General features: G+C 54.8%; 104 protein-coding genes, 8 tRNA genes and 2 riboswitches (1 of these 114 running past the window's edge). Of the genes, 31 read left to right on the top strand and 81 right to left on the bottom strand.

The window, feature by feature from the left end; translation table 11 throughout:
- Window positions 1-410, top strand: the end of a protein-coding gene (locus tag ACLTX1_RS07285) for an FtsW/RodA/SpoVE family cell cycle protein (RefSeq protein ID WP_308448157.1). The gene continues 718 nt to the left of window position 1, outside the view; the window shows 410 of its 1,128 coding nt (coding positions 719-1,128); its start codon lies off the left edge, out of view; its stop codon occupies window positions 408-410.
- Between the two features lie 163 nt (window positions 411-573).
- Here ACLTX1_RS07285 and ACLTX1_RS07280 read toward each other — a convergent pair whose 3' ends face one another.
- Both ACLTX1_RS07280 and ACLTX1_RS07275 read right to left on the bottom strand, forming a co-directional pair.
- Window positions 574-1,320, bottom strand: a complete 747-nt coding sequence (locus tag ACLTX1_RS07280; protein WP_308448156.1) for a hypothetical protein — start codon at window positions 1,318-1,320, stop codon at window positions 574-576.
- Window positions 1,321-1,446: 126 nt separating this feature from the next.
- Window positions 1,447-1,776 carry a DUF1540 domain-containing protein gene (locus tag ACLTX1_RS07275; RefSeq protein ID WP_395590116.1) on the bottom strand — a complete coding sequence of 110 codons (330 nt, stop codon included), beginning with the start codon at window positions 1,774-1,776 and terminating at the stop codon, window positions 1,447-1,449.
- A gap of 47 nt (window positions 1,777-1,823) precedes the next feature.
- Here ACLTX1_RS07275 and ACLTX1_RS07270 point away from each other — a divergent pair, with 47 nt between their 5' ends.
- From ACLTX1_RS07270 to argS, 5 genes are all read left to right on the top strand, one after another.
- Window positions 1,824-2,126: a hypothetical protein gene (locus ACLTX1_RS07270; protein WP_412330691.1), complete on the top strand. Its 303-nt coding sequence runs from the start codon at window positions 1,824-1,826 to the stop codon at window positions 2,124-2,126.
- 320 nt (window positions 2,127-2,446) lie between these two features.
- The gene (locus tag ACLTX1_RS07265) at window positions 2,447-3,520 is read left to right on the top strand and encodes a D-alanine--D-alanine ligase family protein (RefSeq protein WP_316686042.1); all 1,074 of its coding nucleotides are present in this window, start codon (window positions 2,447-2,449) and stop codon (window positions 3,518-3,520) included.
- Window positions 3,521-3,535: 15 nt separating this feature from the next.
- Complete coding sequence (murI, locus tag ACLTX1_RS07260; protein WP_316686039.1) at window positions 3,536-4,348, top strand: glutamate racemase; 813 nt, start codon at window positions 3,536-3,538, stop codon at window positions 4,346-4,348.
- Between the two features lie 6 nt (window positions 4,349-4,354).
- The gene (locus ACLTX1_RS07255) at window positions 4,355-4,792 is read left to right on the top strand and encodes a DUF1934 domain-containing protein (RefSeq protein WP_176821243.1); all 438 of its coding nucleotides are present in this window, start codon (window positions 4,355-4,357) and stop codon (window positions 4,790-4,792) included.
- Between the two features lie 19 nt (window positions 4,793-4,811).
- Complete coding sequence (gene argS / locus ACLTX1_RS07250) at window positions 4,812-6,500, top strand: arginine--tRNA ligase (protein ID WP_308448152.1); 1,689 nt, start codon at window positions 4,812-4,814, stop codon at window positions 6,498-6,500.
- Window positions 6,501-6,644: 144 nt separating this feature from the next.
- Here argS and ACLTX1_RS07245 read toward each other — a convergent pair whose 3' ends face one another.
- The 16 genes from ACLTX1_RS07245 to rpoB form a co-directional block, all read right to left on the bottom strand.
- Complete coding sequence (locus tag ACLTX1_RS07245) at window positions 6,645-7,073, bottom strand: flavodoxin (RefSeq protein ID WP_308448151.1); 429 nt, start codon at window positions 7,071-7,073, stop codon at window positions 6,645-6,647.
- 35 nt (window positions 7,074-7,108) lie between these two features.
- A complete protein-coding gene (locus tag ACLTX1_RS07240; RefSeq protein ID WP_308448150.1) occupies window positions 7,109-7,654 on the bottom strand; it encodes a DUF3793 family protein in 546 nt (181 codons plus the stop codon).
- On the bottom strand, window positions 7,647-7,958 hold the full coding sequence (locus tag ACLTX1_RS07235; RefSeq protein ID WP_316518760.1) for a DUF2325 domain-containing protein: 312 nt from the start codon (window positions 7,956-7,958) through the stop codon (window positions 7,647-7,649). The genes ACLTX1_RS07240 and ACLTX1_RS07235 overlap by 8 nt, the downstream gene beginning before the upstream one ends.
- A 427-nt stretch (window positions 7,959-8,385) precedes the next feature.
- A complete protein-coding gene (locus ACLTX1_RS07230; RefSeq protein ID WP_316518759.1) occupies window positions 8,386-8,598 on the bottom strand; it encodes a hypothetical protein in 213 nt (70 codons plus the stop codon).
- Window positions 8,599-8,608: 10 nt separating this feature from the next.
- Complete coding sequence (locus ACLTX1_RS07225) at window positions 8,609-9,640, bottom strand: rod shape-determining protein (protein ID WP_412330690.1); 1,032 nt, start codon at window positions 9,638-9,640, stop codon at window positions 8,609-8,611.
- 63 nt (window positions 9,641-9,703) lie between these two features.
- Window positions 9,704-10,351, bottom strand: a complete 648-nt coding sequence (locus ACLTX1_RS07220) for a ComF family protein (protein WP_412330689.1) — start codon at window positions 10,349-10,351, stop codon at window positions 9,704-9,706.
- The gene (locus tag ACLTX1_RS07215; protein ID WP_395506470.1) at window positions 10,348-12,597 is read right to left on the bottom strand and encodes an ATP-dependent RecD-like DNA helicase; all 2,250 of its coding nucleotides are present in this window, start codon (window positions 12,595-12,597) and stop codon (window positions 10,348-10,350) included. Before ACLTX1_RS07215 ends, ACLTX1_RS07220 begins: the two co-directional genes overlap by 4 nt.
- A 172-nt stretch (window positions 12,598-12,769) precedes the next feature.
- Complete coding sequence (locus ACLTX1_RS07210; protein ID WP_176821234.1) at window positions 12,770-13,105, bottom strand: hypothetical protein; 336 nt, start codon at window positions 13,103-13,105, stop codon at window positions 12,770-12,772.
- A 66-nt stretch (window positions 13,106-13,171) separates the two neighbouring features.
- Window positions 13,172-14,356, bottom strand: a complete 1,185-nt coding sequence (gene metK / locus ACLTX1_RS07205; RefSeq protein WP_412330688.1) for a methionine adenosyltransferase — start codon at window positions 14,354-14,356, stop codon at window positions 13,172-13,174.
- 86 nt (window positions 14,357-14,442) lie between these two features.
- Window positions 14,443-14,544: riboswitch (SAM riboswitch) on the bottom strand.
- 103 nt (window positions 14,545-14,647) lie between these two features.
- Complete coding sequence (locus ACLTX1_RS07200; RefSeq protein ID WP_412330687.1) at window positions 14,648-15,256, bottom strand: ECF transporter S component; 609 nt, start codon at window positions 15,254-15,256, stop codon at window positions 14,648-14,650.
- Window positions 15,257-15,478: 222 nt separating this feature from the next.
- A riboswitch (FMN riboswitch) is annotated at window positions 15,479-15,610 on the bottom strand.
- A gap of 24 nt (window positions 15,611-15,634) precedes the next feature.
- Entirely contained in the window at window positions 15,635-16,837 is a 1,203-nt protein-coding gene (tuf, locus tag ACLTX1_RS07195; protein ID WP_176821231.1) for an elongation factor Tu, read from the bottom strand.
- 91 nt (window positions 16,838-16,928) lie between these two features.
- Window positions 16,929-19,022, bottom strand: coding sequence for an elongation factor G (gene fusA, locus ACLTX1_RS07190; protein ID WP_176821230.1), 2,094 nt, complete (start codon window positions 19,020-19,022; stop codon window positions 16,929-16,931).
- Window positions 19,023-19,052: 30 nt separating this feature from the next.
- On the bottom strand, window positions 19,053-19,523 hold the full coding sequence (gene rpsG, locus ACLTX1_RS07185; protein WP_176821229.1) for a 30S ribosomal protein S7: 471 nt from the start codon (window positions 19,521-19,523) through the stop codon (window positions 19,053-19,055).
- A 187-nt stretch (window positions 19,524-19,710) separates the two neighbouring features.
- A complete protein-coding gene (gene rpsL, locus ACLTX1_RS07180; RefSeq protein WP_176821228.1) occupies window positions 19,711-20,139 on the bottom strand; it encodes a 30S ribosomal protein S12 in 429 nt (142 codons plus the stop codon).
- Window positions 20,140-20,337: 198 nt separating this feature from the next.
- Window positions 20,338-23,943 carry a DNA-directed RNA polymerase subunit beta' gene (gene rpoC / locus ACLTX1_RS07175; protein ID WP_343284237.1) on the bottom strand — a complete coding sequence of 1,202 codons (3,606 nt, stop codon included), beginning with the start codon at window positions 23,941-23,943 and terminating at the stop codon, window positions 20,338-20,340.
- Window positions 23,944-23,971: 28 nt separating this feature from the next.
- A complete protein-coding gene (rpoB, locus tag ACLTX1_RS07170; RefSeq protein WP_308448141.1) occupies window positions 23,972-27,697 on the bottom strand; it encodes a DNA-directed RNA polymerase subunit beta in 3,726 nt (1,241 codons plus the stop codon).
- 381 nt (window positions 27,698-28,078) lie between these two features.
- Here rpoB and ACLTX1_RS07165 point away from each other — a divergent pair, with 381 nt between their 5' ends.
- Window positions 28,079-28,720: a hypothetical protein gene (locus ACLTX1_RS07165; protein ID WP_412330686.1), complete on the top strand. Its 642-nt coding sequence runs from the start codon at window positions 28,079-28,081 to the stop codon at window positions 28,718-28,720.
- A gap of 220 nt (window positions 28,721-28,940) precedes the next feature.
- On the opposite strand, the gene ACLTX1_RS07160 is transcribed toward ACLTX1_RS07165, so the two are convergent.
- The 8 genes from ACLTX1_RS07160 to upp all read right to left on the bottom strand — a co-directional run bounded on the left by ACLTX1_RS07160 (window position 28,941) and on the right by upp (window position 37,033).
- Window positions 28,941-29,381 carry an Rrf2 family transcriptional regulator gene (locus ACLTX1_RS07160; protein WP_308448139.1) on the bottom strand — a complete coding sequence of 147 codons (441 nt, stop codon included), beginning with the start codon at window positions 29,379-29,381 and terminating at the stop codon, window positions 28,941-28,943.
- 23 nt (window positions 29,382-29,404) lie between these two features.
- Entirely contained in the window at window positions 29,405-30,502 is a 1,098-nt protein-coding gene (gene rpoD, locus ACLTX1_RS07155; RefSeq protein ID WP_176821223.1) for an RNA polymerase sigma factor RpoD, read from the bottom strand.
- A 94-nt stretch (window positions 30,503-30,596) separates the two neighbouring features.
- The gene (dnaG, locus tag ACLTX1_RS07150) at window positions 30,597-32,369 is read right to left on the bottom strand and encodes a DNA primase (RefSeq protein ID WP_308448138.1); all 1,773 of its coding nucleotides are present in this window, start codon (window positions 32,367-32,369) and stop codon (window positions 30,597-30,599) included.
- A gap of 125 nt (window positions 32,370-32,494) precedes the next feature.
- Window positions 32,495-33,118 (bottom strand): YigZ family protein, encoded by a 624-nt coding sequence (locus ACLTX1_RS07145; RefSeq protein ID WP_176821221.1) that lies wholly within the window; start codon window positions 33,116-33,118, stop codon window positions 32,495-32,497.
- Window positions 33,119-33,217: 99 nt separating this feature from the next.
- Window positions 33,218-33,418 (bottom strand): 50S ribosomal protein L31, encoded by a 201-nt coding sequence (gene rpmE, locus ACLTX1_RS07140; protein ID WP_176821220.1) that lies wholly within the window; start codon window positions 33,416-33,418, stop codon window positions 33,218-33,220.
- A gap of 166 nt (window positions 33,419-33,584) precedes the next feature.
- Window positions 33,585-34,394, bottom strand: coding sequence for a M15 family metallopeptidase (locus tag ACLTX1_RS07135; protein ID WP_412330685.1), 810 nt, complete (start codon window positions 34,392-34,394; stop codon window positions 33,585-33,587).
- A 144-nt stretch (window positions 34,395-34,538) separates the two neighbouring features.
- The gene (locus ACLTX1_RS07130; protein ID WP_308448136.1) at window positions 34,539-36,014 is read right to left on the bottom strand and encodes a uracil-xanthine permease family protein; all 1,476 of its coding nucleotides are present in this window, start codon (window positions 36,012-36,014) and stop codon (window positions 34,539-34,541) included.
- 353 nt (window positions 36,015-36,367) lie between these two features.
- Window positions 36,368-37,033, bottom strand: a complete 666-nt coding sequence (gene upp, locus ACLTX1_RS07125) for a uracil phosphoribosyltransferase (RefSeq protein ID WP_308448135.1) — start codon at window positions 37,031-37,033, stop codon at window positions 36,368-36,370.
- Window positions 37,034-37,206: 173 nt separating this feature from the next.
- On the opposite strand from upp, the gene pyrR reads away from it, so the two are divergent.
- Together pyrR and ACLTX1_RS07115 are read left to right on the top strand one after the other, a co-directional pair.
- Entirely contained in the window at window positions 37,207-37,773 is a 567-nt protein-coding gene (pyrR, locus tag ACLTX1_RS07120) for a bifunctional pyr operon transcriptional regulator/uracil phosphoribosyltransferase PyrR (RefSeq protein ID WP_176821318.1), read from the top strand.
- 42 nt (window positions 37,774-37,815) lie between these two features.
- Window positions 37,816-38,250 (top strand): DUF523 domain-containing protein, encoded by a 435-nt coding sequence (locus ACLTX1_RS07115; RefSeq protein ID WP_316686012.1) that lies wholly within the window; start codon window positions 37,816-37,818, stop codon window positions 38,248-38,250.
- A 148-nt stretch (window positions 38,251-38,398) separates the two neighbouring features.
- Here ACLTX1_RS07115 and ACLTX1_RS07110 read toward each other — a convergent pair whose 3' ends face one another.
- The 10 genes from ACLTX1_RS07110 to ACLTX1_RS07065 form a co-directional block, all read right to left on the bottom strand.
- Window positions 38,399-39,811, bottom strand: coding sequence for an aminopeptidase (locus ACLTX1_RS07110; RefSeq protein ID WP_412330684.1), 1,413 nt, complete (start codon window positions 39,809-39,811; stop codon window positions 38,399-38,401).
- Complete coding sequence (locus ACLTX1_RS07105) at window positions 39,804-40,367, bottom strand: lytic transglycosylase domain-containing protein (protein ID WP_176821214.1); 564 nt, start codon at window positions 40,365-40,367, stop codon at window positions 39,804-39,806. Before ACLTX1_RS07105 ends, ACLTX1_RS07110 begins: the two co-directional genes overlap by 8 nt.
- A gap of 41 nt (window positions 40,368-40,408) precedes the next feature.
- Window positions 40,409-42,034 (bottom strand): L-threonylcarbamoyladenylate synthase, encoded by a 1,626-nt coding sequence (locus ACLTX1_RS07100; RefSeq protein WP_412330683.1) that lies wholly within the window; start codon window positions 42,032-42,034, stop codon window positions 40,409-40,411.
- Entirely contained in the window at window positions 42,031-43,110 is a 1,080-nt protein-coding gene (gene prfA / locus ACLTX1_RS07095) for a peptide chain release factor 1 (RefSeq protein WP_176821212.1), read from the bottom strand. Before prfA ends, ACLTX1_RS07100 begins: the two co-directional genes overlap by 4 nt.
- Before the next feature lie 50 nt (window positions 43,111-43,160).
- The gene (locus tag ACLTX1_RS07090) at window positions 43,161-43,358 is read right to left on the bottom strand and encodes a DUF951 domain-containing protein (RefSeq protein ID WP_176821211.1); all 198 of its coding nucleotides are present in this window, start codon (window positions 43,356-43,358) and stop codon (window positions 43,161-43,163) included.
- Window positions 43,359-43,522: 164 nt separating this feature from the next.
- A complete protein-coding gene (locus ACLTX1_RS07085; RefSeq protein ID WP_308448131.1) occupies window positions 43,523-44,074 on the bottom strand; it encodes a biotin transporter BioY in 552 nt (183 codons plus the stop codon).
- A gap of 44 nt (window positions 44,075-44,118) precedes the next feature.
- On the bottom strand, window positions 44,119-45,114 hold the full coding sequence (locus ACLTX1_RS07080) for a biotin--[acetyl-CoA-carboxylase] ligase (protein WP_308448130.1): 996 nt from the start codon (window positions 45,112-45,114) through the stop codon (window positions 44,119-44,121).
- Window positions 45,115-45,289: 175 nt separating this feature from the next.
- On the bottom strand, window positions 45,290-46,981 hold the full coding sequence (locus ACLTX1_RS07075) for a glutamine--tRNA ligase/YqeY domain fusion protein (protein WP_308448129.1): 1,692 nt from the start codon (window positions 46,979-46,981) through the stop codon (window positions 45,290-45,292).
- Window positions 46,982-47,024: 43 nt separating this feature from the next.
- Window positions 47,025-48,473 carry a glutamate--tRNA ligase gene (gene gltX / locus ACLTX1_RS07070; protein WP_308448128.1) on the bottom strand — a complete coding sequence of 483 codons (1,449 nt, stop codon included), beginning with the start codon at window positions 48,471-48,473 and terminating at the stop codon, window positions 47,025-47,027.
- Between the two features lie 154 nt (window positions 48,474-48,627).
- Window positions 48,628-49,497 (bottom strand): M15 family metallopeptidase, encoded by an 870-nt coding sequence (locus ACLTX1_RS07065; RefSeq protein WP_412330682.1) that lies wholly within the window; start codon window positions 49,495-49,497, stop codon window positions 48,628-48,630.
- A gap of 112 nt (window positions 49,498-49,609) precedes the next feature.
- Between ACLTX1_RS07065 and ACLTX1_RS07060 the strand changes: the two genes are divergently transcribed.
- From ACLTX1_RS07060 to ACLTX1_RS07050, 3 genes are all read left to right on the top strand, one after another.
- On the top strand, window positions 49,610-50,254 hold the full coding sequence (locus ACLTX1_RS07060) for a gamma-glutamyl-gamma-aminobutyrate hydrolase family protein (RefSeq protein WP_412330681.1): 645 nt from the start codon (window positions 49,610-49,612) through the stop codon (window positions 50,252-50,254).
- A gap of 90 nt (window positions 50,255-50,344) precedes the next feature.
- Window positions 50,345-50,422, top strand: a tRNA-Pro gene (locus ACLTX1_RS07055).
- Window positions 50,423-50,582: 160 nt separating this feature from the next.
- Window positions 50,583-51,566 carry a prepilin-type N-terminal cleavage/methylation domain-containing protein gene (locus tag ACLTX1_RS07050; RefSeq protein WP_412330680.1) on the top strand — a complete coding sequence of 328 codons (984 nt, stop codon included), beginning with the start codon at window positions 50,583-50,585 and terminating at the stop codon, window positions 51,564-51,566.
- 149 nt (window positions 51,567-51,715) lie between these two features.
- On the opposite strand, the gene ACLTX1_RS07045 is transcribed toward ACLTX1_RS07050, so the two are convergent.
- The 15 genes from ACLTX1_RS07045 to hprK form a co-directional block, all read right to left on the bottom strand.
- A complete protein-coding gene (locus tag ACLTX1_RS07045; RefSeq protein ID WP_412330679.1) occupies window positions 51,716-53,470 on the bottom strand; it encodes a Na/Pi cotransporter family protein in 1,755 nt (584 codons plus the stop codon).
- A 184-nt stretch (window positions 53,471-53,654) separates the two neighbouring features.
- Window positions 53,655-54,500, bottom strand: coding sequence for a hypothetical protein (locus ACLTX1_RS07040; RefSeq protein ID WP_412330678.1), 846 nt, complete (start codon window positions 54,498-54,500; stop codon window positions 53,655-53,657).
- 412 nt (window positions 54,501-54,912) lie between these two features.
- Entirely contained in the window at window positions 54,913-55,731 is an 819-nt protein-coding gene (locus tag ACLTX1_RS07035) for an SDR family oxidoreductase (protein ID WP_412330677.1), read from the bottom strand.
- A 67-nt stretch (window positions 55,732-55,798) separates the two neighbouring features.
- Window positions 55,799-56,947, bottom strand: a complete 1,149-nt coding sequence (locus ACLTX1_RS07030) for a phosphotransferase enzyme family protein (RefSeq protein ID WP_395506484.1) — start codon at window positions 56,945-56,947, stop codon at window positions 55,799-55,801.
- A gap of 236 nt (window positions 56,948-57,183) precedes the next feature.
- Window positions 57,184-57,259, bottom strand: a tRNA-Thr gene (locus tag ACLTX1_RS07025).
- Between the two features lie 32 nt (window positions 57,260-57,291).
- Window positions 57,292-57,368, bottom strand: a tRNA-Asp gene (locus tag ACLTX1_RS07020).
- Between the two features lie 4 nt (window positions 57,369-57,372).
- A tRNA-Trp gene (locus ACLTX1_RS07015) sits at window positions 57,373-57,448 on the bottom strand.
- Window positions 57,449-57,635: 187 nt separating this feature from the next.
- Window positions 57,636-58,604, bottom strand: coding sequence for a 6-phosphofructokinase (gene pfkA / locus ACLTX1_RS07010; RefSeq protein ID WP_308448121.1), 969 nt, complete (start codon window positions 58,602-58,604; stop codon window positions 57,636-57,638).
- 153 nt (window positions 58,605-58,757) lie between these two features.
- Window positions 58,758-62,345, bottom strand: coding sequence for a DNA polymerase III subunit alpha (locus ACLTX1_RS07005; RefSeq protein WP_412330676.1), 3,588 nt, complete (start codon window positions 62,343-62,345; stop codon window positions 58,758-58,760).
- 51 nt (window positions 62,346-62,396) lie between these two features.
- A complete protein-coding gene (locus ACLTX1_RS07000) occupies window positions 62,397-62,882 on the bottom strand; it encodes a hypothetical protein (protein WP_308448119.1) in 486 nt (161 codons plus the stop codon).
- Window positions 62,851-63,843, bottom strand: coding sequence for a DNA-binding protein WhiA (gene whiA, locus ACLTX1_RS06995; RefSeq protein WP_308448118.1), 993 nt, complete (start codon window positions 63,841-63,843; stop codon window positions 62,851-62,853). Before whiA ends, ACLTX1_RS07000 begins: the two co-directional genes overlap by 32 nt.
- A gap of 20 nt (window positions 63,844-63,863) precedes the next feature.
- Window positions 63,864-64,724, bottom strand: a complete 861-nt coding sequence (gene rapZ / locus ACLTX1_RS06990; protein ID WP_395506488.1) for an RNase adapter RapZ — start codon at window positions 64,722-64,724, stop codon at window positions 63,864-63,866.
- Window positions 64,725-64,775: 51 nt separating this feature from the next.
- Window positions 64,776-65,693 carry a UDP-N-acetylmuramate dehydrogenase gene (gene murB, locus ACLTX1_RS06985; RefSeq protein WP_395506489.1) on the bottom strand — a complete coding sequence of 306 codons (918 nt, stop codon included), beginning with the start codon at window positions 65,691-65,693 and terminating at the stop codon, window positions 64,776-64,778.
- Entirely contained in the window at window positions 65,686-66,462 is a 777-nt protein-coding gene (locus tag ACLTX1_RS06980) for a phosphatase (RefSeq protein WP_412330675.1), read from the bottom strand. The genes murB and ACLTX1_RS06980 overlap by 8 nt, the downstream gene beginning before the upstream one ends.
- A 254-nt stretch (window positions 66,463-66,716) precedes the next feature.
- On the bottom strand, window positions 66,717-67,682 hold the full coding sequence (gene hprK, locus ACLTX1_RS06975; RefSeq protein WP_176820666.1) for an HPr(Ser) kinase/phosphatase: 966 nt from the start codon (window positions 67,680-67,682) through the stop codon (window positions 66,717-66,719).
- A gap of 447 nt (window positions 67,683-68,129) precedes the next feature.
- On the opposite strand from hprK, the gene abc-f reads away from it, so the two are divergent.
- Window positions 68,130-69,734 (top strand): ribosomal protection-like ABC-F family protein, encoded by a 1,605-nt coding sequence (gene abc-f, locus ACLTX1_RS06970; RefSeq protein ID WP_308448114.1) that lies wholly within the window; start codon window positions 68,130-68,132, stop codon window positions 69,732-69,734.
- Between the two features lie 77 nt (window positions 69,735-69,811).
- On the opposite strand, the gene ACLTX1_RS06965 is transcribed toward abc-f, so the two are convergent.
- The 16 genes from ACLTX1_RS06965 to ACLTX1_RS06890 form a co-directional block, all read right to left on the bottom strand.
- Complete coding sequence (locus ACLTX1_RS06965; protein ID WP_412330674.1) at window positions 69,812-71,149, bottom strand: MATE family efflux transporter; 1,338 nt, start codon at window positions 71,147-71,149, stop codon at window positions 69,812-69,814.
- A gap of 177 nt (window positions 71,150-71,326) precedes the next feature.
- Complete coding sequence (locus ACLTX1_RS06960; RefSeq protein WP_412330673.1) at window positions 71,327-73,036, bottom strand: ABC transporter ATP-binding protein; 1,710 nt, start codon at window positions 73,034-73,036, stop codon at window positions 71,327-71,329.
- Window positions 73,026-73,499, bottom strand: coding sequence for a S24/S26 family peptidase (locus ACLTX1_RS06955; RefSeq protein WP_395590082.1), 474 nt, complete (start codon window positions 73,497-73,499; stop codon window positions 73,026-73,028). The genes ACLTX1_RS06960 and ACLTX1_RS06955 overlap by 11 nt, the downstream gene beginning before the upstream one ends.
- Window positions 73,490-74,374: a hypothetical protein gene (locus tag ACLTX1_RS06950; protein WP_176820661.1), complete on the bottom strand. Its 885-nt coding sequence runs from the start codon at window positions 74,372-74,374 to the stop codon at window positions 73,490-73,492. Before ACLTX1_RS06950 ends, ACLTX1_RS06955 begins: the two co-directional genes overlap by 10 nt.
- Window positions 74,358-75,485, bottom strand: a complete 1,128-nt coding sequence (locus ACLTX1_RS06945) for a radical SAM protein (RefSeq protein ID WP_412330672.1) — start codon at window positions 75,483-75,485, stop codon at window positions 74,358-74,360. The genes ACLTX1_RS06950 and ACLTX1_RS06945 overlap by 17 nt, the downstream gene beginning before the upstream one ends.
- Window positions 75,485-75,817 carry a hypothetical protein gene (locus ACLTX1_RS06940; RefSeq protein ID WP_308448110.1) on the bottom strand — a complete coding sequence of 111 codons (333 nt, stop codon included), beginning with the start codon at window positions 75,815-75,817 and terminating at the stop codon, window positions 75,485-75,487. Before ACLTX1_RS06940 ends, ACLTX1_RS06945 begins: the two co-directional genes overlap by 1 nt.
- Before the next feature lies 1 nt (window position 75,818).
- Window positions 75,819-76,193: a PqqD family peptide modification chaperone gene (locus tag ACLTX1_RS06935; protein WP_176820658.1), complete on the bottom strand. Its 375-nt coding sequence runs from the start codon at window positions 76,191-76,193 to the stop codon at window positions 75,819-75,821.
- Window positions 76,194-76,407: 214 nt separating this feature from the next.
- Entirely contained in the window at window positions 76,408-76,674 is a 267-nt protein-coding gene (locus ACLTX1_RS06930; protein WP_176820657.1) for a hypothetical protein, read from the bottom strand.
- Window positions 76,659-78,056, bottom strand: a complete 1,398-nt coding sequence (locus tag ACLTX1_RS06925; protein WP_412265038.1) for an alpha-L-fucosidase — start codon at window positions 78,054-78,056, stop codon at window positions 76,659-76,661. Before ACLTX1_RS06925 ends, ACLTX1_RS06930 begins: the two co-directional genes overlap by 16 nt.
- A gap of 119 nt (window positions 78,057-78,175) precedes the next feature.
- Window positions 78,176-79,852: an ATP-binding protein gene (locus ACLTX1_RS06920; RefSeq protein ID WP_412330671.1), complete on the bottom strand. Its 1,677-nt coding sequence runs from the start codon at window positions 79,850-79,852 to the stop codon at window positions 78,176-78,178.
- Window positions 79,853-79,867: 15 nt separating this feature from the next.
- Complete coding sequence (locus ACLTX1_RS06915) at window positions 79,868-80,542, bottom strand: response regulator transcription factor (protein WP_395506498.1); 675 nt, start codon at window positions 80,540-80,542, stop codon at window positions 79,868-79,870.
- 34 nt (window positions 80,543-80,576) lie between these two features.
- On the bottom strand, window positions 80,577-81,215 hold the full coding sequence (phoU, locus tag ACLTX1_RS06910) for a phosphate signaling complex protein PhoU (protein ID WP_308448106.1): 639 nt from the start codon (window positions 81,213-81,215) through the stop codon (window positions 80,577-80,579).
- A 26-nt stretch (window positions 81,216-81,241) separates the two neighbouring features.
- On the bottom strand, window positions 81,242-81,994 hold the full coding sequence (gene pstB, locus ACLTX1_RS06905) for a phosphate ABC transporter ATP-binding protein PstB (protein WP_343284206.1): 753 nt from the start codon (window positions 81,992-81,994) through the stop codon (window positions 81,242-81,244).
- 47 nt (window positions 81,995-82,041) lie between these two features.
- Window positions 82,042-82,953 carry a phosphate ABC transporter permease PstA gene (pstA, locus tag ACLTX1_RS06900; protein WP_343284470.1) on the bottom strand — a complete coding sequence of 304 codons (912 nt, stop codon included), beginning with the start codon at window positions 82,951-82,953 and terminating at the stop codon, window positions 82,042-82,044.
- Between the two features lie 24 nt (window positions 82,954-82,977).
- Window positions 82,978-83,805 carry a phosphate ABC transporter permease subunit PstC gene (gene pstC / locus ACLTX1_RS06895; protein ID WP_412330699.1) on the bottom strand — a complete coding sequence of 276 codons (828 nt, stop codon included), beginning with the start codon at window positions 83,803-83,805 and terminating at the stop codon, window positions 82,978-82,980.
- Window positions 83,806-83,948: 143 nt separating this feature from the next.
- The gene (locus ACLTX1_RS06890; RefSeq protein WP_412330670.1) at window positions 83,949-84,887 is read right to left on the bottom strand and encodes a substrate-binding domain-containing protein; all 939 of its coding nucleotides are present in this window, start codon (window positions 84,885-84,887) and stop codon (window positions 83,949-83,951) included.
- 288 nt (window positions 84,888-85,175) lie between these two features.
- Here ACLTX1_RS06890 and ACLTX1_RS06885 point away from each other — a divergent pair, with 288 nt between their 5' ends.
- From ACLTX1_RS06885 to recG, 4 genes are all read left to right on the top strand, one after another.
- Window positions 85,176-86,057 carry an aminoglycoside 6-adenylyltransferase gene (locus tag ACLTX1_RS06885; RefSeq protein WP_412330669.1) on the top strand — a complete coding sequence of 294 codons (882 nt, stop codon included), beginning with the start codon at window positions 85,176-85,178 and terminating at the stop codon, window positions 86,055-86,057.
- 16 nt (window positions 86,058-86,073) lie between these two features.
- Window positions 86,074-86,847 carry a TIGR00282 family metallophosphoesterase gene (locus tag ACLTX1_RS06880; RefSeq protein WP_316518667.1) on the top strand — a complete coding sequence of 258 codons (774 nt, stop codon included), beginning with the start codon at window positions 86,074-86,076 and terminating at the stop codon, window positions 86,845-86,847.
- Between the two features lie 134 nt (window positions 86,848-86,981).
- A complete protein-coding gene (locus tag ACLTX1_RS06875; protein ID WP_412330668.1) occupies window positions 86,982-88,676 on the top strand; it encodes a DAK2 domain-containing protein in 1,695 nt (564 codons plus the stop codon).
- Between the two features lie 63 nt (window positions 88,677-88,739).
- A complete protein-coding gene (recG, locus tag ACLTX1_RS06870; RefSeq protein WP_412330667.1) occupies window positions 88,740-90,779 on the top strand; it encodes an ATP-dependent DNA helicase RecG in 2,040 nt (679 codons plus the stop codon).
- A gap of 52 nt (window positions 90,780-90,831) precedes the next feature.
- Here recG and ACLTX1_RS06865 read toward each other — a convergent pair whose 3' ends face one another.
- From ACLTX1_RS06865 to ACLTX1_RS06850, 4 genes are all read right to left on the bottom strand, one after another.
- Window positions 90,832-91,857, bottom strand: coding sequence for a DUF2961 domain-containing protein (locus ACLTX1_RS06865; RefSeq protein WP_176820646.1), 1,026 nt, complete (start codon window positions 91,855-91,857; stop codon window positions 90,832-90,834).
- A 22-nt stretch (window positions 91,858-91,879) separates the two neighbouring features.
- Window positions 91,880-92,788 carry a patatin family protein gene (locus tag ACLTX1_RS06860; RefSeq protein ID WP_412330666.1) on the bottom strand — a complete coding sequence of 303 codons (909 nt, stop codon included), beginning with the start codon at window positions 92,786-92,788 and terminating at the stop codon, window positions 91,880-91,882.
- Window positions 92,789-92,877: 89 nt separating this feature from the next.
- Window positions 92,878-93,336 (bottom strand): hypothetical protein, encoded by a 459-nt coding sequence (locus ACLTX1_RS06855; protein ID WP_308448097.1) that lies wholly within the window; start codon window positions 93,334-93,336, stop codon window positions 92,878-92,880.
- Window positions 93,333-94,073, bottom strand: a complete 741-nt coding sequence (locus ACLTX1_RS06850) for an ATP-binding protein (protein ID WP_308448096.1) — start codon at window positions 94,071-94,073, stop codon at window positions 93,333-93,335. Before ACLTX1_RS06850 ends, ACLTX1_RS06855 begins: the two co-directional genes overlap by 4 nt.
- A 115-nt stretch (window positions 94,074-94,188) precedes the next feature.
- Between ACLTX1_RS06850 and ACLTX1_RS06845 the strand changes: the two genes are divergently transcribed.
- Together ACLTX1_RS06845 and ACLTX1_RS06840 are read left to right on the top strand one after the other, a co-directional pair.
- Window positions 94,189-94,872, top strand: a complete 684-nt coding sequence (locus ACLTX1_RS06845) for a Crp/Fnr family transcriptional regulator (protein ID WP_308448095.1) — start codon at window positions 94,189-94,191, stop codon at window positions 94,870-94,872.
- Between the two features lie 253 nt (window positions 94,873-95,125).
- Window positions 95,126-95,680, top strand: coding sequence for an HdeD family acid-resistance protein (locus ACLTX1_RS06840; protein ID WP_308448094.1), 555 nt, complete (start codon window positions 95,126-95,128; stop codon window positions 95,678-95,680).
- A 135-nt stretch (window positions 95,681-95,815) separates the two neighbouring features.
- On the opposite strand, the gene ACLTX1_RS06835 is transcribed toward ACLTX1_RS06840, so the two are convergent.
- Window positions 95,816-98,089, bottom strand: a complete 2,274-nt coding sequence (locus ACLTX1_RS06835) for a glycoside hydrolase family 3 N-terminal domain-containing protein (protein ID WP_412330665.1) — start codon at window positions 98,087-98,089, stop codon at window positions 95,816-95,818.
- A gap of 205 nt (window positions 98,090-98,294) precedes the next feature.
- On the opposite strand from ACLTX1_RS06835, the gene ACLTX1_RS06830 reads away from it, so the two are divergent.
- On the top strand, window positions 98,295-99,872 hold the full coding sequence (locus tag ACLTX1_RS06830; RefSeq protein ID WP_412330664.1) for a glycoside hydrolase family 36 protein: 1,578 nt from the start codon (window positions 98,295-98,297) through the stop codon (window positions 99,870-99,872).
- Between the two features lie 10 nt (window positions 99,873-99,882).
- Window positions 99,883-101,856 carry a YgiQ family radical SAM protein gene (locus tag ACLTX1_RS06825; RefSeq protein ID WP_412330663.1) on the top strand — a complete coding sequence of 658 codons (1,974 nt, stop codon included), beginning with the start codon at window positions 99,883-99,885 and terminating at the stop codon, window positions 101,854-101,856.
- Window positions 101,857-101,920: 64 nt separating this feature from the next.
- Here the strand turns inward: ACLTX1_RS06825 and ACLTX1_RS06820 are convergent, their stop codons facing one another.
- From ACLTX1_RS06820 to larC, 9 genes are all read right to left on the bottom strand, one after another.
- Window positions 101,921-102,481, bottom strand: a complete 561-nt coding sequence (locus tag ACLTX1_RS06820) for a hypothetical protein (protein ID WP_412330662.1) — start codon at window positions 102,479-102,481, stop codon at window positions 101,921-101,923.
- Window positions 102,482-102,499: 18 nt separating this feature from the next.
- Window positions 102,500-102,940: a TolB family protein gene (locus ACLTX1_RS06815; RefSeq protein ID WP_412330661.1), complete on the bottom strand. Its 441-nt coding sequence runs from the start codon at window positions 102,938-102,940 to the stop codon at window positions 102,500-102,502.
- Window positions 102,922-103,047 (bottom strand): hypothetical protein, encoded by a 126-nt coding sequence (locus tag ACLTX1_RS06810; protein ID WP_308448089.1) that lies wholly within the window; start codon window positions 103,045-103,047, stop codon window positions 102,922-102,924. Before ACLTX1_RS06810 ends, ACLTX1_RS06815 begins: the two co-directional genes overlap by 19 nt.
- A gap of 31 nt (window positions 103,048-103,078) precedes the next feature.
- Window positions 103,079-103,744, bottom strand: coding sequence for an SGNH/GDSL hydrolase family protein (locus ACLTX1_RS06805; RefSeq protein ID WP_343284191.1), 666 nt, complete (start codon window positions 103,742-103,744; stop codon window positions 103,079-103,081).
- Between the two features lie 267 nt (window positions 103,745-104,011).
- Window positions 104,012-104,096: transfer RNA gene (locus ACLTX1_RS06800), tRNA-Tyr, on the bottom strand.
- A 320-nt stretch (window positions 104,097-104,416) separates the two neighbouring features.
- A tRNA-Thr gene (locus tag ACLTX1_RS06795) sits at window positions 104,417-104,492 on the bottom strand.
- A 22-nt stretch (window positions 104,493-104,514) separates the two neighbouring features.
- Window positions 104,515-104,590, bottom strand: a tRNA-Lys gene (locus tag ACLTX1_RS06790).
- Window positions 104,591-104,728: 138 nt separating this feature from the next.
- Window positions 104,729-105,769: a hypothetical protein gene (locus ACLTX1_RS06785; RefSeq protein WP_412330660.1), complete on the bottom strand. Its 1,041-nt coding sequence runs from the start codon at window positions 105,767-105,769 to the stop codon at window positions 104,729-104,731.
- 176 nt (window positions 105,770-105,945) lie between these two features.
- A complete protein-coding gene (gene larC, locus ACLTX1_RS06780; RefSeq protein ID WP_412330659.1) occupies window positions 105,946-107,226 on the bottom strand; it encodes a nickel pincer cofactor biosynthesis protein LarC in 1,281 nt (426 codons plus the stop codon).
- A 345-nt stretch (window positions 107,227-107,571) separates the two neighbouring features.
- On the opposite strand from larC, the gene ACLTX1_RS06775 reads away from it, so the two are divergent.
- The 10 genes from ACLTX1_RS06775 to ACLTX1_RS06730 form a co-directional block, all read left to right on the top strand.
- A tRNA-Tyr gene (locus ACLTX1_RS06775) sits at window positions 107,572-107,656 on the top strand.
- 512 nt (window positions 107,657-108,168) lie between these two features.
- Window positions 108,169-109,089, top strand: coding sequence for a ParM/StbA family protein (locus tag ACLTX1_RS06770; protein ID WP_412330658.1), 921 nt, complete (start codon window positions 108,169-108,171; stop codon window positions 109,087-109,089).
- A complete protein-coding gene (locus tag ACLTX1_RS06765; protein WP_412330657.1) occupies window positions 109,086-109,361 on the top strand; it encodes a plasmid segregation centromere-binding protein ParR in 276 nt (91 codons plus the stop codon). The genes ACLTX1_RS06770 and ACLTX1_RS06765 overlap by 4 nt, the downstream gene beginning before the upstream one ends.
- Before the next feature lie 28 nt (window positions 109,362-109,389).
- Complete coding sequence (locus tag ACLTX1_RS06760; RefSeq protein ID WP_148485908.1) at window positions 109,390-109,938, top strand: hypothetical protein; 549 nt, start codon at window positions 109,390-109,392, stop codon at window positions 109,936-109,938.
- Between the two features lie 149 nt (window positions 109,939-110,087).
- Entirely contained in the window at window positions 110,088-110,681 is a 594-nt protein-coding gene (locus ACLTX1_RS06755) for a hypothetical protein (RefSeq protein WP_148485909.1), read from the top strand.
- Between the two features lie 156 nt (window positions 110,682-110,837).
- Window positions 110,838-111,866 (top strand): DNA (cytosine-5-)-methyltransferase, encoded by a 1,029-nt coding sequence (dcm, locus tag ACLTX1_RS06750; RefSeq protein ID WP_343284468.1) that lies wholly within the window; start codon window positions 110,838-110,840, stop codon window positions 111,864-111,866.
- Window positions 111,862-112,815 carry an amidoligase family protein gene (locus tag ACLTX1_RS06745; protein ID WP_148485911.1) on the top strand — a complete coding sequence of 318 codons (954 nt, stop codon included), beginning with the start codon at window positions 111,862-111,864 and terminating at the stop codon, window positions 112,813-112,815. Before dcm ends, ACLTX1_RS06745 begins: the two co-directional genes overlap by 5 nt.
- Before the next feature lie 11 nt (window positions 112,816-112,826).
- Window positions 112,827-113,366, top strand: coding sequence for a gamma-glutamylcyclotransferase (locus ACLTX1_RS06740; RefSeq protein ID WP_148485912.1), 540 nt, complete (start codon window positions 112,827-112,829; stop codon window positions 113,364-113,366).
- 57 nt (window positions 113,367-113,423) lie between these two features.
- Entirely contained in the window at window positions 113,424-115,052 is a 1,629-nt protein-coding gene (locus ACLTX1_RS06735; protein WP_412330656.1) for a collagen binding domain-containing protein, read from the top strand.
- Between the two features lie 10 nt (window positions 115,053-115,062).
- On the top strand, window positions 115,063-115,343 hold a 281-nt coding region (locus ACLTX1_RS06730), incomplete at its 3' end, for a hypothetical protein (protein ID WP_412330655.1).

The raw sequence follows: 115,343 nt of genomic DNA, 5'->3' as shown, positions 1-115,343 counted from the left end.
TCGAAACAAACCTCGTCACGTTCCAGCACAGTGATTTTATCTTCTCCGTTGCCGGTGAGGAGCTCGGCTTCATCGGCTGCACCGCCATCATCGTATTATTGTTAGTGTATCTCCTGCGCGTGCTGTATATCGCGTCAAAGGCGAGGGACGACCTCGGGCGCTGCATGTGCTTCGGCTTTTTCGGGCTCATCGCTTTACAGTCCGTCTCAAATATCGGCATGTGCCTGGCGCTTCTGCCCGTCATGGGCGTCACATTGCCGTTCTTCTCTGCCGGCGGCAGCAGTGCCGTATGTCTGTACCTCGGCTTCGGCCTGATACAAAGCGTATACATGCATCGCCCCGACGCCAACGTTCCTCACCTGCGCAGTACAAGAACGCTGAAAATGAACTTCCGTAAATTAAACGCCTAAGCTTCCGGTAACCATGGCTAAGAGTCTTTCGTCAAGTTTTCTTCGAGAAAACTTGCGGGTTCTTAGGACAACGCCCAAGGCGGCAAAAACGCCGCCTTCAGAAAAACAACCCCCACCAAAAAGCGTATCGCTCCGAGCTTCAAAAGCCGCAAGCGATATGCTTTTATTCTTCCTGTTTTTTCACGTACAAATATGCGTTTTTCTCCTTACCCACACGCTCCAAAACACCCATGGAATACAGCACATTCGCTGCACACTGCGCTTGCGTCTGCGCGCGTCGCATCGCTTTTGCAAGCGTTTTCGTCGTAAACGGCTCCGGCAGGTCTTCGGGCAGCAAATTCAAATAATCCCAACGGCTCTCGCAGATCACTTCGCCGAGCAGTGCTTCCGGGATACGCTCCCCGCGCGTCGCGCGCAGCTTCTTTTGCTTACCGTAACCGTCGAGATACTTGTAGTCCGTCACCTCCAAAAGCGGGATGCACAGCCGGAAATTCGGGTGCATAAGCTGATTTTTGATCTTATACAGCTCCGGAAAAACATCATACGCTGCGCCTTTTTTCGGTGATTTTCGCTTTTCGAAGATCTCGCCTGTTTCGGGGTCCACCCAGCACAGCCCGCGCTTTGGCACCACAGGGTATACCACCGTTACGCGCGCCGCTTCCAAAAACACGTCGAGTTTGCGGCTCAGCCGGTCAAACCCGCGCGTTTGAATTTCGATGATTCCGTTTTCGCCGACAATATCCGCCACAAAGCCGCCCACCTTCACTTCGCGGCTCTCAAAATCGGGTTCGTAGTAGCTTTTCAGCGCCGCGTGCAAAGCTTTTTCCGAAAGCGTACCGATACCGCCTGCGCCGCCAACGCGCCCCAGCGCCTCTTTTCGCGCCTGTAAAAAACGTTCCGTGTCGATCACCGTGCTCCCCCTCTCTGTCGGTTTATAAAAACAGTATATCGAAAAACATGGTAAAAAGCAACAGAAAAGGGCGGCACAGCCAAAGCCGCACCGCCCTAAGGGAAACATGTGAAGATTTAGAAACGGTTACGCTCTGCGCTCAAACGTGCAGCATTCCGTCTCGCTGACGACCTCCGGGTCTGCGCAGCAGCAACCCACACAGACGCAGTCCGCGCTGCACTTGCGGTTATCGTTATACGTGCAGTGCTCGGCGCTGCAATGCACATCAGCTGTGGCGCTCGGTGAAGACGAGCATCCGCAGGAGTTTTCGGAGGAAGACGTGCGCTCTGCATAAGAGCCGCAGCAGGTCTCGCGGCTTTCCAGCGCGGCGGGGCCGTCCACCTGAATTTTGCGCAGCTCGCACAGGTCGTTTGCGTTGTGTCGGCAGGTCGTCACGCTACATTTCAGCTTGTTCATATCGGTCCAGATCCTTTCCTTTTGAATTTCTAAGTTCGTGCCGCACTTTGGCGACTTCTTTAGCCTGCCCGCAAAGTCGGATTTTATGCAAAAGCCACATCGGCGAAGTCTTCCGCAGCGGCTGCACCTTCACCCGCGGCTACGGCAAGATCTTCTATTTCCAGCCGGGCCACGAGACGAACGGTTCCTTCTACAATCCGTACGTCCGCCGCATCATCCAGAACGCCGTGCATTGGTGCTATAATGACAAGAACAGACGCATCACCCTCGGCGCACCGAGCATCGAAGTCACGCTCGAGCAGGCTCGCCTTGAAGGCAACACCGGCGAATACCTCAAGATGTGGGACTAACTCGCTTTTCTAAAACAGAATAATTTTACCGTTTCGCAGTCCACGGCTCTGTGTTTGCAGCGCCGTGGGCTGCTTTTCTTTTATATCCTGCCCCGAAAACCCGCACAGCGCTTGAAAAAACACGGAAGATATGGTATACTAAACCGATATCGCCCGAACGGCGACGCGTGTGCGCGATCCGTTTCGTGTATTCGCATATTTTATACGGCAAAAGAGTAAAACTACTGGTATATTGTTCTTTTATTCTTTTGAAAATTCTTTTTGAACACTCAAAAAAGTGTTTGCGCAGTGATTTTCTGCGCGGGAAGGAGCCCTTTATCATGAAAAAAACAGTTTGCGTGATCTTCGGCGGCGCGTCTTCGGAATATGAAGTTTCGCTGATGTCCTCCGCTTCGATCATCCGAAATCTCGATACAGAGAAATTTGACATTCTCACCCTCGGCATCACAAAAGACGGTCGCTGGCTGCTCTATTCGGGTGCTGTGGAAAACATTGAAAACAACACGTGGATGAACAGCGAAACCGCGCGCCCCGCGTTCATCTCTCCCGATAAAGCGACGAACGGCCTTGTCGTTCTGAACGCAGACGGCAGCTATACCGTTTTGAAGGTCGATGTCCTCTTCCCCGTGCTGCACGGCAAAAACGGCGAAGACGGCACCATTCAGGGTCTCTTTAAGCTCAGCGGCATCCCGTATGTCGGCTGCGGCACACTGGCTTCCGCTGTGTGCATGGATAAAGCCGTCACCCACACGCTGCTTTCCGCCGCGAACATCGAGCAGGCGCACTACCTGTGGTTCTACGCCGACCGCTATTTCGCAGACGGCGAGAAGATCCGCAACAAAATCGCCGCACGCCTCAATTTCCCGGTGTTTGTAAAGCCGGCAAATGCAGGCTCCTCCGTCGGTGTCAGCAAGGTGACGGCTCCCGAAAAGCTCGATGCCGCCATCCGCCTTGCCGCCGAAAACGATACGAAGGTCGTCGTTGAAGAAGGCATCGTCGGGCAGGAGGTCGAGTGCGCCGTGCTCGGAAACCGCGGCAAAAGCGTCGCTTCCCCGGTCGGCGAGATCGGTGCGGGTGCAGAATTCTACGATTATGACGACAAATATAAGAACGGCGTCGCACAGCTCTTCATCCCGGCGCGTCTGCCCGAAGACGTTGCGGAGGAAGTGCGCAAGACGGCTGTTCGTGCCTACAACCTGCTCGGCTGCGACGGCCTTTCCCGCGTGGATTTCTTCGTCACCGAAAAGGAGCATAAGGTCATTTTAAACGAGATCAACACGCTGCCCGGCTTCACGTCCATCAGCATGTACCCGAAGCTCTGGGAAAACGCCGGTACCCCGTACAGCGAGCTGCTTGAAAAGCTCATCGACTGCGCTTTCACGCGTGAAGACTAACGCGAGGCGCAATTTATGGATAACAGACCCATCGGCGTATTTGATTCCGGCCTCGGCGGCCTCACCGCCATGCGGGAGCTGATTCGCACCCTGCCGAACGAGAATATCCTCTACTTCGGCGATACCGGCCGCGTGCCCTACGGCTCGCGCGGGCGCGAGATCATCCGCAAATACGCAAAGCAAGATATGAATTTTCTCATCCGGCACGACGTAAAAGCCGTGTTGGCCGCCTGTGGTACGGTCAGCTCCGTTGCCCGTGACATCGGCGATGCGCTGCCCGTCCCCTATTTTGATGTGCTGCGCCCCACGGCGCGCGCCGCGGTGGAGCAAACGAAAAACGGCAAGATCGGCATCATCGGCACCGCCGCCACCATCGCTTCCGGCTCCTACCGCAAGGAGATCGAGCGTCTCGCGCCGAAAACCGAAGTGTTCGAGCAGGCGTGCCCCTTATTCGTGCCGCTCGTAGAAAACGCGTTCGTCTCGCCGGATGACCCTATCCCGCGCCTGACGGCCGAGCGCTACTTAACGCCCATCCGTGAAGCCGGCGTAGATACACTCATTCTGGGCTGCACGCATTACCCCATCATCAGCGAGACCATCCGCCGCGTCATGGGCGAAAACGTCACACTCATCAGTTCCGGCCGCGAAGCCGCCAAAAGCTGCCGCACCGTGCTGGAGGAAAACGGTCTGCTGTGCGACGGCAAAACCGACGGCACACAGCAGTATTTTGTCAGCGACGACACCGAAAGCTTTTATAAAGTCGCCGAGCTCTTCCTCGGGCAAAGCGTTGAAAGCTGCGTGGAATGTATAGATATTGAAAGGTACTGAGTGATTATGCGCGAAGATTACGAAATCACCATCATCGGTCGCCAAACGATTGACGCACAGACCGATGAAATTCAGGTGGATACGCTCGGCGATTACACCGAGCGCGGCGGCGCAAAGTATATCTCCTACACGGAATATGCCGATGAAGCGCCGTATAACGGTCAGCTCAAAGTGCTCAAAATCGAAAATGAGGATACCGTCACCATGCTGACCCCCGGCACGCCCACCCGTCTGGTGCTGGAAAAAGGCAAGCGCCACAAATGCCTTTATGATACCGGCGCAGGCGTGCTCTCCCTCGGCGTATATACACAGACGTTAAAGCATGACCTTTCCGCTGCGGGCGGTGAGCTGTGCATCCGCTATACGCTCGACATCGATACCCAGCTTTCCTCCAGCAACGAAATCTGCGTTCGCCTGCGCAAGCGTGATCTATTCAATAAATAAACCGAAAGGAACATCCCCTATGTCTAAAGCAGTAAGCATTGCAAAAGAACAGGTTTCTGCCGTCATTGAAGCGGCGATGAAAAAAGCGATGACTGCGGGCATGCTGCCCGAAGCAGAGCTGCCCGCTTTCACCGTAGAACGCCCGGCAGACCGCTCTCACGGTGATTTCGCAACGAACGCCGCCATGGCTTCCGCGCGTGCATTCCGCATGGCGCCCCCGAAGATCGCCGCGGCTATCATGGAAAATCTCGACCTCAACGGCACCTACTTCGTTAAGGCCGAGACCGCCGGCCCCGGCTTCATGAACTTCTTCCTCGGCTCCGCGTTTTACAGCGATGTGCTGACCGAAGTGCTCACAAAAGACAGCGCATACGGCAGAAGCGACTACGGCAACCACCGCAAGGTCATGGTCGAGTTCGTTTCCGCCAACCCCACGGGTCCCATGCACATGGGCAACGCCCGCGGCGGCGCGCTCGGCGATTGCCTCGCCTCCGTTCTGGATGCCGCAGGCTACGACGTTTGGCGTGAGTTTTACGTCAATGACGCCGGCAATCAGCTCGACAAATTCGGTCTCTCCCTCTCCATTCGCTACCAGCAGCTCTTCGCGGAAAATCCGCCGGAGCTCCCGGAGGACAGCTACCACGGCGAAGACATTCTTGACCTCGCCAAAGAGTATGCCAAAGAGCACGGCGACGAGCTGATGCACGTCACCGAAGAAGAGCGCCGCAAGGCACTCGTCGGTTTCGGCCTGCCGAAAAACATCGCGAAAATGAAGGCCGATATGGAAAAATACCGCGTCCATTACGACCGCTGGTTCCTCGAAAGCGACCTGCACAAGGACGGCGAAGTCATGGCCGTCGTCGATTACCTGCGTGACCGCGGCCTCACTTACGAAAAAGACGGCGCTGTCTGGTACAAGGCAACCGAGTTCGGCGGCGAAAAGGACGAAGTGCTCGTCCGCGCCAACGGCAACCCAACCTACTTTACGGCAGACATCGCCTACCACAAGAATAAGTTCGACCGCGGCTTCGACCTGCTCATCGACATCTGGGGCAGCGACCACCATGGCCACGTCGCCCGCATGAAGGGCGCGATGGACGCCATCGGTCAGAGCGCCGATAAGCTCGACATCATCCTCATGCAGTTCGTCCGTTTGATGCGTGACGGCCAGCCCGTGCGCATGAGCAAGCGTACCGGTAAGGCCATCCAGCTTGGTGACCTGCTTGATGAAGTCCCGGTCGATTCCGCAAGATTCCTCTTTAACATGCGTGAAGCGAACTCCCTGCTCGACTTCGACCTCGACCTCGCCGTGCAGCAGGATTCACAGAACCCCGTGTACTACGTCCAGTACGCCCACGCGCGTATTTGCAGCATCCTGCGCGCACTGGAAGCCGAGGGCGTCACCCCGCGCGACTGCACCGCAGAGGAGCTTGCACTGCTCACCGCGCCGGAGGAGCTTGAGCTCATCCAGCACATCGCGTCTTACACCGATGAAATCATCGGCGCCGCAAAGGACTACGACCCGGTACGCATCACGCGCTATGTTATCGAGCTTGCAACAAAGTTCCACAAGTTCTACAATGCCTGCCGTGTAAAGGGCGAGGAAGAAAGCCTCATGCAGGCGCGTCTCACCCTCTGCCGCGCCACCGCAACGGTCATTCGCAACGTCCTCACCATGTTCAACATCACTGTTCCGACGTCCATGTAATCATAAACAGCAAAGGAGTCGTTCCCGTTTCCGAGAGCGGCTCCTTTTGTATAAGAAAACCGACGGCACAAGTTCCCTCATGCCGTCGGTTTTTTCTATCCTGTTATGCGCAAATGTGTGGTATTACACGTTATACTCTATAAATTATTCACCTGCGAGCTTCTTGCCAAGCGCAATGCACGCTGCGTCTGCTTCGTCGTCCGGTGCTTCGTTGCAGATGACGCTCTCGCCTGCGAAGACCGCGCCGTCGCCAAGGCAGGTCTCTTCCCAGTTGCGCATCCATTCGCCGTCGCCCCAGCCGTAAGAGCCGAACAGCCCGATCACCTTGCCGGAAAGCTTTGCTTCGCACTCGGTAAACACCGGCTCAAACTCCGTATCCTCCAGCTGCTCGGAGCCCATGGACGGGCAGCCGAACGCCACAGCCTCATAGTTATCCATCAAGTCTGCGGAGAACTCTGTGCAGTTATATACATCTGCTTCTGCGCCCGCTGCGCGAACGCCTTCTGCAACCTTTTCCGCCATCATCTGGGTGTTGCCTGTGCCACTCCAATAAACAACTGCTGTTTTACGCATTTTTTGTAACCTCTTTTCAAAAATTTCTTTATATGTCAGGCAGCTACGGTAAGCTGCAAAACACTTCTGCCTTCCTGCCACAAACGCTTGTAGATGTCCCGGCACTTCTTATACCGCGCAAATGTGCGCACTGCCTCGCATTCGTTGCAGTACACCTTCCAACATCCGCAGCACTTGCAGTTTTGCCCGGCGTTTTCAATGAACCCAAGCACGTCCTCCACCGGGTAGCCGAGGAAAAGCCCAATCTCATGCGGGAACCCGTCTCCGCTTGCAAGCCGCATGCGCAGCCGCTCTATCGCGCCGTCCACGCTCGTGTCGGTGTAGCCGTAGCGTTCTAAAAGCTCTTTTGCGCCGGGGCGCTCCAGGTCTTTTGCAAGCTGCGTGCGGCGGCACACATAAATGAGCATCGCATTTTCTTCGCGCTTTAAGATCAGCAGCTCCACCCCTTTATCGCGGAATATGCGATTCAAATGCTTTACATCGTCCTCCGGGTCCTGCGCCGCGTGGTAGGAAAATAAACTCGCCGTTTTAAGCGACGCCAGCGTCGGCGCACAATGCTCGATCAAGTATTTCTCAAGCATTGAAAGCACACTCTCCGCGCACAGCCGCACAGCAATCTGCCAGTACACTGTGCAGCGCCGAGGCACTGCTGCTCGGCACATACGCGATCGGAATGTTATTTCTTTTCGCTTCCTTGGAAGCGCTCAGCATCATTTTGTGCGAGACCGTGCTGGTGAAAAGCAAAAGGTAGTCCGGCGTGCCGAGCTTCTTTTTCAAGGAGCCGTTCTCCTTCACATACACCTTTGCTTTGCAGCCATGGTTCTTGCAGATGTCCATGTACTGACATACCATGCGTTCATTGCCGCCAACGATCACTACGCTCATATTCTATCCTTTCTGCCTGCAAAAGCGTTTCACAGGCCGCCCGCAAAACCGGGCTTTGCATTTGATTTAAGTTAGCTTTCGCTAACTCTTTTGCTTTAAATAAAGCGGATTCTCACCGCTATGTGTTATCCTTAAAGTTAGTATAAACTAACTTGCTAATAGTATACTAAACTCGTATACATTTGTCAACCCCTATTTTGATTTTTTATTCGGAAGCTTTCACCCCGCCGTTTTTCACAGAACAAAAGCCGCGTTCCATAATCCGGCTTTATCTTCATTTACTCTGCTTTTACCTATATTCCCAATGCCCGCTCTTCTTGCGCAGCTTCACTTTCCCCCGAGACGGCAGCGCCGCAGCCCGCCGCACGCAAGACCGGCACGCAAATTTCCGTAAAAAATAAGCGCAGAGAATTCCTCTGCGCCAAGCTTATTCTTCATTTTTCAAAAAGGCTTCCTGCACCGATTCCGCGCGGCTTTCGGCCACAAGCACCAACCCGCGGCGTTTGTCTCCCGTCAGCACGGCGCTTTCCCCGGCCTTCAGCCCGATAAGCGCCAAGGCCTCTTTCGGAATATGCACACCGCCGTTTTCGTCGATCTGCACCGTCCACATTTTGCGGCCTTTCGGCACCCGTTTTTCCATACGCCGCTCCTTAATAATACGCGGTCAGCGGCACATTGCCGTTTTCCTTGCCCGCGTCCATCTTCACGCTGTCTATCCACTGCACCGCGCGTCCTGCGCCGAGAATCACGCAGTCCTCCGGCTCTTCCGCAATGCGCACGCGCATTTTCGTCTGCTTCGAGATAAGCGTATCCAACCCACGCAGCTTCGCGCCGCCGCCTGTCAGCACAATGCCCGCATTGCCGATGTCTGCCGTCAGCTCCGGCGGCGTCTCCTCCAGCACACTCTGAATTTTGTGCACAACCTTCACAACAGATTCCAGCATGGCTTCGCCAATCTCGTCGGAGGTCACTTCCACCTTTGCAGGCAGGCCGTTGCGCTCGTCTCTGCCGCGCAGCTCGTATTTTTCAATGTCCTTCAGCGGGAACGCGCAGCCCACGGCGCACTTTGCCGCCTCTGCCGTCTGCTCGCCGATAATCAGGTCAAACTTTCTGCGCGCGTATTTGATAATATCCTCGTTGAACACCGCGCCGCCCACGGCAATGCTGCCGCTTGCAGAAAGGCGATTCATCGAAAGCACGCCGATGTCGCTCACACCCTCGCCGAGCGTGACGACCATGCTGCCGTGCGGGCGGGAAATATCCAGCCCCGCACCGATCGCCGCCGCCACCGGCGCTTCGATCAAGCACACCTTGCGAATGCCGTTCGCCGCCACAGCGTCCACCACCGCACGGCGCTCCACTTCCGTAATACCGCTCGGTACCGCCACAACGGCGCGCGGCATGAAAACGCGGCTGTTCGTCACCTTTTTCAGGTAGTGCTGCAGCGTCGCGTCCATCAGCGTCAAATCGGAAATCACACCGCCCGTCACGGGCTTGACCACGCGCACGCGATCGCTCGTTCTGCCAAGCATTTTATACGCGCGGCGGCCCACGGCCACCACACGGTTAGAGTCTTCATCTACGGCGATGACGTTCGGTTCATCCACCACAACACCCTTGCCGTCTACATATAATCTGAAATTTGCCGAACCCAAATCGATCGCAATATCCGTACCGGCCATGGTACCATCCTCTCGCGTTATACTGTCCTTTATTTTACATGACTTTTTCCCGTTTTGCAAGGTCTAATCGACCGTCGCGCACGAAACACAGCCCACATAGTCCGCCCCGTTTCGGTACAACACCTTTGCGCATTCCACGGCCGTCGCGCCGGTCGTCACGATATCGTCCAAAAGCAGAATGCGCAGCCGCGCCGCACCCTCTGCGCGGTACGCCCCACGCACATTCGCTTCACGTTCCTTGGCGCTCAAATTGTGCTGCGTGCGGTTGTGCTTCGTCTTCTCCAAAATATCCGTGCGGCACGGAATACCCGTCAACTTCGATACCTCTTTTGCAAGCAGCACCGATTGATCGTACCCGCGCTGTTTCAGCCTCTCCCGGCTAATGGGCACCGGCACAATACAGTCCCAAACCCGGTTTTTATCGATCGCCGGCAGCATTAACTTTGCAAGCGGTTTCGCAAGGTTCGTCTCGTTTTTGAACTTGAACCGCCACAAGGATGACCGAAACGGCTCCTTGTACCGCTGCGGCGCACGGCATTCCAGTGTGTAATCCCGTCTTCCTGCATGCAACGCGAAAAACCGCACGTGAATATCCGGCTGCAGCTTCGCGCAGTCCGCGCACAACTCGTCCTCGTTCACCGCTCCCGCACGCCCGCACAAAAGGCATCGCTTCGGGTAAAAGAACGTGAGAATCTTCTCTAAAACGCTCATGCTTCCGCTTCCTCATTCTGCTCCGGCCCGTCTTCCTCCGGCTTTTCGAGCAAAAAGTGCTGCAAGCCGGAAAAACGCCGCGTCTTTTTATCGTTCGCCACCATATCGGCGACTACACTGCGCTTGCCAACCAAAATCAGCAGCTTTTTCGCACGTGTAATGCCCGTATACAGCAAATTTCGGTAGCTCAGCTGCGGTGCGCCCGGGAACATCGGCATCACCACCGCCGTAAACTCGTTGCCCTGGCTCTTATGTACCGTCACGGCGTAGGCGAGCTCCAGTTCTGCTGCCGCGTGCTCAAAATCATACAGCACCTCTTTGTCGTCGATTTCCACACGCAGGCACCCGGCATCTTTGTCCACATCGATGATGATGCCCATGTCGCCGTTATATACGCCTTCGCCCACCGTGCCGTCTTCGCGGCTCCACGGCAGGTTGTAGTCATTCTTGATCTGCATCACCTTGTCGCCCTCGCGGAAAACCGTGCCGTTCACCGTCACCTGCGGCTTGTTTTTCGCGGGCGGGTTAATCTGCTCGCGCAGCTTACGGTTCAGCTCCACCGTGCCAAGCTCGCCCTTGCGTCCCGGGCATAATACCTGAATGTCCGTCACCGGCGAATACCCGTAGCTTTTCGGCAAGCGCGTCACCACAAGCGACTGCACCGTCTCCGAAACGGAGCGCGCATCCTCGCGCGGCATAAAAAAGAAATCGTTGCTGCGCACGGAAAGCTCCGGCATCTCGCCCTCTACAATCTTGTGCGCGTTCATCACAATGAGACTCTCCATCGACTGACGGAAAATCTCCTTCAGTTGCACTGTTGGGAATACCTTCGACGCAATGAGATCTCCGATGACATTGCCCGGCCCCACGCTCGGCAGCTGGTCGCTGTCGCCGACCAAGATCAAACGGCAGCCGATGGGCAGCGCGCGCAGAACGCTTTCAAACACATACGCGTCCACCATGGAAAGCTCATCGATGACCACTGCGTCACACTCCAGCGGATTACGCTCGTTTCTCTGGAACACCGGGTCATCGTTGTCGTCCCAGTCCACCTGTAACATGCGGTGAATGGTCTTCGCCTCCACGCCCGTCAGCTCGGACATGCGCTTCGCCGCGCGCCCCGTCGGCGCCGCCAGAAATACCGTCTCGCCTTTTTCCATCAAAATGCGGATAATCGCGTTCAGCGTCGTCGTTTTGCCTGTGCCCGGGCCACCCGTCAAAATCAAAAGACCCTTTTCCAGCGCCGCGCGGATCGCATCCTTCTGCAATTCAGCGTACTCGATGCCTTCTGTGCGCTCGATTTCCGCAATCTCCCGGTCAATGCCTGTAATGGATTCCGGCGGGTAGCGCAGCATCATATGGATGCGGTCGGCGCAGTACACCTCGCTGCGGTGCTGCTTCGGCAAAAACACGAAGTCACGCCCGTTAAAATTCTCGTTCACCGCCTCAAACGTCTGGCATAGCTCAAGTAAAGCCTCCTGCGCACTCTCCGGCGGCACGCCCAAAAGCTTCGCGGCCGCCGCGCACAGTTTATCCGCCGGCAGGCACGTGTGCCCGTTATTCAAATTGTGCCGCAGCACATACAGCACGCCCGCCTTCACGCGCTCCTTGTTGTCGCGGTCATACTCCAGCGACTCCGCCAGCTGATCCGCCACCGCAAACGAAATGCCGATCTTATCGCTGCACAGCCGGTACGGGTCTTCCTGAATGCACGCCACAGAGTCCTGCCCGTACACCTTCCACACCTTCACGGTGTCCTCCGGGCGCACGCCAAAGCTGCCGAGGAATGCCATCAAATCGCGGATGCCGTTCACGCGCTGCATCTCCTCGGAGATTTCTTTCGCCTTTTTCAGCGTGATGCCCTTCACGGTTGCAAGCCGCGCCGGATCTTCCTCAATCACCTTAATGGATTCATCGCCGAACGCTTCTATAATTCGCCCCGCCAGCGCGCCGCCGATGCCCTTCACCGCGCCGCTCGAAAGGTATTTCAGCATCGCCGCCGTGTCCGCCGGACGGGAGCGCTCAAACGCCTGCGCGCGGAACTGCTGCCCGAACGTCGCGTGCGATGTCCACGTGCCATACAGGTGCAGCCGCTCCCCCACACTCACATACGGGAACGTCCCCACCACCGTGATGAGCTCTTCGCCGCAATCGACCTCCAACACCGTGTACTGGTTGCTGTCGTTGTGGTAGACGATATTTTCCACGCTGCCTTCCATTTCCAGCAGCCCGTTTTCCTGCGGCATCGGTTGCGCCTCCTTGATTTATCATCAAAACAAATCCTTTGGGGTTTGTTTTATTTCACTTTTCGCGCAAGCGAAAAATTTCACAATACGTAAGTATTATTTCACATTCGGCAAAGCCGAATATTTCACTGAAACATTACTGCCTTCATTACTTATAATTTCTACGCTTCTATTATAGAACATTCTTTCGTGTTTGAAAAGCCCCAATCTCCGCAAACGGGTATTTTTGCACAAGTCTGCGGATAATCGCGTCGATCTCCGGGTCGTTTGTCGGATTCAGGCACACAATGCGGCACATGCCGTATAAATCCAGCCACTTCACGCGTTCCAAAACGCTGCGCACAATATACTCTGCGTCGTCCGCGCGGCGAATCGTCGCATACACCGTAAACGGCAGCGCATCCTCCAGCATTTTTGAACGTGTCACGCGCAGGCAAACGCTCCGCACAGCAAATAAAAAGATACACAGCGTAAACGCGCACACCAAAGCAATCCCGATAGGCTCCATAAAAAACACCTCCGCGCCAGTCTATGACGCGAAGGTGCATTCGGTTCTTATTCTGTTTTGCGCAAATTAAAGCACGGCAGCCTTCAGAGCCTCAACCTTGTCGGTCTTCTCCCACTGCACGCCGAGTTCCTCACGGCCCATGTGGCCGTAAGCGGCGAGCTGACGGTAAATCGGGCGGCGCAGGTCGAGGTTGCGGATGATCGCGTTCGGGCGCAGGTCAAAGACCTTCTGCACAGCCTCGGCAAGCTTGGAATCCTCCACCGTGCCGGTGCCGAACGTATCGACCATAACGGAAACCGGGTGTGCAACACCGATGGCGTATGCAAGCTGCACCTCGCACTTCTTTGCAAAGCCCGCAGCTACAATGTTCTTTGCAACATAACGTGCCGCGTATGCAGCGGAACGGTCAACCTTCGTCGGGTCCTTGCCGGAGAATGCACCGCCGCCGTGACGGCCTACGCCGCCGTACGTATCGACGATGATCTTTCTGCCGGTCAGACCGCTGTCACCTACCGGGCCGCCGATGACAAAACGACCGGTCGGGTTTACATAATACTTCGTGTTCTCATCGATGAGCTCCGCCGGAACAATCGGCTTCACAACATATTCGATCATATCCTTGCGAATCTGCTCCAAAGAGACAGCCTCGCTATGCTGTGTGGAAATAACGATGGTGTCGATGCGCTTCACCGTGTCGCCGTCGTATTCCGCCGTCACCTGCGTCTTGCCGTCCGGGCGGAGGTAGTCAAGCGTGCCGTCCTTGCGGACTTTTGTCAGCTGCTTTGCAAGCTTATGCGCCAAAGAGATGGTCAGCGGCATCAGCTCCGGGGTCTCATCGCAGGCATAGCCGAACATCATGCCTTGGTCGCCCGCGCCAATGAGGTCGTCCTGGTCAGCGGCGCCGTTTTTCGTCTCAAGGGATTCGTTCACGCCCATTGCAATGTCCGGGGACTGCATGTCGATGGAGGTCAGCACCGCACAGGTCGCACCGTTGAAGCCCGCATCCGGAGAATCGTAACCGATCTCTTTGATGACTTTACGCGCAATCGCATCGATGTCCACATAGCACTCGGTGGAAATCTCGCCCATCACGTGCACCATACCGGTCGTCGCCGTCACTTCGCAAGCTACATGCGCGGTCGGGTCTTTCGCCATGATGTCGTCGAGAATTGCATCGGAAATCTGGTCGCAAACCTTGTCCGGGTGGCCTTCGGTCACGGATTCAGATGTAAAAAGATGTTTGTCGTTCATGTTTTGCTCCTTTACTCTTTTCACTCACAGCCCCTACAAGGAATTTTCGGAAAAAAAGAACCGCTCAAAAGATGAGCGGTTCAAAATCCTCATCTTTCGGCATTGCCATGCCGCAGGAATTAGCACCTTGCAAAATGCAGGTTGCCGGACATCAAAGGGCCTGTTCCCTCCGTCACTCTTGATAAGGGCATATTCATTTTTGACTGTAAAAAAGTATAACACAGTTTTTCGCAAATAGCAAGGGAAAAAACCGCAGAAAATCCTGGTTTTATACCGACAAATTCCGGCATATCATACGACTTTGCCGTTGATGACCGGCTCCAGCTTTTTATATACCAGAATCGTGATAACCGCACTGATGAGCCCCTTGCAGAACGTAAACGGCAAGTTAAAGATCAAAAGCGCCTGCCACAACTCCTGCACGGACGGATTGATTGCCTGATACATGCCCATAATGGCCTCCATCGGCATCACATTCGTGTAGATTGGGTAAATGATGAACAGATTCGAGAAGAATCCCAGCACCGCCATCAAAAGCGCGCCAACAACAGAGCCCACAATCGCGCCGCCGTAATTGCGGTGGTGGCGGTAAATCAGCCCCGCCGGCACCACAAACGCAGAACCGATAATGAAGTTCGAAAGCTCACCCACACCGCCGGTGATGGTCTGCGAAAGCAGCACAAGGTTTTTCACAAAGCAAACGACAACGCCGCTCACCGGCCCAAGCGTAAACGCCGCGATCAGTGCCGGCAGCTCGGAAAAGTCGAGCGAAATAAAGCTCGGCATAAACGGCAGCTGGAAGTGTAAAAACATCAAAACGGTCGCAATCGCCGCCAGTACGCCGGTCATTGCAATTTTACGAATATTCACATTGGAAGTTTTTGCAGTATTTACGGTCATAAATGTCAGAACCTTTCTGTATGAATATCAGGCAGCGCAAGGAAATTCACTCGCGCTTGTATTTTCCCTTTATGGGAAAGCACAAATCCGCGCAGCACCGCCTTTAGAATGCCGCATAAGCCATGCGCATTCCCAACTTATACTATGTCAATACAGAAACGGGGGTAAGAATCAAAAAAGCACCCCACGAAAACTCGCGGGGTGCCGAAATCCTTTTGATTCACGTTTCTTCTATCATCCGGACTATACCGTCGGCTCCGGAATCACACCGGATCAGCGCAAAACTGCGGTCGCGGGCTTATGCCAAAGGCATTTACCGCCGGTGAGGAATCACACCTCGCCCCGAAGAAAATGATGAGATTTTAGTTTGAGCAAAAATTACTCGTTGATACCCGTAACAACGCCGGAACCAACAGTTCTGCCGCCTTCACGGATAGCGAAGCGAAGACCCTCTTCGATAGCGATCGGGGTGATCAGCTCAACGTCCATGACAACGTTATCGCCAGGCATGCACATCTCGGTGCCTTCCGGCAGAGAGATAACGCCCGTAACGTCGGTGGTACGGAAATAGAACTGCGGACGATAGTTGTTGAAGAACGGGGTATGACGGCCGCCTTCGTCCTTGGTCAGAACGTAAACCTGACCCTTGAACTTGGTGTGCGGGTGAATCGTGCCCGGCTTGGACAGAACCTGGCCGCGCTCGATGTCGGTTCTCTGGATACCACGGAGCAGAACGCCGATGTTATCGCCAGCCTCAGCAAAGTCGAGGAGCTTGCGGAACATTTCGATGCCCGTAACAACGGACTTTCTTCTCTCGTCGGTGAGACCGATGATTTCGACTTCGTCAGACATCTTCAGAATGCCACGCTCAACTCTACCGGTAGCAACAGTACCACGGCCGGTGATGGTGAAGACGTCCTCAACCGGCATCAGGAACGGCTGGTCAGCCTTACGTTCCGGGGTCGGGATGTAGTCGTCAACAGCATCCATCAGGTCGAGGATGCACTTGTACTCAGGAGCGTTGACGTCCTTGGACTCGCTGGTGAGTGCGAGGTAAGCGGAACCCTTGATGATCGGGGTGTCATCGCCCGGGAACTCATACTCGTTCAGCAGGTCACGGATCTCCATCTCAACAAGCTCGAGGAGCTCTTCGTCGTCAACCTGGTCGCACTTGTTCATGAATACAACAATGTACGGAACACCAACCTGACGGGAGAGGAGGATGTGCTCACGGGTCTGCGGCATCGGGCCGTCAGCAGCGGAAACGACGAGGATAGCGCCGTCCATCTGTGCAGCACCGGTGATCATGTTCTTAACATAGTCAGCATGGCCCGGGCAGTCAACGTGAGCGTAGTGACGCTTGTCCGTCTCATACTCAACGTGAGCGGTGTTGATCGTGATACCACGCTCTCTCTCTTCCGGAGCCTTATCGATCATGGAGTAATCCTCGAACTGTGCCTGGCCCTTCAGAGCGAGAACCTTCGTGATAGCAGCAGTAAGAGTAGTCTTACCATGGTCAACGTGACCGATTGTACCGATGTTTACATGGGGCTTATTTCTTTCGAACTTAGCCTTTGCCATTGGAATTGCCTCCTTTTATTCAGTAAAATAACCTTTTGAGTTTATTACCATTGTAGCAACAAACCGCAAAAAAATCAAGTAGTATTTCGCTTTATTCAGCCTTTTTTCTGGAAGCGATGATCGTTTCAGAAACAGACTTCGGAACTTCAGCGTAGTGAGAGGGCTCCATGGTGTACTGACCACGGCCCTGGGTCTTGGAACGCATATCCGTTGCGTAGCCGAACATCTCAGACAGCGGAACTTCGCTGGTGATCTGCATAGCGCCCGGAGTAGCCTCCTGATTCTGCATGATGCCGCGACGGGAGTTGAGGTCACCGATAACGTTGCCGAGGTATTCCTCCGGAACGGTAACAACAACCTTCATGATCGGCTCCATGATGACCGGATCAGCCTTGCGCATAGCATCCTTAAATGCCATGGAACCGGCGATCTTAAAGGCCATTTCAGAGGAGTCAACTTCATGATAAGAACCATCGTACAGCGTGACCTTCACGTCAACAACGTTGTAACCAGCAAGCACACCGGAGAGCATTGCGCCCTGGATACCCTGGTCAACAGCCGGGATATATTCCTTCGGAACCGTACCGCCGACAACTGCGTTGACGAACTCGTAGCCCTTACCCGGGTTCGGCTCAATACGGATCTTAACGTGACCGTACTGGCCCTTACCGCCGGACTGACGAGCGTACTTCATATCGGAATCCGCATTCTTGCGGATCGTCTCTTTGTAAGCAACCTGCGGCTTACCGACATTAGCCTCAACCTTAAACTCACGCATCAGACGGTCAACGATGATCTCCAGATGGAGCTCACCCATGCCGGCGATGATGGTCTGGCCGGTTTCTTCATCGGTATATGCCTTGAAGGTCGGGTCTTCTTCTGCGAGCTTTGCAAGTGCAATGCCCATCTTTTCCTGACCGGCCTTGGTCTTCGGCTCAATCGCAACACGGATAACCGGCTCCGGGAATTCCATGGACTCAAGGATGATCGGGTGCTTTTCGTCGCAAAGAGTATCACCGGTGGTGGTGTTCTTCAGACCGACTGCAGCAGCGATGTCGCCTGCGTAAACCATTTCCAGATCCTGTCTGTGGTTTGCGTGCATCTGAACAATACGACCGATACGCTCGGTGTTATCCTTTGTGGAGTTGTAAACGGTGGAACCAGCCGTAAGCGTACCGGAGTACACACGGAAGAAGCACAGCTTACCGACGAACGGGTCCGTAGCAATCTTAAATGCAAGAGCAGAGAACGGCTCCGTATCGGAAGAGTGACGAACGTCCTCTTCTTCGGTTTCCGGGTTTACACCCTTAATAGACGGAACATCCGTCGGGGCCGGCATGTAATCAACAATCGCGTCCAGAAGCTTCTGAACACCCTTGTTCTTATAGGAAGTACCGCAGGTAACCGGAACCATCGTGTTGTTGATGGTGGACTTGCGGATGCAGGTCTTGATCTCATCGATCGTGAGCTCTTCACCCATGAGATACTTCTCCATGAGTGCGTCGTCCTGCTCGGCGACATGCTCGATCATCTCGGTGTGATACTTCTCTGCGAGCTCTTTCATGTCTTCCGGGATCTCTTCGCAACGGATATCCTTGCCGAGATCATCATAGTAGACATAAGCCTTCATTTCCACGAGGTCGATGAGGCCCTTGAAGGTATCTTCAGAGCCGATCGGCAGCTGGATCGGTACAGCGTTGCACTTCAGTCTCTCGCGCATCATGTTGACAACGCGGTAGAAATCAGCGCCCATAATGTCCATCTTGTTGACATACGCCATACGCGGAACCTTGTATTCCTCAGCCTGACGCCAAACGGTCTCAGACTGCGGCTCAACGCCGCCCTTTGCGCAGAAAACCGTTACGGAACCATCGAGAACACGCAGGGAACGCTCAACTTCAACGGTGAAGTCAACGTGGCCCGGGGTGTCGATGATGTTGATACGGTTCTGGTGACCGTTTCTGTCCGGCCAGAAGCACGTCGTAGCAGCGGAAGTGATCGTGATACCTCTCTCCTGCTCCTGTGCCATCCAGTCCATCGTAGCGGAACCGTCGTGGGTCTCGCCGATCTTGTAGTTGACGCCTGTGTAATAAAGGATACGCTCGGTCGTTGTTGTTTTACCGGCATCGATGTGCGCCATGATGCCGATATTTCTTGTAAATTCAAGTGGTACCTGACGGGCCATATAATCCTCCTTAATACGTTTACAGGTAAATTACCATCTGTAATGTGCGAAAGCCTTGTTGGCTTCTGCCATCTTATGCGTATCGTCACGCTTCTTAGCAGCGCCGCCGGCGCCGTTCAGAGCGTCAAGGATCTCTCCGGCCAGTCTCTCCTTCATCGTCTTTTCAGAACGAAGTCTGGAATAGCTCGCCATCCAGCGCAGACCCAGGGTCTGACGTCTCTCCGGACGAACCTCGATCGGAACCTGATAGTTCGCACCGCCAACACGGCGTGCCTTAACCTCCAGGCTCGGCATTACGTTCTCCATAGCCTGCTCGAAAACCTCCAGAGCGTTCTTGCCCGTCTTCTCTTCGACGATCTCGAATGCTTCGTAAACGATCTTCTGAGCTACGCCCTTCTTACCATCATACATGATGTTGTTAATCAGGCGTGTGACCAGTTTGGAATTATACATAGGATCCGGCAAAACATCGCGTTTTGCTACATTGCCTCTTCTTGGCATAGTCTTCCCTCCTTCACATAATAGTATGAATTCATCGGTACTCGAAAGCACAAGCTCCCGCCGGCTAAGAAAAGGTATTTACGCACGATAATCAGTAGCTTATCTATTATAAATACCCTTAAAGCGAATTTCGCTTTTCCGGTCAAAAGTTCATTGTGTAACGATTAAATTTGGCTCTTTAAAGAAATTACTTCTTTGCAGCGCCGGCCTTCGGTCTCTTAGCGCCGTACTTGGAACGAGCCTGCATACGCTTTGCAACACCCTGCGCGTCAAGCGTGCCGCGGATGATGTGGTAACGTACACCAGGAAGGTCCTTAACACGACCGCCACGGATCATAACAACGCTATGCTCCTGCAGGTTGTGACCAACACCCGGGATGTAAGCGGAGACTTCGATACCGTTGGAAAGACGGACTCTGGCAATCTTACGAAGTGCGGAGTTCGGCTTCTTCGGGGTAGCAGTCTTAACAGCAGTGCAGACACCGCGCTTCTGGGGAGAATCCTGATCGATAGCAATTCTCTTCTTGGAGTTCCAACCCTTCAGCAGTGCCGGCGCCTTTGCCTTCTTCTCGGAAACTGCGCGACCTGTGTGAATCAACTGGTTAAATGTGGGCATATTGCACCTCCTTACACAATTTCTATATATGTCATGCGGGTTTATATTGCCCGCAGAACATGCGCCTATACAAAACAGTATCCTGTCCGTACAAAAATCGCGCGGACAGGTCTGTTTTATGCGGTTTCAAAGGCGGTTCTGGCAGAAATTCTCAGATTCCATGCCCACAACACACCATTTGACATTATACACCGCTCATTATTCGTTTGTCAAGCCCTCTTCTGCATTCTGTGCGGAAGTTTTTTCCTCAAAGCTGTTCAAAGCGGCTACGGCCTCCTGGCTTAAAGAGCTGCTCGGCGCCGTCGGCGCAATTTCGACATTGGTGTAGCAGTCCATGCCGGTGCCGGCCGGAATCAGCTTACCGATGATGACGTTCTCCTTCAGGCCAAGCAGCGGGTCTACCTTGCCCTTGATGGCGGCGTCGGTCAGCACGCGTGTGGTCTCCTGGAAGGAAGCAGCGGAAAGGAAGGACTCGGTCGCCAGAGATGCCTTCGTGATACCGAGCAGCGTCGGCGTGAATGTCGCCTCGCGCAGGCCGGTTTCGCCGTTTGCAATTCTTGCGGCGATCTTCTCGTTTTCAAGAAGCGTGTCGTTCTTATCGACGAGCGCGCCGACGAGCAGCGGCGTGTCGCCCGCGTCTTCAATGCGCACCTTGCGCATCATCTGACGAACGATAACTTCGATGTGCTTATCGTTGATATCAACACCCTGCATACGGTAGGTGCGCTGCACTTCCTCAATGAGGTAATCCTGCACCGCCTCCGGGCCGCTGATGGCGAGCACGTCGTGCGGGTTGACGGAGCCTTCGGTCAAGCGGGTGCCCTTTTCAACCACATCGCCCTCTTTTACGCTGAGGCGTGCGCCGAACGGGATGAGGTAGCTGCGCTGGTCGCCATCGCCGCGAACGACAATGTGGCGGTTCTTCTTGACCTCTTCAAAGCCGATCGTACCGCCGATCTCTGCGATGATTGCGAGATGCTTCGGCTTGCGGCTTTCAAACAGCTCACTGACACGCGGAAGACCCTGCGTGATATCTTCTGCGGATGCAACACCGCCGGTATGGAACGTACGCATCGTCAGCTGGGTACCCGGCTCGCCGATGGACTGTGCGGCGATGATACCAACCGCCTCGCCGACCGTGATCGGCTGGCCGTTTGCAAGGGAGGAACCGTAGCACTTCTTGCACACGCCGTGACGGGTGCGGCAGTTCAAAATAGAGCGGATCTTGATGTGCGTCGTGCCGCGGCTGATGATGAGGTCAGCTTCGGCGTCGCCAATCATCTTATCCTTAGAGACGAGCACGTTGCCATTCTCGTCACAGTAATCGTCAAGCAGGTAGCGGCCCACAATACGCTCCTTAAGCGGCTCAATGGACTCGTTACCGGATTTGATTTCGAACACTTCCAGACCCTCGGTCGTACCGCAGTCATCCTGACGAACGATAACATCCTGAGAAACGTCAACCAGACGTCTGGTCAGATAACCGGAGTCAGCCGTTCTCAGAGCCGTATCGGCAAGGCCCTTACGAGCACCACGGGAGGAAATGAAGTATTCCAAAATGTTCAGGCCTTCACGGTAGTTCGCCTTGATCGGAATTTCGATCGTCTTACCGGACGTATTCGCGATCAGACCGCGCATGCCGGCCAGCTGACGGATCTGGTTCATAGAACCACGGGCGCCGGAGTCTGCCATCATGAAGATCGGGTTGTAACGGTCAAGGCCGTCCTGCAGGGCTTTCGTAACGTCGTTCGTCGCCTTTTCCCAAGTCTTCAGAACCGCGCTGTAACGCTCGCCGTCGGAGAGGAAGCCGTCGCGGAAATCTGCGGTAATCTCGCTGATCTCTGCCTCTGCCTTTGCAAGAATCTCCTGCTTCTGCGGCGGAATAGTCGCATCGCAGACAGCAACGGTGATTGCGCCGATGGTGGAATACTTGTAGCCCTGTGCCTTAATGGCATCGAGCATTTCGCTCGTGATTGCCGTGCCGTGCTTTTTGATGCACTTGTCGATGATCTTGCCGAGCTGCTTCTTACCGACGAGGAAATCGACCTCAAACTTGAGGATGTTCTCCGGGTCGGTGCGGTCAACAAAGCCGAGATCCTGCGGGATCGGGCGGTTGAAGATCATGCGGCCCATCGTCGTATCGACAAGACCCGTATATGTCTGGCCGTTGTACTCCACGGTTCTTCTGACCTTGATCTTGGAGTGCAGCGTGATATATTTTGCGTCATACGCCATGAACGCTTCGTCCATGTTGCGGAATACCTTGCCTTCACCGGTCTCTCCGTCCTTATCGAGCGTAAGGTAATAAGAACCGAGAACCATATCCTGCGACGGGACCGCAACAGGGCTGCCGTCGGAAGGCTTTAAGAGGTTGTTTGCAGCCAGCATGAGGAAGCGTGCCTCTGCCTGTGCTTCTGCGGAAAGCGGCACATGCACAGCCATCTGGTCGCCGTCGAAGTCCGCGTTGAACGCGGTGCAGACGAGCGGATGCAGCTTAATGGCGCGGCCCTCAACGAGGACCGGCTCAAACGCCTGAATGCCCAGACGGTGCAGCGTAGGTGCACGGTTCAGCATGACCGGATGGTTCTTGATGACAATCTCCAGTGCGTCCCAAACCTCGCTCTTCGCGCGCTCTACGGCCTTTCTTGCAGCCTTGATGTTGCCGGCGGCACCGGTCTCGACAAGGCGCTTCATAACAAACGGTTTAAAGAGCTCCAGTGCCATTTCCTTCGGCAGGCCGCACTGGTACATTTTCAGCTCCGGGCCAACAACGATAACGGAACGGCCGGAATAGTCAACACGCTTACCGAGCAAGTTCTGACGGAAGCGGCCCTGCTTGCCCTTCAGCATATCGGAAAGGGACTTGAGCGGGCGGTTATTCGGGCCGGTGACCGGTCTGCCGCGGCGGCCGTTGTCGATGAGGGCATCGACGGCTTCCTGCAGCATACGCTTCTCGTTGCGCACGATGATGTCCGGCGCGCCGAGCTCGATGAGTCTCTTCAGACGGTTGTTTCTGTTGATAACTCGTCTGTACAGGTCGTTCAGGTCACTCGTTGCAAAGCGGCCGCCGTCCAACTGTACGAGCGGACGGATATCCGGCGGGATAACCGGCACGGCATCGAGGATCATCCACTCCGGGCGGTTGCCGGAGATACGGAAGGATTCCACAACCTCAAGACGCTTGAGAATGTGCACGCGCTTCTGTCCCTGCGCGGTTTCGAGGTCTTTTTTGAGCTCTTCGCTGAGCTTTTCGCAGTCGATATCCTCGAGCAGCTTCTTCACAGCTTCAGCGCCCATGGACGCCTCGAAGTCGTCCTCATATTTTTCACGCATGTCGCGGTATTCCTTTTCGGTGAGCGTCTGCATCTTAGAGAGCTCACGAACGGAACCCGGATCCGTAACGATGTAAAGTGCGAAATACAGAACCTTTTCCAGTACGCGCGGGGAAAGGTCAAGAATCAGACCCATGCGGGACGGGATGCCCTTAAAGTACCAGATGTGCGAAACCGGCGCTGCAAGCTCAATGTGACCCATGCGCTCACGGCGAACCTTGCTGCGCGTCACTTCAACGCCGCAGCGCTCGCAGACCTTACCCTTAAAGCGGATGCGCTTATACTTGCCGCAATGGCACTCCCAGTCCTTTGTCGGTCCGAAAATGCGCTCGCAGTAAAGGCCGTCGCGCTCCGGCTTCAATGTACGGTAGTTGATGGTCTCGGGCTTCGTGACCTCACCGTACGACCAGGAGCGAATCTGCTCGGGCGATGCAAGGCCGATCTTTATTGATTCAAAAACGTTAAACTCCATATATGCGATCCTTTCCTTTCACCCGAAATTAGAACTCGTCGTCGATGCCGTCAAACAAATCGTTATCGGAGCCTTCAAACTCATCATCGTCGCCGGTAGAGAAGAAGTCGTCCTCTTCCCCGTCTTCGTTCTCGATGGAATAGCCGTCGAAATCGCCGTCCGTTGCGACGTTTTCTTCATCAAAGACCTGATCGCCCGGGGTGAGACCCACATCATCGTCATCGTCGAAGCTCTGGCGCAGGTCAATCTCCTCGTTGTCCTTATCCAGTACCTTGATGTCGAGGCCGAGTGCCTGCAGTTCCTTGATAAGAACGCGGAAGGATTCCGGAATGCCCGGCTTCGGCACGTTCTGGCCCTTAACAATGGCTTCGTAGGTCTTTACACGGCCCACAACGTCGTCGGACTTCACCGTCAGAATCTCCTGCAGGGTGTAAGCCGCGCCGTAAGCCTCCAACGCCCAAACTTCCATTTCGCCGAAGCGCTGGCCGCCGAACTGCGCCTTGCCGCCCAAAGGCTGCTGGGTAACGAGGGCATACGGACCGGTGGAACGGGCGTGAATCTTATCGTCAACAAGATGATGGAGCTTGAGGTAGTACATGTAGCCAACGGTAACCGGGTTATCGAAATACTCGCCGGTACGACCGTCACGCAGACGGAACTTGCCGTCCTCACTCATGCCCGCCATGCGGAAGCACTCGCGGATATCCGCTTCGTGTGCGCCGTCGAATACCGGGGTCATAATCTTCCAGCCGAGTGCGTTTGCCGCCATGCCGAGGTGAACCTCGAGAACCTGTCCGATATTCATACGGGACGGAACGCCCAACGGGTTCAGAACGATGTCAAGCGGTGTACCGTCCGGCAGGAACGGCATCTCTTCCATCGGCAAAATGCGGGAAACAACACCCTTGTTACCGTGGCGGCCGGCCATCTTATCGCCGACGGAGATCTTTCTCTTCTGTGCGATATAGCAGCGCACGACCTTGTTGACGCCGGGGCTCAGCTCATCGCAGTTGTCTCTCGTGAAGACCTTAACGTCCACAATGGTGCCGTACTCGCCGTGCGGAACACGGAGGGACGTATCGCGAACCTCGCGGGCCTTTTCACCGAAGATGGCGCGCAGCAGGCGCTCTTCGGCGGTCAGCTCGGTTTCGCCCTTCGGCGTGACCTTACCAACCAGAATATCGCCGGCGTGAACCTCCGCACCCACACGAATGATGCCGCGGTCATCAAGGTCGCGCAGCAGATCTTCGTTGACGTTCGGGATGTCGCGGGTAATCTCTTCCGCGCCGAGCTTTGTATCTCTGGCTTCCATCTCATACTCTTCGATATGGATGGAGGTATAAACGTCGTCGCGTACGATTTTCTCGTTTAGCAGAACGGCGTCCTCGTAGTTGTAGCCTTCCCAGGTCATGAAGCCGATGAGCGCGTTCTTGCCAAGCGCGATCTCGCCGTTCTTAATGGCCGGGCCGTCCGCCAGAACATCGCCCACTTCAACGCGGTCGCCGCGGTTGACGATCGGGACCTGGTTGATGCAGGTGCTCTGGTTGGAACGCATGAACTTTGTGACGACATAGTCGTCGATATCGCCGTTATCGGTCGTCACGCGAATGAGGTCTGCACTGACGCTCTTAACGACACCTGCGCGTTCGCACAGGACGCAGACGCCGGAGTCGACGCCTGCTTTATACTCCATGCCGGTACCGACGATCGGAGACTCGGTGCGGAGCAGCGGAACTGCCTGACGCTGCATGTTCGCGCCCATCAGAGCACGGTTCGCGTCATCGTTTTCGAGGAACGGGATCATCGCCGTTGCAACGGAGAAGACCATACGCGGGGAAATATCCATGTAATCGACGCGGGTCGGCTCAACCTGAATGAACTCGCCCTTGAAACGTGCGAGAACGCTGTCGTTTGCAAAGGTGTTGTCTTCATTCAGCTTTTCGTTTGCCTGCGCAACGATGAACTCGTCTTCCACGTCCGCCGTCATGTAAACGACTTCGTTCGTAACCTTGCCCGTCGCCTTATCAATCTTTCTGTACGGCGCTTCAATGAAGCCGTAGTGGTTGATTCTTGCGAACGTTGCAAGATAGGAGATCAGACCGATGTTCTGACCTTCCGGGGATTCGATCGGGCACATGCGGCCGTAGTGTGTGTAGTGAACGTCTCGAACCTCGAAGCTCGCACGGTCACGGGAAAGGCCGCCCGGGCCCAAAGCGGAGAGACGGCGCTTATGCGTCAGCTCTGCCAGCGGGTTCGTCTGGTCCATGAACTGGGACAGCGGAGAAGAACCGAAGAATTCCTTGATCGCTGCAACGACCGGACGGATATTGATGAGAGAATGCGGTGTAAGGGATTCCATATCCTGACCTTGCAGCGTCATGCGCTCGCGGATCACGCGCTCCAAGCGGGAGAAGCCGATGCGGAACTGGTTCTGCAGCAGCTCGCCGACGGAACGGATACGGCGGTTGCCGAGCTGGTCGATATCGTCCGTAAAGCCGAGACCGACAGCAAGGCAGGTCATGTAGTTGATGGAGGAGAAAATATCATCAATGATGATGTGGTTCGGGATCAACTCGTCATGACGTGCGGTGAGCTGCTCTTTGAGCTTCTCTTCGTCGTCGCCGCACTCTTCGAGAATCTCGGAGAGCACTGCGTAGCGCACACGTTCGTTGATGCCGCACTCTGCCTCTGCATCAAAGGAAACGTATTTTGCGATATCGACCATGCCGTTCGAGATGACCTTCGTCTCCTTGTCGTCCTCAAGGGCAACCCAGGCGGTGGTCACACCGGCGTTGTCGATGTCTTCGGCAAGCGTGCGGGACACAACGGTGCCCGCCTCTGCCATCACCTCGCCGGTCGCCGGGTTGACGATCGGGCGGGAAAGCTGACGGCCGGTGATTCTGCCGGCAAGGTTCAGCTTCTTATTGTACTTATAACGGCCGACTCTGGAGAGGTCGTAGCGTCTCGGGTCGAAGAACAGGCCGTTCAAATGGAACTGCGCGCTTTCAACCGTGGGCGGCTCGCTCGGACGGAGCTTTCTGTACACCTCAAAGAGGCCTTCCTCCATGGTGTGCGTGGTATCCTTATCGATGGTCGCAAGGATGCGCTCGTCTTCGCCGAAGTATTCCTTGATCTCTTCGTCGGTGCCGAGACCGAGTGCGCGGATGAACGCGGTCATCGGAAGCTTTCTGTTTTTATCGATACGCACGTAGAGTACGTCGTTCACATCGTTTTCGTACTCCAGCCATGCGCCGCGGTTCGGAATGACGGTGGAAGAGAAAAGCTGTTTGCCTGTTTTATCGTACTCCATCTTATAATAGACGCCCGGAGAACGAACAAGCTGGGAAACGATAACACGTTCTGCGCCGTTGATCACAAAGGTGCCGGACGGTGTCATCAGCGGGAAATCGCCCATGAAGACTTCAGATTCCTTGATCTCGCCCGTTTCCTTGTTGAGAAGGCGTGCAGTGACGCGCAGGGCTGCCGCATAGGTAGCATCGCGCTCTTTGCATTCCGTTACCGTGTAATTGGGTTTTTCGTCGAGCTTGTAGTTCACGAAGTCCAGAACCAGATTTCCGTTGAAATCCGTAATGCCGGAGACGTCGTCAAAAACTTCCCTCAGACCTTCCTTCAGGAACCAGTCGTAGGAATTTTTCTGAATCTCGATCAGGTTCGGCATATCGAGAACTTCATTGATGTGCGAGAAGCTCATGCGTGTGTTCTTGCCAAGCTGTACCGGCTTAACATTCACCATTGACTCAACCACTCCATTCTTAGTATTTGACCCGTGTTTTTAAGCAAAATCACTTAAAAACGGCGGAAAGAATATCCGTTCATGTGAATTTTATAGATTATGCTTGATTATTTTTCGGAACTGTGTTATAATGCAGATCAGAGAAAGAAATGGCATATCTATCCATGATGATACATTGTAATATGATACACCGTATCTGTGGATTTGTCAAGCCTTTTCCCGAAATTTTTCGAGTTTTATTCCCTTTTTCTTTTCTCAAATTCCAAAGCAGAATAAATTGAATTTTGACCCGTATACCCGATAGCACATGGACCTTGTAAACTGCAATCGGGCTTTATTTTTATCCGCTGCTAATCATTTTAATTTGAGGAGGAACACTGTATGAAAAAGCATTTCGCAAAGCAGATTTTCGCCGCTGCCCTTGCAATCAGCTTCGTGTGCGGGCTTTCGGCATGCCGTGAACGCGAAGAAGAGCAACTCACGTTAAAGCCGGTGATTTATCTTTATCCGGAAGAAAAAACGGACATCTCGGTTACGCTCGCGTACGACGGAACGCTCACTTGCACCTACCCGAATTACAAAACCGGCTGGCATGTTTCGGCGAAACCTGACGGTACTCTGACGGACGAGGACGGCCAAACGTATAACTACCTGTACTGGGAAGGCACGGACAGCGCGGAATACGATCTTTCCCACGGCTTCTGCGTAGCGGGCAGCGACACCGCCGCTTTCCTCGAAAATGCCTTGCGCGACCTCGGACTCACCCGCAAAGAAGCGAATGAATTCATCGTGTACTGGCTTCCCCAGATGCAGGAAAATCCCTATAATCTCATCGCGTTTCAGTCCGACTGCTATACGCAGGTGGCGCAGCTGGATATCTCCCCCGCGCCCGACACGCTCCTTCGGGTCTTCATGGCGTGGAAACCGCTTGAAGAGAAAGTCGACATTCCCGCGCAAACGCTCACCGCTCCCACCCGCGACGGCTTCACAGCGGTGGAATGGGGCGGCAGCCGCATAAACTGAGCCGCAGCTCTTGCCCGTGCAGCGTCTCACGGCGTTCACACCGCTTAAAAACACGCAAAACCTTCCCGGTTTCCAAGCGGAAACGAAACCGGGAAGGTTTTTGTTTTGTTGATGTTGAATTTTGGATGCCGAAGAAATTAAGTTAAAAAGCGAAAGCCACTTTCAAAACGAATTCTTGCGTTTTAAGTATGTACTTGCGTGTACTTTTACGCGGATTCGCTTACGTTTCTGCCTCTTTCCCCTCGCCTTTTTCGTCCGCCTCGGTATCCTCGCAGGCACAGATGGACGCGAACGTGTAGGACTCCAGCTTATTGCGCACAAGCTGCGAGACCTCACCGTAGATGTGATGCAAACGGCACGAGGTGCGCTGGCAGCTGTACGCATCGCCCTGGCAGCGGGAAATCATATACGGCCCCTCCACCGCCTCGATCACGCTGCGCAGCGTGATCTCCTTCGGCGGCTTTGCAAGCTCATAGCCGCCCTTTGCGCCCTTATACGAGCGCACGATGCCGTCCGAAACGAGCGTGCGCAGAATCTTCAGCGTAAAGCGCAGCGTGACGCTTGTGCGCTCCGAGATCGTTTTGGCATCTGCGCGCCCGGGGTTCACGGCCAAAAATTCCACGATGCGGACTGCGTAGTCCGCTTCCAGTGTCATGTGCATGGTATGTGCCTATCCTTTCGGGATCAATCCAGAAAATCCTTCAGCTTCTTGCTGCGGCTCGGGTGACGGAGCTTTCTGAGCGCCTTTGCTTCAATCTGGCGGATACGCTCACGGGTGACATTGAATTCCTTGCCCACTTCCTCGAGCGTGCGGCTTCTGCCGTCCTCAAGGCCGAAGCGCAGGCGCAGCACCTTTTCCTCACGCGGGGTGAGGGAATCGAGCACATCGCCGAGCGTTTCGCGCAGCAGCGTATGGGAAGCGGCATCTGCCGGGGCCGGTGCGTCGTCATCCGGGATAAAGTCGCCGAGGTGGCTGTCCTCTTCCTCGCCGATCGGCGTTTCAAGGGAGACAGGCTCCTGCGCGACGCGCATGATCTCGCGCACTTTATCAACCGGCATATCGAGCTCGTCGGAGATTTCCTCCGCGGTCGGCTCGTGGCCGCTCGTGTGGAGCAGCTGGCTGGAGACCTTCTTCACCTTATTGATGGTCTCCACCATGTGCACCGGGATACGGATGGTGCGGGCCTGGTCGGCGATGGCGCGCGTGATGGCCTGACGAATCCACCACGTTGCGTAGGTGGAGAACTTGAATCCCTTTGTATAATCGAACTTTTCAACAGCCTTGATGAGGCCGAGATTGCCCTCCTGAATGAGGTCAAGGAACTGCATGCCACGGCCGAGATAGCGCTTCGCGATGCTGACGACAAGACGCAGGTTCGCTTCGGAAAGGCGCTTCTTCGCGGCTTCGTCGCCGTCCTTGATGGCGATGGCAAGGCGCACTTCTTCTTCGGAGGAAAGCAGCGGCACGCGGCCGATCTCTTTCAGGTAAACTTTGACCGGGTCATCGATGGCGACGCCTTCCATGCCCATGCCGGCATCAAAATCGTCCGTATCTGCGCCGGATACTTTGGAAAGGTCGATGTCATCAATCTGGATATCGCTGAAGTCATCGATAATCTCAATGCCGTGCGATTCCAGTGTATCATAGAATTTTTCAATGTGCTCCGGGTCGAAATCCAATTCGCCGATGGCGTCGAGGATCTCCTTTGTGGTGAGCTGGCCTTTGCTTTTGCCGAGCTCAATCAGATCGCGGATCACGGTTTTCTTATCGGGTGCTGCCATAGTTTATCATACCTTTCCTGTGTTTTCCCTTATTCCCTCGGCAGCGTCTGCACGCTGCCTTTTTATCTCCATTCTGTTTTAAAGCATAACGTTCCTATTTTTTCTGTTTGCGCAGTGCATCGAGCTGCGCCTGCAGGTCGGCGGGGTTCGCACCACGCACCTTATCGGTATCGGTCAACGCGCCTTCGCTCAAAATGATCTGCACGTATTCTTCCGCGTCTTTGGCGGTGATGCCGGCGTTTTCCTGCACAATCTTCGCAAGGCGGCCCATTTCGTCCGGCGTACATTCCGCCGAAAAGTCTGTAATCTGCGGTGATGTGACCGTTTCTTCGTTTATAATCTTGCCCAGGAGGCTCTGATATAACCGGCGATTGAACGCCGTCACGAATTTTTCGGGCGGCACGCGGCGGTTCAGGCTCTGTGCGAGGTCATTATTGTGGAAAAGGCACGCGATGAGCCGCTCTTCGGCGTTGGCCACGCGGACATAGCGGCGCTTTTCGGGGTTTACGGTATCGCGCCGCGCGGAAAGCTGCTCCGTCATGTCCCTTTGCTGCTGCCGCTGCGCCGCACGCGCTTTTTTGCGCACGGAAACGGACATCTGCTGCAAAATGGCGTTTTTGTCAACATTCAATTCCTGCGAAAGGCGACTGACGTACACGTCGCGCTCAATGGCGTTTTCAAGGCCCGCCAGCAGCTCTACGGCGGCCATCAGGTATTGAATACGCCCGTTTTCGTTGCTTAAATCATACCCGCTTTTCAGCTTTGCAAGGCGGTATTCCACATCGTTGCCGCTTTGCTCAATGAGCCTACGGAAACGCGCCGCGCCTTCATCACCGCATGCGTTGATGAACTCGTCCGGGTCTTTGTTGCCGGGCACGGCCATGACGCGCACCAAAAGCCCTGCGCCGCGCAGAATGGGAATGGCGCGCTGTGCGGCCTTTTGACCGGCTTCGTCGGAATCGTAGCAAATGACGACCTCTTTCGCATAGCGGGCAATGATGCGCGCCTGCTCTGCGGTGAGTGCCGTGCCGAGCGACGCAATGGCGTTTTCAATGCCCGCTTTGTGCAGCGAGATGACGTCCATATAGCCTTCAGCCAAAATGATGCGGTCGTTTTCGAGCGCGTTTTTTGCAAAATTCATCGCGAAAAGACCGCTGCTCTTGTGGTAGACCGGGGTATCCGATGTATTTATGTACTTCGGCTTTTCGTTTGTCAAAATGCGCCCGCCGAACGCGACCACGTTGCCGCGCAGATCAATGATAGGAAACATGACGCGTGCGTGGAAACGATCCATCGCGCGGCCGGAGCGCGTCTCCACCGCGACGTTCGCCGCAATCATCTCGCGCTCGGAATAGCCCTTGGAGCGCAGGTGATTAACGAGCGCAAAGCGGCTTTCCGGCGCCCAGCCGAGCCCGAAATGGCGGATCATTTTCATGGGCAGGCGTCTGCGCGCGAAATAATCAAGCCCCGGCTTACCCTCCGGGCTTAAAAGCGCGCTGTGGAAAAAGCGGGCGGATTCGCGGTTGATTTCCAGCACGCGCTGACGCAGGCGGCTCATGGAATCGTCCACGCCCTGCTCCGGCATTTGCAGCCCCACGCGGTCCGCGAGCATTTTCACGGCCTCGATGTAATCGAGATTTTCAATCTTACGGATGAATGTGATGACATCGCCGCCCGCGCCGCAGCCGAAACAGTAAAACGAGTTATTCTCCGGGTAGACGTTGAAGGACGGTGATTTTTCGTTGTGGAAGGGACACAGTCCCACCATGTTTTTGCCGCGCCGCTTTAGGTTGACATACGAGGAAACGATGTCTGTAATGTCGCAGCGCGATTTTAAGTCCTGCATAAAGGACTCCGGCAACGGCATTCCACCGCCCCCTTTCGTGACCGCCGGCGCGATGCCGTTGGGATTACGGGCAAAGCTCGGAGCAAAACGCCCTGATTTTTGCCCTCATAGTATTATATACGCCGCAAACGGCGAAATTACTTCTTTTATTCTTCAAATTCAAAAAATTTTTTTCCGTCTTCTGTCACATCGACCTGCCCATTTGTGGCATCCGCAAGTTTTTTGCGGAATGTGCCGAGCAGCTCGGGCGCCAAATGAAATTTGACGGTGACTTTTTCCTCAAAGACCGTATCGTCCGTCACGCCGCCGCATTCCGGAACAAGCGATGCAACGCGGCCGTACCGGCCGTAATCGCAGGTGAGCGACAACAGCAGGCACTCGCGCATGGTAATGATCTGTGCCGCCTGCAGGGCGATGGACGCGGTGTGCGAATACGCGCGAACGAGACCGCCGCCCCCGAGCAGAATGCCGCCGAAATAGCGCGTGGCAACCGTGACGACATCCGTAACGCCGCTTTTGCGCAGGACATCCAGCACCGGCATACCGGCCGTGCCCTGCGGCTCGCCGTCATCCGAAAAGCGCATGGTGCCGTCGCGCAGGATATACGCATAGACGTTGTGACTGGCATCCCAGTGCTCGGATTTTTTGGACGTGATGAAATCGAGCGCCTCCTGCTCGGTCTGCACCGGGCAGGCATAACCGATGAAACGCGATCGCTTTTCCACAAACTGGTCCTGCGCGTTTTTCCGCACGGTTTTGTACTCTGCCATTTTTACCGCTCCCCTCTGTTTTGAAACGAACGCGATTTGCCTTTGGAGAAAAAATGGGCGATGCCCGAAAGAGCACCGCCCTGAACGATCCATATAAATTTACTTCGTGATACCGTAGCGCTTGTTGAACATATCAACACGACCGCTTGTATCAACCAGCTTCTGCTTACCCGTAAAGAACGGATGGCACTTGGAGCAAATTTCAACGCGGATGTCCTTCTTTGTGGAACGCGTGTGAATCACATTGCCGCATGCGCAGGTAATGGTCGTTTCCTGGTAGTCCGGATGTATATTCTTCATATCTGTCACCTCTTTCGGTTGATCTGCGGTTAGTCGGTTAACAGCGAAGTTAACACATAAACATAGCGCTAATTATGTTAGCACAAAAAATTCTAAAATGCAAGGTCTTTTTCAAAAAAACAGAAAACTTTTTTCTTTTTCTTCCCGAAAGCATCCGTTTTTTTCGTTAGGCGCCGATGTAGCGAAGGTATTCTTCGAGGCAAAAGGAGAGTCTGCGGATGGCGGCGGCGTGCTCTGTGCCGACATAGCGCAGGACAAGATCATTGCGTTTAATTCCGGTTTCATCCTCTTTTCCGGCTGGATAGCGGAACACAAAGCCGTAATGCGCCATGTTTCTTTGCAGCCAGCCGTAGGTATCCGTTGTCGAAAACGTTGCGGGGTCGTCCTGCACAGTGATGCACAGGCCGCTTTGCAGGTCGCTTGTGCCGGGCGCGGACACGGTGGATTTTGCGTCTTCGCGCGCCATAATCTTGGTGGAACCTGCCGCGATAAGGCGCTCGACTTCGGCGTTATAAAGCGCTTCCTGCTCTGCATAGGACACATAGCCGCCGGAAAACTTGAGCGTGACACCGTCTGCTTTTGCGGCATCGCACAGTGCGGTGAGTGCCGGCACAATGCGGGCATCGACCGTGACGCTGTCAAACTCGGCGGTCTCCTCGGGGGCGAAATCCGCGTCCGCAGGGTGGTCTTCGTTGATGACGAACAGATTCACGCTGTCCTCGAGCATAGGCAAGTCGTTTTCCTCCGTGCTTGCAGCGGGGGACGCGGTGGGCAGTACGGTGGCCTGCGGCAGGGAATCCTCCGGATCTTCGGGCGGGAAAAGCACCGGCAAACCCCACATGACAAACAGTGCAAGCGCCATGAAAGCGGCGGCGCAGATAAGCAGAATGCCCGTCCAACGCTTTAGGTTCATAATGCGCTCCAAATGCAGCGGATGCGGCTTTTGGATGGGGCTGTATTTTTTTCGTTTCCGCACGGTGCTCTCCCCTTTCTTTCGGTATCTTTTATTATTATATCGGATGACGGGAAAAAAGCAAGTCGAATTCCTTTACAACAGAAAAACGCCCGAGCCGTGAAGCCCGGGCGCTGTGCATTTCAGTTAACGCTATTTTTTGAAGAATTACTTCTTTTTGCTTTTACGGGAGGGGATCTCGGTGGTTTCCGGGTCTACCTTTCCCATTTCGGAAGCTGCACTGCTAAGACCGTCCTCGCCGCTGCTGAGCTTGCCGTTATTGACGATGAGGTTCGTGACAATGCCGACGATGAGGGCAACAGCCAAAGACGTGATGTTCAGCAGAGCGCCGCCGGTGATGCTGTTCGTGCCGAAGCCGAAGTACAAACCGCCGATGCCGCAGACGAGGATGGAGCTGACGACGAACAGGTTCTTACTGTTGCCGAGATCAACACGGTGGAGCATCTGGAGACCGGAAACGGCGATGAAGCCGTAGAGCGCGATGCACGCGCCGCCCATGACGCACTTCGGAATGGAGTTAATGAGCACGACGAACGGAGTGAAGAAGGAAAGCACCATGCAGCCGAGTGCCGCGGTGAGGATGGAAACGACGGAAGCGTTGCCGGTGATGGCGATGCAGCCGATGGACTCGCCGTAGGTGGTGTTTGCACAGCCGCCGAAGAACGCGCCCACAATGGAGCCGAGGCCGTCGCCGATGAGGGTCTTATCGAGGCCCGGGTCTGCGATGAGGTCGCGGTTGACAACCGTGCTGAGGTTCTTGTGGTCAGCGATGTGCTGTGCGAGCTCGACGACGCCGATCGGAATGTAGATCATGGCGATGTTGCCGATGGCAGCCGCATCAAGCGGATACTGGCCGTTCGTCTCGATTGCTTTGAGGAAGAAGAACTTCGGATAATCGACGATGCTGGTGATGCTGAATGTGCCGAATGCATCGATGAACGGCTGGAAGGAAAGGAGCTTGAGGCTCTCTGTGCCCGTTGCCATACCGATGATTGTAAAGACGAGTGCAAGTGCATAGCCCGCGCCGATGCCGACGATAAACGGAATGAGCTTGACGGTTTTGGAGCCCTTAACGGACGCAATGACAATCATGAAGAAGGTGAAGATGCCGCAGATGATGGCAGCCCAGTTGTAGGTCTCGCCGTATACGACAGCTGCCGCGCCGTTGCCCATGATCCAGCTTGTTGCCGTGCCGGAGAGGGACAGACCGATGAGCGCGACGATCGGCCCGATGATGACGGACGGCATCAGCTTATTGACCCAACCGGAGCCGACGACCTTGATGACAAGACCGATGATGACGTAAACAAGGCCTGCGAACGCAACGCCGATGAGCATGCCCCAGTAGCCGTAATTCTGACCGATTGTAGCCGCATACGCGCCGAGGAAGGTGAACGAGGAGCCGAGGAATACCGGGCTTCTGCGCTTGGTGCAGAACAGGTATACGATGGTGCCGATGCCCGCGCCGAACAGTGCGGCTGCGGCGTCTGCCTGCAGGCCGTAGCTGGTGACAAGCAGCGGTACGAGCAGCGTAGCCGCCATGATGGCGATCATCTGCTGGAATGCGAAGACCAGTGTTTTGCTGAACTTCGGCTTATCTTCGATGCCGTAAATCAACTTCATGAAATCATTTCCTTTCTTCCGAACCGTGGTTTCATTTCTTACCCCAAAACACGTTCTCTTCTCCCCTATGCTTTTCCGAGCATAAAGAAAAGCTCTGCCTGTAAAATGGGCAGAGCTTGAGCCTTGTCAGCACGCCGTCTGTAAAGACGTATTAAGAGTCAATCTTGCCAATATCACAGTATCGGGGTTAAAGATCGTATTTCGTTTTCCAACACTAAACTATAGCACAACATTCGACGAAAGTCAACGTAATTCGCGCACTTGTGAATAGTTTGTGAATATTCATCAAAAAAGGCCGCACAAGACAGTAAAAGCTCTTCGAACCATGCGAAGAGCTTTTACGTTTACAAGGATTACTGGTTTTTATTCGGTTTATAGCTGACTGTGCCGCACAGGCGATCGCCTGCGTCGCCGGCTGCGGTGGGAATGTAGCCGTTCTCGTTCAGCGGGCCAGGTGCGTAGTTTGCCGCGTAGATTTTGACATCCGGGTGCTTTTCATACAGCAGCTTGATGCCTACTTCGGACGCGAAAATGCACATGAACTTGATGTTCTTGCAGCCTGCGTCCTTTAAAAACTGGATGGCTGCATCTGCGCTGCCGCCTGTTGCAAGCGCCGGATCAACAACGACGACGGGGCCGTCTGCGGTATCGACCGGAAGCTTAAAGTAATACGTCATCGGCTTTAGGGTTTCCTCGTCGCGGTAAAGGCCGATGTGACCGACCTTTGCCGTAGGCGAAAGCTCACGCAGGCCGTCTACCATGCCGAGGCCGGCGCGCAGAATCGGAACGATGGTGAAATCCTCTGCAAGCACCGGGGTAATGATCTTCTGCAGCGGCGCCTGGATCTCCACGTCCTTCGTTTTGAGCTCCTTGAGTGTCTCATAGCCCATAAGCATGGCAAGCTCTTTGACGAGTTCGCTGAATTCCTTGGTGCCGGTGTTAACGTCGCACAGGTGGCTGACCTTGTGCTTGATGAGCGGGTGGTTGAAAACCGTAAGATTGGAAAGATATGCTTCCATGTTTGACCTTCCTTAGTCCGTAAGACGGCGCACCGCCTTGTTTCGTTTATTTTCAAAGCATATCATAGCACACGCTTTGACAAAAATCAACCGAAAGAGACGCGTCTTGACGGAAAAGCGCCGAAATGCTACAATAAATCAAAGAGTTTAAAAAAGGATTGACAAGCATGCCTATGAAGCTGAAAGCCCAGCTGATGGACGATGTTACCGTAAAGCGCGCTTTGACGCGGCTTTCTTATGAAATCATTGAAAAAAGCCGCGACCTCGAAAACGTGGTGCTCATCGGCATCAAAACGCGCGGTGTGCCGCTTGCGGAGCAGATTGCGGCGAACATTGAGACACACACCGGTGTAAAGGTGCAAACCTGCACACTGGATATTACATTCTACCGTGACGACCTGACAAAGCGGCACGACCTGCCGACTGTGAACACGCAGACACTTCCGGTCGACCTCAACGACAAGGAAGTCATTTTGGTGGACGATGTGCTGTTTACGGGCCGCACGGTGCGCGCGGCAATCGACGCGGTGTTCCGTTTCGGGCGGCCGGCGCGCATTCGGCTGGTCGTTTTGGTCGACCGCGGTCACCGCGAGCTGCCCATTCGCCCTGATTTTGTGGGCAAGAATATCCCCACCTCTCTACGCGAGATCATCGCCGTGCATTTGGAAGCTGTGGACGGCAAGACGAACGTGGAAATCTACGAGCAGGACGAGAACGAACCGGAAATCTACGGGCAATGACCCGCTTTTAGTGCAAAAATCAAATTTAAAGAAGGTATAAACATGGCTGTAATTTTGGCAAGCAGCTGCCTTTTGGGCTGCGAATGCCGCTATAAGGGCGACGGCTGCAAGTGCGATGCGCTCATTAAGCTTGCAGAAAGCAACACGATCATCGGCGTATGTCCCGAGCAGATGGGCGGTCTGCCCACGCCCCGCGACCCGGCGGAGCGGCAGGGTGACAAGGTGATCTCCTGTGCAGGCAAGGACGTGACGAAGGCGTACACAAAAGGCGCAGAGACGGCGCTGTACTTTGCGAAGCTGAACCACGTGGATTTTGCCGTGATGAAGGCGAAAAGTCCGTCCTGCGGCAAAGGACTCATTTACGATGGCACGTTTACGGGCAACAAGATTCCCGGCAACGGTGTAACCGTGGAGCTTCTGAACGCGAACGGCATCCCGGTGTTTACAGAGGACGAATTGGATCAGCTGCCGCTGTAAAGTTAAACATCTTACCACAAAGAATTGGGCCTGCTGCGCTTTGCGGCGGGCTTTTTGCTTGAAGATATAAAGAAAAGCTGTACGTAAAGCAATGGAACTTTACGTACAGCTTTTTGAAATTTTATGTAATGCTATTTTGCTTTACAAATTACTTCTCGTCGAAGAACGCCTTGAAGCCCTTGTAGGCCATGTAGACATCGAGCTTGGAGACAACCTCAAACGGTGCGTGCATGGAGAGCACCGGCACACCGATGTCGAGCACGTCGACATTGAGGTTCGCGATGAACTTTGCGACCGTGCCGCCGCCGCCCTGATCGACCTTGCCGAGCTCGCCGATCTGCCAAAGCACGCCTGCATCGTCAAACGTGCGGCGGATTTTGGCGACGAACTCTGCGTTCGCGTCGGACGTACCGCCCTTGCCGTGTGCGCCGGTGTACTTGGCTATGCCCAGACCGCCGTTGATGTAGGTGGAGTTCTGTGCCTCGTAAGCGGAAGCATAATGCGGATCATATGCCGCGGTGACGTCGGCGGAAATGCAGGTGGACTTGGAGAGCACGTGGCGCGGCTCTTCACCCTCTGCCTGCGCGAGGTCAGCGATGAAGTAACGCATGTACTCGGAGTTGAGGCCCGTGTTGCCGTCGCTGCCGGTCTCTTCCTTATCGGTGAGCACAGTGACGACGGTCTGCACCGGGTTCTTGCAGTTGAGGATAGCTTCAAGTGCCGGGTATGCGCAGACGCGGTCATCGTGGCCGTAAGCGCCGACGAGGCTGCGGTCAAAGCCGATATCCACCGCCTTGAACGCCGGGACGAACTCGATCTCTGCGGAGATGAGGTCGGCTTCTATGATGCCGTACTTCTCGTTTAAGAGACGCATGATGTTCAGCTTATATGCATCCTTAGCCTCCTCGTCGCGAACCGGGCGGCTGCCGATGAGAATGTTAAGGTCTTCGCCTGTAAAGGCAGTACCCAGCGGCTTTGTAGCCTGATCCTGACCGAGGTGCGGCAAAATGTCTGTGATGGTGAACTGCGGATCGCCCGCTTCTTCACCGATGCAGACCTTGATGACCGTGCCGTCGCTCTTCACGACAACGCCGTGCATGGCGAGCGGAATCGCCGTCCACTGGTACTTTTTGATGCCGCCGTAGTAGTGCGTTTTGAGGTACGCCATCTCGGAGGATTCATAAAGCGGGATGGGCTTTAAGTCGAGACGCGGGTTATCGATGTGTGCTGCGGCAATGCGAACGCCGTTTTTGCAGCCCTCTTTACCCATGATGGCAAGGCAAATTGCTTTACCGCGATTGTTGTAGTACACTTTGTCGCCCGCCGCATACTTGTGCTTCGGGTCAAACGGCACAAAGCCGTGCTTTTCTGCAGCCGCGACCGCGTACTCGACGGATTCGCGCTCGGTTTTGGCGCTGTTTAAAAATGCCTTGTAGCCTTCGCAGAACTTATCTGCTTTTTCGATCTTCTCATCTGTGACCTTGAAAAAGCCGTTCTTGCGCGGGTTGAGGAGCATTTCGGACAGCTCTTTTGCGGATTTTTCCGCTGCTTTTTTAGCCATTTTCAATTCCCCCATACAATTTTTCGTAAGTTTCTTTATACTGAAGGACTTTCTGGACGTAAAGACGCGTTTCTTCAAACGGAATTTCTTTTAAGGTCACTCCGTCTTCGGAATATGCGGGGTCCGAAAGCCACGACGTAACGTTTCCCATGCCTGCATTGTAGGCGCAGACCGCTGTGGCGAGGTTGTCGTACTCGTTTAAAAGCACGCGCAGCAGCGCACAGCCGTATTTGATGCTGATTTCGGGGTCGAGCAAAGCGCTTGCGTCATATTCCCCGCCGATATGCGTTTGCATCCAGTCAAACGTTTCGGGCATCATCTGCATAAGCCCGAGCGCGCCGACCGGAGACTCCGCCTCGGGGTCGAAATCGCTTTCCGCCTTGATGACGGCATAGACAAGGCTTTGCGGCAAGTCGTACTCCTTCGCTTCTTTTTTGACGATGGATCCGTACTTGCGCGGGTAAAGCATGTGGTCTACATCGGGATGCAGCCTTTGCACTGCGAAAACAACGAGCACGGCAGCTGCAATGCCGGCGATAAGAATCCATGGCCACAAGGGCTTCTTTTTGGACTTTTTTAAATGTTTGCTTCTCTTATTCAATCGGATTCACCGGGGTGTGCGCAGCCAAGCACTGCGAGCATATTATCCATATCGTCCGCCGAAACAGCGACGGTGTTATCGAGTGTGTAATCGGAGCGGTCGATGTAAAAATCGTCGCTCTGCTGGGCGTGCATGCGCGTCAGGGCCTCCTGCTCCGTGAGACCGTCGCGGCGGCAGATGCGCCCAAGGCGCACGGTTTCATCCGCAAGAACGGAGACCACACGGCGGCAAAGGCGATCTGCACCGGCTTCAAACAGCGTCGGAGCGTCGAGCACGATGACCTTTGCATCTTTATATGCGGCAATCTCCTTTTTGAGACGCGCTAAGATCACGGGATGCGTGATGGCGTTCAGCTTCGCTTTGCCCTCTTCGCTTGCAAACGCGAGGTTTGCGAGACGACGGCGGTCTAACGTGCCGTCTTCTTTTATAATAGCACGGCCGAACGCATTTTGCAACTCCGTAAGACATGTTCCTGCATAAAGAGACGGATCGTGCGTAACGGCGTCGCAGTCGATGATGACGCAGCCGCGCGCCTTAAGCTGCTTTGCGACCGTCGATTTGCCCGCGCCGGTCTGGCCCGTAAGGCCGATGACGAGCTGCTCGTTCGGCGTTACGATGCGGAACGCACAAGCGCGAATGAGACGGTTATAAACCGCAAGGCCTACGCCGCTTTTGCGCGGCATACGGGCGTAAACGGTCTTTGCGCCGATCTCATCGAGGTGATGGAGCGACGTGAAAAGCCCGTGCGCCTGCGAAAGGGAATCTGCGGCGCTGCCGTAGGGCACGCACCGGTTTTTGAGGTACGGCACGTCTTCGTTAAAGCAAAGTGCAGCTGCTTCGGAGTGCGTATGCAAAAACGCGGCGTAGTCTTCGGCGGAAGCGTCCACCATGTAGACATCCGCTTTCGGCGCGTAGTGCTTGTATTTCATGCCGGGCGAGGCGACCTTGGCGTTTTCCGCGGGCTTTTCCAGCACGGCGCGGTCCACGTCTACCCTGCCGAGCACGCGGCGCAGCTGCTCCACGGAAATGCCGCCCGGGCGCAGCACACGCGGTATCTCGGTGACGACGGTGATAACGGTGGACTCCACGCCGACCTCGCAGTCGCCGCCGTTCACGATGCCGTCTACGCGGCCCATGAGATCATCGCACACATGCGGGAACGATGTGGGGCTGGGCAGACCGGAGAGATTCGCGGACGGCGCGGCAAGCGGCACGCCTGCGGCGTTAATGATCGCCCGCGCGGTGGGATCGGACGGCATGCGGACGGCAACCGTATCGAGACCGCCGGTCGTCTGCATCGGCACAAGCGGCGATTTTTTCATGATGATGGTAAGCGGGCCCGGCCAAAAGGCATCTGCAAGCTTTTTGGCGGCTTCGGGAATCTCTTCGACAAGCGCAGGCAATTCTTTGATATCCGCGATATGCACGATGAGCGGATTATCCGACGGGCGACCCTTCACTTTGTAGATCTGTGCGGAGACGGTAGGGTCCAGCGCATTGCCGGCGAGGCCGTAGACGGTCTCTGTGGGGATGGCGACAAGACCGCCGCGGCGCAGAATCTTCCCCGCTTCTTTTATATCCTGTTCGTTTTTTTCATCCAATAATCGCGTATCCATGTTCATCCGTTCTCCATGCTCTCTTTTAATTTTTCGGCGCGGTCTGCGGCGATGAGTGCGTCAATGATTTCATCGAGGTCACCGTTTAAGACGTCGAACAGGCGGTAGATTGTCAGGCCTATGCGGTGATCGGTCACGCGCAGCTGCGGGTAGTTGTAGGTACGGATGCGCTCCGAACGGTCGCCGGTGCCGACCTGACTTTTGCGGTTTGCGGCAATCTCGGCGTTTTGCGCCGCCACCTTAGCGTCTAACAGTCGGGCACGCAGGACGCGCAGGGCTTTATCTTTGTTTTTGTACTGGCTGCGCTCGTCCTGACACTCGACGACCGTGCCGGTGGGCAGGTGCGTAACACGGATGGCAGACGACGTTTTGTTGATGTGCTGCCCGCCCGCGCCGCTGGAGCGGAATGTATCAATCTTTAAATCTTTCGGGTCGATCTCGAGCTCGACCTCATCGGCTTCCGGCAAAACGGCGACCGTAGCGGTGCTTGTGTGGATGCGGCCCTGCGTTTCCGTTTCCGGCACGCGCTGCACGCGGTGCACGCCGCTTTCAAATTTTAATCTGGAATACGCGCCGTCACCGTCGATTGTGAAGCTGACTTCCTTAAAGCCGCCAAGCTCCGTTTCATTCAGGCTGACGATCTCCGTTTTCCAGCCGCGCTTTTCGGCGTACATGTTGTACATGCGGTAAAGGTTATAGGCGAACAGTGCCGCTTCCTCGCCGCCTGCGCCGCCGCGGATTTCCACGATAACACTGCGGTCGTCGTTGGGGTCGCGAGGCAATAATAAAATTTTGAGTTCTTCCGAGATGCTTTCGATATCGCTTTTGGCGGCGCTCATCTCGTCGCTCGCCATTTGGCGCAGCTCTTTATCGGCTTCGGAGTCGTTTAAAATCGCTTCGGCATCCTCGAGCGATGCTTCGGCCTTTTTTAAGGCGCGGTATTTCTCCACGATGGGTTCGATTTCTTTGTGCTCCTTCATGAGGTCGCGGTAGAGATTGCGGTCTGCCGCAACGGCGGGATCATAGAGCTTCATATTAAGCTCTTCATATCGGTTTTCAAAAACCGAGAGATTTTCAAACATAGCAAAGCTTCCTTTCAGACAGATAGTAAAATGAAACGGTCTGAGAGGCGCTACTGCTCGCTGCCGGCACTTTCGCGCACGATCTTGCGAATGTTCTTTTCACACTTGTGGCGGGGCACCATGACTTCTCTGCCGCAGCCGGTGCAGCGGATTTTAAAATCCGCGCCGATGCGCAGCACTTCAAACACGTTTGTCCCGCAGGGGTGCGGCTTTTTCATTTGTAATTTGTCGCCTACCCGAACATCCATGGTACAGCCTCCTTTATCGTGTATTGGGCGCGAATGCTCCCTTGAAAATTCAGTATAGCACAATGCTGTATTGATGTCAAAGCAAAAGACCGCCTGCGCGGGACTTTCCCTTGCAGACGGCCTTTTCGGTTTCTATTTTATTCCAAACGCTTTGTGAAACGCTTTTACGCTGCGATGTGAATGCCGCTCTTCTTCAGCGCGAAACTGAGAGCAGTCGCTACGCCGTAAGCCGCCGCAACGGAGACGATGTCCTTGACGAGATACGGCACGGAGGCCACAAGGAACGCCGCCCACGGGCCGTTGCCGGAGATAATGCCGAACTGAATCGTGCCGCACAGATGGCAAGCCGCAAGACCCGCAACACCGAGTACAATGGCGAGCACACGGTGCGGCATTTTTGTGCCGAGACCGCACAGCGCAGCCATGGGCAGAAAGCCGTAGATGTAGCCGCCCGCGAGACCGACAAGCGAACCGAAGCCGCCGGAGAAGTTTGCAAACACCGGCAGACCGACAGCGCCGAGCACGATATAGACGAGCACGGCGAGCGTGCCGCGCTTACAGCCGAGTGCATAGCCGCACAGGGCGACCGCGAAGGTCTGTAAGGTGACCGGGATGCCGCTCGGCAGCGGGAACGAAATCTGTGACAAAACGGCGAGCACGGCGGCGAATACGCCGACCATGACGATATTGGTGATTTTCTCTCTGTTGCTGTTCATGTTATTTACCCCTATTCATTTCGGAATACGGCACACTAAGCAGTTTATTCGGCTTTTGGGTTTGCAAAGCCCTTGTGGATCTGCACCTCGCCTGCGGAAAACGCGCGCTCCTCGCCGCTATCGAGACGGACGAGCAGGTGCGCTTCGTCGCTGATACCGGTGACGACACCGCGGTACGTCTCCTCCCCGAGCGAGAACGTGATGGCGCGGCCGGTGAGGAACGAATGGCTGCGGTACGATTCGATGAACGCGTTTGAGCCGAGGTTCTTATACAGCGCGAAAAAGCGGCTGATGACGGCAGCCGAAATGCGGCTGCGCATCTCCACGGGGCACGGGCCGTCGAAAATAGCACCGGCGATGGAGCGAATCTCCTCCGGGAAGCCCTCTTCCGGCACAGCGATGTTGATGCCGATGCCGAGCACGGCCCAGTTGAGACCGCCGTTTTCAAAATCGACGGAAGCTTCCGTTAAAATGCCGCAGACCTTTTTCTCGTTGAGGTAAACATCGTTCACCCATTTGATTTGCGGGTTTAGCCCCGTGACCTGCTCAATGGCTTCGCACACGGCGACCGCTGCGGTAGTCGTGATGAAAAGCGATTTTTCAGCGGTGCAGTGCGGGCGGAGCAGCAGGCTGAAATAAATACCTGTACCCGGCGGCGACGTGAAGTGCCGACCGAGCCTGCCCTTGCCTGCCGTCTGCGATTCCGCAATGAGCACGGTACCCTCCGGCGCGCCCTGCTCCGCCTGTGCCTTTAAAAGCGTATTGGTAGAGGTGACTTCGGTCTGCACCTGCAAGTAAACCGGCATATCGGTATCGAGGAACCGTGAGACACTCTGCACGGTGAGCACATCGCTTTCCGGCGCCAGCGTGTAGCCGCGCTTTGGCACGGCGCGAATTTTATGCCCGGCTTCTTCAAGCTTTTGAATGGCTTTCCACACGGCATTGCGGGAAACGCCGAGCGACGACGCAAGCTGCTCGCCGGAGAGGTATTCTCCGCGATTTTTTTCAAGCGCGTCTAAAACTGCATCTTGTATGCGCATAAATTTCCTTTCCGGCAAAACCGGCAGCGAAAATTTCGTCTACCAGTTTACCACACACAAAGCGTTTCGTCAACCTAAAATTAAAATTAAGGTGACGAATGACAAAACACCGATTGAATGGAACAACAAAAGCCCGCACAGCGCATGGTTTTGCACTGTGCGGACAACTATTCCATTACTTCTTTTTTTTGAAGCCGTCCTTCAGCGAAACGGAGCGGTTGAAGACAAGGTGGTCTTCTGCGGAATCCTTGTTATCCACGCAGAAATAGCCCTGACGCATGAACTGGAAGCTCTCGCCCGGCTTTGCGGTTTTGAGGCCCGCTTCCACCTTGCAGCCCGTGAGGACCTTGAGGGAATCCGGGTTTAAAAGCTCTAAGAAATCGCCTGCATCCGGGTCTTCCACAGTAAAGAGGTTATCATAGAGGCGAATTTCGGCGTCTTCGGCGTTCTTCGCGTCCACCCAGTGGATGGTGCTCTTGATCTTGCGGCCGTCTGCCGGGTTGCCGCCGCGGGACTCGGGGTCATACTCCGCATAGACCTCGACGACGTTGCCGTTTTCGTCCTTTTTGCAGCCGGTACATTTGACAACATAAGTGGTTTTGAGGCGCACTTCATTTCCCGGGAAAAGGCGGAAATAGCCCTTTACAGGGGTCTCCATGAAGTCTTCGGCTTCAATGTACAGCTCGCGGCCGAACGTGACCGTGCGGGTACCGTCTTCGGGACGGTTCGGATTATTCTCGACCTCGAACGTCTCGGTCCTATCTTCGGGATAGTTCGTCAAAATGAGCTTTACGGGGTTCAGAACGCCCATGACGCGCTTTGCCGTGAGGTTCAGGTCTTCGCGCAGGCAGTGCTCGAGAAAGCTGTATTCCACGGTAGAGTTCACCTTGGAAACACCGTTGCGCACGCTGAAATTGCGAATGGAGGCCGGGGTGTAGCCGCGGCGGCGCAGGCCGCAGATGGTGGGCATTCTCGGGTCGTCCCAGCCGCTGACATAACCGCCTTCGACGAGTGCGCGCAGCTTGCGTTTGCTCATGACCGTGTTGTTGATGCCGAGGCGGGCGAACTCGATCTGACGCGGCTTTGCGGGCAGCGTGACGTTGTTGATAACCCAATCGTACAGCGGACGGTGATCCTCAAATTCCAACGAACACAGCGAGTGCGTGATGTGCTCCATGGCGTCTTCGATGGGGTGCGCGAAGTCGTACATCGGGTAGATGCACCATTTGGTACCGGTGCGATGGTGCGGCATGTGGTTGATGCGGTAGATGACCGGGTCGCGCATATTGAAGTTGCCGGAAGCGAGGTCAATCTTTGCACGGAGCGTCATTCTGCCGTCTTCAAACTCGCCGGCGCGCATGCGGGCAAACAGGTCGAGACTCTCCTCCATCGGACGGTCACGGTACGGGCTCTGCGCCGGGGTGGTGAGGTCGCCGCGCATTTCACGCATCTGGTCAGGCGTGAGCTCGCAAACATAGGCAAGACCCTTTTTGATGAGCTCTACGGCGCCGTTGTACATATCTTCAAAATAATCGGAAGCATAGTAAAAGCGGTCTTCCCAATCGTAGCCGAGCCAGTGGATATCTTCCTTGATGGCATCGACGTACTCCACGTCTTCCTTTGTGGGGTTCGTGTCGTCCATGCGCAGGTTACAGATACCGTTAAAGCGCTCTGCGGTGCCGAAATCGACGTAGATCGCCTTGGCGTGGCCGATGTGCAGGTAGCCGTTCGGCTCCGGCGGGAAACGGGTGTGCACCTTCATGCCTTCGCAGCGGCCGCCCTCTGCGAGGTCTTCTATAATAAAATCATCGATAAAACTGCTGCTGATCTCCTCGGAGACCGCTTCGTTTTTGATCTCTTCACTCATAATTTGTCCATACCTTTCCTAATATCAGGTTTTTCCTCTTGCTTTATGCGTTCTCGATCTTTTGAAGGCCGAGCTGCAAACGGCGCAGCGCCTCCTCTTTGCCGAGCACGGCGAGAATTTCCATAGCGCCGCCGGGGGTAACGGTCTGGCCTGCCGCCGCGATGCGTACCGGCCACAGCAGAGTGCCGTTTTTCACTTCGAGGCTCTGTGCGAGGGCAATGAGTGCATCGTGGATGGTATCAACCTGCCAGTTTTCGATGGCGGACAGCGTCTCGATGGCGGCACGCAGCATGACGGGCGCGTTCTCGAGCGTTGCCTTGCTCTTTTTGTTTATGAAGAGGTCTGCGGAATATTCCGGCAGCTCTTTGAAGAAGCCGAGCAGGCTCGGGATTTCCTTAAACTTCAAAATACGCGGCTGCAAAATGGCGTCGAGCACGTCGTACGGCTTTTCTGCGTCGCCGAAAATCTCTTTGTAGTACGGCATCGCCGCGGTGCGGAACTCTTCCCCGCTCATCTTGCGGATGTATTCGCCGTTGAACCACAGGAGCTTATCGTAATCGAACACGGCGGGCGATTTGCTGATGCCGTCGATGGAGAATGCTTCTTCGAGCTCTTTCAGCGAGAAAATTTCCCGGTTGTCCTTCGGGCACCAGCCGAGCAGCGCGATGTAGTTCGTGATGACCGGTGCGAGGTAGCCGTCTTCGAGGAGGCCCTGAAAGCTTGTGGAACCGTGGCGCTTCGAAAGCTTTGAGACGGAGCCGTCTTCATTTTTGCCCATGATGAGCGGCAGGTGCACATAAATCGGCTTTTCCCAGCCGAACGCGTCGTAGAGCATGTTGTACTTCGGTGTAGAGGTGAGGTACTCGCAGCCGCGCACGACATGCGTAATGTGCATGAGGTGGTCGTCGATGACGTTTGCAAAGTTGTAGGTCGGGTAGCCGTCGGACTTTAAAAGCACCTGATCTTCGATCTCTTTGTTTTCGATCGTGATGGTGCCGTAAACGGCGTCTTCAAAGGACGTGGAGCCCTCGAGCGGCACACGCTGACGAATGACATACGGCATACCGGCGTCGAGGTTCTTCCGGATTTCCTCTGCGGGCAGGTCGCGGCAATGACGGTCGTAGCCGCCGAACTCGCCGTCCTGATGAATGGACTCGAGGCGCTCTTTGGTGCAGAAGCAATAGTATGCCTTGCCCTCGCGCACAAGCTGCTCTGCGTAGGGTTTATAAATATCCTTGCGTTCGCTCTGTACATACGGGCCGTATTCGCCGCCGATGTCCGGTCCTTCGTCATGCTGCAGACCGACTTGCTGCAGTGTATTATATATAACGTCTGTTGCGCCTTCTACATAGCGCTCCTGATCTGTGTCTTCAATTCTGAGCACAAACGTGCCGTTTTGGGACTTCGCCACCAGATACTCGTACAGCGCCGTTCTGAGGTTTCCGACGTGCATGAAACCGGTAGGGCTCGGCGCAAAGCGTGTGCGAACCATTAAAACAACCTCCTTGGTTTTTCGGTGCGTTGCTATCCATGCCGCGGCATGAAAAAATACTACACCATCATATAATGTTCTATTATATATCTGTGCGCAAAATTTTGCAATAAAAAAACGGGAAAAAGCGCCATCTTTTTCCCGTTTTCTGTTCTTAATTGCCCTTGAGGAACGCCACGTACTCTTCAAGGCACATGTTAAGCTCGTTCATGCGCTGCGCGTGCTCCTTGCCGACGTAGCGGTAATGCCACGGCTCGTAATCGATGCCGGTGATGCTCTCCTTGCCTTTTGGGTAGCGCTCGACAAAGCCGTATTCTGCGGCGTGCTCCTGCAGCCATGTGTAGGCTTTCGTCTCGCGGAAATCGTCTTCAACGTCGTTGAAATCGACCGCAAGGCCGGTGTGATGCTCGCTGTACCCCGGCGCCTGAATGGTGATCCGCGCGTCTTCATACGCGTTTTCATAGGTCATGCCGTCTGCCATGCGGCGCTGCACGGCGCGATCCAGCACGCTTTCCTGCTCCTCCACGCTGCGATAGCCCGAGGCAACCCACAAATTGATCTCGTCGTTATACGCTGCATTGATAAGCGCCGTGAGCTCCGGGTACATTTTGGAGTTGACGGTGATGGTATCGAACAGCGTCGGGGTCATTTGGAAATCGTCCGGCAGCGGCACTTCGCTGTTCACAAGCACAAGCCGCCAATCGCCGAGCTGCTGAAAGGCAGATTCGGGAGCAGAGGTCGTTTTAGAAAGCACACTTGCTTTGTCTGAAGTGCTCTCCGCAGCGGTGCTCGGTACCGCTTCCGGCGAGGCAGCAGCTTCTATGGGCTCTGCATTTTGATGCGGCATGGCAAGCAGCGCTGTGATGATAAGCACAGCCGCAATGCACCCTGCCCCACTAAGCAAAAGCCGTGCACGCGATTTCAGTACACGTGCGGGAATCCTGTTACGCTTCTTCCGTTTTTGCGGCTGTTTTAATCTGTAATGTCCACCTTGCGGCCCTGCCATGTGCTTTGCCACGTTCATGCTCCCTTTTCTTTCGTATCTTCTATTGCAAGTATACCACATAACTGGTATACTAATCCATAGTTCCTAAATTGTTTTTTCATCTTTTTTTCATTTTGAAGGAGTGACCTTGATGAAAAGGATCTTTATGCGCGGCAACCCCGGCGATTTTGCAAATTATGTGGCGGCGCTGACGGCTTGCGGCGCGGAGCCGGTAATCTCGATGACACTTTCCGACGCAGACACTTGCGACGGCCTGCTGATCCCCGGCGGCGCCGATGTAAATCCTGTGCTCTATGGGCAGGAAAACACGGCGAGCGACGGCATCGATGACAGCCGTGATGCAGACGAGATTGCGCTTGCAAAATGCTTTTTTGCAGCGGGCAAGCCGGTATTCGGCATTTGCAGAGGGCATCAGGTGCTGAACGTGGCATTCGGCGGCGACCTCATTCAGGATGTGCCGGACCCGCAGCACCACATGGCGGCAAAAGAGACCGGCGACGCCATTCACACGGTACGCGCGCAGCATGATCTGATGCGCGAATTTTACGGCGAAGAATTCCCCGTGAACAGTGCACACCATCAGGCCGCAGGTAAGCTCGGCGCGGGACTTATCCCCCTGTGCGTCAGCGACGACGGCATCAACGAGGGCTTTATCCATGAAAACGGCAAGGTGATCGGCGTGCAGTTTCACCCGGAGCGCATCGGCTTTGCGCACCGCCGCCCCGATGCAGTGAACGGCGAAAAGCTGTTTCGCTATTTTCTGAGTCTGATTTAAAGCCGCTTTCTTCTATTTTCCGTTTCCGCATAAAATTGTGAAAAAACTGCTTGCTTTTTTCCCGGGCATCGTGTATAATAAATTCGTTATCCGGGTGTAGCGCAGTTTTGGTAGCGCGCTTGAATGGGGTTCAAGAGGCCGCAGGTTCAACTCCTGTCACTCGGACCATACATAACTGGACACCAATTTCGATACGACGCGTATCTTGATTGGTGTCCAGTTCCTTTATTACAGAGGTTTTGGTTTCCATGGGTCTTTACCATACGACTTAATCCTCTTTTTTCGCAGAAATTCTTTCCGGCGGAAAATATTGCAGAGACCTTCGGTGATGAACTTCGATGTTTATTTTCACCATGTATTTGTTCTATTCAAAGATAAAGCAGGGATCATAATGAAGCAAAACAAAAACGGATTCACATTGATGGAAATGCTAATTGTCATTGCAATCATCGCCGTATTGATTGCAGTTGCCATTCCGGTATTTGCGTCACAGCTTGAAAAAGCCAGAGAAGCGACAGATCTTGCAAATGTCCGCTCCGCTTATGCACAGGTGTCTACAGAGGCGTTGCTCGGAGATTCTGAGGCTACCGTAACCGTCGATCTAAAACAGAAGCAGGCCGACTGGCAATCCGTAGATCCTGTGAATATCGGCGGTATTGTTCATTCCAAAAGCCAAGGAGACACGAAGAACTGGATAGGCGTTGCTGCGCCAAACGGAACCTGTGTCGTATCGTATAAGGAAGATTACGGAATCATTCTCACTTGGAGCGGAAAAGCCGATCCATCTATATCTAAATACCCGTTTAACACAAACATAACGGATTTCTTCCCACTTCTATACCGTACGGATTTTTGGCAAGACATGAGAAACAATACAAACTTTGAGTTTGACTCCAGATGTCCGGATTCGAAATATGTTCCATCCATTACCGCAGAGATTAATAAGCTGAATAACAGTCTTTTGCAGCAGCCTAATTGCACATGGGCCTATCTTGGCAACGGAAGAGACGGACAAGAAGCAAATCGGTATCTTTTCTGGACATCTCTGGACACGGATAAGGTCGGGCCCGGACAGAAAATCCCCGTAATTATTCAAACCGGTGACGGGAACTATTATGTTTCCGAAACCACGACCGGTAAGCGAAACGGTAAGGACTATGTTACCGTTTCAAAATCGCTTATTACGCAAAGTCAGTATAAGGAAATTCTGAAAAAAGGAGAGAAGTTTTCTTCGTTGGAAGAGTCTTACGATGCCTACCTCAAAGCATTGGGTAATTCCGAATACGATTCCGTACGCCAGTCTCAGTCTTAAAATGCTCTATTCCGTTACAACCTCTAAATCAGCATTCTCAGCAACTTCATCCAATACAAAAAGAGACAGCCTAAAGTGATATGCCCCCATACCGGGTGTCCGGTATTGGGGTACATATCAAAGCAGACTGTCTCTTTTTACTTGATTGATTATGTAGTTATACTGCCTGCAAGCGGTATTTTTCCGCGTAGGTGCCGTAGGCGCGCGGTGTCAACGTCGGCACGCATGGCGCGCAGCGTTTCGTGCAGATTAAGACCGTGGTTTGCCGCATCCAGAACGCAGCCGGCGATGTTGGAGCAGTGGTCAGCCGTTCGCTCGAGATCCGTCAGCAGGTCGGACCACACGAAGCCCGCTTCAATACTGCAATGACCCTGCTGCATGCGCAGAATATGGCGCGTGCGCATCTGCTCCTTCAGTGCAACGATGACCTGTTTCAGCGGCTCTACCTGTGCGGCGGCCGCAAGGTCTTTTTCGCTGAACGCGCGCTCTGCCGTATTCAATATCTCACTCACCGCGCCGATGAGCACCTTCAGCTCTTTTTCTGCGGTGGCGCTGAAGCCAAGTCCCTTGCTGCGCAGTTCTTCCGATGCCGCAAGCAGGTTCACGGCGTGGTCGGAGATACGCTCAAAATCGCCGATAATTTTTAATAATTCGGTGGCTTCTTCGCTTTCGGCATCGCTCAGCTGCTGGGCGCTCAGGCGCACCAGGTATGTGCCAAGCTCGTCTTCGTAGCGGTCGCAGCGGCTCTCGTTTTCACGGATGGATTCCGCAAGCTCCGGCGAATAATTTTCAAAGGTCGTCAGCGCCATATGCAGCGCTTCGCCTGCGCAACGTGCCATTTCGCCCGCAACGGCGCGGCAGCGGCCGAGCGCGACGGACGGTGTGATGAGCAGACGTTCTTCAAGTTCAACAGGCTGCTCTTTGCCGCCCTTATCCGGCACGATGCGGATTGCGAGCTTTTCAAGCAGGCCGCCTGCCGGCAGCAGCATCGCCGTGCACAGGATATTAAAGAGCGAGTGTGCAATCGCGATGCCGGACATGGTGGCGTTTTCATCCAGAATAGCCGGTGCAAACACGATCTTTACAATCCAGAAGGCCGTCAGTAACACGACCACGCCGATAACGTTGAACATCAAATGGACAACTGCCGCGCGCTTTGCGTTCTTCTGTGTGCCCACGGAGGAGATCAGCGCCGTAACGCAGGTGCCGATATTCTGGCCCATGATAATCGGGATAGCCGCCGCGTAGCTGACCTGCCCCGTTACGGCCAATGCCTGCAAAATGCCCACGGAAGCTGAGCTGGACTGGATGATACCTGTCAAAAGCGCGCCCGCAAGCACGCCAAGAATCGGATTTTTGAACATCAGGAACAGCGAAGCGAACGCCGGTACATCTTTAAGGCCCGAAACCGCGCCACTCATGGTTTCCATGCCAAACATCAAGGTCGCAAAGCCGAGCAGGATCATGCCGGTATCTTTCTTTTTACCGGACTTGCAGAACATATAGAAAATGATGCCGATGAGCGCCAAAACAGGCGTGAAGGATGACGGCTTTAAAAGATTCACCCAAATATTGCTGCCGCTGATGCCCGCAAGGCTCAACAGCCACGCCGTGACGGTGGTGCCCACGTTCGCGCCCATGATAACGTTGATGGCTTGCCGCAGTGTCATGAGCCCGGAGTTTACGAAGCCCACTACCATGACTGTCGTCGCCGACGAGCTTTGAATGATGGCTGTGATGCCGAGGCCCGTCAAAAAGCCCGCCGGTACACTGCCGGTCATTTTATCGAGCAAGCTTTGCAGCTTGCCGCCTGCGCGGCGCTCCAAGGCCTGCCCCATCAGGTTCATGCCGAACAGGAAAAGACACAGCCCGCCGATCATCGTCAGTACATTGAAAATATCCATACCCGATTTTCCCCTTTTAACATTCTTTTACACGTATAGGAGTATATCGTGTCTATGTCAAATCAACTGTGTGTTCTTTGTAAAATCCATGTAAAATCGCTTGTTAAAAAACGACACAAAGCATGAATATCCCCCGGCGAAAAACCGGAGGATATCTACGCTATGCGTCCTGCTGAATTTTGCTTTACACGGTGCCGGTGATAACAACCTCCGCGGTGCCGGGTGTAGTGGCCCATGTGCCGTTTTCGTTTTGCGTATACTGCGCGGCGGGAACGGTGATCTGTCCCGGAAGCGTTGCGAACACGCCGGTCGTTTCACCATACGTGTACTGCGTACCTGCTGTCCAAGCGGTGCCGTTAAACGTGACCGCAATGTTTTTGAGGATCGGGTCAAACGTATCGGTCAGCACGATGCGCTCGGCTTCGGAAGCTTCGGTGTTGCCCGTGTTTTCGATGACGAACGTATACGTAATCTGCCCGTTCCCCGTGACGACCGCAGGACACAGCGCTTTGCTGATGGTGAGCACCGCGCGATCATCCGTAGAGACCGTTTCCGACGCGCTGACTTCCAGATTGCCGTCCGTGACATTTGCGGTATTCGTGATGCTGCCGTTCGTGCCGAGCGGTGCATACGCTGTGACCTCTGCCTCGTAAACGAGCATGATGCTGCCGTTTGCGGGGACATTCGGGACCGTAATGACGAGCGGCGGCTCCGGCGTTGCGGTGGGCGCGGTCTGCAAGACGCCGTTTACATAATACCGAACAGAATTCGGCACATACGCGAGCGGATAGACAGTCCCGCTATTAAATTCATACGCGCCGAGGTTATCGGTGACCGTGAGATTTGTCACCGGCTGCGCACCGCTGTTTACGATAGAAATGATATACGTAATCTTATCGTTTGCGGCGTAATTTTTCACCACGGCGGTTTTGGTAACGGTCAAGACCTCCAAAAGCTCGCCCGTGACGGTGTTGGAATTCGTTGTGCCTCCGTTATACGAAAGCGTCGCGAAATTTGTAAAAGATGCCATAAAACCCCTCCTTGTTTTCGGGGACTTTCCCCTTGTACAAGTTATGCCGAAGGGGGTTTAAATGACACTTTTGAGCTTGCGGCTTTTTGCATTCTTCATGTCTTTTTAAGGAACCTCTTGATAGGATTTCTTACGGCTAAACAGCCCACCGGACCGTTTAGCCTATCTTCCTGATCTGTTGTGAGGCAAAAGGATTTCGAGCTCTGCGCAGGTCGTGGGCGAGCCCGGCGTGCTGCGCATGCAGCCGGAACCGGTGCGTGCGGCCTGTGAACGCGCCCATGCGCTCGACAAATTTGTTTAATTTTACATAATTTAGTTTACATAAGATTATTGACATAATTAGATTTCAATCCATTAAAAATCTCCTTTGAAGAACCCGTAAAACCGGGCTTCAAAGGAGATTTTCGTTTTGTTATTGGCCGAGCAGCGAAAGATTATAGTCTTCAATGCACGTCGCAAGGCCTTCGGCGGTCGTCTCAAATCCACCGCCGGCGTTTTTAAGCTTTGCACAATTCATCCAGAGGTTTTCGCCGCCGGACTTTTCCTGCAAATTGAGCTTCATGCCTGTTTTTTCCATAAACAGCTCCGCAAGCGCGTACATGGAGACGTCTGCCTCACTGCCGAAGTTATACGCGCCACCGGGCAAATTCACAGCCTGCAAGGTCTGCTCTGCAACCTCGCGCACATAGGTGATGCCGCGAAATTCCTCTTTGGAAAGTGCAAGCGGCTTTTGGGTGATGGCGGCGTTCAGGAACATCGTGATGAGGTTGCTGCGGTTCGGCACGCCGAACATGGGCATGTCATACATCCACGTCGCACGCAGCATGACGGCGTTCGGGTCGATCGCGAGAACGCGATTTTCCATTTCCAACTTCTCTTCGGCGTAGAGATTTGCGGTCGCAACGTCGTCTTCCGTAAACGGCTTATCGCCCTTTGCGCCGCTGTACACCTGATCGGAGCTGAACAACACGAGCTTCGCACCGTTTGCGGCTTTGGCCAAATACTCCGGCACCAAAACGTTTGCGTGGTATGATCCTTCCGGGTCTTTGGCACACGCACCGATGTCCGAGATTGCCGCGGTGTGAAGGATGGCGTCCGGTTGCACGGTGTCGATGAGGCGGTCGATATCCTCTTTTTCCGCCCCGCGCAGAGACGGCGCACAAATAACGGGCGCCGCCGCACGGATGCGTGCCCCTACAAAGCCATTTGCGCCGGTCAACAGAATTTTCATGATAAACTCCTCCCTGGTTTTAAAAACGACCCGACAAAGCTGCCGGGTCGTCTGGATGCAAAATGAATTATGCGTTTTCGGTCTCTTTGTAGCGGCGTGCGCAGTCCTGCACGATGGCGTTCATCGCGTCCATTTTATTCAGCATGTCCTTTGCAAGGGCAATCTGGCAGCGCGTACGAACAAGGTTATGCTGTGGCTTTTTGACCTTAAAGTACTTATCGCCGACGATGTAGTCCGCGAGGAAGCGCGTTGCAAGCTCGCAGGTAAGCGCAAAGCAACTGAGCGCCAGCGTATCCACTTCGGTTTTCGTCAGAGACGCGGCGGTCTTTTTGAGGAAGCCCTCGGCAAATGCCCAGAAAATATTGAGGTTTACGCCGGCCTTTTCCGGATAATCGCAATCTTCTTCCACAAAATTTGCAGCGAAGCGGATGGCATCGCCGAAATCGTGGCCGACAAGGCCCGGCATAACGGTATCCAGATCGATGACAACGAGCGCCTCGTGCGTCTTCTCATCGAACAGCACGTTGTTGATCTTTGTATCGTTGTGCGTAACGCGCAGCGGAAGCTCGCCTTTTTCAAAGAGGTCGGTCAGGCGGCAAGCCTCGTCCTCTACGGAAAGCAGCCAATCGAGTTCTTCGCGCACCTCTGCCACACGATTGCACGGGTCGGCAGCCATGTCTTCCTTCAGCTTCTCATAGCGCTTGCGCGTATTGTGGAAATCCGGGATTGTGTAGAAAAGGGAGTTCGCATCGAAATCTGCCAACATCAGTTGGAAATCGCCGAACGCCTCACCTGCACTGCGCACCACGTTCAGGTCGTCGCAGGTATCGAACGTCACAGACGGCACGTAGTTGCTGAGCCGCCAGAAGCCGTCATTATCCATCAAATAGTTGACGCCGTGCTTCGTGTGATGGAAATGCAGGCTTTTCGTATTCGGGCATTTTTCACGGATGTGCTCCGTGACACGGTCAATGTTCTGCATCAGCTCAATCGGGTGCTGAAACGCATATGTATTGACGCGCTGTACAAGGAAAGACTTAATCTTTGCCATGCCGGTACCGTCATCGCGAATATAATTGACTTTGTAGGTGTGGTTCACGTTGCCCATTTTGATTTCTTCGTACGAGAAGAACGGGCCTTCAATGCGGAATTCTTCGCCGACCTCGAGTAACTTTCGGGCGATCTCCGGGTTCATGTCCATTTCCGGAATACTCATAATCCTCTGCTCCTTCAATTTTCTGGCAGTTTGGCCGCTGCTTTTTAAGCATAAACATAAAGGGAAAACTATAAAGATTATAGCAGAAATACGGTAAATTTCAAGTCGAAATTATGAATAGGCGCAAAAAGGCCGTTTTTCTTCAAAAACGATATACTGCCGACTACTTTTTTTGACTGTATGACCTCTCGAAAACACAAACAAAAAAGGACTCTGCATTTCTGCAAAGTCCTTCTTGGAGCTGCTAACCAGATTCGAACTGGTGACCTCGTCCTTACCAAGGACGTGCTCTGCCTACTGAGCCATAGCAGCATACGCAAAAGGCAAGATGAACTCGCCTTTTGTGGCGACCCGGAACGGGCTCGAACCGTCGACCTCTAGCGTGACAGGCTAGCGTTCTAACCAACTGAACTACCGGGCCATGGTGGCAGGGGCAGTAAGATTCGAACTCACGGCACGCGGTTTTGGAGACCGCTGCTCTACCAACTGAGCTATGCCCCTATTTATCTCACGGCCTCTTTTCGACCGCTCGATTATTCTACCACGAACTGCGGAAAATGTCAACCTATTTTCCCAAAAATAATTATTTTTTACCCCCGACAAGGTGCTTTATGCAAAAAATGCAGACACCGTGCCGAAAAACAGGAAACGCCCGTCCTTTTGGAACAGGCGTTTCGGTAACTTAACTTTAGCGGGAAAGATCCTGAGAAATCTTGTAGAGCTTCTCGTCGAAGACACGCGGCATCTCGAGGGCTTCGGTAATGTCGAAGTCCACGATGCGTTCGCCCTGCATGACGACAACGCGGTTGCTCTTGCCGTCGCGGAGCAGCTCAACTGCGTGGTAGCCCATCTGGCTTGCCACAACACGGTCACGGAGCGTCGGGGAACCGCCGCGCTGTACATGGCCAAGGATGGTCGCACGGCTCTCGATGCCGGTCTCCTCTTGGATGCGCTTGCAGATATCTTCGGAGTGACCTACGCCCTCTGCAACGACCACGATGAAGTGGCGCTTGCCGGTCTTCTGTGCGTAGCGGATGCGCTCGATGATGTCCTTTTCAAAGTCATACTTCACTTCCGGGACGAGCGTTGCGATTGCACCGACAGCGATGCCGGTGTTGAGTGCGATGTCGCCGCAGCGTCTGCCCATGACCTCTACAACGCTGCAGCGGTCATGAGACTCTGTGGTATCGCGGATGCGGTCGATCATTTCCATAGCGGTGTTCATCGCCGTGTCATAACCGATGGTATATTCGGAGCTCGAAATATCGTTATCGATGGTGCCCGGAACGCCGATGCAAGGAACGCCTGCGCCGGTCAGGTCGCGTGCGCCGCGGAAAGATCCGTCGCCGCCGACAACAACCACGCCGTCGATGCCCAGTTCGCGACATTTAGCAGCTGCCTTTTGAACGCCCTCCGGGGTATTGAACTCGGGGCTGCGCGCCGTAAAGAGCGCTGTGCCGCCGTGCTGGATGATGTTGGAAACGCTGCGAAGCTCCATTTTCTGCACTTCGCCGGTCAGAAGACCGTTGTAGCCGTGACGTACGCCATATACCTCCATGCCGAAGGAGATCGCGGTGCGGACAACAGCACGAACCGCAGCATTCATGCCCGGTGCGTCACCGCCGCTCGTAAGTACTGCGATTTTCTTTGCACACATTGTAAATTCCTCCACTTTCTTATTGAAAATTGCAAAGTTAAAAATGCAATTCAGCAATTTATTCCATTCATTTTTGATTATACCCCTTTTCCCTGACGGTTTCAAGAGGTATTTTGTCTTTTTTGAAACGGTTTTTGTTTTTTTGAGAATTTCTTATTCTTTCAGCGCAACATTTCCCTCGCCGAGAAGTTTTTTCAATGCGGAGACGAGTTCGTAGTTCACCGCAACGCGGTAACGGGCGGGCGCGCGGACCAGCTTTTTCGTGTCCGTATAATATAGATAGAGGTCGGTCACACCGTCGAAAATCTCGATGTACTGCATCGCCTTTTTGCAGAGCGGGTCTTCGGCGTTCGGCACACGCAGGTAAAGGCCCTTATAGGCTGTGTTATAGCCCTTAATCTGCACACCGGGCCGCTCTTCCCCGCGCGGCGGCGTGACGCTTTCCGGCACAGCGGCAGGCTTTTGCGAGTCCCTTTTCTTTTCCTCAGGCGCAGGCCTTCTGCGGATCATCATTTCTTCCGGCGAAAACGGTGCCGAGGCATATTCGCAGATGAACTTCGGGTCTTTTTCTTCCGTAAAGCTGATGCGTCCGTGCGCCCAAACAGAGCCGCCCGGCGCAAAAAGGTCGCCGTATTTTTCCAAAACCTTCGGGAAAACAAGCGCCTCCATAGAGCCATACATGTCTTCCAGCGTGACGAACGCCATGGCAGAGCCGGAGCGCGTCACCTTCTTTTTCACGCTTTCCACAACGGCCAGAACGTCCACATACTGCTCGTCTTTATATTGGTCGGATTCCCCGGCGGCGCTGCGGGCAATCTCATCAAAGCGCGCGGCGATGCCGGCGTTATAGACCTCCGCATACGGCGACATGGGGTGTCCGGAAAGGTACATGCCGGTGACTTCCTTTTCCATAGAAAGCAGTTCGGTTTTGGGGAACTCCTCGGCTTTCGGCATCTCGAAAGATTCCGTTTTCTCCTCCCCGCCGAAGTCAAACAGGCCGATCTGTCCCTCTATGTTGCGGCGTTTGTCGTCCTCCAGCTGATCGAGCAGCGGGCCGACCGCCATCAGCATTTCGCGGCGGTTATTGCCGAGACCGTCGAACGCACCGCAGCGGATAAGACTTTCCACGGCGCGGCGGTTCAGGTCTCTGCCCTGCATGCGCTTGCAGAAATCGTAGAAGGTCGTGAACGGGCCGTTCATCGTGCGCTCGGACAAAATGCGCTGTATCAGGCCGCGCCCGAGGTTGCGGATGGCGAGCAAACCGAAACGAATGCTGTTTTCAAAAACGGAAAAGCCCTGCTCGCTCTCGTTCACGTGTGGCGGCAGCACGGCAATATTCAGCCTGCTGCATTCTTCCATATACGCCGCAATCTTGCCTGCGGATGCAAGCACACTTGTGAGCAACGCAGCCATGTATTCTTTCGGATAGTGATATTTGAGGTACGCCGTGCGATACGCCACAACGGCATACGCGGCGGCATGGGACTTATTAAACGCGTAGGACGCAAAGCTTTTCATCTCATCGTAGATTGTCTCGGCGGTCTGCTCGTCCACGCCGCGGGCGATGCAGCCTTCAATCTCCACGGTGCCGTCCTCACGCTTTAAGCCGTGAATGAAATACTCACGCTCCTGCTCCATGACATCGTGCTTTTTCTTGCTCATGGCGCGGCGCACAATGTCCGCGCGGCCGAGCGAATACCCCGCAAGCTCGCGGAAAATGCGCATGACCTGCTCCTGATAAATGATGCACCCGTAGGTGACATCCAGTATTTTGGAAAGGCGCGGGTGGCGGTACGTGATTTTATCCGGGTGCTTGCGATTTTCGACGTACATGGGGATGAACTTCATCGGGCCGGGGCGATACAAAGAGATAACGGCGATGAGGTCTTCAATGCTCTTGGGGTCGGATTGCATGATGACACGGCGCATACCGGCGGATTCAAACTGGAACACGCCCTCTGTTGCACCGCTCGCGATCATTTTAAACACGTCCGGGTCGTTATCCGGCGCGTTTTCCACCTTAAAGCCCGGCGTGTGTTTCGCAATCATCTGCTCGGCGTGGTCGATAACCGAGAGGTTGCGCAGGCCAAGAAAGTCCATCTTGAGCAGACCGAGCTGCTCGATGGCCGTCATCGTGTACTGCGTAACAGGCGAATCGTCGTTCATGCTCAGCGGCACGTAATCGACGACCGGGCGGTCTGTGATGACAACACCGGCGGCGTGCGTGGACGTGTGGCGCGGCATGCCCTCAATTTTGCGCGCCATGTCGAGAAGCTCGTGCACCTGTTTGTCGCTTTCATATAAATCGCGCAGCTCAGAGACGCGTTCCAGCGCGGCATCAATCGTGATGTCGAGCTCCATCGGCACAAGCTTTGCGACGGTATCGCACGTTGTGTACGGAATCGCCATGGCGCGGCCAACGTCGCGTATCGCAAGGCGCGCCGCCATGGTGCCGAACGTGACGATCTGCGCCACATGGTCGGTGCCGTATTTTTCCGTGACATACTCAATGATCTCCTGTCGGCGCTCGTCGCTGAAATCGACGTCGAAGTCCGGCATACTGACGCGCTCCGGATTCAAAAAACGCTCGAACAGCAGGTCATACCGCAGCGGGTCAACGCCCGTGATGCCGATGCAGTATGCGGCGAGGCTGCCCACGCCGGAGCCTCTGCCCGGGCCGACCGGGATACCCATGCTTTTCGCCTGACGGATGAAATCGTACACGATGAGGTAGTAGTTTACATAACCCATCGTATCAATCGTCGAAATTTCATATTCAAGGCGGTCTACGATTTCTTTTTTCGGGTTTTCGCCGTAGTGTTTGTGCAGACCCGCGTAACACATGCGGCGGAAATATTCGCGGTTGTCGCTGCCGTCCGGCGTATCAAAGCGCGGCAGCTTCGTTTTGCCGAACTCAAATTCTACATTGCAGCGGTCGGCGATTTTCTGCGTGTTGTCCGCTGCCTCGGGACAATCCGGGAACAGTGCACGCATTTCGTCTTCGCTTTTAAAATAGAATTCATCGGAGCCGAATTCCAGCGTATCCTCATCCTCCACCGTGCGGTTCGTCTGGATGCAGACGAGGATGTGGTGCATTTTGGTGTCTTCTTTTTCGATATAGTGGCAGTCGTTCGTCACGACGAGCGGAATGCCCGTATCTTTTGACAATCGGATTATTTGCGGGTTGATATGTGCCTGTTCGCGCAGGCCGTGGTCTTGTAATTCGAGGTAAAAATTGTCCTCGCCGAAAATCTCACGGTAGCGCAGGGCGGCGGCTTTGGCTTCGTCATAGTCGCCGACGGAAAGCGCACGCGGGATCTCACCCGCAAGGCAGGCGGAAAGCGCGATGAGCCCCTCGCTGTGTTCACGCAGCAGCTCCATATCGGCACGGGGCTTGCTGTAAAAGCCCTCTGTCCACGCTTTAGAGACAATGGCGACAAGGTTGCGGTAGCCCGTTTCGTTTTTGCACAGCAGCACAAGATGCCGGTTTTCGTTATCGATGCCGTGAATTTTATCGAACCGGCTGCGCTTTGCAACGTAGATCTCGCAGCCGATGATCGGCTTGATGCCGCGCTTTTTCGCTGCTTTATAAAAGTCGATCACGCCGTACATCACGCCGTGATCGGTAATGGCAACGCTTTTCTGCCCCATCTCCTGCGCTTTATCGAGCAGCTTTTCAATGCGGCAAGCGCCGTCCAAAAGGCTGTATTCGGTGTGCACATGCAAATGTGTAAACGCCATTTTCGCCCTCCTTTTCCATTTAAGTTTACATAATCAAATTTACATAAACCTCTAATTGCTGTTTTCAATCACAAGGGTAAATCCGTGCTCGGTGGAAAAATAGTGGTTTTTATCCCCCCACGCGGTATCGATCACAACGTAGTATGTGCCGTCGTTTTCAGGGTACGCAAACCGCTCGCTGCGGTAGTAAAGCTCGGAAAAATCCTCGTTATAAACCGTGTAATACATCGCGCCGTAGGGATCCTGCGAGGCTTCAAGCACGATGCCTTTATCCATGCGAATGACCGGGAATTCATCGGCAACCGCTTCAATTTCAAAATGCCCTCTGCACGCTTTTGAACCGTTCTTCCTTTGCTCGCCGGTCACGTTCTGCAGCGCGGTAATCTCTTCATTGCCGGAGCGCACCACGATATCGCCGGGCACAAGCTCGGCTTTCAGCGCGTCGGCGATGAAATACGCGCCCACGCCGAGCACCGCAACAATCAAAATGCCCAACACAAGGTCTTTAAAACTCTTCGGTCTTTGCATTTTCAGCATGCAGCTTTTCCTCCACTTCAAAAACGCTCTGCTCCGCAAGGGATTCCTCCGGCGAGCCGAGCTGTTCCGCAAACTCCAAAATGCGGCGCAGGCGGTGATTCACACCGGAACGGCTGATGGAAAGCCGCTCCCCCATTTCGCGCAGCGACATTTCGGGGTTTTCCAGCCGCAAAACGGCGGCCTCGCGCAGGTCGGCGGGCAGCTCGTCCAGCCCCACCTTGTCGCTGATGAGCGCAATGGCGGCAATCTGCTTTGTTGCAGCAGAGTACGTTTTATCAAGATTCGCGGTCTCGCAGTTCGAGACACGGTTTAAATTGTTGTAGGTCTCCTTGTACATTTTGATCTGCATCAGGTTCATGGCGGAGTTTACCGCACCCGTCAGCGTGAGGAAATCCTCAATGGCGGCGCTTTCCTTTATGTAGACAATGTAGCTGTTTTTTCTGCGTGCAATGGACGGCGAAAGCTGCGCGGCCTTCACGCGGTGCAGAACAGCCACAAGGTCTTCCGCAAGGTGCAGGTACGGCGTGGAAAACTCAAGGTGGTACTCCTTCTGCGGATCTGTGACCGTGCCGCAGATGAGGAACACGCCGCGCAGAAATGCCGAAATGCAGCAGTCCTTTTGCAGATTTTCCTCATGAATATGCAGGTTCACGTCATTCTCATCGTGCCCGAACGAACGGATCATCTGAATGCGTGCGGCTTCACCCGGAATGGTGATGGCATACGCGCCGATATTCTTGCGCCTTAACTGCGAGCGCACCTCGGCGTATACACCGGCCGAAACGGCGGCGGCCTCCGCCACACGGCGTGCAACGGCGGCATTTTCGCATACCATCTGCGATTCCCGCGCGGAAAAACACTTTGAAAAAAGCAGAAGGCCGTAGCATTCCGCTTTCAAACAGCACGCGCGCTTATTTTCAATCATACACAGCTCTTGCTTGCAATCCGCAGCAAATGACATGAAAACGGCTCCCTCCCGCTTTATTGTTTCGTGATATCCCGGTGCGAGACCGTGGCGTGAACGCCGTTTGCGACAAGGTGATCGTGCATATACTGCGCAAGCGCCACGGAGCGGTGATGCCCGCCGGTGCATCCGACCGCGATGACGAGCTGGCTTTTGCCCTCCTGAATGTAGAGCGGCAGCATGTAATCGATCATGTCCGTAAAGCGGGTTTTAAAGCCCTCGGTTTCCTTGCAGTTCATCACGTAGTCGCGCACGGGCGCTTCAAGGCCGGTATGTTCACGCAGCTCCTCCACGTAGAACGGGTTCGGCAGGCAGCGCACGTCAAACACAAGATCGGATTCGAGCGGCAGACCGTATTTAAAGCCGAAGCTGATGCAATGCACCGTAATGGCGTCGTTGTCGTTCTGCAAAAACAGGTCGGAAATGCGCGCTTTCAGCCCCGCCGCCGGAATGTTCGACGTATCGATGACGTAATCGGAGACCTCTTTGACCGGGCGCAGCATCTCGCGCTCCAGGCGCACGGCCTGCTCCAAAGAGCCCTGCATCGCTTCGGAAAGCGGGTGCTTGCGGCGCGTCTCCTGAAAGCGGTTGACAAGCACGGGCTCGGACGCATCCATAAACAAAATTTTATACGGCTCGTTCTGCGCCTTCAGTGTTTCGAGCGCGCTGAAAAATGACTTAAAAAGCTCGCCGCCGCGGGTATCCGTGACAACCGCCACGCGGCGCTGAATACCCTCGGATTTATCGCAAAGATCGTAAAAGACCGGAATGAGCGCCGGGGGCAGATTATCGACACAATAAAAGCCGATATCCTCCATGGCGTGCATGGCGCGCGTTTTGCCCGCGCCGGATAAACCGGTCAAGATCACAAATTCCATTTTAAAAACCACCTTTTCGGCAGCCAAATGCCACCGTAAATCCCACAAATTTTACTTGCTGAGCGAAATGCGGCGAATTTCCGGCTCCAGCTCCACGCCGGTCGCCTGAAATACCGTATCCTGAATGGCGCGGATGAGCGCTTCCACATCGGCACACGTCGCACCGCCTTTGTTCACAATGAAGCCTGCATGCTTTTCGCTGACGCACGCGCCGCCCACGGCAAAGCCCTTCAGGCCGCACTGTTCAATGAGCGTACCGGCAAAATAACCCTCCGGGCGCTTGAATACGCTGCCCGCGCTCGGCAGCTCGAGCGGCTGCTTTTCGCGGCGACGGCGCATGAAATCTTCCATTTTCGCGGTGATCTCCGCTTCCGCACCGCTTTCAAGGCACAGCTCCGCGCTTGTGATGATGCGCTTCGTGCCCATAAAGGCGCTTTTGCGGTAGCCGAACGCGAGGTCTTCCCCGCTCATTACGCCGGGCGTGCCGTCCGCTTCAAGGAAATGGACGCGTACGACGACCTGCTTCATCTCGCCGCCGTAGGCGCCGGCGTTCATGTACACTGCGCCGCCGAGCTGCCCCGGAATGCCCCACGCAAATTCAAGGCCCGTGAGCCCCTGCCCACGTGCAAAGCTGCATACCGTCGCAAGCGATGCACCCGCGCCGCACAAAACATGACCGTTCGCAAGGCTCTGCACTTTTTTAAAATCGCCCTGCAGCGTCAGCACCGCGCCGCGCAAGCCCTCGTCCGGCACAAGCAGATTGGAACCGTTGCCGAGGATGAAATACGGGACATTCTCGTCGCTTACAGCATTTAAAACCGCCTGCAATTCAGAGACGGTCTTCACTTCGACAAACCGATCCGCCGGGCCGCCGATCTTAAACGACGTGTGGGCGGACATGGGCTCATCGGTCTTATAGCATACGCCGGCACTTTGTAGTGCGGCGTCAAATTTACGGTAATCAGACATTCTCAAAGCTCCTTAAAATAGCATCGGCATCCTTGCGGTTTTCAAGGATGTTCGTGTGCGCGCGCAGATACTCGATGAGGCGGTTCGTGTTCGCGTTGAGAATCAGCTCCTCCGGAAACGCAATCTCGCGCAGCATCTCGAGCGCCGCAGTGTGATCCTTCACCTGCGTCTCAAAATGCGCGTCCGAACTGACGATAATCGGCACACGGTGCTTTTTGCAGCACAGCGCAATCTCGCGGCAGTTCGGGATATTCGCCTTGCGCACCTCAAAGGAATGCGCGTTAATCTCCACAAGCTTGTGGTTTCGACCGAACTCCGGAATGACCGTTTCATAATCGTAGCGGAACTCCGGACTGCCGCTGTGGCCGATAACATTCACCTTCGGATCGTGTGCAATGTTGAGCCAAAGCTGCGTGCATTTTTCGACCGTGGGATTCTCAAGCCCCGGCAGTCCGAGATTGTGAATGGACGCCACAAGCCAGTTGACGTCGCGGCGTTCGGTCTCATTGATGTCGAGCGTGCCGTTCAAATCGATGACATTCGCCTCCATGCCCGCAATGAACAGAATGCCGCGGTATAAAAGCGGCAGTTCATGCATGGAATTAAAGAACCACGGGCCGGGCGCACCGGGCATGGTGCGGGCGTGGTCGGTGATGGCAATGGCTTTGAGACCCTTTTCCGCAGCGGAATCGACCATTTCGCGAATGGTGCTGTACGCATGCGTAGACGCCAGCGAATGTGTATGCAAATCTGCAATGATGTTATACATGATGATGTTTTCTCACTTTCAGCTAACCTTAAACGCGGTTAAAAGTCTTTGATGAAACTTTCTTCAGAAAGTTTACAGGTTCTTAGGGCAGCGCCCTAAGCCGCTTTCCGCAGAAAGCGAAACCCTTTTGCCTACCAAAAGATCAGGAAGGTAGATCGGACAATCCGGTGAATTGTCCGACCGCAGAAAACCCTATCAAAGGGGGATCCTGAACAAGATGCCAAAACATCTTGTTTTATACTAAAATCATGCTGTTAAATATCCAAATCTCTCTTAATCTCCTCGTGCGGCATCATGGAAGCATCCATGCCGAGCGCGGAGAGCAGCTCGTAGGCGGCGTTGTAGCCCATTTTCTTCTGGCGGTTATTCATCGCCGCAACTTCAATGATGATGGCAAGGTTACGGCCGGGCTTTACCGGGATCGTCATCACCGGCACCTTGATGCCGAGAATTTCCGTGTATTCGCTGTCCATGCCCATGCGGTCGTAGACCTTCGTCGCGTCCCAGATCTCCAGGTTGATGCACATGTCAATTTTCTCCTGCAGCTTAACGGCGCCCATACCGAAAATGCGACGGGCATTGATGATGCCGATGCCGCGCAGCTCGATGAAGTGACGGATGTTCTCCGGGGACTGACCGACGAGCGATTTGCTGGATACGCGGCGAATTTCCACCGCATCGTCCGCGATGAGACGGTGGCCGCGCTTGATGAGCTCGATGGCCGTCTCGCTCTTGCCGACGCCGCTGTCGCCGACAAGCAGAATACCTTCGCCGTAAACCTCCACCAACACGCCGTGGCGTGTGATGCGCGGCGCAAGCTCGACGTTCAAATACGCAACGAGCGACGCGACAACATTTGAGGTCGACTCCGTCGTGCGCAGCACCGGCACGTGGTACGTTTCGGCAATCTCCATGAAGTCCTTGCCGGGGTCAATACCGCGGGCAACAATCACTGCCGGCGGCTTCAGAGACAGGTAGCTGTCCAGCGCCATGGCGCGGCGCTCCGGCTTTAAGCTCTCCAGCATGTACATTTCCGCACGGCCTAAAACGGCGATGCGATTCGGGTCAAAATATTCGTGGTAGCCGTTCAGCTCCATGCCGGGGCGAACAACGTCTCTCGATTGAATCAAAATATCATCGGCGCTCTTCGGCAGAAAAGCGGTCTCAAGCTGTAACTCGTGAATGATCTTGGAAAGCGGTATGGTGTAAACTTCCGGCATCGTGATCTTCCTCCCTAAAGTTAAGACGGCTGCAAAAGCCTTTTTATGCTGTTTTAGCGGCTTTTGCTCCCTTGTTTTCGGCGTCCCACACAAAGCACGCCTAAGGTGCCTGTTATCTTATATTATTATAGCGGATTTGCCGCCAAAAATCAACTTAAACTCCGCTTTCCGCCGTGGCGTATTAATTCTTCTTGAAAAGTCCGTTTTTGTGCGCTATACTGGTAAAAGTAAAGCGCTTTCGCGCACGAAAGGACGGTGAGTGTATGATTCGGATCAACTATCGGGCATTTTGCTTCCGAATCACTGGCGATGTGCTCCGTGCAGGCTCTATGGACAGAGACTAAGGCTATCCATTTGTACGGAGCGATTCTTTGGATCGCCTGATGTATTCTGTCTCGGCCTGCTTTTTTGAATGTACAAATCAATTCAAAAACAGGAGCGATAAAAATGACAGAATTCAGTTTTTCACATGTAAATAAAAATTTCGGCTTCAAGCCCGTCTTAAAAGATTTGAGCTTTGAAGTGATGACCGGCGAGCGCGCCGCGCTCATCGGTCGCAACGGCACGGGTAAATCGACCATTTTAAAGCTGCTTGCGAGCGAAGAAAGCCCGGACAGCGGCGAAATCTCCCTGCGCCGCGGTGCGAACACCGCGCTTTTGGAACAGATTCCCCGCCTGCGCGGCAAAGACGCAACCGTGTACGACGTGCTTTGCGAGCCGTTTGCGGAAGTTTTCTCCGTTGAAGCGAAGCTGCGCGAACTGGAAGAAAAGATGACGGAGGATTTCGAGCGCTATGCCGACGCATACACCGAGGCGCAAAGCCGATATGCGGCGCTTGGCGGCTATGACGCAGAAACGCGGCTGAAAAACATCGTGCAGGGGTTTAAGCTGAACAGCCTGCTCGAGCGACCGTATAATGTGCTCAGCGGCGGGCAGAAGACCGTTGTGAACCTCGCCGCCGTCGTTCTGCGTGAGCCGGATATTCTGCTGCTCGACGAGCCGACAAATCACCTCGACATGCAAACGCTCGATTGGTTTGAGGGCTTCCTCGCAAAATACCGCGGTACGGTTTTAATGGTCTCGCACGACCGCCGGTTTTTAGACCGTGTGGCAACGCGCACGCTCATTTTAGAGGACGGCATCTGCACAAGCTACCCCGGCGGCTACACGGCTGCGAAAGAGGAGCAGGAACGCCAAATGCTCCTCGAATTTGAGCAGTACAAAAACCAGCAAAAACAGATTGAAGCAATGAAAGCCGCCATCAAACGTTTTCGCGAGTGGGGCGCGCAGGCGGATAATCCGAAGTTCTTCCGCCGCGCCAAAATGCTGGAGCTTCGCCTTGAGAAAATGGAGATGATAAAGCGCCCGCAGCTTGAAAAGCCCAAAATCCCGATGCGCTTTGCGGGCGACCGCACCGGGCGCGAGGTTTTAAAGCTTACGGGTTTCTCCCTTTCGTTCGGCAAGACCGCGCTGTTTGAACAGGCAGAGCTGCTTGTGGAGGAAAAAGACCGCATGGCGTTTCTCGGCGCGAACGGCACGGGCAAAACATCGCTTTTACGCGCAATTTTCGGGGATGTCCCATTTTCCGGTACAGCGAAGTTCAACCCCTCCGCGCAGCTTGGGTATATTCCGCAGGAGATTCGCTTTTTAAACGACAAGGACAGCGTGCTCGAAGCATTCCGCCGCGAGTGTGTTTGCGGCGAGGGCGAAGCGCGGCAAATTTTAGCAAAGTATTACTTCTGCGGCGCGGCGGTGATGAAGCGCGTCTCTTCTCTTTCGGGCGGTGAAAAGGTGTTGTTAAAGCTCGCCGTTCTTTTGCAGAACCGCGTGAACTTTCTCATTCTCGACGAGCCGACGAACCACATCGACATTGAAACGCGTGAGATGCTTGAGGACGCTTTGTTGGAGTTCTCCGGCACCTTGTTGTTCATTTCGCACGACCGCTATTTCATCGATAAACTTGCGACGAAGATCGTCGTGCTCGAAAACCGAAAAATCAACGTTTTCGACGGCACCTATGCGGACTATCTGCGCGTGACGGGTCACGCATAAGCGAGCCGAAATGCAATGAAATAACAAAAGCCTTACGCCTTGCTCTTTTTTGAGCTTGGTGTAAGGCTTTTTGCCGTTTATGCTTTCTTTTTCAGCGGGTCCCACACGCCCAAAAGATAGAACGCGAGCGACAATGTACTGGAAATTATCCAGCCGAACGGCCACGAAAGCCAGATGCCTGTGATGCCGAACGGATGCACCAGAATAAACGCCAGAACAACGCGCAGAATGAGGTCTAAGAACGTGGTAATCATAAAATATACCATTGCACCCGCACCGCGCAGCACGCCGTCCGCGGCAAGCTTTAATGCGAGGAACAGGTAGAACAGCGAGACAATAAGCAGAAATTTTTTGCCGATCTCGATGGCCTCCGCCGAGGTGCTATTCATAAAGAGCAGCAGGAGGTTTTCGCCGCGGAACACATACGCGCCCATAAAGACGAGCGCCACGGCAAGCGACATCACAAACCCTGCTTTGAAGCCGCTGCGCACGCGTTCCATTTTGCCTGCGCCGATGTTCTGCCCCGTAAAGCTCGAAACCGAGTTGCTGAGCGCCGTCAGCGACGTGATGGCGAACGTGTTGAGCTTTACGCCTGCGGAATAGCCCGCGATGGCGGAGGAGCCGAAACCGTTGACAAGTCCCTGAATGCACAAATTGCCGACCGAAACGAAGCTTTGCTGCAAAATGCTCGGAATGGCTACGATTGAAATGCGGCGCAGCATCGCACCGGAAAACAGCGCAGGCTTTTCTTTTGTCTCAACGGACTTTAAGCGGCGCAAGACCGCCCAGAACGCACACGCGGAAGCCACGCCCTGCGCGAGGAACGTCGCCCACGCAACACCGCCGACGCCCCAGTGGAATATGATGACGAACACGGCATCGAGTGCGATATTGCCGACGGACGACGCGATCAAAAACCACAGCGGCGTTTTGCTGTCGCCGAGCGACGTGAACACGCCGGAAGAAATGTTGTAGATAAAAAGGAATAAAAGCCCCCAAATGTAAATAGCAAGGTACAGCGTCGTATCTTCCATGATGTTCTCCGGCGTGCCGAGCATGCGTAAGATTGGCTCGCACAGCACCGTGCCGACGACCGTGAGCACCACGCCAAGCACCGCAACAGAAATAAAGCCCGTATACGCCGCCGTTTTCATTTCTTTAAAATCCTTCGCGCCGAAAAGCTGCGAGATGACGACCGAAATACCGATGTTCATGCCGAACGCGACCGCCATGAAGATCATCGTCACGGGGTACGAAGCGCCCACCGCCGCCAACGCGTCTTCACCCGCAAATTTGCCCGCGATGACGCTGTCTGCAATATTGTAAAGCTGCTGGAACGCCACACTCAAAAGCATCGGCAGCGTGAACCGCAGCAAAACACCTGCCGGCTTGCCGGTCGTTAAGTCCTTATTCATGTCCGTTTTCCTTCTCTTTTCAAAATACGCACATTTATTATAAGGAATTACGACCAAAACGGCAATGTTCAAAATGCCCAAGCATTTTCACCCACGCGCAGAAAAGACTGCGCGTTCGGCAAAAGCCCGCCTAAAGTCATAAACAAAGCCCGCCGAAAAACGCATTTAAAACGTCTTTCAGGCGGGTTTGTTCACTTCTATGCACGTCAGCGCGCCGTTTTCCGCTTTGTACAGGCGCGTACAGTATTTCAGCGCGCCCGGGCGGTGTGTCGTCAAAATGCACGCGGTGTCCGGCAGCGCGGTTAAAAGATTTTTCAGAACCTGCGCTTCGGTCTTTTCATCAAGCGCCGAGGTCGCTTCGTCAAGGAGCAAGATCGGCGCGCCGCGCAGCACCGCGCGGGCGATGGCGATGCGCTGCGCCTGTCCCTCGGAAAGCCCGCCGCCGTGCTCTGTGATCTTCGTGTTCACGCCGTTTGGCAGCGATGACACAAACACCCATGCGCAGGCGGTTTTGAGCGCCGCTGTCATTTCCTCCTCCGTGGCGTTCTCTTTTGCCATGCGCAGATTCTCCGCAATCGTGCCGGAAAACAGCGTGCTGCCCTGCGGTACATACGAAAACGCACAGCGCGTCTCGGCGCTGATGACGATTTCGCATCCACTCTTCCCGCGCAGCACAGCACGTCCGCTTTCCGGGTAAACGAGTCCGAGCAAAACACGCACCAGCGTCGTTTTCCCCGCGCCGGATGTGCCAACAAGCACGGCAATCTCCCCCGGCCCTGCCGCAAACGATACGTTTTTCAGCACTGCTTCGCCGTTTCGGTATGCGGCTGTCACATTTTTGAGTTCTACCATCAGTGCGCCCTGCGGCAGGGCCGTTTTACCGTGGCGCTCCTTCGGCAGCTCGCAAAGCTCACGCACACGGTGTGCAGAGATCGCCGTGCTCAAAAACTTCGGGATAAGCCCTGCGGCACTTTCAAACGCACTTGTCAGGCTGCTGCGCTGCTGCAAAAAAAGTGTCAGCGTACCGAATGTAATGGCACGCGTCCACAATAAATACAGCCCGTAGCCCATGGCGGTAAACTGCGTGAACGCCCCCGCAACCCGCAAAAGCGCATTCACGCGCACGGAAAACATGTTGTATTGCAAACTGCATGTGCGCAGCGCTTCCTGTTTTTCCTTTAGCTTTCGGCTTTGGCTTTGCATTGTGCCGAGCGATTTCACCGTATCGACCGTGTAAAACGTCTCCGCTTCAAACGCGGTCATTTCGCTGCCGAGGCGGCGCAGCTTATTTTCAAATGCCCGCCGCTTTTTGAGCACGGCGGCAGACAGCAGCAACACCACCGGCGCGCCGCCAAGCGCGATGAGCGCCATCACGGGGCTGTAAATCCAGATGAGGAAAAACACCGCGCACAGCCTGTAAGCCGTCACCAAAATTTGCGGCAGCCAGCTCACTGCCCCGCCGCCCACAGCGCCCGTATCCGTTTCAAAGCGGTTTAAAATGTCGCCGCAGGAAAACGCGTGCAGCGCCTGCCAGTCCGCGTCTAAAATGCGGTCGAACACATCGGCGCGCACGTTGTTATTGAGGTCAATCTCCAGCTTTTTCAGCACGCGGCTCACCACGCAGTCGAACGCGATGGAGACCGCCGTGCTGCCAATAGCCGCGAAAACCAAAAGCGGCAGACGGGCAGTATCGTACCCCGTGACGATGTCGATGAGGTACTTGCCCGCCACGCTGCCGAATAGGCCGACCGTGGTACCGAGCACGCCGAGCGCGATATACAGCGCGATCATTTTCTTGCAGCGGCGGCTGTACGTGAGCAGCCATTTCCAGTCCGCCAAAACCTCACTGAGCGCGCAAAAGCGCACTTTGTTTTCTTTACGCTCCATTTGGCACCTTTTCTTTTCGGGCATGGCGGCGCGCAAGCATCGCGATAAAAAGCGGCCTTACCGGTGTTAAAACGAGCCATACGGTTTTGAAAAACCGCCACAGCGCACTGTTTCGGCCGTACCACTTACCCTTGCGGCGCACGGCAATGACAAGGCAGCAAATTTGCTCGCCGTGCACGGGGCCCTCGGGGTCGGTCTGGCTGTCGCCAAGGAGATACCACCCGCTTTTCGTCACGCGCCAAACGCGGTGCAGAACATACTGCCCGTCTAACCGCCGAAACAGCACGATCTCCCCGCGCTTTGGCGGGTGCGTGCATTTTACAAGCCGCACGGCGTCCCGCCCGTGGATGAGAAACGGCGCCATACTGCTGCCGAACACCGGCATTTCCATCACGCCGCCCGCTTCCGTTTCGGAAAGGATCGCGCCGATGTACGCGCGCAGCCCCGCAGCATCTATAAGCATGCGCGCAGGCGGACGGTCTCCGCCACGGTCGCGGGGTACAGCGCCTCATACAGGCAGTCGACCGCTTCTTCCGATATGGTACAATCCAGCAAAAACGCCGGTACGCGGCGCAGCAGTGCTTCCACGGCATCGAGCACACGCGCAGATTCCGCCTGATCCCAGCGGTTCACCGTCACCTGTCCGTAAAGCCGCAAAAATGCCTCCCCGCGCGAGAGCCTGCGCACGGCGTTCTTTTTCGCCTGCCGCAGCAAAACGACGGCACTCAGCCGCGCATCCGCATTTTGGCAGATGCCCGACGTGCCGCAGACCGGCCAACCGCGCGCCATCCAGCAATCCTGCACCTTCTGCAATAAAGCGCGGTCGCCGTTGATGATCTCCGCCCCGGCGTATTGCGCCCAGAGCGAGGCCTGCGTGCTCTTCCCCGTGCCGGACGGTGCCGAAAACAGAATAGCCCGTCCGCGGTGGCGTATGTAGGCGCTGTGCAGAATAAAGCTGTCCTTTTGCAGCATGCGGCGCTCAAGCGCGAAAAGCGACGCGAATACCGGGTCAAACACAAGGCAGCCGCGGCAGTCTTCGGCGATCATCACCTCGGCGTGCGTGTCGTCCAGCTCGCGATACAATGCGTAAAAGCCAAGCATGCCCTGTATACCCAAAAGCCGCGATTCCTTTTCGCCGTCGCGATACACGATGAGGTCTTCCCGTACGGCTGTGCACACGCCGACGGGGTTCGGGATGCTCTTTACAAAGCGCAGCGTGTAGAAATACGCAGGCTGCACGTCTTTCGTTTCAAAACGCAGAAAATTCGGTGGAAAAACGAGTGTATCGGGGTGATCTGCCGCAAAGCAGAAACCGCCCAACTTAAAGAGCCTGTGCATGGGGTACAGTCTCTCCTTTCTTCAAAATTTCGGGCGCTGTGCTTTCCGCGCACAGCAGGCGGTAGAGCGCTTTTGTGTAGGCGCATACATAAGGCGGCACCGTGCCGAACGCGCCGCCCTCGCGCAAAGACGATGCCGGACACGCGCGGCACAGCGGACGCAGCTTGCACACGACGCACGCTTCATTCTGTTTAAGCGCCGCAGATTTCTCCCACACCGCACGCCAAGCGGCCTGCACGTCGTTGTGTTCGATCGGCACGGAAAGCGCCCCGAGCATCACGCACGGGCGCAAATCGCCGCGCCAGCCGACGGCAAACGAACACCGCCCTGCAAGGCAGCGCATGCCGGCTTCCGTTTCCGGAACAGCGCTTTCCAGCGCCTGTACCGTGCGTTGCGCATATTCGTGAAAACTGACTGTGCCAAGCTTTATTTTCGTTGCGGCAAGGCTTGCGGCCGCGGCTTCCTCCGGCGAGAGCCGCGCTTCATGCTGTCCGCTTTCTGTGGACATCATATAGGTGTCCGGCTCCAACTCTAAATCTTGTTCCTTTGTGATTTGAAATAACGTTTCAAGGTCATGCCGGTTTTGCCTGACCACGCTGACACCGACCTTCACCGGCACGCCGTGCGCCTGCAAAAGACGAATGCCGCGCATCGCTTTTGCGTACCCGGTCTCGTCACCGCACAGTGATTTGTAGGTCTCTCCGCTTGCGCCGTACAGCGTAACGTTCACGCGGCGCGGCGGATTTTTCGCAAAAAATGCCGCCCAGTCTTCATTCAAAAGCGTGCCGTTCGTGTTCACCGTGACGATCATACCGCGCTTTCGCACCGCGAGATACACCGCGCGAAACGCGGGATACAAAAGCGGCTCGCCGCCCGTGAGCAGCAAAAACAGCGTGCCTGCGTCGCGTAGCTTTTCCGCAAGCGCTGTCCACGCCTCCGCCGTTTGCAGGCGGCTGATTTTCTCCTGCTCTGTCCTGTTCATGCGAACATAACACATTTTGCAGTTTAAGTTACAAAGTGGGGTCAGCTCAAAACTGCCGGTGATGGGCATGCCCGTTTTGGCGGCGCGGCGCAGTAAAAACGCTTCCGCTGTGTCTTTCTCCGGGTGCATCACGAGTGGTTCGGCCGCTCGTTCTGCGTCAGCGTTGTGGTGACATGGTAATCGTCAAAGTTCCATACAGGTGTCGCATTTCCGAACCAGTCCACGACGAATGCGTTCTTCGCCGGCATCACGGAATCCTGCCCGGTGATGGAATACTGCTGTCCGCACGCCTCGTTATAGTACTTTCTGCTGTCAATGCCGCGGTCATACACACCGTTGCCGTTCGAGTCCAAAAACACCTCTCCCGAAATATCGCACACGCCCGTGTAGCACGCGGCGATGTACTCGTTTGCCTCAAACACCTCCGTTTGCAGCATTGGAGCGCTCCATGCTTTTTTCATTTTATACCGCCTTTCCTTCCGTTTTTTCCGCAGCGGAAGCCTCGCGCAGCAGCCCTGCGCGCAGCCCTGCCCGTACAAAGTTTTCTATGCCGCGCAGCATTTCTGCCGGCTGCCCGGTGTACTGCGCCTCTGCCGCAGCCGCGGCTTCTGCCACCGTGCACGGGTGCTGAAACTGCATCCACAAAAACCGTCCCGTTTCGTTCAGCGCGGTGATGCGGTTCTGTGGCGCGTCCGTCTCCCCGGCAGGGATCAGCACGTACAGCCCGGCGATCTCCCGCAGCAGGTGCCTGCCGTTTACATAAAATCTTTTCATGTCATTCGGCGGCAGCCCTGCCGTTTCCATTTCCGGGCTTTTCGCTTTTTCCGCCCGCTCCATGCTTATCCCTGCCTTTCTGCTTCGTGGCTTCGGTTATAATCATAACAGAATTTTTGGTATTGTCAACCAAATATATTTTGTAGAATTCAATTGTAATTAGTAAAAATCAATATATTTATGCGTCTTTTTGTCAAAAAAAGAAGAGCCATGCAGGAAAACGGGGTGCGATTTTTCCGTTTTCCGCACAGCTCTGAGCTTTATCGGTATTCTGTTTTCACATTGTGATCATGACCTGTACGTTCGGGTTCTTCTCTCCGACAATCACGATCATTTCAATCATTTTGTTTACATAATCTAAAAGCGCACCGGAAATTTTGCCGTAGTCCGTAAACTCAATTTCCGCTTCCGTTTTCGGCATTTCCAGTGCCGCCTGCAAAGCTTCCAACGTCGGTGCAACGCGGCGCAGACGCAGCTCCGCGTTGATATACTCGTGCAAATCGCGAATGTCTTTCACATCCGTCAACTTTATTTCTGCTCGCATACGCTTTTCCCTTTCGTGATGTAAATTTCGCGCATAAAGACCTCGTCGCGCGCAGCGGTAATCTGTACGCGCACGCCGGAAAGCTTTTTGTTCGTGTGGCCCGTCAGCGGGTTCTGCACGGCGAACGGATCTTCCAGCTCGCAGATGTGCTTATTGCCGATGCACGTGCCCTCGAATAACGCGTAATCCGCCTTGTTTTCTTCGTCGATGCCGAGAATGCGGAAGCCCTCCACGCGCTGACCGTGCGTGAGATCCTCGCGCAGCACAACGCAGCCGATCTCCACCGGCCCCTCGGTTTTCAGCTCATACACGGGCTGCGTGGGCGTGCCGCCGATGCGCTCCACCGTGCACGGAATGCGGTTTTCGGTCGTCTCGCGGATGAGGTCGCCGAGCTCCTTCAAGCGCTTCACGTCGCGTTCATCGAACTTGCCCTCGCGCGTCGGCGGTACGTTAAGATTCAGGCAGGCGTTTGCGCCGCAGGAACGCAGGTAGGTGTTGTACAGTCTCTCAAGCGAATGCGGTTCCTCGTTTTCGTGCCAGAACCAGCCCGGACGAATGGACATGTCGATCTCCGCCGGTGCGAAAACAAGCCCCTTCGAGTAGAGGATGTTCGGCATGGTGCCAATCTCGCGGTTCGTGTTGTACATGTAGCTCAAAGAGCCGTCTTCTGCCATCGGACCCGCGCCGGTCTGCACCTCGCTGTAAAAGCACAGCTCGCTCGGCACAACGGCCCATTCGGCATGGCGCGCCTCTCCGGCCTCGTTGCCGCACCACCGGGTATCCGGGCCGAAATCATTGAAAATAACGGCGTTCGGCTGATACTTGCGGATGAGCTCAAAGTAACGTGGGAAGTCATATTCCTGCTTTTTGCCGTTTTTGCCCTCGCCGCAGGCGTTATCGAACCACACGCAGAAAATATCGCCGTAGCCGGTCAAAAGCTCCGTCAGCTGATTGCAGAAGTAATCGTTATATTCCGGCGTGCCGTAATATTTTGAGTTGCGGTCCCACGGAGAAAGATAAAAGCCGAACTTGATGCCGCCGCGCTTGCAGGCTTCTGCGGCTTCACGCACGACGTCCCCCTTATAAGGGCTGTTTTTTACGCTGTGCTCCGTGTATTTGCTCGGCCACAGGCAGAAGCCGTCGTGGTGCTTCGCCGTGAGGATGAGTCCCTTGAGGCCCGCAGACTTCACCGCTTCCACCCACTGGTCGCAATCGAGCGCGGTGGGGTTAAAAATCTTCTCATCCTCTGTGCCCTCGCCCCATTCGCGGTCCGTGTAGGTGTTTACACCGTAATGCACAAACGCATAGCGTTCCATCTCAAACCAATCAAGCTGTCGTTTAGACGGCACCACACGTGCCGCCTCTTTCAAAAATTCAACCATACTGTCCTCCCGAATTTCGGCTTTGCTGCTCTGCTCGTATTATAGCACAACCGCGCAAAATGTCAAAAATAAAAATGCGGCGCAGAAAGCTCGCTTCCGTACCGCATTTAATCGTTATTTTAGAACGTGACGCGCACCGTGGTGCCCTTGTTCGGCTCACTTTCAAGCGACACGCGCGCATGGTGGAACATGGCGCCGTGCTTTACAATGGAAAGCCCAAGTCCCGTGCCGCCAATCTGCTTGGAGCGGCTCTTATCCACACGGTAGAAGCGCTCGAACACGCGCTCGCGGTCGGCCGCCGGAATGCCAATGCCCGTATCGCTGACCTGCATATATGCGTGGCCGCCTTCCGTGCCGGTGGAGATCACCACACGGCCGCCGGGACGGTTGTACTTTACAGCGTTATCCGCAAGGTTATACAGCATCTCGTCTAAAATGTACGGCACGCCGGTGACGAACGCCGAGCTGCCCTGCACCGAGATGACAATACTGTTCTGCTGCGCCGGGATTTTCAGACGGCAGGCCACCTCCTGCGCAATGGCGTAAAGGTCTGTATCGGCACGGCCAAGCTCTACCGCATTTTCGTCAAGCTTTGAAAGCTTCAAAATATCCTCAACAAGCGTGATAAGCCGCTGTGCTTCGGTATAAATGTTGTTCGCAAAGCGCGGCACATCGGCACTCTTGACGAGCCCGTCCTTCATAATCTCCGCATAACCCGAAATAGAAGTCAGCGGCGTTTTGAGCTCATGCGAAACGTTCGCGGTGAACTCGCGGCGCAGGCGCTCGTTCTCTTCCTTTTCGGTAACGTCCAGCAGCACGATCACCGCGCCCTGCACGCCGTTATCGTTCGTAACGGGGTTCGCGATGAGGCTGTAACTGCGCCCCGCCAGCTTTGTGATGCGCTCGCTCGCCGTACCCGTCAGCGCGGAATCCACTGCATCACGGAAATCGGGGCTGCGGTTAAACGCCAGCACGCTCTGTGGGCGGTCGTCCTCCGGGTGCACGTCCAAAAGGCGCACAGCGCTTGTGTTGTACGAAAGCACATCGCCCTTTGCATCCACCACAATAAAGCCCTCGCGCATGTTTTCGGTGATGGCGGTAAACTCCGTCTGCTTGCGGTGCAGCTCTTCCATTTTCTCCTTGATGGTCTCGTTCTGGCGCTGCAAGCGCAAAAGCAGCGGCGAAAGCTCGCCGTACACGTCGTTTTCCATCGGGTGGTCAAGGTCAATGGCGTTGACCGGCGCCACAATCTGCTTTGTGCGGTACGTGGAAAGCAAAATGGCCAGCACCAGAATAACGACGGAACACAGCAGCATCCACGGCACCATGCGCTCAATGGAGCCAAACACCGTCTTCATGCCGACCGAAAGGCGCAGCACGCGTCCGTCCGAGAGCATCACAGCGTAGTTATACGACTGCACATTCAGCGTATCGGATTCACGCACGGATTCCCCCGCACCATTTTCTCTTGCAGCAATGACCTCCGGGCGGTCGTTGTGGTTTTCCATGTTTGCGGCATCCGCAACACTGTCAAATCGCACCGTGCCGTCCGTATCGATGACGGTCACGCGCACAGACTGCGCGGCGGCTGTATCATACCCGGCGGAGCGGATGTCGGAAAGGTAATCGTCCCCGCCAAGGGCGATGCCGTTTTGAATGTAGCGGCTTTCCGCTATGGTCGCCTTTTTCACGATTTCCAGCGAATCGTAGTACGAAACGACGCCGGAAAGCACCATAGAAAGTAAAATGGAAAGCAGCGCAATGCACGACATGCTGAAAATGATCTTTTTCTTCATGCGTCTTTCTCCTCTTTAATCCTGTGCCAGCCGGTAGCCCACGCCGCGCACGGTCTCAATGAGCGCACCGGCATCGCCGAGCTTTTGCCGCAGCGTGCGGATATGCACGTCTACCGTGCGGGTCTCGCCGCTGTAATTGTAATCCCAGATCTTCGTGAGAATCTGATCGCGCGAAAGCACCACACCGCGGTTTTCCAGCAGATAGCACAGCAGTTCAAATTCTTTGTACGTGAGGATCACGGGTTCACCATCAACCGTAACGGCGCGGCGCTTCACATCCACCGCAAGCGAGCCCGCCGTAAAAAGCTTATCCTCCGCTGCGGGCTTCGCGGCCCTGCGCAGCAGCGCGCGTACACGGGAGACAAGCTCCATCATGCCGAACGGCTTCGGCAGGTAATCGTCCGCGCCGCTGTCCAGCCCAACCACACGGTCATATTCGCTGCTTTTCGCCGTCAGCATCATCACGGGCAGGTCGGCCGTTTCCGCACCCGCGCGCAGACGCTTCAAAATATGCAGACCGTCTTCATCCGGCAGCATAATGTCGAGCAGCACGAGCTGCGGCAGCTCTTTTTCAAGTGCCTGCCAGAAATCGGCCGCATTCCGGAAGCCCTCGGCTTCAAAACCGGTGGTGTGCAGTGTATAGAGTACAAGCTCGCGGATGCTGTCGTCGTCCTCCACAAGATAGATCATAAACCCTTAAATCCTTTCTGTGCGGCTTTGCCGCTTAATCGTGCTCGCCGGTGAGTGAGAACACGACCCACTCCGCAATATTGACCGCGTGGTCGCCGATGCGTTCAAAATACTTCGCCACCATCAGCAGGTCAAGGCATGTCTCGCCCTCCTCGGGCTTTTCGGCGATGAGTGCGATGATCTCACTTTTCACCTTGTTAAAAAGCGCATCTACTTCGTCGTCCGCTTTTTCCACGGCGCGCGCAATATCCATGTCACGGCGCACAAACGAATCGACGCTGTTCGTCACCATGTTCACGGCAGCGCGCGCCATTTCGGCAATGTGCAGACTGCCCGGCAGCACCTCTGCGCGGATATGCTCGACCATTTCGGCAATATCCGAAGCCTGGTCGCCGATGCGCTCCATATCTGCGATCATCTTCATCGCGGCAGAGATGAGACGCAGGTCTTTTGCAACAGGCTGCTGCTGTAAAAGCAAGCGCAGGCAGATCGCTTCGATTTCGCGCTCCTTGCGGTCGATTTCCTGCTCCGTTTCGTCCACGGCGCGGCGCAGCGCTTCGTCTCGTGTCACAAGTACCTTTGCCGCCTGCGAAATGCCGTCTTCGCACAGTGCGCCCATGCGGATAAGCTCTGTATTGAGCAGCTCCAGCTGCTCGTCCAAACGATTTCTCATTGTAGTCACGTTCCTTTCTGCAAGCCTTAACCGAATCTGCCGGTGATGTAATCCTCCGTGCGCTTATCCTTCGGCATGGAGAATAAGCTCTCCGTCTCGCCGTACTCGATGACCTCACCGAGCAGGAAGAATGCCGTTTTGTCCGAGATACGCGCCGCCTGCTGCATGTTGTGCGTGACCATAACGATAGTATAATCCTTTTTCAGCTCCACCGCAAGGTCTTCTATCTTGGAGGTGGAGATCGGGTCAAGGGCGCTGGTCGGTTCGTCCATCAGCAGCACCTCCGGCTCCACAGCCAACGCGCGTGCAATGCACAGTCTCTGCTGCTGTCCGCCGGAAAGTCCCAGCGCGCTTTTCTTCAGTCTGTCTTTAAGCTCGTCCCAAATGGCGGCGTTTCTTAAAGAACGCTCCACAATGTCGTCGAGCTTCGCCTTAGAGCGGATGCCGTGCGTGCGCGGGCCGTAGGCGATGTTGTCGTACACGCTCATCGGGAACGGGTTCGGCTTTTGAAACACCATGCCGACACGTTTTCTCAAAAGGTTCACGTCCATCCCGTGGTAGATGTCCTCGCCGTCCAATTTTACTGCGCCGGTGATACGGCAGCCCTCAACGAGGTCGTTCATACGGTTCAAGGATTTCAGCAGCGTACTTTTGCCGCAGCCGGAAGGCCCGATAAACGCGGTGATTTCATTCGGCTGAATTTCCATATTGATGGATTTCAGCGCATGGAAATCGCCGTAATACAAATTCAGATCTTCGATTGCCAATTTACAGCTCATATCGTTTCCCCTATCTTTTTCTGGTGTGATTCTCTAAAAGGCTCGCTTTAGCCCTGTTTCTTCGTAATTTTCTTCGCGACGAACGAGGACAGTGCGTTGATGCCGATGACGATAACAAGCAGCACAACCGCTGTGGCATACGTTTTGTCGATGTGCAGGCCCTCGCTTGAAAGCACATACATGTGCACGGAGAGGGTTCGCACGGAATCAAACAAACCGCCGCCCGCCTGGCCCGGCATCTGCGCTACGGAGCCCGCAGTGTACATCAACGCCGCAGATTCACCCACAACGCGGCCAATGGCCAAAATCACGCCGGACAAAATGCCCGGCACGGCGCTCGGCAGCACGATACGGAACACGGTGCGCAGTCTGCCCGCGCCAAGCCCGAAGCTGCCCTCGCGGAAGGAATCCGGCACCGAGATGAGCGCCTCCTCCGTTGTGCGCATGATGAGCGGCAAAATCATGATGGCGACCGTAAACGCACCGGCAAGCAAAGAATAGCCCCAGTGCAGCGCCGTCACAAAGCACAGATAGCCGAACAGGCCGTACACGATGGACGGAATGCCCGAAAGTGTTTCGGTCGTGATGCGCACGAGCTGCACAAGCTTGTTGCCGCGCTTTGCATATTCCACAGAGTAGATTGCCGCGCCGATGCCGAGCGGCAGTGCAATAACGAGCGCAATGATTGTCATGACAATCGTAGAGATCAGCGCCGGCATCAGCGACACGTTATCGGACGTATAGGTGAACGAGAAAAGATCCGGCGTGATATACGGGATACCCTTCACAAGAATGTAAAAGATAAGGTATAAAAGCGTCAGCATCGTGATGAGCGACGCGCCGCAGACAAGCAGCAATAGAATAAGCGAAAGCGGCGAGCGCCTATACGCGCGCATTTTATCCTTGAAGGTGAGCTTGTTGATGGTCTCTGCCGCCACGGGTTTACAGGTACGTTCCATAGTCATTTCCGTATCCTTTCCGGGTCATGCCCTGTCTTTTCTGCGCAGAAGCGAGAACGTAACGTTGATAATTAGGATAAACACGAACAGCACGACCGCCGTCGCAATAAGTGCTTCGCGGTGCAGGTCTGTGGCATAGCCCATTTCCATAACGATGTTCGCCGTCATGGTGCGCACGCCATCGAGCAAGCCCTGCGGCATACGCGCCTTGTTGCCCGCCACCATGACGACCGCCATCGTTTCGCCGATGGCACGGCCGATACCGAGCACCACACCCGCCAAAATGCCGGAACGCGCCGCCGGCAATGTCGCAAAGAACACGCTGCGCTCATGGCTCGCACCGAGCGCCAGAGAGCCTTCATAGTAGCTGTCCGGCACGGCGCGAATGGCACTTTCCGAAACGCCGATGATTGTCGGCAAGATCATAATGCCGAGCAAAACGGACGCTGTCAGCATCGTGTTGCCCGCCACGCCGAAAATGTTCTGTACAAGCGGCACCAAAACAACGAGACCGAAGAAGCCGTACACAACGGACGGCACACCCGCCATCAGCTCCGTTGCAGGTTTCAAAATTTTATAAAGACCCTTCGGGCAGAACTTTGCGAGGAAAACTGCCGTCAGAAGCCCGATCGGCACACCGATGATGATTGCGCCCGCCGTGACGTAGAGGCTGCCGAGGATCATCGGCAGAATACCGTAGATGTCGTTGCCCGGCTTCCACTTAGTGCCGAGCAGAAATTTAAACACACCGATCTTACCAATGGCCGGAATACCGTTTGCAAACAGAAACACGCAGATCAAAACAACGGCAAAGATCGATACGCAGGCTGTGAGAAAAAAGAGGATATGCATGAGAAGCTCTTTTATGTTGCTCCACTTCACGGTTTGCACGCACCTTTCAAACTTTCAAAACTACTAAAAACTGCTTTATTGGCTTCCTTGCGAAAAGAGCCGGACCTTTCCACCCGGCTCTCCTGCGTTTTATGGATTGTTTCTTACTGAAGCTCGGACCAATCGGTCGTTTCGCCGGTGTAGATGCTCAAAACCTGCTCGCTCGTAAGGCCGGTCAGCGTGTTTTCCTTGTTGACGATAACAGCGATGCCATCCTGTGCGATGACAGTCGGGGTAAGACCGGCTTCAAGCTCGCTGTCCTTCAGCTCACGGGAAGCCATGCCGATGTCATACGCACCGTCGATGGTGGAGGTCATGCCCGTGGTGGAGTCGCTCTGCTGCACTTCAACGGTAACGTCCGGGTTCAGCGCCATATAAGCTTCCTTCAGCTTTTCCATGACCGGCGTAACAGAGGAGGAACCGCCAACAACGACCTTGCCGGAAACGCCGGATGCCGCATAAGCCGGAGCCGCATCATCAACGGTGATATAACCGTTTTCGGAGACGACCTTCTGACCGTCAGCGCTCATGATGAAGTTGATGAAATCCTGTGCAACTTCGCTTGCCTCGCCCTTTGTTGCAATATTGAACGGACGAACAACCTTATAGGTGCCGGCCTTTACATTCTCAACGGTCGGTGCCGCACCGTCGATCTCCACGGCTTTGACAACGCTCTCATCGAGGGAGCCGAGGGAGATATAGCCGATGGCCTTCGGGTTGCCCTGTACGGTGGTCATCATAACGGAGGTGCTGTTCGTAATCTGCGCATCATCCGTCGTCATATCTTCCTTTTCGCCAGCGTCGTTCTTCTGCTCGATACCGAACAGCTCGATGAATGCGCCGCGTGTGCCGGAGCCGTCTTCACGGGAAAGAACGGTGATTTCGCCGGTCATGTCGCCGCCGGTCGTTTCTTCGGAGGAAGCGCTCTCGGAAGATGTGCTCTCGGAAGATGTGCTTTCGGAAGAAGCGCTCTCCGCAGATGCAGCGGAGGATTCGGAGGACGGTGTCTCGGAGGAAGCGGAGCTTGCTGCGCCGCCGAGCAAGCCGTCATAGCTGTCATGGTGAGAAGTGCGGCTGCAAGAACCGCGGTGATTTTTCTGAGTTTCATAAATTACTCTTTCCTTTCGGGAGCTTTCTGCTCGCCTTTTATCTTTTCCTTTGGTTTACAAGCGAAAGTATAGGGCCGTTTTGTAAACTCAAAAAGAAGTCTTGTGTAAAATCCACGTAAAACTGCTTAACATTTCGGGTTTTACAAAGCCAAAATCAAAAAGAACATTGAAAAAAAGCCCGTTTTGCGGTAAAATAAACCTATAAAACACGGAGGAGTTTTTATGCGCAGCGAAAAAGAAATGTATGACCTCATCCTCGGCTATGCAAATGCCGATGAAAATATCCGCGCCGTCATCTTAAACGGTTCCCGTGCGAACCCGAACCGTAAGCCCGACCCGTTCAATGATTTTGACATTGTGTACCTCGTGCGCGATCTTACTCCGTGCAAGGAAAAAGCCTATTATAAAGATTTCGGCGAAATCCTCGTCTGCGAGCGCACCGACGAAAGCGAGCTTTTTAAAGAGCACTTTCCCGAGTTCGTATGCTATCTGATGCAGTTTACGGACGGCAACCGCATCGACCTGACCGTATCGAGCATCGACCGCTGGGAAGTATATTGTTATGACGACCGCCTTTCCGTCGTATTATTAGATAAAGACAACGCCCTGCCGAAGCTGCCGGAGCCGAATGAGAGCACGCACTACGTCAAAAAGCCGACCGAGCGTATGTTTTTTGACTGCCGCACGGAGTTCTGGTGGGTCTCGCCGTACGTCTCCAAAGGTCTGTGGCGCGGCCAGCTCCTGTTTGCGCAGACGCACATGGAAAGTTGTATTCGCAAAATGCTGCTGCAAATGATGAAATGGTACGCCGGAACGCTGCATGGGTTTGATTACAGCGCCGGCAAATGCGGTGACGCCTTAAAAGACCTTCTCCCCGCAGACATCTGGAACGGCTACCTTGAAACCTTCGCCGCATGCACCGAAGAAGACATTTGGCGCGCACTGTTTAAGGCAGGCGAGCTTTTCACGGAGCTCACCAAACGCACCGCAAAAGCACTCGGCTTTACGGTCACGGACGAATACGACCGCCGCGTCACAAGCTTTTTAAAATACACAAAAGATTTGCCGAGAAACGCCAAAACGCTGGATTTTCATATTGACTAAAAGAAAGGACCCCTATATGCAGATATTATGTATCGGCGACGTGGTGGGCAGCCACGGGTGCGACTTTCTGCGCCGCACTCTCCCCGCCTTCAAGCGCACTAAGGGCATCGATGTCGTCATTGCAAACGGCGAAAACTCCTCGGACGGCAACGGCATCACCCCTGCCTCCGCAAACCACCTGCTCGATAGCGGCGTGGATATCATCACCACCGGAAACCACACCTACCGCCGCCGCGAATTTTACGATTATATCGATGAAAGCGACTGCGTCATCCGCCCCGCAAACTTCCCGCCGGAAGCCCCGGGTAAAGGCATGACCGTCTTAGATCTCGGCCGCACGCAGATCGCCGTCATCAACTTGATGGGCAATGTATACCTTGACGAGCACCTCGCCTGCCCGTTCCGCACACTCGATACGCTTTTAAAAACGCCCGACCTTCCGAAAATCTGCATCGTGGATTTTCACGCGGAAGCCACCGGCGAAAAGCGCGCGTTCGGCTATTATGCAGACGGCCGCGTCTCCGCTGTGTTCGGCACGCACACACACGTGCAGACGGCCGATGAAACCGTTCTGCCGAAGGGCACCGGATACATCACCGACGTCGGCATGACCGGCCCCATCGAGTCCGTACTCGGCGTCAGAGCGGAGCTCGTCATCAAAAAGCAGATAAGCAAAATGCCCGTGCGGTTCGATTTTGCGGACGGTCCGTGCAAGCTCGACTGCATTTTGTTCGATATCGATGAAAAAACAGGCCTCACCCGCAGCACAGAGCGTTTCTCCCTGCGCTAAACGTGATTTCTGTGCGGTATTACCCTTGTTTTTTCCCGCAAACTATGGTATAGTGTAGTTTGAAAATACATGCAAATATCTATCGGGAGCCGGTTTTTCGCCTTCCGAACGTTTTTAGACAGGATGTGTATGCAGTGATTACAGGTAAACAGCTTCGCGACGCAGTCATCTCCGGCGCGAACAGCATATTGAAAAACCGGAAATTTGTGGATGACCTCAACATCTTCCCCGTTCCGGACGGCGACACGGGCACGAATATGTCCATGACGATCGGTGCAGGCAGCGACGCCATGCAGGCGCTTGCGGATAACGAAACAACCGCTAAGGTCGCAAAGACGGCGGCTTCCGCCATGCTGCGCGGCGCAAGAGGCAACTCCGGCGTTATCCTTTCCCTTCTGTTCCGCGGCTTCTCGAAAGGTCTCGAGGACACCGTAGAAGCAGACGGTACACAGCTCGCAGCGGCGCTCGCCATCGGCGTGGATTCCGCTTATAAAGCCGTCATGAAGCCGACCGAAGGCACCATTTTGACCGTTGCCCGCGTGGCGGCGGAAAAAGGCGCTGCGGCAGCCGAGATCGACAACGACCCCATTTACGTTTGGGATGCCATCTGCATGGGCGCGGCGGAAGCACTGGCCACCACACCGGATCTTCTCCCCGTTCTGAAAAAAGCAGGCGTCGTCGATGCCGGCGGTCAGGGCCTCTGCATGATTTTCGATGGCATGATGCAGGTCTTCAAGTACGGTGAGATCGTCAAAACCGACATGACCGAAGCCGAAAAGGCCGAGGAGACCGCCCAGTTCTTTGCAAGCGTTGCGGCGGAATTTGACAGCGAGATCAACTTCACCTACTGCACGGAGTTTATCGTCGGCCGCAACCCGGAAGTCACCACCGAGCCGAACGAGCTGCGTCTGTTCCTCGAAACCCTCGGCGACTGCGTTGTTGTGGTCGATGACGAGGAGATCATCAAGGTGCACGTACACACGGAGCAGCCGGGTATGGCGCTCACAAAAGCGCTGGAATTCGGTTCCCTGCTGACCGTAAAAATCGAAAACATGAAAGAGCAGCACAAAAAAGCTGCCGAACTCAATAACGCAAACCGCGCGGCTTACGAAGCGGCGCAGGCCAGCAAAGAGGAAAAGGAGACCTTAAAGCCCGTTCCCCCCGAAGAGGAACTCGGCTTTGTTTCCGTAGCGGCAGGCGACGGTCTGCGTGCACTCTTTGAAGAACTCGGCTGTGCACAGGTTGTCAGCGGCGGCCAGACGATGAACCCCAGCACGGAGGACATTGTCGAAGCCGTTCTTGCCACCCCGGCAAAGACGGTTTTCGTACTGCCGAACAACAAAAACATCATCCTTGCGGCAGAACAGGCCGTGCCGCTCGTCACCGACCGCAAGATTATCGTCGTACCGACCCGCACCATTCCGCAGGGTCTCTCCGCTCTTCTGAGCTTTGACCCGGATGCTTCCGCAGACGAAAACGCTTCTGCCATGCTTTCCGCAGCGGAAAACGTCGCGACCGGTACGGTCACGTTCGCCGCACGCGATTCCGAATTCGGCGGCTTCAAAATCAAAGAGGGCGACACCATGGGTATGACGAACGGCAAGCTCGAGTTTGTCGGCGACACGCCGGTGCGTTCCGTCTACAAGGTCGCAAAGGCGCTGATGAATAAGCACACTTCGTTTATCACGCTCATTTACGGCGAAGGCATCACCGAGGAAGAAGCCAACGAAGCACTGCGTCTCATCAAGAACAAGGCAGGCGACGGTGTGGACATCAACCTCGTAAACGGCGGCCAGCCGGTCTACTACTTCATTCTTTCCGTGGAATAATTTCAAAGCAGCTTAGGGCGGGGCTTTATGCCCTGCCTTTTTTCGTTTTATGTCGGAGGTTTCATGGCGTCTTTATTTGAAGCGGACATTGCGTCTTTAAAGGGAGTCGGCCCAAAGCGTGCGGAGCTGTTCCGCAAGCTCGGCGCGCCCACGGTGGGCGATCTGCTGCGTCTCTATCCCCGCGCTTATGAGGATTGGCGCGACGCGGTGCCCATCCGCAATACACTCTTAAACGAAGTGAATATCGTAAAAGGCACAGTGCTGCGCCGTCCTGTCGAGCAGCGAATCCGCGGCGGCATGACGCTTTACAAGACGACCATCACGGACGGCGAAGACGACATGCAGCTGACATTTTTCAATAACCGCTACATTACAAGTCTGCTCACGGAGGGCGCGGTCTACGCGTTTCGCGGCAAGGTAACCGGCACGTTCATGCGCCGCGAAATGGCCTCCCCGGAGTTCGTTCCCGAAAGCCGCATGCAGGACATGGTGCCTGTTTACCCGCAGACGAGCGGCCTCACCTCTCGCATCATCGCAAACGCGGTAAAAGAAGCCCTGCGCCTGCTCCCCGAGACCGTCAAAGACCCGCTGCCCGATGCGCTTCGCCTGAAATACGCGCTGTGCCGCCTCGAATACGCGCTCAAAACGATCCACTTTCCGAATTCGCCCGAAGCGCTTTCCACGGCGCGCAGACGACTCGTGTTCGAGGAACTGCTCGTCTTGCAGCTCGGCATGGCGGAAATCCGCCGCGCAGGTGTGCGCGAAAATCCGTATCCGCTCAAAAAGGATTATACAAAAGAGTTTGCCGCCCTGCTCCCCTTCACGATGACCGGCGCACAGCAGCGTGCCGTGCAGGACGGCATCCGCGACATGCAGGGCCCGCACCCGATGAACCGCCTCATTCAGGGCGATGTCGGCAGCGGTAAAACAGCCGTGGCGGCGGCGCTGTGCCACACGGTCATTCAAAACGGATTTCAGGCGGCGCTCATGGCCCCTACGGAAATTCTGGCGGCGCAGCACTACGAGTCCCTCTCCAATCTCCTCGCTCCCTGCGGCATCAAAACGGTGCTCATCACGGGCAGCATGCGCGCCAAAGCAAAACGTGAAGCCATTAAGGGACTCAAGACCGGCGAGATTCAGCTTGCCGTCGGCACGCACGCACTCATCAGTGACGGCGTGGAGTTCTCGTCCCTCGCGCTCGTCATCACGGACGAGCAGCACCGCTTCGGTGTCAATCAGCGCACCGCGCTCGCGAAAAAAGGCAACTTCCCGCACACACTTGTCATGAGCGCCACACCAATCCCCCGCACCTTGGCGCTGATGATTTACGGCGACCTCGACGTTTCCGTTCTAAATGAGCTTCCCCCGGGACGTCAGCCCATCGAAACGTATCTCATCGACCCACCAAAGCGCCGCCGCGCGTTCGGGTACATCAAAAAGCACATCGACGAGGGACGACAGGCGTACATCGTCTGTCCGCTTATCGAAGAGGGCGAAAGCGACGCGGCAAGCATCGCGGCGTATGAAAAGATCGTGCGCGATTACTTCGGTGACATGCCCATCGGCATTCTGCACGGCAAAATGAAGCCGAAGGAAAAGGACGCCGTCATGACCGATTTTGCAGAAAACCGCACGAAATTATTATTGTCCACCACGGTCGTCGAGGTCGGCGTGGACGTGCCGAATGCCGTCATCATGATGATTGAAAACGCCGAGCGCTACGGCCTTTCGCAGCTGCACCAGCTGCGCGGGCGCGTCGGCCGCGGCAAATACGCCTCCACGTGCATTCTGGTGACAGAAGCGCAAAACGATGAAACATTACAGCGTTTAAGGCTCTTTTGCAGCACCACGGACGGCTTCAAGGTCGCGGACGAAGACCTGCGCCTGCGCGGTCCGGGCGATTTCTTCGGCGAGCGCCAGCACGGCCTGCCGAAATTAAAGATTGCCGACATGTTAAACGACATGCAAATTTTGCAGGAAGCGCAGCAGTGCGCTAAAGAATTGACCGAGCGCGACCCGGAACTCAACTCCCCCGCCCTGCGCGGCCTGCGCGCCGAAATGCGCCGGCTCTTTGCATCAAATAACGGCACAGTAACCCTATAATAAAAACAAAACAGCTTCCGTTCGGAGAAATCCCAAAACGGAAGCTGTTTTTTTATTCCATGATAAGCTCTTTGTCTTCCGGCAGCGTAAACGGCACCGGCTTCGGCTCCGTCTGGTACCAATATGCCACAGACGTGTAATCGTCGTAGCGCGGGCCCGTCCAGCCGAGGTTATCAATCGTCATTTTAAAGTCCTCATCGAAATAAACCGGGTCTTTCACGTGCCAGCGGTACAGCATAAAGCGCTTTTGGTGGTTATACATTTCCTTCGTGTCGCCCAAAATCGCATACAAACCCGTATAAAGCCCGCTGAACGTCTGGTAGCGGTTGAGGTAAATGTCATTGCCAAAGCCATACGAGCCGCCGAAGTAATCCTCCGTGCCCGTGTAGTTCATCGTGGGGTATGTGTCGCCGTCAATGTACATTTTGGCTTCACCCTCCACCCAGCAGGTGTTGTGCCCGTTCATGCCGGAAGCCAGCGTCACGCCCGCAAAGCAGCCCTTGCCGTGCACGCCGTCCAAGATCACATACGAGCGTCCCTTCTGCACAGGGTGCTCCTGCCGATATGTCGCGTGAAAATAACCGCTGTTTTCGGGAATCTCTCCATACCATCCGGAAATCATATAGAAAAGCGTCTCTGGCTTTTCACCGCGATTTTCCATTGTAATACGGCAGTGTTTTCTGAACGGCATTTCAAAGTAGCTGTTGAACCCGCGCCCCGGCGCGACGAGCATCGCAGCTGAGTTCAAAACCGGGTAATTGCCGTCGCGGTCAGAAAAATTCTCGTCATACGCGCAACCGAAAAATGCCGAAAACGGTGCTTCCACGGACGGCTGTTCATTGTTTTCCCAGTAGATTCGCAGAATAAACGAGTGTCCCACGTAACCCGTGAACCACATGTGCGTCACCATGCCCGGGCCGTCCGTGTCACACAGCGTAACGGTCTCGCCGGGCTGAATTTGAATGCATGGACTCAGCTTTTCACAGTCCTTGGCGCGTGTGCCGCCGCCTTTTGTGCCTGTTGGATTTTCTGCGGAAAACCCAAAGTTTCTGCGGTTTTCCATTTTAAAAAGTGTCATGAAAATGCCTCCTTTATTTTTGTTAGAGTTTAATATTAAGCATTTCTTCAAATGAACCGAGTGCCGCGCGCCCCTCATAAAGTCCCTCGTCATGTAAAGCGAGCAGCGCGGGAACCTCCGCCTTTGTGCGGCTGACGTTGAGCGGCTTTAACGGACGAATGATGACCGCCCTGCCCGCTTTTTCAAGCTTTTCACACAACGCCAACTGGCGGTTATAAATCTCATGCCGCGTGCGCATCGCTTCTGCCACAGCAGGGTGCTTGCGAAACGCCGCTTTCAAAAACGCCGTGTGCCCAAACGGTTCCTTTTGGTAGCCCTTGTTGCGCGTCAAAACGATCACATGGAACGTGTTGCCGTCTGCAAGCGACTTTTCGATTGGAATTGGGTCACTGATGCCGCCGTCCAAGAGGTCATAGCCCATATAATGCTGAATTTTCGTGATGAGCGGCACGGAGCACGATGCACGCGAAGCCATAAACGGCGCTTTTAGCGTGTCCTTTTCAAACCAAACGGTCTTGCCGTCCGCGCAGTTCATCGCGCCGGTCAAAAAGCGCGTATCCTGCTCATGAAACTTGTCCCAGTCGAAAAAAATGTGCTTTTCCGGCACTGTGCCGAAAATATAATCAAAGTCGAACATCGTGTGCTTTGTCAAAAGATTTCGCGTGCTCACATAGTCGGGGTTCCCGACATAGTGTTCAATGATCTCTCGGCTGCGCCCCGGTTGGCCCGATATGTACGAAAGCGCGTTCGCTGCGCCCGCCGAAACGCCGATAATATACGGAAACAGCAGATCTTTTTCCATGAACACTTCCATCACGCCGCAACTGTAATAGCCGCGCAGGCCGCCGCCCTCTAAAACGAGCGCTGTACCCTCGGGCAGTCGGCGCGAAAGCGTCTTGCCGGGAATCGGCTGCAATGTATAATCGGTCACAAATCTCACCCTCTTTGTGCTCATCATACAATATCAAGTTAAAAAAGTCAAGGAGGAAAGCCGCAGCTTCCTCCTTGCAACAAAACGGTTCAGTTTAGAGTTTCAAGCATCTCTTCAAGCTCCTCCGGGCTCCAATCTTCGCCGAGCGCAAACACGGCTTTGTGAAACACAAAAAGCTCGTCTTCGCCCAACTCACCGCTTTCGAGCTTGCAAAGCATCCCCGGCGCGATTTCGATCAACCGTTCGGTGATGGCAAATTTCTGCTTCCGCACAGCCTCCCGCGCGTTGCGCACAGTGCCGAAATCTAAATCGCTCGTGCTGCCGCACGGCATGGCGCAATACGCACAGTCCGGCGCAATGCGGTTTTTCTCCGCGTGGGCGCACGCCAACATGTTCTGCAACGCCGTTTCATCATCCTCCGCAAGCGCGGCAAAGCCCTCAAAAAGCACTCTGTCCGTTTCCACGGTCTTCGCGTTTTTCTGCTCCGCGCGGACAACGCCCACAAGCGCCCCCAGCAGCGCATCCCACGTTTGATTTCCCGTCCTCATTCTACGAGACTGCCGTCGGTCGCGATGACCTTCACCTGCCACGGGATAAACTTGCCGCTCGCCTTCAGTGCATTCACTGCCGCGCGCTCAAGGCCGCCGCAGCACGGCACCTGCATGCGCACGATTGTCAAGCTCTTGATGTCGTTCTGACGGATGATCTCCGTCAGCTTTTCGGTGTAATCGCCCTCATCGAGCTTCGGGCAGCCGATGAGCACTTTTCGGTTGTGCACAAAATCGCGGTGAAAATCACCATACGCATACGCTGTGCAATCCGCCGCAATCAGCAGGTTCGCGCCGTCAAAATACGGGGCGCGGATCGGCGCTAATTTAATCTGCACCGGCCACTGGCGCAGCTCGGATTCAATCTTGCCGCTGACCGCACTGTTATCCGTATTTACGGGTTTTCTCTCAATAGCGCGTGCCATGCTGCCCGGGCAGCCGGTGAACTTCGGCGTGCCGAGCTTTTCTGCCATTTCCTCTGCCTCTTTCTTCGCGGCTTTCTCTGCCATAGCCATTTTCACGGCTTCCTCGTCAAACGCCGCCGCTTCGCGCTCCACAAAAGAGATTGCGTTCGTGGGACATGCAGGCAGGCAGTTGCCGAGACCGTCGCAGTAATCGTCGCGCAGCAGCTTCGCCTTACCGTTTACAATGCCGATGGCGCCCTCCTGACAGGCATTCGCGCACAGGCCGCAGCCGTTGCATTTTTCTTCATCAAAGTGAACGATGGTACGGATCATATTCAAAATTCCTTCCAATTCTTAAATTTTGCAAAAGCCACAAGGTTTTCTCTTGACTTTACGAACACAGTATACTACGATTAGGCTGTAAAGTATGTTGTTATAACAACGAAGATTGAAAAAAGGAGGCTATTTTACGGATTACAGCATCTTAGGGCGCTCGCCGCTGTTTCGGGGCATCCCCGCAGGCGATTTCGGCGTTTTGCTCGAGCACCTAAAAACGGAAACGCGCAGCTATAAAAAGGGCGATCTCATCTGCCACGCAGGCGAGCACACAAACGCGCTCGGCATCGTGCTCACGGGCAGCGTGACGATCGAAAGCGACGACATTTTCGGCAACCGCAGCGTGCTCGATAAAGTCGGCCCCGGGCAGGTCTTTGCAGAGACCTACGCCTGCGTGCCGAACGAGCCGATGCTCGTCAATGTCGCCGCCGCAGAAAACTGCACCGTTCTGTTTTTGAAAACCGCGCAGATCCTCTCCCCGTGCGCCGTAAACTGCGGGCACCACGGCAAGCTGATTGAAAACCTGCTGCTCGTCAGCGCGCAGAAAAACCTGTCGCTTTCGCGCCGCATTTTCCACACCGCACCGAAAACGATACGCGGGCGACTCATTTCATACCTGTCGTTTCAGGCCATCCGCGAAAACAGCGACAGCTTCACAATCCCGTTCAATCGCCAGCAGCTTGCGGATTACCTCAGCGTAGACCGCAGCGCACTTTCCAAAGAAATGGGCAAAATGCGCGACGAAGGCATTTTAAACTTCTCCAAAAATCATTTTGAACTAAAGCGCACAAGCTGACGAAAAGCGAGACGAATAAAGTCTTTGTTCAAACTTTTTTCAAAAAGTTGGTGGGGGCTCGGGGCAAAGCCCTGAGTCGACTTTCGCAAAAGTCGAAACACCCTTTGCCTAACTAAGATCAGGAAAATAGGCGCAACAATCCGGTGAATTGTTGCGCCGCAAGAAACCCTATCAAGGGGGTTCTTGAAAGGCGGTCAAAACCGCCTTTAGAAATACACACTCCATTACTCTATTATAGAAAGGACTTATCTTCATGAAAAACATTTTCTTCCGCACCACGTCTCTTTGGGCGTCCGTCCTTTACATGGCGCTCGGCCTTGTGCTCACGTTTTGGCCGGGCATGTCCGGCACCGTCTTTTGCTGGGGCATCGCCGCTGCACTCATTTTGTACGCCGCACATAGCTTCTGGTATTTTATAAAAGCCAGAAACCTCGGCTTCACTGCAGGCGGCACGCTCGTCATCGGCATTCTCTGCCTTGCGTTCGGTATTTTCTGCTTTTCCCGCCCGTACGTCGTCCTCTCTTTCCTGCCCATCGCGCTCGGCATCATGCTGCTTGTAGACGGCATCGGAAAAATGCCGCTCGCCGTTGATGCCCTCTCGGTGTACAGCCCCTACCGCTTCTGGGTACTCATCTCCGCCGTACTGCCGCTCATTCTCGGCATCGTGCTGCTCGTAAATCCGTTCCGTGCCGCAAAAGCCGCCATCATGTTCTTCGGCATCAGCATTTTAGCAGACGGTCTCTTTGAGCTCATCACCTACATCCAGCAGCGCCGCGCAGAAAAATCCGAGTACAAGGACATCCGCTAAACAACCTTTTTGCAATAACAGGCAACATATACCGTATGACCGAACGTACGTCGCGAAGACGAGCATCGCACAACTGCAATAAACGAAGCACCGTGTCCTTGTGCGGCACGGTGCTTTTGTTTTGACTATATTCGTTTACTTCGTAATTTTCAGCTCGCCGTTCCAGACCTTGCTGCCGCTTTCCTCAACGTAAAGCTCTACTTTACTCTCTTCCGGCGCAAACTGCATTTTGCGGTTCCAGATGCTCAGTGCGTCACAGTCAAGCTTCAGTTCTACCGTCTTCTTTTCGCCGGGCTGGAGATACACCTTCTCAAATGCTTTCAGCTCGCGCACGCGGCGGACGATTGTGCCGCTCACGCCCTGAATGTACAGCTGCACCGTCGCATGGCCCGCTGTGCTGCCGGTGTTTTCCACCTCGCACGTCACGGTATGCGCTTTTCCGTTTTCAAGCGTCGCAATAGAAATTTCCGGCGTGCCGTCCTTTACGGTCGTCTTGAACGTCGTGTAGTGCAAACCGAAGCCGAACGGGTACAGCGGCGTGTTCTCCAAATCACGGTAACGCATCATGTCGTAGGAAGCGCGGGCGTTGTAGTACACCGGCAGTTGTCCCGTTGTGCGCGGCACAGAAACCGGCAGGCAGCCGCACGGATCTGCCGCGCCGCTCAAAACTTCCGCAATGGCCGTGCCGCCCCACGGGCCCGGATAGAACGACCACAGCACCGCATCGCTCTTTTCCGCAATCTCGGGGATAGCATGCGGGCGGCCGGAAATGAGCACCGTTACGACCGGCTTGCCGCTTTCAAACACGGCATTCGCCAACTCGTTCTGCGCGCCCGGCAGACGCACATCAGAGGTATCCACGCCCTCGCCGCAATCCATCTGCAATTTCGTACCGACGATTGCCGCGCCGTTCGTGTCAAACTCCGCGCCCGCAAAGCGGCTTGAAGAACCGCCCAGCGCCAAAATGACGAGGTCGCTCTCCTCCGCAAGCTTCTCCGCCTCCGCAATACCGGAAGTATCGTCGTCGCAGATCGTGCAGCCGAGCGCATAGCGTACATCGGCGTTCTTAAATTCGTTCCGAATGCCGTCAAGCACCGTCACACCCACACCGTCACGCAGCGGCGGTGTGTAGTCGCCAAGCTGCTGATACAGCGCGTCTGCGTTCGGGCCAATGACCGCAATACGCAGCTTCTTCTCTTTTTTCAGCGGCAGAACACCGTCGTTTTTGAGCAGCACTGCCGACTGCCGCGCAATTTCAAGGCTCTGCGGAAACGTTTTCGGCACATTGTATTCCGTCAGCGGTTTTTCTTCAAGGTACGGGTGCTCAAACAACCCGCGCGCAAATTTCAGCTCCAGTACGCGAAGAACCGCCTTGTCGAGCGTTTCTTCGGAAACGAGCCCGCGCTCCACGGCTTCTTCCAGATGCGGGAAGCTGTCGTCCCACAGGCTCACGTCCACGCCTGCATTTAAAGCATACGCGCCGTTTGCCGCCTTGTCGTTACCCGTCAGCATACCGAGACGGTCAATCGCTACGCCGTCCGCCATCACGATGCCGTCAAAGCCAAGCTCCTCGCGCAGCACGTCCTTTAAAAGCCACTCATTCGCATGGCACGGCACACCGTCAATCTCATTATATGCTGCCATCACACCCGTCGCGCCCGCTTTCACGGCCTCCTTCATCGCGGGCAGATGAATTTCGCGCAGCTCGCGCTCGCCAATGCGCGCCGCACTGGCGTTTACGCCGCCGGTCGTTTCGCCCTGTGCGCAGAAGTGCTTCGCAACAACCTCCAAGCCGGCACTCGCACAGCCCTTCACCGCCGCAGCAGCGTTCTGACCGCAGAGGTACGGATCTTCGCCGTAGCACTCTTCGCTTCTGCCCCAGCGCGGGTCACGCAGAATGTCCAGCATGGAAACGAGCGCAAAATCCACGCCCATTTCTTTTTGCTGTTCGCCAACGACCTTAAAACCCTCTTCAACGAGCTTCGGGTTCCACGCTGCGCCCATGCCGAGGTTCACCGGCAGCAAATAGCCGTCGAGCGCCTGGTGGCCGTGCGGGCACTCGCTGCTCATCAGCATCGGAATGCCGAAGCGAGAGTGCTCCAGTACATAGTGCTGCGCCAGATTATAGGCGCGGATTGCGTTCACGCCGGTAAGGCCGGTCGTATAATCCTTATTCGCCCACGGGTCTGCGCGGTATAAGCCGTAAAGCACACCGAGGCCGCTCCATTTTTCCACTTCTTCTTTAAAGCTATCCGCAAGCTCCACGTGCTCGCCGTTGCAGGTGTAGCTCTGAAAGCCGTAAAGCTTCTGATTCACCTGACCGACCTTTTCGCGCAGCGTCAGGCGCGGCAGCAGGTCTTCCGCACGCTCTTTCGGGGAAAGCGCACTGTCTTTAAATTTTTCTTTCATTTTTATTGTCCTCTCCATTGAAACTGTCAACCGATACAAAACTCAGTTGTGCGTACATGTTAAAGCATAGCACACCTTTGCACGGTTGACAAGGAAGAAAATCAAACGAATTTTTCGTACAGCTTTCACTGAATTTCATCACTTTTCTTTTTGCGTATCCTGTGTTATACTATAAAAAAGCATCCATGGCCGAAGGAGCACCCCTATGAATCCAAAAAAATTCCCCATGCCCACCGGCATGCTCTTAAAAACCGACGACGAAGAAAAATTCCTTCCGTTTCAAAATCCAACTACCTATAAAGACATCACCGTCGAGTTAAAGCCGAACGGCGAAGCTCTGCGCATATACGTCACCGCTGACACAACGCCCGTGCAGCGCGTCACGCTCTATTTCGCGGACCCGCTGCCCGAAAAAGCGCAGGTTTTAGGCGGTGTTTGGGAGCGCGGCTACGGCGACTATGAATGGCGCGGTTATGTCCCCCATCGCGTCATGCCGTGGTACTTCTTCCTGCAGAGCGACAACAAGACCGAAGCCTTCGGCGTGCACACGCAGCCCGCTGCCATGTGCTGGTGGACAGCCGAAAGCACCGGGTACAGCGTATATCTCGACGTGCGCTGCGGCGGTCTCGGCGTGCGCTTAAACGGCCGCACACTCTGCGCTGCGGAGCTTTGCCGCGCAGAATACGAAGACGCCGACGGCTTTACTGCCATGGGTGAATTTTTCTCCGTTTTGAGCCCGAACCCCATTCTGCCGAAATCCCCCGTCTACGGCGCGAATAACTGGTACCATGCCTACGGGCATGCCACGGAAGATGACGTTCTGCGCGAAGCGAAGGCCCTCGCCGAACTCACCGAGGGGCTCGCAAACCGCCCGTGGTTCATCATCGACGACTGCTGGCAAATTGACCGTGCGGATAACTACAACGGCGGCCCGTGGCGCGCGGGCAACAAGGGCTTTCCGGACATGCCGGGCCTCGCCAAAAAGCTGCGCGAATCTGGCATACAGCCGGGCATCTGGGTACGTTTATTATGGGATCACAGCGAAAGTATTCCCGCCTCTTGGCGCTCGAAGCGTGACCCCGAATACCTCGACCCCTCCGTGCCCGAAGTGCTCGACCACATCGCAGAGGACATCCGCACCGTCTCAAGCTGGGGTTACAAGCTCATCAAGCACGATTTCACTTCCTACGACGTACTCGGCCGTTGGGGCTTTGAAATGGGCGACGAGCTCACGGACAGCGGTTGGCGCTTTGCGGACGAGACCCGCACGACGGCCGAAATTTTAATTGAATTATATAAACGCATCTTAGCTGCCGCGGGTGACGCCATGGTCATGGGCTGCAACTGCTTCGGCCACCTCGGCGCTGGGCTCATGCACCTCAACCGCACCGGCGATGACGTCAGCGGCAAGCTCTGGGCACGTACGCGCCGCATGGGCATGAACACATTGGCATTCACCGCGCCGATGCACGACCGCTTCTTCGCCATTGATGCCGACTGCGTACCGCTCACCGATGCCATCGACGAAACGCTCGGCATGCGCTGGCTGGAGCTTGTGGCAAAATGCGGCACACCCACGCTGCTCTCCGTTCCGGCTTCCTACTTAAATGGCGAGCGCAAAGCCATCATCCGCGACGCTTTCCGCCGCGCAAGTCAGCCCCAGCCCACCGCGCGCCCGCTCGATTGGCACGAGACCACCTGCCCCGCCGTGTGGAAGCTCGGCGAGGAAACGAAACACTTTGACTGGACAGAGCCGTGCGGCATCCTGACCGGCAGCGTATAAAGGACTTTTCATGAACAAATTAGACAGAACGGCTTTTTTGCCTGTTTCAAAAGAAGATATGGCGGTACGCGGCATCGAACAGCTCGATTTCGTGTACATCAGCGGCGATGCCTACGTCGACCACCCGTCGTTCGGCACGGCGATCATCTCCCGCATTCTCGAAGCAAACGGTTTCACGGTCGGCATTATCGCACAGCCGAACTGGCGCGACCCCGAAAGCGTGTGCACACTCGGCGAGCCAAAACTTGGCTTTCTCGTTTCCGCCGGCAATATGGATTCCATGGTGAACCACTATTCCGTCGCCAAAAAGCGCCGCCGCAGCGACTTTTTCTCCCCCGGCGGCAAAATGGGCCTGCGCCCGGATTACGCCGTCATCGTATATTCCAACCTCATCCGCCGCACGTTTAAGAAAACGCCCATCATCATCGGCGGCATCGAGGCCAGCCTGCGCCGCCTTGCGCATTATGATTACTGGTCGGACAAAATGAAGCGCTCCGTCCTGCTCGATTCCGGCGCGGATATCATTTCCTATGGCATGGGCGAGCGCTCCATCGTCGAGATTGCCGAAGCCCTGCGCAGCGGCATCCCCGTGCAGGAGCTCACGTTCATCCGCGGTACCGTGTATAAAACGCACATCGCGCCCGACGGCGACGACGTGCTCCACCTTCCCGGCTTCGATAAGATTTCCACCAGTAAAGAGCTGTACGCGAAAAGCTTTTACAATCAGTATCTCAACACCGACCCGTTCACGGCGAAAACGCTCGTCGAGCCCTACCCGGACGATCACCTGTTCGTCGTGCAGAATCCTCCGCAGATGCCGCTTTCGACCGAAGAAATGGATGACACCTACGCCCTGCCCTATACGCGCACCTATCACCCGGATTACGAAGCCCTCGGCGGCATCCCCGCCATTGAAGAAGTGAAATTCAGTCTTGCCAGCTGCCGCGGGTGCTTCGGCGCATGCAGCTTCTGCGCGCTGACGTTCCACCAGGGCCGCATCATTCAGTCCCGCAGCCACGAATCGCTTTTGGAAGAAGCGAAAAAAATGACCGAGGATCCCGATTTTAAAGGCTACATTCACGACGTCGGCGGCCCCACGGCAAACTTCCGCAAGCCCGCCTGCAAAAAGCAGATGAAGGTCGGCGTGTGTAAAAACCGCCAATGCCTGTTCCCGGAGCCATGCCCCAACATGGAGATTGACCACACGGATTACGTTTCCCTCCTGCGCAAGCTGCGCGCATTGCCCAAAGTGAAAAAGGTCTTTGTGCGCTCCGGCATTCGGTTCGATTACCTCATCAATGACAAAGACGAAACGTTCTTCCGCGAGCTTGTTAAATACCACGTCAGCGGCCAGCTCAAAGTCGCACCGGAGCATATTTCCGACGGCGTGCTGCGCATGATGGGTAAGCCGCAGAATTCTGTCTACCGCCGCTTCGTCAAGCGCTACAAAGAGCTGAACGAAGAAATGCACCTCAACCAGTACCTCGTGCCGTACCTCATGTCCTCGCATCCCGGCTCCACCTTACAGGACGCCGTAAAGCTCGCGGAATATCTGCGCGACCTCGGCTATATGCCGGAGCAGGTGCAGGACTTCTACCCCACCCCGTCCACGATCTCGACCTGCATGTACTACACGGGGCTCGATCCGCGCACAATGAAGCCTGTATACGTCGCGCGAGACCCGCACGAAAAAGCGATGCAGCGCGCGCTCATCCAGTACCGTGACCCGAAAAATTACGACCTCGTCACGGAAGCGCTCATCAAAGCGAATCGCCGCGACCTCATTGGCACAGGCAAAAACTGCCTTTTGCGCCCCCGCCACGGTGATACCCGTTTTGCTCTCCCAAAGCCCGCCGCAAACAGCAATAAACCGTTTGACGGTAAAAACAAAAACGGCGCAAAGCACGGCAGAACGAGTCAACCGCCGGCGCCCCAAAGCCGCCGTTGGACAGGCGAGCTGCCTAAAAAGCGCGGCAAACGATAATGTAAGACAGCAAAAAGCTCTGCACCGAATTTCAGGTGCAGAGCTTTTGTCATTGCTTTATAATTTAATACAAACCCGGCTTGCAGAGAATCTCGTGAATTTTCGTGTCAAGGCAGTCTGCCGTATACGCCGGCGTGATGATACACGCGGTGTCCGCACCACGCGCCGAGCCGCCCACACAGACAACCGGCTTATTAAACTCAATCGCGCCGTTATCCAGCGCCATCATGGCGATCTCCACGCAAACCTTCGTGCCCTGTCCGAACATGCGCAGCGTGTGCGCCATAATCTCCACCGGGTACGCGCCGCTGAATTTACGACTGATGCCGCGTTCCGCACCGCTCAAAGCGTGCGCGGCATGAATGATATGCACACCGGCTGCGGTCAACTCCGCGCGCCGCTCGTCCGTCATGGTGTTCACGCCCTGCTTCGGGTAGCCGTACGCCTGCCCCACCATAACCATCGGCACATTTGTCCCGAGCTCTTCCTGCATTTTGATGAGTTCTATAAGCGTGTCGCCCGCGCTCGAAGCCACCACAAGCGTCGTTCCGCCCTCCTTCGCAGCGTTTAAAGCAATGTGCAGCGTCTCCAAAGTATTCTCTTTGCCTTTATTTTCAAAAATCATTTTTATTCACCTCGTCAGTCATTTCGGGTCTTCCAAAATCGCGTAGCTCACAAATGCAAACCGCATGCTGTCTCCGGCCCAGGAGTTCACGTTGATCGAACCTTGCCCGCCAAACAGCGACAGAATTTTGTGCTGATTTTCGCCGTCCGCATCCATCAGCCACAGCTCCACCGACATGTTTGGCAGGTGCTCGTGCGGCTCCAGCTGCTCCGGGCCGTAGGAAATATAGACCACCCGTTTTCCGTCCGGTGATACATGCGGGAACCAGTTGTTCCGCCGGTTTTCGGTGATCTGCGTCTGCTCGCCGCCGTCCCGCTCCATGCGCCAAACCTGCATCAAGCCGGAGTTTGCAGCGTTATACCAAATGTACTTTCCGTCCGGGGAATACTCCGGGCCGTCGTTAAAGCCACCCTTTGTCAGTCGCTTTTCCGCGCCGCCGTTCACCGGGATCGTGTACACGTCCACTTCCTGCCTGCCGTCGATGTCGCGGAAAGCGCAGCAAGCTTTTCCAAAACCTCGCCCTGCATGTTGTTGAGCGGGCCGTAAAGCTGCACACCAAATTTCATGCTTTCAACTCCCCCAGATTATAATGGAATCTTACGCCTCCGGCGTGTGGTCGTATTCAAATCCGCACTTCGAGAGCCATTCCTTCGCCATCAGCGTCGCGCCGATCTGGTTCGGGTGCACGCGGTCCCATGCGATGAGCGAAGAGTGTTTATACTGCAAAAACTTGTCATACACCGCTTGGAAGTTTACAAAACGGCAGCCGTATTCCTCGGCAAGACGCTCGCAGATGCCCACATATTCCTGCATTCTGGCACGCATAAAGTCGCTCTTGTTCGTCTCCATGTAGTACGGCGTGCAGACGATAACGCCCTTCGCAACCATTTTCGCCTGTTCAATCATCGTGCGCAGGTTTTCTTCATATTCCACCGGGTCGACCGCCTGATCGGTGAGCGCCGGAGAATCAAACTGCCGCCACACATCATTGATGCCGATGCAGATAGACACCCACTGCGGGTTCAAGGAAAGCACGTCGCGCTCATAGCGCGCAAGCAGGTCTTTCGACGTATTGCCGCTGATGCCGGAGTTCGTAAAACGAATGCTCAGCTCCGGGTAAGTCGCCGTCACAAGGCTCTCGATGACGCGCGGATAGCCGTGACCCATGTTGTCAAACAAGCCCTCGCCCACCGGCTGTGCGCTGCCCATATCCGTTACGGAATCCCCTGCAAAAATAATGCGATCCATATTTTCAAAAATCATGGTAAACTCCCCCTAAAAGAGTAAATTTCTGGTTATATTATAATCGGATTTCTACAATATTACAAGGGCACTGTGCAAAATACCTACCACGTTGACAAAGGCCCGCAGCTGACGCAAAATGTGAAATGAAATAAATCTCACGCGCCGCAGCGCATTTCACAACAACCGTAGGTTGTTTTTTCACTATACCGAAGGTATATTTCACAAATCCCGAAGGAATTTATTTCACAGAAAAAAGGACTTTGCAAAATGCAAAGTCCTTTTTTCTGGTGGAGGAGGGTGGATTCGAACCACCGAAGCAAGAAGCAGCAGATTTACAGTCTGTCCCCTTTGGCCACTCGGGAACTCCTCCATATACAGAGCTGCGTAAACGCAAACTCATATTATAAAAACAGAAACAAGTTCTGTTTATTGCTGCCAAGCAAAACACTCGGAAACAATATATAGAAACGAAAACAAAATGTTCTCGATTTTAATCAACTGGAGCTGGCGAACGGACGAAGCCGCTTGCGCGTCTTCACGGCTTACAGCATAGCTGCTACGCCGCTTCCGGCTAAAAACTTTCCACCGGAAAGTTTTCTTAACGCCGAAACCCTTTCAGGGTTCGAGTCCGTACCGAACTCAATAAATATATAGAAAAGCGAAAACAAAATGTTCTCAGTTTTAATCAATTGGAGCTGGTGAACGGACTCGAACCCCTGACCTGCTGATTACAAATCAGCTGCTCTACCAACTGAGCTACACCAGCGCATAGCGCGTAAAAACGCGCTTGGTGACCCATCGGAGATTCGAACTCCGGACACCTTGATTAAAAGTCAAGTGCTCTGCCAACTGAGCTAATGAGTCATACAGCTTTAATATTATAGCAATTTCGCGCCGTTCTGTCAACTCTAAAATGAAAAAATTTGAAAATTTCCTTTTTCTCCGCAAAACCGCAGAAACATAAGGAAACTGCCCGGCAAAAGCCGGGCCTTCCCATCAAAATTATTTGTGCTCCGTAAAGAAATCATTCACAATGTCGCTCACGTCATAGTGCACAAACGGGCCCAAACCGCTGTTGACATCGATTGTATATCGGCAATCGGTTTCCGTATAGGCGTCGATAAAGTAGTTTTCTACGATCTCAATGTAATTTTTCACACCGTCTCTTTCAGCGGCTTCATCATCTGTGCGCACATAGACGCTCTCGTCAGACAAAAGATATATGAAGACAAGCTCTCTTGTCTGACCCGGCTCCAACAGAATATTCCCGGTCTTGTTCGGGTCTTCCGCATTCATCGGAACTTCTGCAATGCCGTTAATCAGCTCTCGCTTGTCGGTCGTGCACTCGGATATATCCAAAGGGCAGCCGTCTGTGTCATACTGTCCCATGGCGTATTCCCCGGAAAGGAATCCCGTCGCTTCATCTCCGGTGTTCTCAAAGCCGATTGTGACATACGCAAACGCATAATGCGGCGAAGAAAGCGTGCCGTCTTCGTTCAGCTCGCAGGTCTCCAGCCACGGGTAACCACCATTTATCCACCACGGAACAAAGCAGTCGTTATCCGCTGGCGTAAGACCATATTCAAGTTTATTGGACATATGCACGTCTTTGATCGTGGCTTTCACATTTTTACCGCCGTAAATGCTCGATGCAGAAAAGTACGGGTCATTCTCTGCATCAAAACTGCCGTCGCCGTTTTCAATTGAAATGCTCCCGTCTTCCGTGCGAACGATTTTCGGTATCTTGGAGAAATCCAGTTTTTCATCCGCTGTAAAATGCGATTCAAATTCTTCTTTCGCAGAAGATACCTCCGCCGTTTCAGATACTTCGGAGATTTCGGGATTTCCAGAGATCTCCGGCACCTCCGCTTTGCTTTCTTCCGAAACTACTGCTTCATTCCCCGGTGCCTCCGTGACCTCCACGCCGCCGGAGATCGCCTCCGCCTGCACGCGCGGCAAATTTGCAACGCCAAAGGCCACGCCGCTGACGCACGCAACTGCCAACACACCACACCAGATTTTCGTCCTTAACGTCCGTTTCATAACCAATACTCCTTTCGGTTTTGTGTAACCTTCCTACGCCCAGAGCATACCACACCCGCCCCGCTGTTTCAATATAAACCGTACCGTTTTTGCAGTTCCTTTGCAATACTTTTGCAAGTTTTGCCGCACACAGAAAAAGAGCCCCGTAAAACGCGAGGCCCATAAACCTTTATATTTTATCTATCAATCTTTTCCATCACTTCCGTGAGGCTCAACCCGTTTTTCTCGGCGAGCGCCGCCAGGTCATCGTGCTCAAACTTCGCGCGCCGCACGCCGTAGCCGGAAGACACCTTGCGGCGCACCGGACCGAGGGCGGTCTCCACCGTCTCCTCCGTGCGGGTCAGCACATAGCGGCGGCACAGCGTCTCGCGGATGCCGATGGTCGCCGTGTGTTTGAAAATCGCCTGCACAACGGCCTCCTTCTGCGCCTCGCGGCACAGCACCGTCAGCAGCGTGCCGGGGCGGTTTTTCTTCATCATAACGGCGGTTGTGAAGACCTCCACCGCGCCCGCCTCGCGAATCTTCTCCGCCGCAAAGCCAATCGTCTCGGCGGTCATATCGTCGATGTTGCAGTTCAGCTCGTAAACGGAGTCCGCGCCGTCGCCGGTTTCGCCCAGCATCGCGCGCACGCAGTTTGCCACTTCAAAGTCCTTCTTGCCCATGCCGTAACCCACGCGCTGCACGCGCATAACCGGCATATCGCCGAACGCTGCCGCAAAGTGCTTCAGCAAAGCCGCGCCCGTCGGCGTGCAGAGCTCACCCTGAATGCGCCCGCCGTAGATCGGCACGTCGCACAAAATATACGCCGTAGCCGGGGCCGGAACAGGCAGCACACCGTGTGCACAGCGCACCTTTCCCGCGCCTACATGCACCGGTGACGCAACAATCTTCTCCGGCGCAAGCTTGCGGATGAGCAAGCACGCCGCCGTAATGTCCGCCACCGCGTCCATTGTGCCGACTTCATGGAAGTGGATCTCCGAAATCGGCATGCCATGCGCATGGCTCTCCGCTTCCGCGATGAGCTTATACACCGCAATCACGTCTGCACGCACCGCATTCGCCAACGGCAGATGCCCGATGATATGCTCGATATCCGCCATGCTGCTGTGGTGGTGATGCCCGTGGTCGTGTTCATGCTCATGCGTATGTTCGTGATCGTGCTCGTGGTGATGCTCATGTTCATGAGAATGTTCATGTTCGTGTACATGGTCGTGAGCGTGATGTTCGTGGTCGTGCACGTCAGCGCTTTCTTCCTCCTCGCCGTTCACCGTAACGGAAAGATGCGTGCCGTTGATGCCGCATTTCGTGCTCACTTCCGCCTTAAATTCCACACCGGGGATACCGAGCGCGTTCAGCTCGTTGAGCACTGCCCGTTTGTCGTCAAACAGTTCTAAAAGCGCCGCCGAAAGCATGTCGCCCGCCGCACCCATGCCGCAGTCAAAATACAAAGTCTTCATGCAGATTCCTCCTAAAATCAAAAAGGCGCACGAACCTCATACAGTCCGCGCGCCTCCGCTGGCATAATTTAATCCTATAAAAACAAGATTCGGCGCTCCAACGCCCCCGCAGCTTCCTGCCGCAATAAATACAGTATACCGCCCCAAAGCGATGATGTCAAGCCAAACCAGAACCGCAAAGTCTTTCCCCCGCGAAAAAACACAAATTTTCGCAAAAACAGGGTTGACTTTTGCGTACCGATGTATTATAATAACGATTGTCTCAAGCGAGCAGTGTGTTCGTCTTGCAACAAACGGGTTTCCCGTTTTTATAATATGAGTTTGCGTTTACGCAGCTCTGTATATGGAGGAGTTCCCGAGTGGCCAAAGGGGACAGACTGTAAATCTGCTGCTTCTAGCTTCGGTGGTTCGAATCCACCCTCCTCCACCATCTGGGGTGGACACTTTAGATGTCCACCCCGTTTTTGTCAGTATTCATGCGGGTTTGCGGGCTTTTTAGAGCGCAAAATCCAAAATGATTTTCCATAGATGCCTTTTCCATAAAATGGCAATATCAAGATTTTTCGTGAGCAGATGCGGGGCTTCCGCCTGAAAATTCAGGCCGGAGGCCCCGCTTTTTTGCGTTTACCACCCTTTTTTCCCGTTGTCGGAAATGCAGAAGTTTCCGGCAGTTTCATAGATAGATTGACGAATCCCTAAAACGGGCCAATTTTAAGCCCTCAAGATACAAGGGGGTAGTGCGCCCTTTTTTAGAACCTCTCCGGCAGGCCGCCGGGGAGGTTTTTCGCAGCGATTTTTCGCTTTCCCCCTCTCCCACACCCTCACCCCCTAATTACTTACCAGCTGGGAAAGAACAAGCATTTCTTTCCAGCAAGCATACTCTAAGCCCCCAAACAAAGCCCTCAAGTTTTCAACAACCGTCAAGAAAGGATGAGCAAAACCATGAACATCGGCATAGACCACGGCTATTACGCCATCAAAACCCGGCATTTTTCTTTCCCAGCCGGTATCTCAGAATATTCCCACGAGCCCTACACCCTGCAGAACACGCTGGAGTACGGCGGGAAGTTTTTCGTGTGCGGGACGGGCAGGCAGCCCATCCTGCGAAACAAGATGGAGAACGACAACTACTACCTGCTTACCCTTGCCGCTATCGCCAAAGAGATTAAACAGCGCGGAGAAAAGGCTGAGTGTTCCGTAAACCTCGCAGCAGGGCTGCCTCTGGCCGGATTTGGCCGTGAGAAAAAGCCCTTCCGGGAATACCTTCTGCGTTCTTCCCAGCCGGTGTGCTTCAAATTTGAGGGAATCCCCTACAAAGTAACCATCGAGGATGTGAAACTGTTCCCACAGGGGTATTCCGCCATCGCCATCCATCCTGAACTTATCCAAAACGAACCTTCTGTTCTGCTCATGGATATCGGCGGCTGGACGGTGGATCTCATGCGGCTGGACAACGGCGTCCCGAACGCTTCAACCTGCCGCAGCTTGGAGCTCGGCATGATCCGTTGCATCGACGAAACGAAAGAACAGATCCGCCGGGATGTAGGGCTGTCCGTTACCGACGCCCAAGTAGAGCGCGTGCTGGCTGGAAAAGCCTGCAGCATGGACGAGGACGCCCGAAGCATCATCCAAAAGCAGGGCCGCCTCTACACCGAACGGCTTCTCTCGGCAGCCATGGAATCGGGGTTTGACCTGAAAGCCATCCCGGTAATCATGCTGGGCGGGGGCGCGGCAGTGGTTAAAGGCAACGTGAGCGAACAGGACGGCCTGTGCCGGGCTTTTGCCCTGATAGACGACCGTGTGAACGCCGAAGGATTCGAGCGGATTTTGGGGCATTTGTCGGGCGGTGTGAGCAAGGGATGAACAGGCCCCTATTCGGTTTCCGCCCCAACCTCCAGAATAAACGCCACCGCAGGGCTTGGGAAATCCTGCAGGCTGTGCCGGACGGGCAGAAAAACGCCTTTCTGGTGCAGGCTATTTTGGAGAGCCAAGAAAAGGAAACCTTTGAAACTACCCTGCGGCGGGTACTGCGGGAAGAACTTCAAGCTGTCCCTTCCCAGCCTGTGAAGCAGCCGGAGGAAGCCATCCCGCAGGAGATGATGGGCTTCCTCGGTTCCTTGCTGGGAGAAGATTAACTCTGTTTAAAACGAAAGGAACCGACTTATGAGAAAAGAAATCTACAAAATCAAAAACCCCAAGCATATTGTGTTTGGCGATCCCCTGTATTTCGAGGATTTCAAAGGGGCCGAGCTCAAACGCCTCACCGTGGATTACAAACCGCCCAAATCCTTCGATGCGGCCCGGCTTGTCCTGCTGGAGAAGCCGAATGAGAAATACCCCGAATACACAGACCGGACAATGACGCTTTACCTTGCCCCAAGGCAGACCATAGACATTTATGCCGATGAGAAGATCTACGCCTTCCAAAAAATAGATGGCAAATCCATCGGCGTAGATACCGCCCGCTATTACCTCAGCATTGACGGGCGCGACGATATAATCAGGACCGGCGCGGATGGCTGGTGGGGCAGCTTTGAGGAATACTATCGGGAAAACGGAAAAGGCCGCATTTCAGACGCCGTTGTCCTGACGGTTGCAATACCGGAAGAACAGGATTTTAACTGGATGAAGCAGATGGCCGGATATTTCTTTGAGGATATGCAGCCGGTCACCCCCAAAAAGCAAAAGAAAATGGATGGGCCAAGCCGCTGAAAACCCCAAACATAGCCCTTGTTGGTTGTGACGTTTGTCAGCCCTGCTTTGGCTGAAAGGTTGTTGCTCTTGGTGATAGCTTTATCAGGCGGGTTGCAGTATGCTTGTGTTGCCCGAAAGGGAAAGAAAAGAAAAAGGAGCGACAGAGCATGGAAACCAAGGGCATCACCTGCAAAATCCCATTAGACCTGCACAATCGCATCAGCGAGGAAATCAGGGAAACAGAAAGCACAATCAGCAAATTCATCGAAATGGTCATTATGGAGCACTATGAGAAAGGGGCTGTCAAAGTCATGGAAAAAGGAAGAACATTAGCATTTCAGGTGAGCGAGGAATTGTTCCAGAGGGTAAAGGAATACCTTGAAAACTACGAGAAAAACTACCACCGCCGCCTTACCCAAAAGGAATTCGTGATCAGTTTGATCGAACAGGCGCTGGAAGAAGCGGAAGAAGAATTCGAAGCCGCCAGAGCCGCCCAAGAGGAAGCACGGGCCAATCGGTTTAATCCTCTGACCGGATCATTTTATGGAGAAGCCGATGATACAGAAGCAGAAAATCCGGCAGAGAGTTTGGAAATCAACGAGGGCGAGGAAATCCCCGCAGAGGGAGATGACAGCGACGAGAACTGCCCCGACGAGGATGATGAGGACGTCATGCCGGAAAGCTGGGAGCAGGACGATGACGAGGAAGAAGAAGCCGAGCCTGCCGACGAATCCCCTGAAGATGAAGAAACCGAAGAATAACCTTACCAACAACACCCCCACAGGACTGAGGTACCGCCTCAGCCGCCTGCGGGGGTGTTTTCATATAGATTTCAGTTCACGAAAAAGGGGCGATGTCCATTGATTGTGCTTTAACGATTCATCAAATCCCTCAAAAGGAGCGTGATATAGAAAACCATACGATATATTGACCTGTTCTCCGGCATCGGCGGGTTCCGGGAAGGGCTCGCCCGCGCCGGAGGGTTTACCTGCGTAGGCCATTGCGAAATCGACGAAAAGGCAAACCAAAGCTATGAAGCCCTGTTCGATACAAAAGGAGAGTGGTTTTGTGAAGATATCCGAAAAGCCGATCCAAACGGCATCCCCGACTTCGACCTGCTGTGCGGCGGATTTCCCTGCCAGTCTTTTTCGATTGCTGGACACCGTGGAGGATTCGACGATCCAAGAGGTACCCTGTTCTTTGAAATTGCCCGGCTGACTGCGGCAAAAAGACCTGCGTATCTGCTGCTTGAAAATGTTCCCGGACTGCTTAACCATGACGGGGGCAGGACATTTGCGGCCATCCTCCATGCGCTGGACGGATTGGGGTATGGTCTGGAATGGCAGGTGCTCAACAGCAAGGATTTCGGAGTCCCCCAATCCCGAAAAAGGGTGTACCTTATCGGATATCTTAATAAAAGATGCAGAGGAAAAGTATTTCCTTTCACCGAAACAGCAGGCACATCTCTTATACAAATCCGCCCCGGCGCGCAGGGAGAGCGAGTCTACTCCCCGGAAGGGGTAAGCTGCACCCTCGCGGCGCAGACGGGCGGATTCGGCGGGAAAACCGGTTTGTATGAGGTGGGCCTGCCCATCAGGGAGAATACAAAAAAGGGGTACAAAATGGCGTATCCCGGCGACAGCATCAATCTGGCGTTTGCTCAGAAAAATACCCGGCGCGGCAGGGTTGGACGAAAAATCGCCCATACCCTCACCGCCAGCAGCGACCAAGGCACCTTGGAGCCGCTCAAGCGCATCCGCCGCCTGACGCCAAGGGAATGCCTGCGGCTGCAGGGATGGGCAGATGAACGGATTGATATCGTTTTGCCTCTCCAATCCGACGCCCAGCTATACAAGCAGGCAGGAAACGGCGTGACCGTTACAGTGGTGGAAGCCATCGGGAAACGGCTTGCCGCCGCCCATCGGGAGGTGACCGCCATCGATTGATTTAAAAGACCAATACTTCGGCTGCGAGATTGAGATGACGGGGCTAACCCGCCAGAAAGCAGCGGAAGCGGTGGCTTCCCTGTTCGGTACCATGGCCCGCCAGACACATGAATCCCGCACCTACGATCCGTGGGAGGTTATAGACAACGAGGGCAAAAAGTGGCGGTTTGTCTACGACTCCAGCATCCATGCTTCTCATCGGATCGGGCGGCAGCAGCTTCCCATAAGCGATGGCACCTACAAGGTGGAGATGAATTCCCCCAAGCTGGAATACAGCGAAATGGGAAAGCTGCAGGAGGTTGTCCGCGCCCTGCGCCATGCGGGGGCTGTCGTGAACGGAAGCTGCGGGATGCACGTCCATGTGGACGCCTCCAAGCATACCCCACAGAGCCTGAAAAACGCCCTCTCCATCATGTATTCCAAAGAGGACATCCTGTTCAAAGCCCTCAATGTCAATGAACACCGGGTGGAACGCTGGTGCCAGAAGGTGCGGGAACCCATGCTGGAAAAAATCCGCAAGCTTCCCACCAATACCACCATGGAACGCCTCAAGCGGGAATGGTACGGCGGGCGGGATGAAAGCTACGAACATTACAACTGGACGAGATATTACGCCCTGAACCTGCATTCGGTGTTCTATCGCAGCACCTTGGAATGGCGCTGTTTTGAAAGCACCCTCCATGCAGGAAAAGTCAGGGCAAATATCACGCTGGCGCTGGCCATCTCCGCGCTGGCCATCAACCAGAGCCGGACGGTGATGCGGAAAACCGAGATCAGCGAAAACCCCGCCTTTACCTTCCGCACCTTCCTTTTACGGCTGGGCCTCATCGGGCCGGAATACAAAAATGTGCGGGAACATCTGCTCTCGAACCTCCCCGGCGACCGGGCATGGCGGTATGACAAAGCCCAATACCCCAGCCTGCAAAACCGCCGAAACCAAGAACGATAACACTGGAGGTGATGAAAACCGAAAATTTCAAAAAGCCAACTGGTACACTGCTGTATTTTGCCTATGGAAGCAATATGAACCTAAACCAGATGGCCTTCCGCTGCCCCGATGCGGAAGTGGTGGATACCGTCCGGCTGGAAGGGTACCGCCTTGCCTTTTGCATGAACGGCGGCGGGAATGGCGTCGCCACTATCCTGCCGGAAGAAGGAAGCTATGTGGACGGTGTCCTCTGGCGGATCTCCGAACGGGATGAACGGCATCTGGACCATTACGAGGGCTTTCCCTACCTGTACGGGAAAGAACCTGTTGTGGTAATAGATCAGGATGGGATCAGGCATGAAATCATGGCTTACACCATGAACAGCCCGTACAAGGATACCCCCGCCATGCCCTCCAAAGCCTATCTGGAAGGAATCCTGAACGGCTGCCGGCAGAACGGGATCGAAACCGCCCCTGTTCTGGAAGCGGTCCGGCTCACTCAGAAGGAACTGCCAAAAAAAGAAATCCCCCATAAAAAACACCACCGCCGGAAACACGGCGAAGAACGATAATCTGAACACTGGCCCCCGTGGGATGGAGAATTTTCTCTCCATCCTGCGGGGGCCTTTTTGTATTTTACGAATAAGGAGAATCGCATGAAAAAACATCTAAAACGGCTGCTGTCCCTGATGATGGCGGTACTGCTCTGTATTGGCGTTATGCCAAGCAGCGCCTTTGCCGCCTCCTACGATTACGACGGGTACATCTCCATGATCGACCATAACACCAGAGGGTATTCCCTCAGTTCCAATCTTCCCGCCCCGTTTGGCGGCTACAGTTCCAATAAGTTCACCGAACTGCGGATCAACGACCTGAAAGCCTTCCGCACCGCCTACTGCATCCAGTTCAGTGTAGGCGTACACACGGGTATCGGTTATGACCAGTCGGACGATTACGCCGCTTTTACCGCCGAGCAGAAATCCATGATCAACACCGCCCTGACCTTGGGCTACAACGTGGAAACCGGAACAAAATACGGCGGCAGCGCCATCGACGAGTACATTGCCACCCAAATCCTCATCTGGCTGATTGCCCACGAGCAATTGGGGACCGGGTACGAAACGCAGATCGTCAATGAATTTACCGTCAACAGCCCCGCCGCGAAGCCCATCTTCTATCAGCTTCGGGAGAACGTCGTGAATTACCACACCATCCCGTCCTTTGCCACCGATGATCCAAGCGCGGTCGGGGCATATACCCACGCCCTCAAATACAACGAGAGCAATGGGAAAAACGAAACCACGCTGGTGGATGAGAACAATGTGCTGGGGAATTTCGCTGTCAGCTATCCGGGCGTGGATTTTTCCGTCAGTGGCAATGAACTGCACGTCTCCACCTCCGAAACCGAATTCGGTACCATTACCGCCGAAAAGCGGCTGCCTTCCTCTGTTCCCGGCGTGGTCACAGGCGGCACGAAATACTGGCTGCGGGACGAATACCAGAACGTGGTCACCTTCGATGTGGAAGGCTCCGCCGAGCCGGTGAAATGCTGCTTTTCCCTTGAAATCAAGGCAGGCGCCCTGCAGCTTGTGAAAACCTCCGAGGATGGCAAGGTCGAGGGAATCCCGTTCCACATCTCCGGCAACGGCGTCGAAAAAGACGTGGTAACGGGGCCGGATGGCACCATTAAGGTGGATAACCTCCAAGCTGGAAACTACACCGTAACCGAAAAGGCCCCGGACAAATACGTCCAGCCTGCTTCCCAGCAGGTGACCATCTACCCCGGCCAGACCTCCAGCGTGAGCTTTTCCAATATCCTGAAGAAATTCACCGTGGAGATGGAGAAAAAAGATTCCGGCCATAACAAGCCGAGAAGTACCGAATATGAAGCGCAGGGCGACGCCACTTTGGATGGCGCTGTGTACGGGCTGTTCAAAGGCGAAACCCTGCTGGATACCTACACCACGGCGAACGGGGGCAAATTTACCACCAAGGAATACCCCTGCGGACCGGATTACAGCATCCGTGAAATTTCCCCCAGCGAGGGGTACCTGCTGGACGAAACCGTCTACCCGGTAGGCGCGGAACCGGGCAATTTCACCTTGGAGAACAACAGCATCCCCATGACTGCCACAGAGGACGTCATTCTCGGCAGCATCGCCATCACCAAGCATACGGATCAGCCTGCCACCCCGGAACAGGAAGAACCGGTCCCGCAGTCGGAAGCGCCCGACTCCAGTTCTTCGGAAAATCCCTGAATCCACCCCTGTGCCGGAAGATGAAGCTGCTTCCTCCAGCCAGCCGGAAGCAAGCGCGGAATCCGAAGCCCCGGCAGAGCCTGCCGGGGAACCGTCCTCTGAAAGCAGCCCCGCGCCGGAAAGCGAGCCGGAGCCTGCCCCAAGCGCATCGACTGTGCCGCAGCTTGTCCCTGCGGTTGCCAGCCTTGCCTCCAAAGCTTCTGTTCTTCCTTTGTCCACCACGTCCTCCGGCGATGAAGTGCAGATCGAGCAGCCGGAGGAAGGCGCGGAGTTTCAGGTTTACCTTGCCAG

Origin of the sequence: Hominenteromicrobium sp., from assembly GCF_046974225.1 — a bacterium.
In the GTDB taxonomy this organism is placed as follows: domain Bacteria; phylum Bacillota; class Clostridia; order Oscillospirales; family Acutalibacteraceae; genus Hominenteromicrobium; species Hominenteromicrobium mulieris.
Note: the sequence above shows the minus strand (reverse complement) of the source record. Positions and strands in the feature narration are given on the sequence as shown.

What these genes read in the sequence shown, in the direction of transcription:
- ACLTX1_RS06855 (WP_308448097.1), bottom strand. Translation starts at nt 93,336, where the DNA reads ATGAGGACGGGAAATCAAACGTGGGATGCGCTGCTGGGGGCGCTTGTG.
- ACLTX1_RS06830 (WP_412330664.1), top strand. Translation starts at nt 98,295, where the DNA reads ATGAATCCAAAAAAATTCCCCATGCCCACCGGCATGCTCTTAAAAACC.
- ACLTX1_RS06785 (WP_412330660.1), bottom strand. Translation starts at nt 105,769, where the DNA reads ATGAAACGGACGTTAAGGACGAAAATCTGGTGTGGTGTGTTGGCAGTT.
- ACLTX1_RS07035 (WP_412330677.1), bottom strand. Translation starts at nt 55,731, where the DNA reads ATGAAAATTCTGTTGACCGGCGCAAATGGCTTTGTAGGGGCACGCATC.
- dnaG (WP_308448138.1), bottom strand. Translation starts at nt 32,369, where the DNA reads ATGCCGTTGCCGGAGTCCTTTATGCAGGACTTAAAATCGCGCTGCGAC.
- phoU (WP_308448106.1), bottom strand. Translation starts at nt 81,215, where the DNA reads ATGAGAAATCGTTTGGACGAGCAGCTGGAGCTGCTCAATACAGAGCTT.
- fusA (WP_176821230.1), bottom strand. Translation starts at nt 19,022, where the DNA reads ATGGCCCGTCAGGTACCACTTGAATTTACAAGAAATATCGGCATCATG.
- ACLTX1_RS07065 (WP_412330682.1), bottom strand. Translation starts at nt 49,497, where the DNA reads ATGAACGTGGCAAAGCACATGGCAGGGCCGCAAGGTGGACATTACAGA.
- ACLTX1_RS07245 (WP_308448151.1), bottom strand. Translation starts at nt 7,073, where the DNA reads ATGCGTAAAACAGCAGTTGTTTATTGGAGTGGCACAGGCAACACCCAG.
- ACLTX1_RS06820 (WP_412330662.1), bottom strand. Translation starts at nt 102,481, where the DNA reads ATGATTTTTGAAAATAAAGGCAAAGAGAATACTTTGGAGACGCTGCAC.
- ACLTX1_RS06880 (WP_316518667.1), top strand. Translation starts at nt 86,074, where the DNA reads ATGCAGATATTATGTATCGGCGACGTGGTGGGCAGCCACGGGTGCGAC.
- ACLTX1_RS06740 (WP_148485912.1), top strand. Translation starts at nt 112,827, where the DNA reads ATGAAAACCGAAAATTTCAAAAAGCCAACTGGTACACTGCTGTATTTT.
- whiA (WP_308448118.1), bottom strand. Translation starts at nt 63,843, where the DNA reads ATGTCATTTGCTGCGGATTGCAAGCAAGAGCTGTGTATGATTGAAAAT.
- ACLTX1_RS07045 (WP_412330679.1), bottom strand. Translation starts at nt 53,470, where the DNA reads ATGGATATTTTCAATGTACTGACGATGATCGGCGGGCTGTGTCTTTTC.
- gltX (WP_308448128.1), bottom strand. Translation starts at nt 48,473, where the DNA reads ATGGTTCGCACACGCTTTGCGCCGAGCCCTACCGGTTTCATGCACGTC.
- ACLTX1_RS06960 (WP_412330673.1), bottom strand. Translation starts at nt 73,036, where the DNA reads ATGGAGCGTAAAGAAAACAAAGTGCGCTTTTGCGCGCTCAGTGAGGTT.
- ACLTX1_RS07225 (WP_412330690.1), bottom strand. Translation starts at nt 9,640, where the DNA reads ATGGCCGGTACGGATATTGCGATCGATTTGGGTTCGGCAAATTTCAGA.
- ACLTX1_RS07080 (WP_308448130.1), bottom strand. Translation starts at nt 45,114, where the DNA reads ATGCGCATACAAGATGCAGTTTTAGACGCGCTTGAAAAAAATCGCGGA.
- ACLTX1_RS07090 (WP_176821211.1), bottom strand. Translation starts at nt 43,358, where the DNA reads ATGGATGTTCGGGTAGGCGACAAATTACAAATGAAAAAGCCGCACCCC.
- ACLTX1_RS07005 (WP_412330676.1), bottom strand. Translation starts at nt 62,345, where the DNA reads ATGGCGTTTACACATTTGCATGTGCACACCGAATACAGCCTTTTGGAC.
- pyrR (WP_176821318.1), top strand. Translation starts at nt 37,207, where the DNA reads ATGAAGCTGAAAGCCCAGCTGATGGACGATGTTACCGTAAAGCGCGCT.
- hprK (WP_176820666.1), bottom strand. Translation starts at nt 67,682, where the DNA reads ATGCCGGAAGTTTACACCATACCGCTTTCCAAGATCATTCACGAGTTA.
- ACLTX1_RS06965 (WP_412330674.1), bottom strand. Translation starts at nt 71,149, where the DNA reads ATGAATAAGGACTTAACGACCGGCAAGCCGGCAGGTGTTTTGCTGCGG.
- ACLTX1_RS06955 (WP_395590082.1), bottom strand. Translation starts at nt 73,499, where the DNA reads ATGCTTATAGATGCTGCGGGGCTGCGCGCGTACATCGGCGCGATCCTT.
- ACLTX1_RS07075 (WP_308448129.1), bottom strand. Translation starts at nt 46,981, where the DNA reads ATGAGTGAAGAGATCAAAAACGAAGCGGTCTCCGAGGAGATCAGCAGC.
- ACLTX1_RS07230 (WP_316518759.1), bottom strand. Translation starts at nt 8,598, where the DNA reads ATGGAAAAACGGGTGCCGAAAGGCCGCAAAATGTGGACGGTGCAGATC.
- ACLTX1_RS07050 (WP_412330680.1), top strand. Translation starts at nt 50,583, where the DNA reads ATGAACTTCGATGTTTATTTTCACCATGTATTTGTTCTATTCAAAGAT.
- ACLTX1_RS06760 (WP_148485908.1), top strand. Translation starts at nt 109,390, where the DNA reads ATGAGAAAAGAAATCTACAAAATCAAAAACCCCAAGCATATTGTGTTT.
- pstA (WP_343284470.1), bottom strand. Translation starts at nt 82,953, where the DNA reads ATGGAACGTACCTGTAAACCCGTGGCGGCAGAGACCATCAACAAGCTC.
- larC (WP_412330659.1), bottom strand. Translation starts at nt 107,226, where the DNA reads ATGAAGACTTTGTATTTTGACTGCGGCATGGGTGCGGCGGGCGACATG.
- ACLTX1_RS07210 (WP_176821234.1), bottom strand. Translation starts at nt 13,105, where the DNA reads ATGGAGCCTATCGGGATTGCTTTGGTGTGCGCGTTTACGCTGTGTATC.
- ACLTX1_RS07060 (WP_412330681.1), top strand. Translation starts at nt 49,610, where the DNA reads ATGAAAAGGATCTTTATGCGCGGCAACCCCGGCGATTTTGCAAATTAT.
- ACLTX1_RS06835 (WP_412330665.1), bottom strand. Translation starts at nt 98,089, where the DNA reads ATGAAAGAAAAATTTAAAGACAGTGCGCTTTCCCCGAAAGAGCGTGCG.
- rpoC (WP_343284237.1), bottom strand. Translation starts at nt 23,943, where the DNA reads ATGGAGTTTAACGTTTTTGAATCAATAAAGATCGGCCTTGCATCGCCC.
- rpsG (WP_176821229.1), bottom strand. Translation starts at nt 19,523, where the DNA reads ATGCCAAGAAGAGGCAATGTAGCAAAACGCGATGTTTTGCCGGATCCT.
- ACLTX1_RS07110 (WP_412330684.1), bottom strand. Translation starts at nt 39,811, where the DNA reads ATGGCTAAAAAAGCAGCGGAAAAATCCGCAAAAGAGCTGTCCGAAATG.
- ACLTX1_RS07235 (WP_316518760.1), bottom strand. Translation starts at nt 7,958, where the DNA reads ATGAGCGTAGTGATCGTTGGCGGCAATGAACGCATGGTATGTCAGTAC.
- murB (WP_395506489.1), bottom strand. Translation starts at nt 65,693, where the DNA reads ATGTCTGATTACCGTAAATTTGACGCCGCACTACAAAGTGCCGGCGTA.
- ACLTX1_RS06925 (WP_412265038.1), bottom strand. Translation starts at nt 78,056, where the DNA reads ATGGTTGAATTTTTGAAAGAGGCGGCACGTGTGGTGCCGTCTAAACGA.
- rpoB (WP_308448141.1), bottom strand. Translation starts at nt 27,697, where the DNA reads ATGGTGAATGTTAAGCCGGTACAGCTTGGCAAGAACACACGCATGAGC.
- ACLTX1_RS07220 (WP_412330689.1), bottom strand. Translation starts at nt 10,351, where the DNA reads ATGAGCGTTTTAGAGAAGATTCTCACGTTCTTTTACCCGAAGCGATGC.
- ACLTX1_RS06840 (WP_308448094.1), top strand. Translation starts at nt 95,126, where the DNA reads ATGAAAAACATTTTCTTCCGCACCACGTCTCTTTGGGCGTCCGTCCTT.
- ACLTX1_RS07240 (WP_308448150.1), bottom strand. Translation starts at nt 7,654, where the DNA reads ATGCTTGAGAAATACTTGATCGAGCATTGTGCGCCGACGCTGGCGTCG.
- ACLTX1_RS07165 (WP_412330686.1), top strand. Translation starts at nt 28,079, where the DNA reads ATGAAAAAGCATTTCGCAAAGCAGATTTTCGCCGCTGCCCTTGCAATC.
- pfkA (WP_308448121.1), bottom strand. Translation starts at nt 58,604, where the DNA reads ATGTGTGCAAAGAAAATCGCAGTACTTACGAGCGGCGGTGACGCACCG.
- rpmE (WP_176821220.1), bottom strand. Translation starts at nt 33,418, where the DNA reads ATGAAGAATATACATCCGGACTACCAGGAAACGACCATTACCTGCGCA.
- upp (WP_308448135.1), bottom strand. Translation starts at nt 37,033, where the DNA reads ATGGAAGCATATCTTTCCAATCTTACGGTTTTCAACCACCCGCTCATC.
- ACLTX1_RS06945 (WP_412330672.1), bottom strand. Translation starts at nt 75,485, where the DNA reads ATGCACCCGGAGAAAGACACAGCGGAAGCGTTTTTACTGCGCCGCGCC.
- ACLTX1_RS06825 (WP_412330663.1), top strand. Translation starts at nt 99,883, where the DNA reads ATGAACAAATTAGACAGAACGGCTTTTTTGCCTGTTTCAAAAGAAGAT.
- ACLTX1_RS07100 (WP_412330683.1), bottom strand. Translation starts at nt 42,034, where the DNA reads ATGAACATGGATACGCGATTATTGGATGAAAAAAACGAACAGGATATA.
- ACLTX1_RS07115 (WP_316686012.1), top strand. Translation starts at nt 37,816, where the DNA reads ATGGCTGTAATTTTGGCAAGCAGCTGCCTTTTGGGCTGCGAATGCCGC.
- murI (WP_316686039.1), top strand. Translation starts at nt 3,536, where the DNA reads ATGGATAACAGACCCATCGGCGTATTTGATTCCGGCCTCGGCGGCCTC.
- argS (WP_308448152.1), top strand. Translation starts at nt 4,812, where the DNA reads ATGTCTAAAGCAGTAAGCATTGCAAAAGAACAGGTTTCTGCCGTCATT.
- ACLTX1_RS07030 (WP_395506484.1), bottom strand. Translation starts at nt 56,947, where the DNA reads ATGAGTATTCCGGAAATGGACATGAACCCGGAGATCGCCCGAAAGTTA.
- ACLTX1_RS06935 (WP_176820658.1), bottom strand. Translation starts at nt 76,193, where the DNA reads ATGGAGCGGGCGGAAAAAGCGAAAAGCCCGGAAATGGAAACGGCAGGG.
- ACLTX1_RS06770 (WP_412330658.1), top strand. Translation starts at nt 108,169, where the DNA reads ATGAACATCGGCATAGACCACGGCTATTACGCCATCAAAACCCGGCAT.
- ACLTX1_RS06915 (WP_395506498.1), bottom strand. Translation starts at nt 80,542, where the DNA reads ATGATCTATCTTGTGGAGGACGACGACAGCATCCGCGAGCTTGTACTC.
- ACLTX1_RS06865 (WP_176820646.1), bottom strand. Translation starts at nt 91,857, where the DNA reads ATGACACTTTTTAAAATGGAAAACCGCAGAAACTTTGGGTTTTCCGCA.
- ACLTX1_RS06765 (WP_412330657.1), top strand. Translation starts at nt 109,086, where the DNA reads ATGAACAGGCCCCTATTCGGTTTCCGCCCCAACCTCCAGAATAAACGC.
- ACLTX1_RS06940 (WP_308448110.1), bottom strand. Translation starts at nt 75,817, where the DNA reads ATGAAAAAAGCATGGAGCGCTCCAATGCTGCAAACGGAGGTGTTTGAG.
- ACLTX1_RS07255 (WP_176821243.1), top strand. Translation starts at nt 4,355, where the DNA reads ATGCGCGAAGATTACGAAATCACCATCATCGGTCGCCAAACGATTGAC.
- ACLTX1_RS07275 (WP_395590116.1), bottom strand. Translation starts at nt 1,776, where the DNA reads ATGAACAAGCTGAAATGTAGCGTGACGACCTGCCGACACAACGCAAAC.
- ACLTX1_RS06980 (WP_412330675.1), bottom strand. Translation starts at nt 66,462, where the DNA reads ATGTATAACATCATTGCAGATTTGCATACACATTCGCTGGCGTCTACG.
- ACLTX1_RS07215 (WP_395506470.1), bottom strand. Translation starts at nt 12,597, where the DNA reads ATGCCGCAGGAAAACGGGCTGCTGGAAATGGAAGGCAGCGTGGAAAAT.
- ACLTX1_RS07085 (WP_308448131.1), bottom strand. Translation starts at nt 44,074, where the DNA reads ATGAACAGCAACAGAGAGAAAATCACCAATATCGTCATGGTCGGCGTA.
- ACLTX1_RS06805 (WP_343284191.1), bottom strand. Translation starts at nt 103,744, where the DNA reads ATGATTTTTGAAAATATGGATCGCATTATTTTTGCAGGGGATTCCGTA.
- metK (WP_412330688.1), bottom strand. Translation starts at nt 14,356, where the DNA reads ATGAACGACAAACATCTTTTTACATCTGAATCCGTGACCGAAGGCCAC.
- ACLTX1_RS07265 (WP_316686042.1), top strand. Translation starts at nt 2,447, where the DNA reads ATGAAAAAAACAGTTTGCGTGATCTTCGGCGGCGCGTCTTCGGAATAT.
- ACLTX1_RS07130 (WP_308448136.1), bottom strand. Translation starts at nt 36,014, where the DNA reads ATGAAGTTGATTTACGGCATCGAAGATAAGCCGAAGTTCAGCAAAACA.
- tuf (WP_176821231.1), bottom strand. Translation starts at nt 16,837, where the DNA reads ATGGCAAAGGCTAAGTTCGAAAGAAATAAGCCCCATGTAAACATCGGT.
- rapZ (WP_395506488.1), bottom strand. Translation starts at nt 64,724, where the DNA reads ATGGAATTTGTGATCTTGACCGGTTTATCCGGCGCGGGCAAAACGCGC.
- pstC (WP_412330699.1), bottom strand. Translation starts at nt 83,805, where the DNA reads ATGCATATCCTCTTTTTTCTCACAGCCTGCGTATCGATCTTTGCCGTT.
- rpsL (WP_176821228.1), bottom strand. Translation starts at nt 20,139, where the DNA reads ATGCCCACATTTAACCAGTTGATTCACACAGGTCGCGCAGTTTCCGAG.
- ACLTX1_RS06850 (WP_308448096.1), bottom strand. Translation starts at nt 94,073, where the DNA reads ATGATCCGTACCATCGTTCACTTTGATGAAGAAAAATGCAACGGCTGC.
- ACLTX1_RS06920 (WP_412330671.1), bottom strand. Translation starts at nt 79,852, where the DNA reads ATGAAGAAAAAGATCATTTTCAGCATGTCGTGCATTGCGCTGCTTTCC.
- ACLTX1_RS06810 (WP_308448089.1), bottom strand. Translation starts at nt 103,047, where the DNA reads ATGAAATTTGGTGTGCAGCTTTACGGCCCGCTCAACAACATGCAGGGC.
- rpoD (WP_176821223.1), bottom strand. Translation starts at nt 30,502, where the DNA reads ATGGCAGCACCCGATAAGAAAACCGTGATCCGCGATCTGATTGAGCTC.
- ACLTX1_RS07160 (WP_308448139.1), bottom strand. Translation starts at nt 29,381, where the DNA reads ATGCACATGACACTGGAAGCGGACTACGCAGTCCGCATCGTGGAATTT.
- ACLTX1_RS06950 (WP_176820661.1), bottom strand. Translation starts at nt 74,374, where the DNA reads ATGCACAGGCTCTTTAAGTTGGGCGGTTTCTGCTTTGCGGCAGATCAC.
- prfA (WP_176821212.1), bottom strand. Translation starts at nt 43,110, where the DNA reads ATGTTTGAAAATCTCTCGGTTTTTGAAAACCGATATGAAGAGCTTAAT.
- ACLTX1_RS07040 (WP_412330678.1), bottom strand. Translation starts at nt 54,500, where the DNA reads ATGGCATCTTTTACAAATTTCGCGACGCTTTCGTATAACGGAGGCACA.
- abc-f (WP_308448114.1), top strand. Translation starts at nt 68,130, where the DNA reads ATGACAGAATTCAGTTTTTCACATGTAAATAAAAATTTCGGCTTCAAG.
- ACLTX1_RS07145 (WP_176821221.1), bottom strand. Translation starts at nt 33,118, where the DNA reads ATGGCAGAGTACAAAACCGTGCGGAAAAACGCGCAGGACCAGTTTGTG.
- ACLTX1_RS07000 (WP_308448119.1), bottom strand. Translation starts at nt 62,882, where the DNA reads ATGCTGAAAATGCAAAGACCGAAGAGTTTTAAAGACCTTGTGTTGGGC.
- ACLTX1_RS06930 (WP_176820657.1), bottom strand. Translation starts at nt 76,674, where the DNA reads ATGCGAGCAGAAATAAAGTTGACGGATGTGAAAGACATTCGCGATTTG.
- ACLTX1_RS06885 (WP_412330669.1), top strand. Translation starts at nt 85,176, where the DNA reads ATGCGCAGCGAAAAAGAAATGTATGACCTCATCCTCGGCTATGCAAAT.
- pstB (WP_343284206.1), bottom strand. Translation starts at nt 81,994, where the DNA reads ATGAGCTGTAAATTGGCAATCGAAGATCTGAATTTGTATTACGGCGAT.
- recG (WP_412330667.1), top strand. Translation starts at nt 88,740, where the DNA reads ATGGCGTCTTTATTTGAAGCGGACATTGCGTCTTTAAAGGGAGTCGGC.
- ACLTX1_RS07200 (WP_412330687.1), bottom strand. Translation starts at nt 15,256, where the DNA reads ATGACCGTAAATACTGCAAAAACTTCCAATGTGAATATTCGTAAAATT.
- ACLTX1_RS06755 (WP_148485909.1), top strand. Translation starts at nt 110,088, where the DNA reads ATGGAAACCAAGGGCATCACCTGCAAAATCCCATTAGACCTGCACAAT.